We start from the raw sequence: 115,343 nt of genomic DNA, 5'->3' as shown, positions 1-115,343 counted from the left end.
GCAGTCTGTCCCTGGCCTGGCCGCTCTGGGCGGTCGGCGGGGTCGACGGACTGGTCCGCGAGGAGGAACTGGCCGCGTACACCCGCCGCACCGGGATGCGGGCGCTGACCGCGGAAGCGGGCCTGGACCTCCTCGTACGCTCCTTCGCTCCCGGCGCCTCGTGGCTCGTGCCCGCCTGGGGCGACCCGGAGGCCGTCGACGCAGCCCTGACGGGTACGCCCGTCCCGTCCCGGCCGGTCGCGCCGGCGCCCGCCGCCCGCGCCGGTCGACTGCGGGACCGGTTGGTGGAACACCTGCGGGAGGTCCTCGCGGGGGTGCTCAAGCTGCCCGCCGGGCGCCTCGACAGCCGCGTCCCGCTGGACGAATACGGCCTGGACTCGGTGCTGGTCATGGAGTCCAACTCGCTGTTGGGCAGGGACTTCCCGGGCCTGCGTGGCACCGTGTTCTTCGAGTTCCGGACGGTCGACGAGCTGGCCGGCCACCTCCTCGCCGAGCAGGCCGACGCCGTCACCCGCTTGTTCCCCGAGGACACCGAGCCGCCGCGGCCGAAGACACAGCCGTCGCGGCGGGACGCCGCTCCCGCTCCCGCCCCCACGCCCGCCCCGGGCCCGCACACCCGGCCCGCCGGCCGGGCCGCCGACGAGCCGATCGCCATCATCGGCATCAGCGGCCGCTATCCCCAGGCGGACACCCTGGAGGAGTTCTGGCGCAACCTCGCCGAGGGCCGCGACTGTGTCACCGAGGTCCCCGCGGACCGCTGGGACGCCGACGCCCTGTTCGACGCGGACCCGGCCGCACCGGGCCGCAGCTACAGCCGCTGGGGCGGCTTCCTGTCGGACGTGGACTCCTTCGACTCACTGTTCTTCCAGATCGCGCCCAAGCAGGCCCGCACGATGGACCCGCAGGAGCGGCTCTTCCTGCAGACGGCCTGGTCGGCGCTGGAGAACGCCGGCTACCCGCCGTCCCGTATCCCGGCGCCCCGCCACGGTGGCCAGGGGCACGACGTCGGCGTGTTCGTCGGCGTCATGTGGGACGACTACGCGATTCTCGCCGCCGCCGAGTCGGCCCGCAGCAACCACCAGGTCGTGTTGGCCAACCGTTCCGCCATCGCCAACCAGGTCTCCTACTTCGGTGACTTCCGCGGCCCGAGCGTGGTGATCGACACGGCCTGCTCCGCGTCTCTCGTCGCCGTGCACCAGGCCTGCGAGAGCATCCACCGCGGCGAGTGCTCGTACGCCATCGCCGGCGGCGTCAACGTCGCCGTGCACCCCGACAAGTACGTGCACCTCAGCCGCAAGACCATGCTGTCCGCCGATGGCCGCTGCCGGGCCTTCGGCGCGGGCGGCACCGGGTACGTGCCCGGCGAGGGCGTCGGCGCGGTGGTGCTCAAGCGACTGTCGGACGCGGTCCGCGACGGCGACACCGTGCACGCCGTGATCCGTTCCAGCGCCGTCAACCACGGAGGCCGGACCAGCGGCTACACCGTGCCCAACCCGCAGGCCCAGCAGGCGCTGGTGGAACAGTCGCTGGCCGCCGCCGGTATCGACGCCCGCACCATCGGCTGTGTCGAGGCGCACGGCACCGGCACCGCCCTGGGTGACCCGATCGAGCACACCGCGCTGGCCCAGGCCTTCGCCCGGCACACCGGCGACACGGGATTCTGCGCACTCGGCTCGGTGAAGTCCGCGATCGGGCACCTGGAGGGCGCCGCCGGGATCGCCGGGCTCACCAAGGCCGTCCTGCAGCTGCGCCACGGCACGCTGCTGCCCACGCTGCACGCCGAGGAACTCAACCCGGTCATCGACTTCGAGAGCTCGCCGTTCACCGTGCAGCGGGAGACGGCGCCATGGCCGCGCGCGTACGACGGTGACGGCCGTCCGCTGCCGCGCCGCGCAGCCGTCAGTTCGTTCGGGGCGGGCGGCACCAACGCGCACGTCGTCGTGGAGGAGTACCTGACCCCCGAGCCGGCCTCTGCCGGGCCCGAGCAGGCGGATCTGATCGTCCTGTCCGCCCGCGACGAGGACCGCCTGCGCGCCTACGCGGCCGACCTGGGCCGCGCCCTCGCCGAGCCGGGTTCCCCGAGGCTGGCCGACGTCGCCCACACCCTGCGCGTGGGCCGCGAACCCCTCGCGGCACGGCTGGCGTTCGTCGCCGCCGACCTCGCGGACGCGGCCGGCAAGCTTGCCGCAGTCGGCCGGGGCGAGGTCGGCCAGTGGCTGCACCGGGGCAGGGTGGAGCAGCATCCGATGCTGGCCGGTCTGCTGACCGACGGCATGGGTGGCGACGACTTCCTCGCCACCCAGCTCGCGGCCGGCGCCGACGACCTCCTCGGCCGGCTGTGGGTCTCGGGTGTCACCGTCGACTGGGACATGCTGCACCGCCTGCGCCCCGCCGAGCGCCGTCGGGTGCCACTGCCGACGTATCCCTTCGAACGGGTACGGCACTGGCTCGACACCACGCTCGCTCCCGACCCTGCGCAGGGTCCGCGCCGGTGGGAACGCAGGCTCGCCGCCGCCGAGCCGGTGCTGCGTGACCACGTGGTCGACGGGCGGCCCATCCTGCCCGGTGTCGGGCACCTGGACCTGGTCGCCGAGGCGAGTGGGGGACTGGCCGGGCGGGCCTGCGTGGACGTCCGATGGGTCGTCCCGCTGGCCCTGAGCGAGGCCGAGGAGACGGTGGCGGTGGCCTTCGAGGGCGACCGGTACGAGATCCGCGGCGCCGACGACGGCGTACGCTCCTGCGGCCGGCTCGCCACCGCGCCGCCCGCGCCCGCCGCCCTCGATGTCACCGCGCTGCGCGCCCGCCTGGACGAAGGTCCGGGCGAAGACTCCTTCTACCGGGCGCTGGCCGGGCAGGGGCTGCCGTACGGGCCGTTCTTCCGCCGCGTCCGGCAGCTGTGGACCGGCCGGGACGAGGTGCTCGGCCGGATCGGCGAGCCCGCCGGCGACGACCCGGCGCACGTCCTGCACCCGGGCGTCCTGGACGCTGCCCTGCACACCGTCGCCGCCCTGCTGGTCCGCCGCCGGGGCGAACACGCCCGGCCGATGCTGCCGTTCGCGGCCGACCGCGTCGAGGTGTTCGGCACCGTCCCCACGACCGGCTGGTCGTACGTCCGGGAGACCGGAACCGACCGCTGCGAGGTGCTGCTCTGCGACGACACCGGCGCGGTGCGGGTCCGGTTCGAGGGCCTGACCTACCGCGAGGCCAAGCCGTCCGCGGTGATCGTGCACCGGCCGACGTGGACCTCCCGGCCCGCCGAAGAGCGTGCCGCGGCCGCCCGCAGCGTGCTCCTGGTCGGGGAGCGGCTGGACGCCGAGCCCGCCACCGGAATCGCCCGCGCCCACCACGGCGCCCACGTGCGACGGCTTCCGGTCGGCCCCGGCGGCCTCACGGACACCGAACTCGACCGCGCCTTGGCCGGATTCGGCGCACCGGACCTGGTCTACTTCCTGGCCACGGCACCCGGGCGCGAGCCCGCCGGCCGCGCCGAGCTGCGCGCCCTGACCGACCGGGGCCCGGTCGCCCTGTACCGCCTGGTGCGGGCGCTGGCGCGGCACGGCCTGCTGGAGCGCGAGACACATCTGAAGGTCGTCACCACGGACGTCCACCCGCTGGAGGCGGGCGACGACTCCTCCCCGTGGGCCGCCGGGACCGCAGGCCTGGCCGCCGTGGCGGCCAAGGAGTTCCCCGCGCTGCGTGTGGCGCTCGTCGACGTACGCGCGGCGGAGGCCGCCCAGGCGGTCGACGCGATCGTGGCCGAGCCGTTCCCGGCCCGGCCGGTGCCGGTCTCGCTGCGCGCGGGCGTCCGCCGGGTGCGCACCCTGGAGCGGGTCGAACTGCCCGCCGCCGCACCCCGGTTCCGCCCGGGCGGCGTCTACCTGGTCATCGGCGGGCTCGGGGCCGTCGGCCGGGACACCTGCCGGCACCTGGCCCGCGTCTACGGAGCGAAGCTGGTCGTGGTCGGCCGCTCGCCGCTCGACGAGACCCGGCGGCAGATCGTCGCGGAGCTGGAGAAGGCGGGCGCCGAGGTCCGCTACCTCGCCCTCGACGCCACCGACCCGGGCGAGCTGAAGAAGGCCGTCGATCTCGCCGGACAGGAGTTCGGCGCCCTGCACGGGGTGGTCAACGCGGCGATGGTGCTGGTCAACCAGGTGCTGAGAGAGCTGCCGGAGGACGGGCTGCGGACCGCTCTGGAGTCCAAGACCGACTCCACCTGGAGTCTGCTGCACGCGGTGCGGGAGGTACCGCTGGACTTCGCGCTCCTCTATTCGTCCGGAGTGGCCTTCGAGGGCAACCACGGCCAGGCCGGCTACGCCGCCGGCTGCACCTTCGCCGACGCCTTTGCCCTGCACGCCGCCCGGACTCTGCCCTTCCCGGTGCGGGTCCTCAACCTCGGCTACTGGCACGCGGGCGGTGACCCGGAGCGGGAGCGGGTGCTGCGCCGCTTCGGCGCCGCCGGCATCCGGCCGCTGAGCGCCGAGCAGGGCTTGACCGTCGTCGAGCGGACCCTCGCGGCCGGGCTGCCCCAGGTGTTCGCCCTGGACGCCGACCGGCCGATCCTGGACAACCTCGGCATCGACTCCGACCGCACCCTGAGCGTGCTGCCGGGCGGTGCGCCGGACCGGCTGCCCGAGGTCCGCTTCCCGGGCGTGCCCGAGGCCGACCGTGAACTGGCCGCGCACCAGCGTGCGGTGGCCGAAACGGAGGAGCTGGCGCTGCGTCTGCTGGCGTCGGTGTTCGACCGGGCGGGCTTGTTCGGCGCGGGCGAGGCCTCCCGGGAGGAACTCGCCGCCCGCCTGAGCGTGGTGCCCGAGCACTTCGCGCTGTTCCAGGCGCAGTTGGACATGCTGGCCGAGGCGGACTGGCTGACCGTCACGGACGGCGGCCGTCTGCGCCCGACGGGGCGCGGGAGCGTGTCTGAGGAAGAACTCCTCCTTGAGTTGAGTCAGTTGACGGAAGGTCATCCGTCCCTTGCGCCGGTTGTCTCGCTCCTCGGTGACTGCCTGACCGCCCTGCCCGACGTGCTCACCGGCCGCCGCCCCGCCATGGAGGTCCTCTTCCCCGACGGCTCCACCGAGCGTGTGGCCGCCGTCTACCGGGGTGACCCGGTCACCGACCGCTGCAACGGGGAGGTGGCCCGGCTCGTGGCCGAGCAGGTCGAGGCCCGCCGGGCCGCCGACCCTGCCGCAACGGTGCGGATCCTGGAGATCGGCGCCGGCACGGGCGGCACCACGGTGGCCGTGCTCGCCGCCCTCGCCCCCTACGGCGACGGTATCGAGTACGTCTTCACCGACGTCTCACCGGCCTTCGTCCGCAAGGCCAGGAACCGCTTCGGCGCGCAGTACCCCTTCACCCGCTTCGAGGTGCTGGACATCGAGGCCGATCCGGCCGGGCAGGGCCTGCCCCCTGGGGCCCACGACGTGGTGCTCGCGACCAACGTCATGCACGCCACCCGGCGGCTGTCCGACACGCTGACCGGGGCCAAGCGGCTGTTGCGGCGGGGCGGCGTCCTGTTGCTGGTGGAGGGCACCCGGGCGCGGCACCAGCTGGCGCTCGTCTTCGGCCTGACGGCCGGCTGGTGGCTGTTCTCGGACCCCGAGCAGCGAATGCCCCGCTCGCCGCTGGCGAGCGAGCGCCAGTGGCGGGACGCGCTGGCCGCGTGCGGCTTCACGGACATCAGCGCGGCATCCCCGACGACGGAGGCAGGACCAGCCTTCCAGAGCGTCATCGCCGCCGTCAGCGACGGCGTGGTGTCCGGCGACAGGCAGGCCCCGGCGGCGGAGCACGAGCCGAAGCGGACCCCGGCTCCGGCCCCTGCGCAGGCCTCCGCCGTGGCCCCGGTCGCCCTCCTCTCCTCATCCTCCCAGGACGACACCCTGCGCCAGGTGACGGACGTCTTCGCCCGCGTGCTGGAGATGACCCCCGACCAGCTCGACCCTGACCTCACCTTCGAGAACTACGGCGTGGACTCGCTGGTCGTCCTGGAGATGACCCGCGCTCTGGAATCGGTCTACGGACCCCAGCCGGCGACCCTGCTGTTCGAGCGGATCACCATCCGGCAGCTGGCCGGGCACTTCGGCGCCCGGGCGCTCAGCCCCGAAACCCCAAACGCCCTCGTCACCACACCCCAGCCCACCACCCCCGCGGCGCCCGAACCCGCTCCGGCCGGCGATGCCGAGCGCCTGGTCGCGGGCCTGTCCGATGCGGTCGTCGACGAGCTGCTGGCCGAACTGCTCTCCCAGCGCGGGGACTCCGAAGGAGGCGGACGATGACTGCCGAGCCGTTCAGCTGTGTTGTGATCGGGGAGGAGGCCCTCCTCGTCGAGTGCACCAGACTGCTCGTGGCCCGCGGACACGCGGTGGCCGCCGTGGTGTCCCCCTCCGCAGAGTTGCTCGCCTGGGCCGAGGGGGAGGGGCTGCCCGCCATACCGTTCGGCGCGGACCTCGCAGGTCGGCTGGCCACGCTGCGCTTCGAGTACCTGTTCAGCATCGCCAACCTCCGGATGCTCCCGGAGGAGGTGCTTGCCCTGCCCACCCGGCTGCCCGTCAACTTCCACGACAGTCCGCTGCCCAGGCACGCGGGTCTGTTCGCCACCAGCTGGACCATCCTCGACGGCGACAAGCAGCACGGCGTCACCTGGCACGTGATGCGGTTGGAGGCCGACACCGGCGACGTGCTCAAGCAGCGCACGGTGCCCGTCGACCCGGCGGTCACGGTGCACGATCTCGACGTCGCGTGCTTCGAGGCGGGCGTCGAGTCCTTCGGCGAACTCGTCGACGAACTGGCCGCCGGTACGGCCACCCGCACGCCGCAGGACCTGGGCCTGCGTACTTACCACGGCCGGTACGACGGTCTGCCCCGGGGCGGCGTGTTCGACTGGCGCCAGCCCGCCGCCGAACTGGACGCACTGGTGCGGGCCACCGCGTTCGGGCGCCGCCGCAACGACTTCGGCACGGCGCTGCTCGCCCACGGCGACGACCTGCTGGCCGTCCGAGCCGTGCAGGTCACCGACCGGCCCTCCACCGCCGAGCCAGGCACCGTCGTCGACGCGGGCCCCGACGCCCTGACCGTGGCCACCGGCGACCGGGACGTCCGCCTCACCGACCTCGCCGCCCTGTCCGGGGAGCGGCTCGACCCCCTCGGCCTGGCCCGGGAACTCGGTGGCCGTTTTCCGCACCTGCCCGACGCTGCTGTCGTCGAACTCGCGGAGGCCGCCCGCGCCGCCCACCGCCAGGAAGGCCGCTGGTTGCGCACCCTGCGGTCGCTGCGGCCGGTGCTCCCGCCGAGGTTCGGCCCGCTGAGCCCGGTGGCCCGCCCGGCGGGCCCGGTCCTGCTGCCCGAGACACTGCGCGAACGGAGAACGGAGCCCGAGCGGTCGGCCCTCGCCGCCGTTTTGGCCTTCCTCGCCCGGCTCTCCCGGGGTGACGAGTGGCACGTCGCCGTGTCCGTCCTGCGGGCGGACTCCCCGGCGGCCTCCCGCATCCTGGCGCCCGGCGTGCCCCTGCACACCCCGGAAGGGCTGCTCGATCTGACCCTGTCCGGCCTCACCGAGCTGATCGGCGCCGCACTCGACGGACTCCGGGACCGCACGCCGTACCGGCGTGACGTGCCCCTGCGTCACCCGGACCTGACCGGCGCCGCCCGTACCGGGCTGCCCGTCGCCGTCGTACTGCCCGGCGGCGCGGCCGAACCGGTTGACCGGCCGCTGACCGTCCGCATCGGCGCCGACGGAACCGTCGGCTTCCACGCGGGCGCCGGACTGACCGCGGACCATGAGCGCTGGCTCGCCGGGCACTTCGCCGCCTTCCTCGACGCCCTCGCCGCCGACCCCCACCGCACGCTCGGCACCGCCGACCTCCTCGCACCCGAGGAGCGGGAGTTGCTGCTCGGCCGGTGGAACGACACCGACGAGGGGTATCCGCGCGAGGAGACGGTGACCCGCCTGGTCACCGACATCGCTTGCGCCGCACCGGATGCCACCGCCGTCCGCTTCCAGGACCGCGCCCTCAGCTACGGCGAACTCGACGAGGCCGCCGAGCGGCTGGCCCGGCACCTCGTCGGCCTCGGCGCGGGCCCCGGCACGCTCGTCGGCGTCTACCTGGAGCGCTCACCCGAACTGCTGGTCGGCCTGCTCGCCGTCCTGCGCACCGGCGCCGCCTACGTGCCGATCGACCCGATCTACCCGCCGGCCCGGATCGGCCACATGCTCCAGGACTCCGGCGCCCGACTGGTCGTGACCGACGAGACGCTGGGCGGCACCCTGGCGGAGTTCCCGGTCACTCCGGTACCGGTTTCCCCCGCGCTCGGCGCCGGGCCACCGGCAGCTCCCCTCGACCGCTCCGATCCGGACACTCCCGCCTACGTGATCTACACCTCAGGCTCCACCGGCCTGCCCAAGGGCGTCCAGGTCGGCCACCGGGCGCTGGTCAACTTCCTGTGGACGATGGCCCGCAGACCAGGCTTCGGCTCCCGGGACTCGCTGCTCGCGCTGACCACCGTGTGCTTCGACATCGCGGGCCTGGAGCTGTACCTGCCGCTGGTGCGGGGCGGCACCGTGGAGATCCTCTCCGCCGCCGAGGCCGCCGACGGTGTTGCCCTGCGCGAGCGCGTGGAACGCTCCGCGCCGACCGTCCTGCAGGCCACCCCGACCACCTGGCAGATGCTGCTCGCCGCCGGCTGGAGCGGCGATCCGGCGCTGCGGGCGCTGTGCGGGGGCGAACCGCTGCCCCCCGAACTGGCCGGGCAACTCACCCCCCGTGTCGGTGCGTTGTACAACATGTACGGCCCTACCGAGACCACCATCTGGTCCACCGTGGACCGGGTGCTGCCGGGCGAGGTGGCCACCATCGGTCGGCCCATCGGCAACACCCGCTGCCACGTCCTCGACGAGCGCGGCGTCCCGGTCCCGCCCGGCATCCCCGGTGAGCTGTACCTGTGCGGGGACGGCGTCGCCGACGGCTACCTCGGCCGACCCGAGCTGACCGCCGAACGCTTCGTCACCGCCCCCGGCGGCGACACCGGCCGCGCCTACCGCACCGGCGATCTGGTACGTCACCTGCCCGACGGCCGCCTGGAGCACCTGGAGCGGATCGACGGCCAGATCAAGCTCAACGGCTACCGGATCGAACTCGGTGAGGTGGAGTCCGCCCTGTGCCGGTTGCCCGGCGTCACCGCTGCCGTCGCCGTCGTCCGCGAGGACCGGCCCGGCGAACGCCGCCTGGCCGGCTACCTGGTCGGCCCGGCCGGCCCGCTGGACACCGCCGGGCTGCGCGTCGCCCTGGGCGAACGCCTGCCCGCCTATATGGTTCCCTCCGCCCTCGTCGTCCTGCCCCGGCTGCCGCTCACCCCCAACGGCAAGGTCGACCGCAAGGCTCTGCCCAAGCCGGACGTCGTCCGCGTCGCCGGCGGCGCGGCGGCCGTCCGCACCGACCTGGAGCGGCGCATCGCCGAGGTCTGGTGCGAGGCGCTCGGCCTGGAGTGGGTAGGTGCCGAGGACAACTTCTTCGACGTCGGCGGCGATTCGCTGCGCCTGACGTCCGTGGTGGCGACCTTGCGCGAGGGGCTCGGCCTCCAGGTCACCCGCCTCGACATGTTCGGCCATCCGACCGTACGGGCCATGGCCGCCCATGTCGCCGACGCCGGCCGCCCCGCCGAGCCCGCCGTGTCCCGGCCCCGGCGCTCCCGGGACACGACGGCGCTCGCCCGCCGCCGTGACCGCACCGGGCGGCGCCCATGACCGGACGACACGACTTCGCCACACCCACCGCACAGCCAGATCCGTCCGTTTCACCAGGGGGTTCCGTGTCCAGCTGCCAGGTCTGCTCGCTCAAGGCCGGCCATCCGGGAGTGGTGCTCGATGACCAGGGGGTATGCAGCCTGTGCAACCTGGACTTCGCCGAGGACCTACTCGTCAACTACCGCTACACCAGCGAGGTGTTCACCGAGTTCCAGCAGGCGCCGCCCGCCACCGGCGAGTACGACTGCCTGTTCATGTACAGCGGCGGCAAGGACAGCACGTACATGCTGGACAAGTTCGCCAACGAGTACGGCAAGCGGGTGCTGGCCTTCACCTTCGACGTGCCCTTCGAGAGTGTGCACGCCGCCAAGAACATCGCGTTGGCCCGCGAGAAGATCCCGGCGACGTTCGTCCTCGACGCCGACGACGACAACATCAAGCTGATGATGCGCGAGGTGTTCAACCGTCCCGCACCGAAGAAGCCCGGCAAGTACCTCGACGAGAAACTGCCCTGCGTCTCCTGCCGAACCTTCTTCGTGCTGCGCGCGATCCTCATGGCCTACCGGCAGAAGATCCCCTACATCGCGCTGTGCGCCGACCCGCAGCAGATCCTCACCATGGAGTCCAACGTCCGGGAGGTCGTGCGCGGCTTCTACAAGACGTTCGGCGAGCGGCTTGCCGACACGCTCTTCGGCGGGCAGCTGGAGGAGCTCCTCTTCGACGACGACGAGAACCTGCCGAAGATCGTCTTTCCGTTCATCGCCATGCGTCACGAGTACGACCCCGACCGCATTGTCGAGGAACTGCGCGCCAAGGGGCTCTACCAGTCGTCGCCGCTGGAGACCCACTGCACGCTCTTCCCGCTACTGAACTACTACTCGTTCAGCAACTTCGACTGCATGTTCTACAAGCTCAACGCGGCCAGCCATGTGCGGTCCGTCAAGCGCAACGCCTCCTACGACCGCAACACCTTCAGCATCAAGTTCCCGCGCTCGCTCGACCTCGCCGACGTGGAGGACCGGCTCGGCAAGGTCGTCAAGGAGATCGCGGCGGGGGAGGGCGACCCGGACGAGCACGAGCGCAGCCTCGTCGACCTCTTCCAGCGCATGGACGCCTCCGAGGACGCCGCACGCTTCGTCGCCCGCAGCTTCCTGGATATGCGATCCGTCGCCGCCGACCTCGGCATACGGCTCAGCTGACACCAGAACAGGAGAACCAGCACCATGACGCTTTCCGACTCCGACGTCGCCATCATCGGCATGGCCTGCCGCTTCCCGGGTGCCGACTCCGTCGACCGCTTCTGGGACGTCCTCAGCGAAGGCCGCGAGACGCTGACCCGGTACAGCGACGAGGAACTCCTCGCCGCCGGCGTGCCCGCCGCCCGGCTGGCCGACCCACGCTATGTGAAGGCCGCACAGACCATCCCCGGTACCGACCTGTTCGACTCCGAGCTCTTCCAGTTCACCCAGGACGAGGCCGAGATCCTCGACCCGCAGCACCGGGTCTTCCTGGAGTGCGCCCTGGAGGCACTGGAGCGGGCCGGCTACGACCCCGAGCGCACCGACGCCCACATCGGCGTCTACGGCGGCGCCGGCATGAACACCTACCTGCTGCACAACCTGGGCGATCGCTACAGGGCCGCGTCCTCCGTGGACCACTACCGGCTGATGCTCGCCAACGACAAGGACTTCCTCGCCACCCGGGTGTCGTACAAGCTCAACCTGACCGGCCCCAGCGTCAGCGTCAACACCGCCTGCTCCACCTCGCTGGTCGCCGTACACACCGCCTGCCTCGCCCTGCTCGGCGGCGAGTGCGACATGGCCCTGGTCGGCGCGGTCCACCTCAACCCGCCGGGTCAGGGCTACCAGTACCAGGAAGGCATGATCTTCTCGCCCGACGGCCATTGTCGCGCCTTCGACGCCGAGGCCCGCGGCACCGTGATCGGCAGCGGCGCCGGAATGGTTGTCCTCAAGCGGCTGAAAGAGGCCCTCGCCGACGGCGACTGGATCCACGCCGTCATCAAGGGCTCCGCCATCAACAACGACGGCTCCGCGAAGACCGGTTACACGGCGCCCAGCATCTCCGGGCAGGCCGCCGTCATCGCCGACGCCCAGGACGTCGCCGACGTCGACCCGGAGAGCATCGGTTACGTCGAGGCGCACGGTACCGGCACTCCGCTCGGCGACCCCATCGAGGTCGCCGCGCTCGCCGAGGCCTTCCGTGACGGCACCGACCGTACCGGGTACTGCGCGCTCGGCTCGGTGAAGACCAACATCGGGCACCTGGACACGGCCGCAGGCATGGCGGGCCTGATCAAGACCGCGCTGATGCTGGAGCACCGCACCCTGGTGCCCAGCCTGCACTTCACCCAGCCCAACCCGGACATCGACTTCACCGCCGGCCCGTTCTTCGTCAACACCGAGAAGGCCGAGTGGAAGAGTGAGACGGGCCCGCTGCGCGCCGGCGTCAGCTCCTTCGGCATCGGCGGGACGAACGCCCATGTGATCCTCCAGGAGGGTCCGGCCCGCGGTCAGGCGCCGCACGAGAGTCGGCCGGAGCTGCTGGTTCTCTCCGCCCGCTCCGCGGACGCCCTCCAGCAGGCCGCCGCCGCCCTGGCCCGCCATCTGCGGGCCCACCCCGGCCTCGACCCGGCCGCCGTCGCCCAGACCCTCGGCCTCGGACGCCGCGCACACACCCACCGGTTGGCCCTGGTCGCCGGCAGCACGCGCTCCGCGGCCATGGCGCTCGCCCTCGGCGACGAGGAACGCATCCGTCGTGGCGTGACCGGACGCGAGCCGAGCGCCCCCGTCCTCGTCATGACCGGCACCGGCGCCGACCCGGCCGACGCGGCCGAGCTGTACGCCTCGGTGCCCGCCTACCGGGATACCGCCGACACCTGCGCCGCCGCCCTCGGGCGTCCCGGCGAGGCCGAGGCCCTCCTCGCCGAGGACGGCGCGGTCGCCGCCTGCTGCCACGAATACGCCCTCGCCACCGCCCTCATCGCCTGGGGCGTCGCACCGGCCGGCCTCGCCGCCACCGGCACCGGCCTCGCCACGGCCGCCGCACTTGCCGAGGCACTCCCGCTCGCCGCCGCCCTCGCCCTGGCCCGCGGCACCGCTCCCTATCGCGCCGCCCCGCCCCGGCTGCCCGTCGTATCGCCGCGCACCGGCCGCTGGATGACCGATGACGAGGGCCGCGATCCCGTCAGCTGGACCGGCCCGGCCGACGCGACGGATTCCCTGGACGCGCTGCTCGACGGCACCGGCAGGCACACGGTCCTCCTCACCCCACAGGACGGCGAACCCGGCGGCCTCGCCCGCCTGCTCACCGTCGCCGCCGACCAGTGGGTGCTCGGCGCCGACCTCGACTTCGCGGCCGTGCACACCGGCCGGGACATCCGCCGGGTGCCCCTGCCCACCCACCGCTTCGAGCGACGGCGGCACTGGGTGGAGCCCGGCGACCACAGCGCCCGGACCGAGGCGGCACCGGCCGGGGACCGGCTGATCGCCCGCTTCGACCCGGCCGACCCACAGCGCAACGTCGAACTGATCCGGGACTACCTCACCGAGGCGATCGGCAAGGTCCTCGGCGGCCGGCATCTCGCCGTTCTCGACACCAGTCTGTTCGACCTGGGCCTGGACTCCCTTGTGCTCATCGAGGTCGTCGCCAAGCTCGGCGAGGAACTCGGCTTCGAGGTACCGGCCGCCTCCTTCGTCGAGTTCCCGACCATCCGGTCCTTCGTGGACAACCTCGCCGGACTGATGGGCCTCGCCCCCGGCACGGCCCCGGGCGCCGACGGTACCGTCCCGGCGCCGCGCACCTCCCGGCGAGCCCAGCGCGCGGCCGCCCGGTACACCGGCCAGGCCTGACCCCCCTCCCGGCGGCGACGCCGCGGCCCACGGTGACCGACCGAAGACCTGTGAGAGAGAGCAACTGTGGACGACAAACGAAAGCTGCTGCTGAGCCTGCTGGCCCGGGCCTCCGCCCCGGCCCCGGCGAGCGACGGCGTGGCGATCGTAGGCGTCGCCGGCCGCTACCCGCTGGCCGAGACGCCCGCCGAGCTGTGGGACAACCTGACCGCGGGCCGGCACTGCATCCGTGAGGTGCCCTCCGACCGCTGGGACGCCGATGCCCACCACGACCCGTCCGGGGCGCGCGGCAGCTACAGCAAATGGGCCGGATTCATTGACGACGTCGACAAGTTCGACCCGCTCTTCTTCCAGATATCGCCGGCCGACGCCGAGGCAATGGACCCACAGGAGCGACTGTTCCTGCAGATCGCCGCAGCCGTCCTCGACGACGCCGGCCACCCGGCTGCCGAACTGGCCGCCCGGGGCCCGGTCGGCGTCTTCGCGGGCGTCATGAACAACAACTACGAGTGGATGGGCGGCGAGGCCACCGCCCTCGGCGTCCGCACCGACGCGCACTCCAACCACTGGTCGATCGCCAACCGGGTCTCGTACACCTTCGACTTCACCGGCCCGAGTCTCGCCGTCGACACCGCCTGCGCGGCCTCGCTCACCGCGATCCACCTGGCCTGCGAGAGCATCAGGTCGGGGGAGTGCCACACCGCGATCGCCGGCGGCGTCAACCTCATCCTGCACCCCATGCACCTTCGCATGCTGGCCGACCGCGGGATGATCTCGCGCGGTGACCGGCTCAGCAGCTTCGGTGCGGACGCCGACGGATTCGTCGACGGCGAGGGCGTGGGCGCGGTACTGCTGCGGTCCCTTGAGGATGCGATCGCCGATGGTGACCGCATCCTCGGCGTGATCCGTGGCTCCGCCATCAACGCGGGCGGCAAGACCGGCGGTTATACCGTGCCGAGTGCGGCCGCGCAGGCCGAGGTGATCCGCGCCGCCCTGCACCGCGCCCAGGCCGACCCGGCCACCGTCGGCTACGTGGAGGCCCACGGCACCGGCACCCCGCTCGGCGACCCCATCGAGATCGCCGGGCTCGTGGAGGCCTTTGGCGGACGCGTCGACGCGGCGGAGCGGGCCGAGCGGCCGGTGGTCGCCGTCGGCTCGGTGAAGTCCAACATCGGCCACCTGGAGTCGGCAGCCGGTGTCGCGGGCCTGACCAAGGTGCTGTTCCAGCTGCGCCACCGCACGCTGGTGCCCTCGCTGAACTCCACCCGGCGCAACCCCGGCATCGACTTCACCACCACGCCCTTCGAGGTGCAGCAAACCCTCCAGCCCTGGGTGCACGCAGGGGACGACGGCGACCTGCCGCTGCGCGCGGTCGTCAGCAGCTTCGGTGGTGGCGGCGCCAACGCCTGCCTGGTCGTGGAGGAGTACCGCACACCACCGGCCGAGCCCGTCGCCCCCCACAGCGACCAGATCCTCGTCCTGTCCGCCAAGAGTGAGGACCGGCTGCGCGCGTACGCCGCCGACCTCGCCGCGTTCCTGCGCGGCGCCGCGGGTGCGGATCCGGCGGGCGCCGGCCGGGACGCCCTGGGCGACGCCCAGCGGCTGTGCCTGCGCCTGGCCGCCGAAACCGTCGGCGTGGCCCCCGAGTACCTCGACCTCGGCGCCAACCTCGCCGACTGCGGCTTCGGCGTCCCCGAACGCGCCCGCTTCGAGGCGTCGCTGGCGGTGGAGCTGGACGGCACCCTGCCCGCAGCGGTGACCACGGCACGGACGCTGGGCGCCATGGCGCAGGCGATCGCCCGGACCGCAGGCGCCGACGAGTCGGCCGAATACGTCTCGGACGTCCCGGGAGCCCGGGATGCGTCGGGCGCGGCCGGTACACAGGCCGGCGCCCGTGTTCAGGGAGCCACCCGCCCGGCCGAAGGCCCCCTCCGCCTCGCCGACATCGCCCACACTCTCCAGTCCGGCCGTACCCCCCACGAGTTCCGGCTGGCCCTGGCCGTCGGCTCCGTGGCCGAGGCCGCTGCGCTGCTGGAGGCGTACGCCAAGGGCACGGCCGACGCCCGGATCGGCACCGGTCGGGCCACCCGGGCACGGGTCGTCCTCGTCGGTCCCGAGGCCGACGCCCTGGAGACGGCCCTGGCCCGGCGGGACCTGGTGGCGGTGGCCGAGCACTGGCTGGCCGGCGCCGACGTCGACTGGTCCCGTGTCACCCCCGCCGCGGCCCGCCGGACCGAGCTGCCGACGTACCCCTTCGCCCGCAAGCGTTACTGGATCCCCGAGCCCCCGGCCCGTATCGCCCCCGCACAGCCGGCCGAGTCCGGCGATGTCTCCGCAGAGCAGCTCCCCGACTTCTACCGGCCTTTGTGGGTACGAGAGGACGCACCCGCTTCCGGACCAGCCCCGCGCGCAGGCCGCGTCGTCGCCCTGGTGACCGAGGCCTCCGCCTGGCTCGCCGAGGCGGTCTCGGCCCGCATCCCCGCGAGCCGTCTGGAGTCGGTCCGTATCGACGAACTTCCCCCGTCCGCCTGGCTGGAGCGGACAGACGGCGCCGACCTGGTGCTCCACCTCGGCGGCGTCGGCACCGGCATCGCCGAGGGTCTGGGTGCCGACCGGGCCGCCGAGCAGCTGCGCACCGGCTGTCTCTCCCTGCTCCGCCTGGTCCGCTCGACCAGCGCCGGGCGCATCGTCGTGGTCACCAGCGACGTCCACCCGGTCGCAGGCGGCATCGCAGCCAACCCCTTCGCCGCAGGCACGCACGGCCTCCTTCAGGTGGTGGCCAAGGAGCGGCCCGAACTCCAGGTCGGCGCCCTCGACTTCGCCTCGGCCGATCTCACGGGCGAGGACGCGACCGCCGCCCTGGCCGACGCGATTCTGGCCGTGCCGGCCGACGCCACCGGCCTTACCGTCGCCCTGCGGGGCGGGGTCCGCTACGTCCGCCGCCTCGGCCGTGCCATCCTGCCCGCGCCCGGCCCCGTCTTCCGGGACGGCGGCGTCTACCTGATCATCGGCGGCACCGGCGGCATCGCCCAGGAGTTCAGCCGCCACCTCGCCGAGCGCCACCGGGCCCGGCTGGTGTGGTTCAGCCGCGGCGACCTCGGCCCCGAACAGCGCGCCGCCGCCGAGGAGATCCGCGCCGTCGGCGGCGACGTCGCCCACGTCCGCGGCGACGCCTGCGACACCGCCGACCTCGCCGCTGCCGTCGCCGAGGCGCACCGCCGCTTCGGCGCCCTGCACGGAGTCGTGCACGCCGCGATGGTGTTCGACAACCATGCCCTCGCCGATCTCGACGAGGAGACCTTCACCGCCGCGACCCGCGTCAAGACCGAGGGCGCCGCCGCGCTCGCCACCGCCGTGGAAAGCCAGGACCTCGACTTCCTGGTCTACTTCTCCTCCGCCGGCTCCTTCGGCAGCTTTGCCGGCAACGGCGCCTACATCTGCGCCTCCGCCACCGAAGACGCCTACGCGCTGTTCCTGCGCGACCGGCTGCCGTATCCGGTGACTGTCGTCAACCAGGGCTACTGGGGCATGGTCGGCTCCGGTGCCCAGCCCGGACTCGCCGACATCTTCGCCGGGCTCGGCATCCAGGACTTCAGCCCCGCCGCGGGCATCGCCGCCGTCCACCGCATCCTCGGCAGCGGGCTGCCGCAGGTCATGCCGATCCGCGCCGGGCGCCGGGCCCTGGAGGCCATGGGCCACGACCCGGCCCTGGACGGCGAAGTCCTCGGTGGCGGCCACCCCGCCACCCTGGCCGCCGCGGCCGGACACCTCGGGACCGGTACCGTCGCCCCGGCTGCCCGTCGCGTCCTTACCGGATACGAGGAGCTGGAGGCCGTCTCCGCACCCATGCTGCTCGGCGTCTACCAGCGAATGGGAGCCTTCCGGCGTTCCGGCGAACGGCACGGAGCCGAGGAACTGCGCGGCAGCCTCGGCATCCTCGACCGCTTCCGGCGGCTGCACGAGGCGCTGCTCAACATCCTGGCCGACGCCGGGTTCCTGACCCGTGACGGCGGCCGTGTCAACACCACCCCGGCGGTCCACGGAGTCGACGCGGACGAGCACTCGATCCGCTGGGAGGCGGAGTTCGACCGGATCGCGGCGGCCTACCCGGACATCGAGCCGACGGTCACCCTCAACCGCCTGTTCCTCCAGGCATACCCGCGCATTCTGCGCGGCGAAGTGGGCGCCACCGAGATCATGTTCCCCGGCTCCTCGATGAAGCTGGTGCAGAACTTCTACAAGGGCAACCCGCTCACCGACTCCTTCAACCTCCTGGTTCGCGACACGGTCCGTCACTTCCTGGACCTGCGCCTGCCGAAGCTGCCGCAGGGCCGCACAATCGAGGTCGTCGAACTGGGTGCTGGCACCGGCGCCACCAGTGAACGGGTGCTTCCCGCGCTGGCCGCGCACCCGGGACGCGTCGGGTACACCTTCACCGACATTTCGCCGCGCTTCCTGGAACACGGCCAGGAACGTTTTGCCGAACGCTACGACTTCGCCCGCTTCCAGGTGCTCGACCTCGAACGCGGCTTGGCGGAGCAGGGGTTCGAGCCGGCCTGCGCCGACCTCGTCGTCGCCACGAACGTCGTGCACGCCACCAGCGACCTGCGGGCCACCCTGCGCAAGGCCAAGTCGCTGCTGCAGCCCGGCGGCTGGCTGGTCCTCAACGAACTGACCTCCGTACGGCCGCTGCTGACCATCGGCGGCGGAGTCCTGGAAGGCTGGTGGGCCTTCGAGGACGGTCACCTGCGCATGCCCGACTCCCCGCTCGCCTCCCCGGAGGGCTGGACGCGGCTCCTGCACGAGGAGGGATACGCCCCGGTCCACACGCTGGGCGTCGGCGACCCGGCGCTGGGCCAGACCGTCCTGGTGGCGGAGAGCGACGGGGTCCTGCTGAGCGCGCCCGCGCCCACGGCGGGCCCGGCCACCGCCTCTGCGTCCGCCACCGTCTCCTCGGGCGCGACCACCTCCGCCGACGCCCTCACCGAACGTCTGCGCGCTCTCGTCGAGCGGGTGCTCAAGCTGGACGAGCGCATCGACCCAGGCCGCCCGCTGGCCGACTACGGCTTCGACTCACTCAGCGGCATGAAGATCGTCGCCGCCGTGGACGAGGAGTTCGGTGTCGCCGTACCTCTCGGCGACTTCTTCGAGCAGCCGACCCTGCGCGAGCTGGCCGCCCACCTGGCCGCCAACCGGCTCGCCGGGGTGGCGGACGGGCATGCCCTGCCCGAAGCGCCCGGGACACCCGCCCCGGTGCCCACCGCACCTGCCCCGGCCGTCTCCCCGGTCACCGAGGCCGCGGTCCGTATCCTGCGCCCGCGCACCGACGGCGAGGAGAGCCGCCACCTCCTGTCCGAGGGCCAGCGCGCCCTCTGGGTGATCGAACAGATAGCGCCCGGTACCTACGCGTACAACCTGCCCCTCGCCCTCTGGCTCGATCGCAGCCTGGACGTGCTTGCCCTGCGGGCCGTCCTGCAGGACCTGATCGACCGGCACGCCGAGCTGCGGGCCACCGTCCACGCCGACGGCGAGGAGCCGTACGCCCGGATCGCGACCGAGCCCGAACTCCCCTTCCAGCAGGTCTTCCTGACCGCCAGGAGCGACGCCGAACTGCGTGACCGGATGCGCGCCGACCTGCGCCGCCCCTTCGCACTCGCCGCCGGCCCCCTCGTCCGCGCCACCCTCTACACCCTGGGTGACGGGCGCAACGCGCTGCTACTGACCTTCCACCACCTGGTCTTCGACGGCGTCTCCATCGCCCTGCTCCTGGGCGAGCTGGAACGCGGCTACCGCGCGCTCCTCGCGGGCCGTGCCATCCCCGCCGAGCGCCCTGCCGGCAGCTACGCCGACTTCACCGCCTGGCAGCGCGAGCTGCTGGCCGGGGACGAGGGCCGGCGGCTGCGCGCGTACTGGACCGAACGGCTGCGCGGGCGCAGGACCACCGTGCCGCTGCCGCTGGACCGGCTCCGCCCGGCCGTGCCCGGGTTCCACGGGGCGAGCCTGGACGGGCACATTCCCGCCGCGGTCGCCGACCGGGCCCGCGCGCTCGCCAGCGCCGAGCAGACGTCACTGTTCGGCGTCGTCCTCGCTGCCTGGTTCACACTGCTGCACCGCTACAGCGACCAGGCCGACGTCGCCGTGGGCACGCCGACGGCCGGACGCCCGGCGAGCGGCTTCGACGACACGCTCGGCTACTTCATGAACATGGTGGTGCTGGCCGAACGCGTCGACGGCGCCGAAGAGTTCCGCGGCCTGGTCCGCCGCGTCCACCGCACCGTGCTGAACGCCCTGGAACACAGCGCGTACCCGCTGATCACCCTGGCCGACGACCTCCGCCGCGCGGACCCCGAGGCCGGTACCCCCTTCAACGTAGCCTTCTACTTCCAGAACTGGACCCGCACCGCCCGCGGCGACGCGTCCGGCGACGCCGTGGTGCTCGGCCCGGTCGAAGGAGTGCACCAGGAGGGTGAGTTCGACCTGACCCTGGAGGTCGTCGAGGAGGAGCTGGGCTGCCGCTACACACTCAAGTACGACCCCGGTCTCTTCGACGAGGACACGGTGGCCCGCATCGGTGCCCACTTCACCACCCTCCTCGCCGCCGCCGTCGAAGGGCCCGGCACCCCGGTGGCCGACCTGGAACTGCTCACCGAGGACGAGCGGGCGCGGCTCACCCCACCCGCCCCCGCCGACTACCCGGCCGACACTCTGGTCTGGGAACTGGTACGGCGGCAGGCCGACGCCCGGCCCGACGCGGTCGCGGTCCGTCACGCAGGCACCGAACTGACCTACCGCGCGCTCGTCGAGCGCGTGGACGTCCTGGCAGCCCGGCTCACCGCCGCCGGAGCGGGGCGTGGCCGGACCGTCGGGGTGCTGCTCCCGCGCGACCAGGACCTGCCGGTGGCGCTCCTCGCCGTCCAGGCGGCCGGCGCCGCCTACGTACCGCTCGACCCTGCCTACCCGCAGGACCGGCTCGCCTACATGGCCGAGGACGCCGGGCTGCACCTGCTGCTCACGCACTCCACCTCCGGCGTCGCACCTGCGGCTGTGCCCCGGCTGGTCGTCGATACCTCCGAGCAGCCGCCGGCCCTGCCCTCGCCCGGCCCGGCAGGCCCGTCCGACGTCGCGTACGTCATCTACACCTCCGGCTCCACCGGCCGTCCCAAGGGCGTCCGGGTGCCGCACCGCGCGCTGACCAACTTTTTGTGGTCGATGGCCCGCGAGCCCGGCTTCGGACCCGGCGACACCCTGCTGGCCCTCACCACCGTCTGCTTCGACATCTCCGGCCTGGAGCTGTACCTGCCCCTGGTTACCGGCGGCACGGTGGATGTGCTCACCGCCGAGGACGCCCGCGACGGGCTGCGGCTGCGCGAGGCCCTCGAACGGGCCCGCCCCACCGTCATACAGGCAACCCCGGCCACCTGGAGCATGCTGCTGGCCGCCGGCTGGCAGGGCGACCCCGCGCTGAAGGTGCTGTGCGGTGGCGAGGCGCTGCCCGCCGACCTGGCCGAGGCGCTTCTCGCGGGCAACGGGCAGGTGTGGAACCTCTACGGCCCCACCGAGACCACCATCTGGTCGGCGGCGAGTCGCCTCACCCCGGGCGGCCGGGTCACTCTGGGCGCTCCGATCGCCAACACCGCGCTCCACGTTCTCGACAGCGCGCGCAGGACCGTCCCCACCGCCGTCGCCGGGGAGTTGTACATCGGCGGCGACGGCGTGGCGGACGGCTACCTCGGCCGCCCCGAACTGACCGCCGAGCGCTTCCTGCCCGACCCGTTCGCGGCGCGCGCCGAGGCCCGCATGTACCGCACGGGAGACCTCGTACGACGGCTTGCGGACGGCACGATCGAGTACCTCGGCCGGCTCGACTCCCAGGTCAAGGTGCGCGGTTACCGGGTCGAGCTGGAGGAGATCGAGGCGACCCTGTGCCGGCTCGACGGCGTCCGCGAGGCCGTCGTCGTGACCCGTGGACAGGCAGCGGGCTCGCACACCCTGCTCGCCTGCTACGTCCTGGAGGACGGCGCGGCCGAGCCGGACCGCGAGCGGCTGGCGGCCTGGCTGCCGGACCACATGGTGCCTGACGCGCTGGTCCGGGTGACCGGCTTCCCACGCACCCTGAACGGGAAGACCGACCGCACCACGCTGGCCGCGCTGCCGCTGGCCGACCTGCGCGCCCGCTTCGGCGCCGGGTCCTCGCCCGCGGCCCGCAACAGCGCCCCGGCAGGGGCCACCGGCCGCACGGAGGCCCTCGTCGCGGAGCTGGCCCGCATGGTCGCCGCCCTGGTGGACCTGCGCCCCGAGGACATCGGCGCGCACACCCCGCTCGGCGAGACCGGCATGAACTCCGTGAGCTTCACCGCGCTCAGCGGCGAACTGCGCAAGGCGTACAGCATCACGGAGTACCCGACCCTCTTCTACCGCCGCGGCACCCTGCACGCGCTCGCCGAGCACCTGTGGGAGCATCACGCGACCGCGCTGACGGCCCACTTCGGGACGGCTCCGCAGGCACCCGCCACCGAACAGGCCGCTCCGGCCGGATCTGAGGTTTCGGCAACCCCTGCCGGGTCCGATATCCCGGTGGCCCCCGCCGGCCGTGAGGTCGCCGTCATCGGTATGGCCGGGCGCCTGCCCGGCTCCATGGACCTCAGGGAGTTCTGGGACCACCTCGCCGCCGGCGACGACCTGGTCGGCGAGATCCCCGCCGGCCGCTGGGACTGGCGCGACCATCCGCGCTCCCGCTCCCACTGGGGCGGCTTCGCCCCGGACGTGGACCGGTTCGACGCCGCGTTCTTCGGCATCTCACCCCGAGAGGCCGAACTGATGGACCCGCAGCAGCGGCTGCTGCTCGAAACCGTCTGGCAGGCCGTCGAGGACGCCGGCTACCGCCCTTCCGAGCTGGCCGGGAAGCGGGTCGGCGTGTTCATCGCCGTCACCAACTCCGACTACCACGAGGTGCAGCGGGCCGCCGGACGCGCCACCGAGGGCCACACCCTCACCGGCGCCGCCCTGTCGATCGTCCCGAACCGGGTGTCGTACCTGCTCGACCTGCGCGGTCCCAGCATGGCCGTCGACACCGCCTGCTCCGGCTCCCTCACCGCCGTCCACCAGGCCTGCGCCGCCCTGCGCGACGGCACCTGCGACCTGGCCATCGCGGGCGGCGTCAGCCTCATCCTGGCCCCGGGTGTCTACGAGGCGCTCAGCCAGGGCGAGATGCTCAGCCCCGACGGCCGCTGCAAGGCCTTCGACAGCCGCGCCGACGGCTATGTGCGCGGCGAGGGCGCGGGCGTCGTCCTGCTCAAGCCGCACGAGCGGGCCGAGCGCGACGGCGACGCCGTGCACGCCGTGATCAAGGCCGCCGTGCTCAATCACGGCGGCCGGACCACCTCGCTCACCGCCCCCGACCCCGAGGCCCAGGCCGACCTGCTGGTCGAGGCCTACCAGGCCGCCGGCGTCCACCCGGACACCGTCGGCTACATCGAGGCGCACGGCACCGGCACCGCCCTGGGCGACCCGATCGAGACCACCGGCCTGAGCACCGCCTTCCGGCGGCTGCGGGCGGGGGAAGAAATCCGCAGCGGGTCCGCTCCGTGCGCCATCGGCTCGGTCAAGACGAACATCGGCCACCTGGAGGCCGCCGCAGGTATCGCCGGACTCTTCAAGGCGGTCCTGTCGATGCGGCACGGCACCATCCCGGCCAGCCTGCACTTCCGTGAGCAGAACCCCTACCTGGAACTCGACGGTGGCCCCTTCGAGGTCGCCGCCACCGCCCGGCCCTGGCCGCGTCCCCGGGACGCACACGGAGCCGAGCTGCCCCGTCGTGGCGGCGTCAGCTCCTTCGGCTTCGGCGGGGCGGGCGCGCACATTGTGTTGGAGGAACCCCCCATGCCGGACACCCGCGAGGAGCCCGCGGCCCAACAGGTCTTCGTGGTCTCGGCCCGCGACGGCGACGCGCTCCGGCGCTCGGCCGCCCGGCTCGCCGACCACCTCGGGCGCCAGGATGTCCCGGCCGAGGACCTCGCCTACACCCTGCAGACGGGCCGGGAGCCGATGCCTCACCGGCTCGCCGTCGTCGTCGACGGCACCGCGGCCCTGCGCGCCGAAATCACGGCGCACCTGGCCGGGCGCCCCTCCGCCGTACGCACCGCCCAGGTGACGGCCTCTCGGACTGGCGACCCCGTCTCCCCGGACCGGCGCGACCTCCACGCCCTGGCCGCCGCCTGGCTGCACGGCACCGACGTCGATTGGCGGACCCTGCACGAGGGCGCCGCCCGGCGCCGCCTCCACCTGCCCGCCTACCCGTTCGCCGGCCCCCGGCACTGGGTCGCCCCCGGCGAGCGCCGCGCAGAGCCCGGATCCCGCCTGCACCCCACCCTCCTGGACGCCAACGTCTCCACCTTCGGCGAGCAGCGGTTCGCCAAGACGCTGACGGGCGAGGAGTTCTTCCTGCGCGACCACGTCGTCGGCGGCGACCTGGTGCTGCCCGGCGTGGCCTATCTGGAGATGGGCCGCCTGTCGGGCGAACTCGCCGCCGGGGGAGCCCAGGTGCGCGGCGTCGACGACCTGGTGTGGGCGGCGCCGGTCCGGCTCGCCTCCGGCCACACCGGGCACCCGCTGCTGGTCCGCGTCACCGGCGACCGCTCCCGCGCCGCCTTCGAGGTGCGCGGCACCGCCGAGAACGCGCCGGTGCACGCCAGCGGTACCCTGCGGTTCGACGACCCAGGTTCCCGGCCCGCCCCCATCGCCCCGGCGGACATACGCGCCCGCTGCACCCGCGTCCGGGCGGGGGCCGACTGCTACGACGGATTCGTCCGGCTCGGCTTCGCCTACGGTCCCGCCTTCCGGGTGATCGAGGAGATCGCCGAGGGCCCCGGGGAGGCGCTGGCGACGCTGCGCCTGCCGGAGCCGCAGCGCGCGGACGCCGGTGCCTATACCTTCCACCCCTCGCTGCTGGACGCCGCCCTGCAGACCGCGGGCCGGCTCGTCCCCGGCGCCGGGGACCCGGCGGGCCCCGCACCGTACCTGCCGTTCTCCCTGGGCTCGGTCCGGCTGTACGCTCCCCTGCCCGAGCAGGGTTACGCGTACGCCACCCCGGCCCGGCGCCCCGCCCCGGCAGGCTCCCTCGCCTTCGACGTCGTGCTGCTCGACGGGACCGGGCACGTGGCCGCCACGCTGGAGTCCTTCACACTGAGGGCGCTGCGCCCGACGGACGCCACGCGAGGAACGGACACCGCACCCGCGCCCGGGAGGCAGGCCGTTGACGCCGTCGACGCCGTCCACGCTTTCGAGCCCGTCTGGGAGGCCGTGCCCGCTCCGCACGGGCAACTCCCCTCGGCCGCACGGGTCCTGCTGCTCGACCCCGCCTCCGCCGATGCCACCGAGGTCGCCGTCGCCCTCACGGCAACGGGCGCCGATGTCCGTCGTATCCCGCTCGGCAGCGACTTCGACGCCGAGGCCGCCGTGCGCGCCGCCGGAGCCGGGCCCGTCCACGTCGTCCACCTGGCCGGACGCGACCGCACCGCCCGAGACTCCGTGGAGCACGGCTTCCACGCGGCCCTGGCCTTCCTGCGGGCCTGGCAGGGCGAGCGCCGCGACACGCTGCGCTACCTGTACGTCCACCGTGAGCCGGCCCCGTCGCCCGCCCAGCCGGCGATGGCAGCCTTCGCCCGCACCGTGCGCCTGGAACAGCCGTCGGTCGCCCTCGGTGTCCTGGCCCTCGCCCCGGGCCGCCCGCTCGCCGAGGCCGTCGTCGCTGAACTCGGCGCGGACGGTGGCCCCGAGGTGCGCACGGATGCGGAGGGCCGGGCCCGCCGTGCCTGGCGGCACGTGAGCCTCCCGGCCGCGCCGGGCGCCGCGTTCACCGGTGCCGGCGCGCACATCGTCACCGGCGGCACCGGAGCCCTGGGCCTGCTCATCGCCGAGCACATCGCCGCCGCACGGCGGGCCGCCGGTGTCACCGGCGGCGGCATCGTGCTCGCCGCGCGCACCGCCCCCGGCGCCGAGACCAGGGCCCGCGCCGACGCCCTCGGCGCCCGAGTGGTGCTCGTCGACGTCACCGACCCGGCCGCCGTACGCGACATGGTGGCCGAGGCCCGCCGGGCGCACGGCTCGGTCAGCGGTGTCGTGCACGCGGCCGGCGTCCTCAGGGACGGGCTCATACGCACCAAGCAGCGTGCGGACGCGGACGTGGTCCTCGCCGCCAAGGTGCACGGCACCGTGCTGCTCGACGAGGCGACGGCGGACGAACCACTGGACTACTTTGTCGCGCTCTCCTCGGCGGCCGCGGCCTTCGGCAACGCCGGCCAGAGCGACTACGCCTTCGCCAACGCCTTCCTCGACCACTTCGCCGAGGAGCGCGAGTGGCGCCGCCGGGAAGGCGCCCGGCACGGCCGTACCCTCGCGGCCGCCTGGCCGGTCTGGGCCGACGGCGGGATGCGTGTCGACGCCGACGCCGAGGCCTACATGAAGCGGGTGCTCGGCATGCGCCCGGTGCGCACCGCCCCCGCCCTGCAGGCCCTTGACCGCGCCCTCGCCCACACCGCGCCGCGCCTGCTCCTGGCCGCCGGCGACCCCGACCGCATCCTCCAGGCCCTCGAAGGCGCCGCGCCGCACAGGGACGAGTCCGCCACCACCGCGCCCGGAGCGCACGAGCGCGCCGAGGAACTGGTCCTGCGCCTGCTCGCCGAGGAGCTGAAACTGCCCGAGGCGGAGATCGCCGTCGCCGAACCCTTCGACCGGTACGGCGTGGACTCACTCATCACCATGAGCCTCATCCGCCGCCTGGAGGAACACATCGGCCCGCTGTCGAAGACCCTGCTCTTCGAGTACGTGACCGTACGCGACCTCGCCGGCCACCTGGCCGGGTCCCACCCCGGCGCGTTCCCGGCCGCCGCCCCGGATACCACCGCCCCGGCGGCGACCGTGCTTCCGACGAAGCCGGCCGAGCCGGACGCGCCCGCCCCGCAGCATGCAGCCATCGCCATCATCGGTGTCGCGGGACGCTACCCCCAGGCCGACGACGTCACCGAGTTCTGGCGCAACCTGCGTGCCGGCCGGGACAGCGTCGAGGAGATCCCCGCCGACCGTTGGGACCACGGCCTGTTCTACGATCCGGACAAGTCCGCCACAGGCAAGACCTACGGCAAGTGGGGCGGTTTCGTACCTGGCGCCGACCGCTTCGACCCGCTGTTCTTCCGGATGTCGCAGATCGAGGCGGAACACACCGACCCGCAGGAGCGGGTGTTCCTGGAGACCGCCTGGCATCTGCTGGAGGACGCCGGATACACCCGTGAGCAATTGCGCGGCACCCGCACCGGCGTGTTCGTCGGCATGATGTACGGCCACTACCAGCTGTACGGCGTCCAGGAGGCGCTGCGCGGCGAGGGCTTCGCGCCCTCCTCGTCGTACGCCTCGGTGGCCAACAGGGTGTCGTACTTCTTCGACTTCACCGGCCCCAGCGTCGGCCTGGACACGATGTGCTCCTCGTCACTGGTCACCATCCACCAGGCCTGCCTCGCCATCCGCAACGGCGACTGCGACGTCGCCGTGGCCGGCGGTGTCAACATCTCCAGCCACCCGGTGAAATTCCTCCAGCTCGCCCAGCGCGGCTTCCTCGCCGAGGACGGGCGCTGCCGCAGCTTCGGGGAGGGTGGCACCGGGTACGTGCCCGCCGAGGGATCGGGCGCCGTCCTGCTCAAGCGCTTGGACGCGGCCCTCGCCGACGGTGACCGGATCCTCGCCGTGGTCAAGGCGTCCGCCGTCAACCACGGCGGCGCGGGCGCCGGTTACAGCGTCCCCAACCCCAAGGCCCAGGGCGACCTCGTGCGTACGGCGCTGGAGCGGGCCGGGTTCGCGCCCGCCGACCTCGACTACCTCGAGGCGCATGGCACCGGCACCGCGCTCGGCGACCCGGTGGAGATCACCGGCATGCTGCGGGCCTTCGGCGAGGAGCCGCCCGAGCGGCTGCCCATCGGCTCGGTCAAGTCCAACATCGGACACGCCGAATCGGCCGCCGGCATCGCCGCGATCACCAAGGTGCTGCTCCAGATGCGGCACGGCGAGCTGGTGCCGTCCCTGCACGCGGACCGCCTCAATCCGAACATCGACTTCACGGCGACCCCGTTCGAGGTCCAGCGCGAGCGGGCGCCGTGGCCCCGCCGCGTCCTGGCGGACGGCAGGGTCCGGCCGAGGACGGCAGGCGTGAGCTCCTTCGGCGCGGGCGGCACGAACGCCCACATCATCCTGCAGGAGTACGTCGGTGACGGCGTCGGCGCCGGGGCTGCCCCGGCCGGTCCCCAGCTGGCGGTGCTCTCCGCGAGGGACGCCGGCCGGCTGGCCGCGCAGGCCCGGCGGCTCGCCGGCCACCTGCGCGGCGAGGACGCCGCCGCGACCCCCGCGCAGGTCGCCTGGACCTTGCAGACGTGCCGGGAGGCGATGGCACACCGGCTGGCCGTGCTCTTCCTCGACCTGCCCGAACTGTGCGCCCGCCTCGACGAGTTCGCCGCAGGCGGCACCCCGGCCGGCAGTTGGACCGGCGTGGTCGACCCGCGCCGGCCCGCCGCGGGCGAGCGGCTCCCCGCCGACCCCGCCGCGTACGCCACCGCCTGGACCGGAGGACAGCAGGTCGACTGGCCTGCCCTGCACCCCGGCGGCAGGCCCGCCCGGGTGGCACTGCCCGGCTACCCCTTCGATGGCGACCGGGTCTGGCTGGCCGCGGCCGACGCCGAACTGGCCGCCCTCGGTGCCAGGCGTGACGCACTCGGTGGCGGCCGGAGCGCACATGGCGCCGACCACGAAGTGTCCGATGCAAGCCACAGCGCCCCAGGCGCCCGACGCGACCCCGAGGGACTGTTGTTGACTCGGCAGTGGCGCCCCGCCCCGCCCGTGTCCCGTTCGGCGCCGCCCGCCCTGACCGCCGTACTCGCCGCACCCGGTAGCGAGGCGCTGGCCGCCCGGCTCGCGGCGGTGCTGCCGGCCGCCGAGGTGCTCACCCCCGACCGGATCAACGCCGAACTCAGCGACACCGGCACCCGCTGGGACCGGTTCGATGCCGTCGTCGACCTGGCCGGCTGCACCGGACCCGTGCTGTCGGCCACGCACGCCGCGTTGCCCTCCTGGCTGCGCTGGCTCCAGCACCTGGTCGACCTCGGCAGCCGCGACCTGCGCGCCCTGCTCGTCTCGCACGGTGCGCCCGCCCTCGGCGGAGCGGCCCGGGTGGGCCTGTACCGGATGCTGCAGAGCGAGTACCGCCACGTCCGCTCCCGCCACGTGGAGATCGACCGCGCCGTGACCGACGAGCAGCTGTGCAGCTGGGTCGCCGAGGAACTGTCCGCCGACGGCGAGCCCGCCGAGGTCGCCTACCGCGGGGGAGCGCGCCACCTGGCGACGCTTGCCGAGGCCCCGCGCGCACAGCGCGCCGAACTCAGCTTCCCGGCGGACCACGTGCTGTGGGTGACCGGCGGCACGCGCGGCCTCGGGCTGCTCACCGCGCGCCACTTCGTCGCCCGGCACGGCGTGCGCAAGCTGGTCCTCACCGGCCGCGAGGAGCTGCCGCCGCGCGCAGAGTGGGCCGCGCACATCGCCGCGGACGGCCCGCTGGGCCGCAAGCTGCGCCCGCTCGCCGAACTGGCCGCTCAGGGCGTCGAACTCGAGGCCATCGCCGTGCCGTTGGACGAGAAGGAGGCGCTCGCCAAGGTCCTCGCCGACGTCAGGCTGCGGCTCGGCCCGGTCGGTGGCGTGATCCACAGCGCGGGCGTCACCGACTTCGAGAACCCGGCGTTCGTCCGCAAGCCGCAGGCCGGCGTCGCCCGTGTCCTCGCGCCGAAGGTGTTCGGTCTGGACGCCCTGCTGGAGTGTTTCCGAGACGAGCCGCTCGGTCTGTTCGTGCTGTATTCGTCGGTTGCCGCCGCCGTTCCCGCCCTCGCGGTCGGCCAGAGCGACTACGCCATGGCCAACGCCTACCTGGACGCGGTGGCCGAGGCACGCCCGCACGGTCTGCCCCTGGTCAGCGTGCAGTGGCCGAGCTGGAAGGACACCGGTATGGGGGAGGCTCGCAGCGCCGCCTACCAGGCCTCCGGCCTCGCCTCGCTCACCGACGCACAGGGGCTGGCCCTGCTCGACCGCGCGCTGGAGAGCGGCGCCCGGGTCGTGATGCCCGTACTGCCGCGCCCCGGTGCCGAGTTCAGCGCCGAGCGCCTGACGGCACGACGCCTGGAGACCACGCCCGCCGAACCGGCCACCAAGCCCGCCGAACCGGCCACCAAGCCCACCGCGCCGGCCGCCGCGCCACGACCGGTGGCCGGCGCGGGCGCTGACGTGCGCACCGCCGTCGAGGCGGTCGCCTCCTGGCTGCTCGACCAGCTCGCGGCGGAACTGCGCTTCGACCGCGCCAAGCTGGCCGGGGACGTCCCGGTCCATGACTACGGCATGGACTCGATCATGGTCTCCCAGCTCGTCCAGGCCATCGCCCAGCGCCTGGACGTCTCGGTCGACCCGTCGGCCCTGCTGGAACACCCGACGGTGGACGGCTTCGCGGCGTATCTCGGCGAGGAGCACCAAGCGGAGCTGCTCGGGGAGTTCGGCGGCACGGCAGCTGAGGCTGAGGCACGGCCGGAGTCCGCGGTCCCGGCACCGTCGGAATCCGCAGCCCCGGCATCCGTCTGGGCTTTCGACCCGCCCTCCGCCCCACCCGCCACCGTCCACCAGCAAGGCACCACCTCCCACAGCCCGGACCCGCGAGCCAACGCCATAGCCGTGGTCGGCCTCTCCTGCCGCTTCCCCGACGCCGACTCCGCCGACGACTACTGGGAGCTGCTGAGGGCCGGCCGTACGGCTCTGCGTCCCGTCCCGGACTCCCGCTTCGGCCGCTCCCTCGATTACCACGCCGGGCTGCTGCCGGAGGTGCTGCGGTTCGCGCCCGAGCGGTTCCTGCTGTCCGAGGCGGACGTCAAGGCGATGGACCCGCAGGCGCTGCTCCTGCTGGAAGAGGTCGACAGGGCCGTGCACCACGCCGGATACCGCCCGGCGGACCTCAAGGGCCGCAGGGTCGGCGTGTACGTCGGCGGCCGGGCCACCCACACCCCCGACCCGGCGGCCCTGGAGCGGGCCAAGAACCCGGTCGTGGTCACCGGCCAGAACTACCTCGCGGCCAACATCTCCCAGTTCTTCGACTTCCAGGGCCCGAGCCTGGTGGTGGACACCGCCTGCTCCTCCGCCCTGGTGGCGATGGACATGGCCGTACAGGCACTGCGCACAGGTTCCGTCGAGTCGGCTGTCGTCGCGGGTGTGAGCCTGCTCGCGGACGACCGGGCACACCGGGTGTTCGGGCAGCGCGGGCTGCTCAACCCCGGCCCGGAGTTCCACGCGTTCGACGGCCGGGCCGCCGGCCTGGTGCTCGGTGAGGGCGTCGGCGTCGTCGTCCTCAAGCCGCTGGCCCAGGCCCAGGCGGACGGCGACCGGGTGCTCGCCGTACTGGAGGGCATCGCGATCAACAACGACGGCCGCACCGCCGGACCCGCCACCCCCAACCTGCGGGCCCAGAAGGACGTGATGGCCGAGGCACTGGCACTCAGCGGCCGCGCGCCGCAGGACATCGGCTGGGTGGAGACCAACGCCTCCGGTTCGACCGTCACCGACCTGCTCGAACTGAAGGCGATCGAGGGTGTCTACGGCGCCGGCCCGGCCCGCTCCACACGGCTCGCGCTCGGATCGGTGAAGCCGAACATCGGTCATCCGCTGGCCGCTGAGGGTATCGCCGCGTTCATCAAGGTCGTCCTGATGCTGCACCACCGGCAACAGGTGCCGTTCCGTTCCGGCCAGCAGCCCCTGCCGCACTTCGACTTGGACGCCTCCGCGATGTACTTTCCCAGAGAGCTCCGCCCGTGGCCTGCGAGCGCGGACCGGGCCGCGCTCAACTGTTTCGCCGACGGCGGCACCAACGCGCACCTGCTGCTCGCCCCGGCCCCGGCGGACCACCGCGGCGCCCGGGCGCCGCTGCCGCAGCCCCCGTTGGGGCGCACGGTCGTCATCCGGGGCACCGCCTCCGAAGCGCCCGAGGCCCCTGCCCAGTCGGCGGCGGCCGACCTGTTCTGGGAAACGTACCGATGACCGCGGCCAACGGGACGCCCCTGAAGATCGAGACGCCCACAGGGCGCCTGCCCGTGGTCTTCATGTTCTCAGGGCAGGGCTCCCAGTACTACCGCATGGGCGAGGAACTCTTCGAGTCCGACGAGGTGTTCCGCACCGCCCTGCAGCGGTACGATGCCGTCGCCGCCGGGTTGCTGGGCGAGTCGGTCCTCGCCCGGATCTTCGACCCGGCCGGGCGCAGGAACGACCCCTTCATCGACACACGCCTCACCCACCCGGCGATCGTCATGATCGAACTCGCCCTGGCCGAGACCCTGCGCGCGGTCGGCATCGAGCCGGATTACCTGCTCGGCTCCAGCCTCGGCGAATACGCGGCGGCGGTCGTCTCCGGCAGCATCGACGCCGAGACGTGCCTGCGGCTGCTCGTCCGGCAGGCGGAGAGCCTGCCGGCGGGCCCGCGCGGCGGGCTGCTCGCGGTCATCACCCGCCCGGACAGGCGGGACCGAATCCCCGCGCTGCCCGGCTGCGAGGTCGCCGCCCGCAACTACCCCGGCCACATCGTGGTCGCGGGATCCGACGCGGACCTGGACCGGGCCGAGGCGGCCCTGCGCGCGGCCGACGTGTTGCACCAGCGGGTGCCGGTCGAGTACGCCTACCACTCCAGCCTGATGGACGGCGTCCTTGCCTCGTGCCGGGCCGTCTTCGACGGAGTGACCTTCGCCCCACCGCGCATCCCCTGGGTGTCGTGCGTGGATGGACGGCTCGTCGAGCGGCCCGGTGCCGCCCACTTCTGGCAGGTCGCCCGCAGGCCCATCGAGTTCGAGCGGGCCATGGCCGCGATGCGGGCCCGCGGCGACTTCCTCTACCTCGACCTGGGCCCCTCGGGCACCCTGCACAACTTCGTCCGTGGCAACCTTCCGGCGGGTGACCGCTCCCGTTCGCTGCCGCTGCTCAGCCCGTTCGGCCACGACCCACGGGTCCTGGAACAGGCCCGGGCACTCGCGGCACCGGCCTTCCCCCCCTCCACCACTCCGATCACACATCCACGTCCGACTCCGGTGACAGCGAAGACGGCAAGGAAGGCACACGGCATGAAGGTCTACGGTTTCCCAGGACAGGGGTCTCAGCAGCGGGGGATGGGCAAGGAGCTGTTCGCCAGGTACCCGCAGGAGACCGCGATCGCCGACCGCGTGCTCGGCTACTCGATCGAGGAACTGTGCGTCCACGACCCGGAGCGTCGCCTGGGCCGTACCGAGTACACACAGCCGGCGCTCTACGTCGTCAGCGTCCTGACCTATCTCGACCGGCTCGGCGAGGACACCGAGCCGGCCGACTACCTGATCGGCCACAGCCTCGGCGAGTACGCCGCCCTCTTCGCCGCCGGCGCCTTCGACTTCGAGACCGGGCTGCGCCTGGTGCAACGGCGCGGCGCCCTGATGGCGGAGGCCGGCGGTGGCGGGATGGCCGCGGTGGTCGGCTGCGACGAGACGACCGTGCTGCGGGTGCTCGCCGACTCCGGCATCGACGAGCTCGACCTGGCCAACTACAACGCTCCCGACCAGTTCGTGCTGTCCGGTCCGGCCGAGCGTGTCGACGCCGCCCGCGACGCCTTCGAGTCGGCCGGTGTCCGCGCTGTCCGGCTCAACGTCAGCGCGCCCTTCCACTCCCGCCACATGCGCGGCACCGCCGCGGAGTTCGCCCGCTTCCTGGACGGCTTCACCTTGCGGACCCCGACCGTCCCGGTGCTGGCCAACGTGGACGCGCAGCCGTACGCCCCCGGTGCGGTCAAGGCGACCCTGACCGCACAGATCGCCTCCCCGGTCCGCTGGACCGACACGGTGCGCCGGCTGATGGGTCACGGCGACTTCGAGTTCGTGGAGCTGGGCCCGGGCCGGGTCCTGACCAATCTGGTCGCCAAGATCAGGAAGAACACGGAGCCGCTGCCCGCGCCAGAAGCGGGGGAGCGACTCGATGAGCCGCTGTCATCTGGCCAGTTGCCGCCCCCCGTACGACCGGCGGCCTTTGCCGCTCCGACGGCTGACACCCTCGGAGCCGTCACCTTCCGCGAGCGGTACGGTCTGCGGCGCGCCTACCTGCTGGGCGCCCTGTACGGCGGTATCTCGGGCCGCGAGATGCTGGGCGCGGCGGCCAAGGCCGGGCTGCTCGGCTTCCTGGGCACCGGCGGCCTGCCCCTCGACGAGGTGGACGGCCTGCTGCGCGACCTGGTCGGGGAACTGGGCCTGGGCGGCTCCTTCGGCGTCAACCTGCTGTACCGGCACGGCACCCCTGAGGAGGAGTCCGCCCTGGTGGACCTGCTCCTGCGGCAGGGCGTCGACCTGGTCGAGGCGTCCGGCTTTCCGCTGATCACCCCGGCGCTGGTCCGGTTCCGCCTCAAGGGCGGCCGGATCATCGCCAAGGTGTCCCGCACGGACGTGGCCGCCGAGTTCCTGGCCCCGCCGCCGGAGCGGCTGGTCGCCCAGCTGCTGGAGGCGGGCGCGGTCACCGCGAAGGAGGCTCGCGCGGCGGCCGGCCGGCCGATGGCGGACGATCTGTGCGTGGAGGCCGACGGCGGCTGGCTGAGCAGCACGGCCGACCTGCTCACCCTGCTGCCCGCCGTGCTGCGGCTGCGTGACGCGACCGCGACGGGCGGCCACCGGGTACACGTGGGGTGTGCGGGCGGCATCGGCACGCCCGAGGCCGCCGGGGCCGCGTTCCTGCTCGGCGCGGACTTCGTCCTGACCGGCTCGGTCAACCAGTGCTCCGTGGAGGCGGCCACCAGTGCGGAGGTGAAGGACATCCTTCAGGAGGCCCGCGAGTACGACGTGGACACCGCGCCGTGGGGCGAGCTGTTCGACCTCGGCGTCCAGGCCCGCTACCTCAAGCGAGGGCTGTTCTTCCCGGCCCGGGCGTCCCGGCTGCACGAGTTGTGGCGCCGGCACGGCTCGCTCGCCGAGCTGGACGACGAGACCAGGAGCCAGGTTCTCGACCGGTACCTGGGCGGCGAGGTCCCCGCGCCTGTCGCGGCAGGCAGCGCCCCCGAGCAGCAGCTGGCGGCTGTGTTCCGCGGCTACTTCACACGCGGTTTCCGTCTCGCTGTGAGCGGTGACCAGCGCTCCCGGGTGGACTACCTGGTGCACTGCGGTCCCGCGATGGGTGCCTTCAACCAGGTGGTCGCGGGCACCGAACTCCACCCATGGCGAGCCCGCACGGTGGAGGCGATCGCCGACGTCCTGATGGACCGCGCCGCCACTCACCTCTCCGCACGCCTGTGCAGCTTCGGCTGAGTGCGTCCGCCGGGTCTGTACGGTCTTCGGCTCCTGCCCGTAGTCGGTGGTGACGCCGAGTGGCAGCCGTTGATCATGATGTGTGATGGATGTCAACGCCCTTGTAGGGACGGTGTTTTCCGGGTTGGCGGTGCTGGACGTGGTGGACGGCGGTGACGCGGTGGTGGTCACGGCTCGCACTCGGGATGTGGCGGTGCCGTGTCCGGTGTGCGGGACTCCGACGGCGAAGGCGCACGGGTATCACCGCCGGACGGTGGCGGACGTGCCGGTCGACGGCCGCCCGGTCGTCGACCACCTGTGGGTACGGCGGCTGTCTGTCCGGGACGGCGAGCGGCCTGACCAGCTGCGGGGTCACGGCAAACCAGCTGCCATCAGCCTGGTTGTTCTGTCCCGGGAGATTGTGGAGGGGTGAGCCAGGTCTCGGTTGAGGGATCTTGAAATGGGTGAGGGCCTTCCGGTTCGGTGTGGATTGCGACGTCTGCACCAAGAAAGGCTCTCGTGCCCCACCGAAATGCACCCCTGACCGAGACCGGCCGTCTGCGTCCGGCCCGCTGCGTGGTCGAGGACGGCTGGCCCCTGCGCCGTGCCGCCGAGCGCTTCCAGGTCTCGCCGACCACGGCCCAGCGCTGGGCCGACCGCTACCGGCGACTCGGCGAGGCCGGCAGGTGCGACCACTCCTCCCGCCCGCACGCCAGCCCGCGCCGGACCCCGACCCGTACCGAGCGCCGGATCATCAAGGTCCGGCTCCTGCGCCGCTGGGGACCGGCCCGCATCGCCGGCCTGCTGCGGCTGGTGCCCTCGACCGTGCACCGCGTGCTGACCCTTCGGCCTGGCCCGCCTGACACATCTGGACCGGGCAACGGGCCGTGTCATACGCCGCTACGAACGCGAGCGGCCCGACGAACTCGTCCACGTCGACATCAAGAAACTCGGCAACATCCCCGACGGCGGCGGACACAAGGTCCTGGGCCGCCAGGCCGGCCGCAAGAAGCGGTCCGGCGCCGGCTACAGCTACCCGCACACCGTGGTCGACGACCACTCCCGCCTCGCCTACAGCGAGATCCACACGGACGAGCAGAAGCAGACCGCCACCGGCTTCCGGACCCGCGCCCAGGCGTTCTTCGCCCAGGCAGGGATCACCGTCGAGCGCGTCCTGACCGACGACGGCTCCTGCTACCGCTCACGCGACTGGCGCGACCTGCCGGCCAGGGCCGGGATCGCCCACAAGCGCACCCGGCCCTACCGGCCGCAGACCAACGGCAAGGTCGAACGCTTCAACCGCACCCTGCTCGACGAATGGGCCTACGCCCGCCCCTACCGCTCCGAGCAGGAGCGACGAGACGCCTTCCCAGTGGCTGCACACCTACAATCACCACCGCTGACACACCGCGCTGAAGGGCCAACCACCCACCAGCCCAAACCCAAGAACCAGAACAACCTAACGGAGTCCTACTAGTCCTGCGTCCACCGGGCCTTGCCCTCGGGCGGGCTGATGATCGTGGTGAACCGTTCCTCGTTGTCGGCGATGCGTCAGGATCTTGTGGACGGTGAAGGACACCGCCGAGATCCGGTGGTCCTTCGGCCACTTCGACGCGGCCCACCGGGCGGCGTCCACCATTGCGTAGGACAACCCGATGTCCTCGGCCATGGGAAACAGCGAGTCCTTGACCGTGAACAGCCCGTCGCTTCGCTCCTGGCCGCCGGACTCGCGCATCGGCTCGACCTCCAGCGCGTGGTCGCCGCACCGGGCCGCCCACCACGGCGTCGGCAAGACGGTCAAACGCGCCGACTCGACCAAAGACCACCAGGCCGCCGCAGGTTGAACGCCAGGCTTGGGTCGAGTGGACGCTTCCCCTGCCTCGCAGGCCGGCCGCGCCTGACCGGAGGGGGCGGGGCAGACATGGACGGCCACGTTGGCGGTCGTGGCGCCGGCCAACGCCACTGAGCCGCCTCGACAGTTGACCAAAAATCACTGTGCGGCCCCCCACGCCACCAGGGTGTTCTTGACAGGGCAGTCACCCCAAAGGCAGGCTCAAGTGACCTTCTTACGCAGCTCGTTCACACGTGACGATGGCGGTGTTCAGTGTCCGACCTGCTTGTAGCGGGGTGTCGCGTTCTACTCTTCTTACGAACACCGTCCCGGCGCGCGGTCGCCGCGCGGAGCGGCAGGTGACCAGGGTCTCATCGCCCTGGCGGGCTCTCCCGCACGTGGTTGTACGCAGCGCCGGCCTCCCCTCGTCCTGGCTCGACAGCCTGCAATCCGGTGCGGCAGTGTCCGCACTACGGGAAGGCGACGTCGGCGCCGCACAGGTCGCCTATGAAGCGGAAACAGCGGAGACTTCCACAGCCGTCATAAGGTGGTTCCAGGAGGAGTCCGCGCTGCGCGACGCCGTACAGTTCGCGAATCCCTCGCTCTGGCGCCTGTTGTCGGAATGGCTGGAACGGCGGGCTGCCACAACAGACGGCTGGCGCAGCGCGGACCGGCAACGGATCGACACCTTGACCCGCATGTTCCAGCGGTACTGCGCGAAGAACGAGACGACCAGTCACGTCGGACCCATCACTCCAGCTCTTCTGTCCCGCAGCCGTCAAGGAGTTGACTGCAGGCCTGGTCTGCCGCTCAGACAGGTCCGGCTTTCTCACTGGGCAGCGGAGCGGCTGCAGGAGTCCTTCCTCGCAGACACAGCGGTCCCGCACTCTTGGTGGCGGCCCCGCATCACCCCCGGCTGCCACCTCGCCGGCAACGATGTGAGCATCGTCAGGTACAACTTCGCCCAACGCCACGAGTGCCTGCCCGACGCCGTGACGGATGTGACTGAGCGCCGCCTCACCGCAACCGAGACGCGGATACTGCGCTGGTGCAACGGCAGCCGGTCAGTGGCCGAGATTCTCGAACGGGACGCGGCCGCACACCATGCGCCCCTGTCCGAGGCTCAAGCCGTGACGGCACTGCGTTCGCTGGAGGCTCTTGGCGCGGTGGTGACCGGCCCTGAATTCCCCTACGGCATTCACGACGCGCTGCCACTGCTGCGAAGTCGCGCGGCCGAGTCCGCCGACCACAAAGCGGAGCAGCATCTCAACGCGTTGGATGCCGCGCTGGAGGATCTGGCTTCGGCAGCCGACGAGCACCGCCGAGCCACCGCGATCGCCGCGGTCGAGACGGCGTTCACCGCGGCGACGGGGGAGGCACCGCGTCGGGCCGCAGGGGTCACGTACGGCGATCGCACCGTCTACAACGAGGACTGCGGCAGCGAGTACGGCTCCATGCTGATCGGCGAGCCTCTGCCCGGCCTGATGGAACGTGAACTCGCCTTCGTCTATGACCTCTTCCTGGTCCTGCCCCGTGTCCGGCTGCATGAGACGCGCCGGGTGATGCACCGCTGGTTTCAGCATGTCTTCGGAGCGGGCGCGACGGTCACGGTGCATGATTTCGTCACCGCCTGCCTGCAGCACGACGCGGCGCTGTCCGCTGGATTCGACGAAGTCGAGGCCGTGGTTTCCGCCAGGTCCACCGCGTTGACAGCTCTCCTCGCACCTGGAGAGCAGACCGGACGTATCCATCGCCTTTCCGCCGAGGCGATCTCCGCAGCACTTGCCCTTACGGACGAGCCCTCACCTGCCGTGTGCAATCCCGACCTGATGCTCGCCGCGGACGACGCGGAAGCGGTGGCCCGTGGGGACTTCCTGGCGGTGATAGGGGATCTGCACGCCGCCGAGGAGGGTCTGTCGCACAGCCTGTTCGCTCCGTGGATGGAAAAGGCATCGCCCGGCCAGGCACTCGGTGAACAGGTCGCCGCAGCCTACAGGGCCATCCTGGAGCCGGGCGAAGACCTCGCCGACGTCACCCACCGGCACCGGAGCAAGCACTATGCGCGCACCGGCCTTCCCTGCCTCGACGTTGAGGCCGCCGACCGCTCACCGGTGTCGGCGCACGCGCGGACACGGTTGCACGAACTGATGATCAGCGACGCACCACGGGGATTGCGGCTGCATCTGCCCGGTAGTGATCGCGGTCTGCGGTTCACCTCACCGCCCCTGTACTGGCAAGGGGTACGCGCCCGCAATCCGTTCGCCGTGTTCTCCTTCCCCCAGCGGGTCGACGGCTTGCCCGTACCTCTCGGGGATCGCCTCTACCTACCGCGCCTGGTATACGGGCGAGTGGTTCTGCAGCGCGCGATGTGGGCTCTGCCGGCCACCGCGTTCCACGGCCGCACCTGGTTCGCGGGCTTCCAGGGCGTTCAGGACCTGCGGAGCAGGCATCAGCTTCCCCGGCACATGTTCGTGAAGTTCCCCCAGGAAGTGAAGCCGATCTACTGCGACCTCGACAGCCCGCTGCTGGTCCGCCAGGTCTCCCACCTGGCGAAGGCGGCAGGGAACCGTTCCCTCATCGTGTCCGAGATGATCCCCGCTCCAGACCAGCTGTGGCTCGAGAGCAGCCGGGGCAGAGTCACGTCGGAGTTCAGATACGCCGTCTTCAGCGGCGGCACCGAGCGCCCGCCGCCCAACAGCTCCACCGGTTCGCAACGAAGGGCGCGGTGAGGCGGCGATGCGAAACCTGATCCTCGATGTCACACCGCTGAAGGCCGAAGCGTCCTTCAGGCGGCTCTGGGTGGGCGGTGCGCTGTCGTCACTGGGCAGCAGGATGACAACGTTCGCCGTCGTGCTGCAGGTGTACCAGATCACCGGCTCGTCCGCGGCAGTGGGTGCGGTGGGGCTGGCGACCCTGGTGCCGACTCTCGTCATGGGCCTGATCGGCGGTTCCCTGGCCGACGCCGTGGACCGCCGGAAACTGGTCCTGGTGACCGGCAGCAGCATGGCCGTGGTCTCCTTGCTTTTCGCCGCACAGGCTCTCGCGGGCAACGAGAACGTGTGGCCGCTGTACGTTCTCACCACCGTGCAATCGCTGCTGTTCGCGGTCGATGGACCGGCCCGCCGTACGTTCGTGCCCCGGCTGTTGCCGAAGGACCTGCTGCCCGCCGGCCTCACCCTGCAGATGCTGGCTTTTCACGCGAGCGTCCTCCTGGGCCCGAGCCTGGGCGGCGTCCTGGCCGCGGCCGGCGGCGTGAAGATCTGCTACGTCATCGATGCGCTGACCTTCTTCGCCGCGCTGTACGGCGTGTTCCGGCTCCCGCCCATGCGTGTGGAGAAACCGTCCTCTCCACCGGGCATCAGATCGATCTGGGAAGGGCTTCGCTACGTCGGCCACAACAAGATCGTGGCAGGCGCGATGCTCTCCGACCTCAGCGCCACGGTCCTGGCGATGCCCTTTGCGATCCTCCCGGCCCTCAACGACTCCCACTTCGGAGGATCACCCACCACCCTCGGCCTGCTCAACGCAGCCCCAGCCGTCGGCGGAGTCCTCGCCATGACCCTTTCCGGCCCCGTCGGCGGCGCCACACGCAAAGGAACCTGGCTTCTGGGCGCCGGCGCGGTATGGGGTACAGCCCTTGCCTGCCTCGGACTGACCGGGCACCTGTGGCTCGCGCTCACTCTGCTCATCGTTGCGGGAGCAGCCGACTCCACAGCCGTCGTACTGCGCGGATCCATCGTGCAGATGTGCATTCCCGACGAGTTCCGAGGCCGCACCACCTCCGTCGACTTCGTCGTCGGCTCCGGCGGCCCGCACCTGGGCAACTTCCGGGGCGGGATGGTCGCCTCGGCCACCACCCCGTCGGTCAGCCTCCTCACCGGCGGGCTTTCGTCCATCGCCGCCATCGCACTCATCGCGCTCTGCTTCCCCGCGCTCCGGCGCTACGGAACGACCGCTGACCCCGCACACGGGTCCGACCCCGATCCCGGTCGGCCCAGCAATGGAGAGAACGTGTCCGTCGGCGACCCCAAGTGACCACGGCCGCCCGGCGAACCGAACAGGCAACAGCCCAAGACGACTCGTTGGGGGTGCTCATCCATGATGAACGCGCGTGCATGCACACCGAGTTCGTATCGGACCGGGTGACCCGACATGGTGAACCTGGTGGTCGGCAATGACTTCGACGAGGTGCTGCGGACCCGCCCGGCATCGGGCTGGTGGAATCAGCGCGTGGTGTGGTTCGCGCAGGACGACGACATCGTCGTCCTGCCGACCGCACCGGAAGAATCCTTCCTTCGCTATGTCACCGCTATGACGGGCACACGGCGATCGTCCTTGCACATCGTGGTACCGCCCACGGACAGTGGTCGTTCCGAAACACTGTCGGGGGCGACCCTGACCGACGGGCGTCTGCTCGCCGAAATCCGCTCGGCCCTCGCCGGCCGCCCCATCACAGGCATCCTGCCCCTGTGGCCCGGTGCCTCCGTCGCTCGACTGGCCACTGCCCTCGGGGTTCCCGCGGCGCTCCCCGGCCACGCCTTCGTGGAGCAGGGCGGCGGCGCCCTGCTGAACAGCAAGACAGCGTTCAGGGCCATCGCCGCCGGCGCGGGCGCGGGCCTGCCGCAGGGACGAGTGTGTGCCGATCAGGGGGACGCTGTCGAGGCCGTGTGGGAACTCGTCGGTTCCGGCCACGTCGCCATCCTGAAGAAGGACTACATGTCAGGAGGCGCCGGCAACGAGATCGTGTCCGCGGTGCCCGGCCTGACGCCCGTCGGAGCGAAGAGGGTCGTCGTCGCCGCTGACCACGATGCTGTTCGGCGTTATCTGAAGGACCGCTGGAACTGGCTCACCGACGACGACCGGCATCTCTTTGTCGTGGAACGGTATTTTCCCGAAAGTGTGGCGTGCTTCGCGGAATTCCTGATCACGGATGACGTCATCGCGTTCGGTGGCCACGGCGAGATGCTGTCAGAGCCGGTGACCACGAAGCAGATCATCCCACCGGCCCATGTACCACCGGACCTACTGGAGGAACTCACCCGCCAAGGTCGGCAACTGTGCGAACCCCTTCAGCGCATGGGCTACCGCGGCAGACTCAGTGCCGATGCGATCGTCACCCCCGACGGGGAGCTGCTCTTCACCGAGTACAACGGGCGCATCACAGGCTCGACGCACGTGTACAGCGTCTTCGGAGACGGGATCGTCGGCAGCAACTACACGAAGGACCGGGTCCTGTTCGAGGGCTTCTGGCCCAAGGGCTGGTCGGTCCCCTCGTTCGACGCGGCGATCGAACGGCTCCACGACGCGGGACTCGCATACGATCCGGACACCCGGACCGGTGTCATCATCAGCAGCGCCTTCGACCGGCGCGACGACACACTGCTGCACTGCGTCGTGGCCGAGAGCCTCCCGACCGCGCACGACGTGGAACAACGCCTGGCCCGGCTTTTCACCGCTTGACCAAGCGTGATCGTGCGGCCGCCCGGCGACGGCTGCACGATCACGACCAGCGCACAGGCAACCGGTGTACTCCGTAAAACCCGTTGTCCCGCCCCAAAGGCACCTGCTCAGGCGACACGGCAAGACGCAAGGACGGGAAACGCTGAAAGAGAGCGGGGAACGCTATCCGCATTTCGGCGCGCGCGAGGTTCTGCCCGATGCACTGGTGCACCCCGTGGCCGAATGCGAGGTGTCCACCCTGGCGTCGCCCGATGTCGAGCAGATCAGGGCCGGCGAACCGCTGAGGATCGCGGTTCGCCGCCGGAAGCGACACCGTCACGGCCTCACCCGCCCGTACCACCTCTCCCGCCAAGGGCACGTCCTCCAACGGGGTGCGCGGCACGCCGAAGTGGAAGATCGTCAGGTAACGGAGCAGTTCTTCCACCGCGGTATCGGCAAGACCGGGTTCGGCGGCCAACCTCGCCAGCTGGTCGGGGTGGCTCAGCAGGGCGAACACTCCCAGTCCCAGGGAGTTGGCGGTCGTCTCGTGTCCCGCAGACAGCAGCAGGGCAGCCACCCCCGCGATTTCGGCGGTGGTCAGCTCACCGTCGGTGGCCAGGGTACTGACCAGGTCTTCCCCCGGCCGCCGCCGCTTGCACGCTGTCAGGTCGGTGAGGAACGCCTCCAGATCCGCCATGGCGCGTACGGCCTGCTCCGCAGTCGCCTCCAGGCTGAACAGCGTGGCACTGTCGCGCTGGAAGGTGGTTCGCTCCGTGTACGGCACGCCCAGCAGTTCACAGATCACCAGCGACGGCACCGGCAGCGCGAACGACTCCATCAGGTCAGCCGGATCGCCTGCTTCACCCATGGCGGTCAGACGGTCGCTGACGATCGCTTCGATCCTCGGCCGCAGGGACCGCATCCGGTGCGCGGTGAACGCCTTGGCCAGCTGCCGCCGGATCCTGGTGTGCTCCGGTGCGTCCATGTCGACCAGCCATCCGGGCAACGCGGGCGCACTGTAGAACGGTTCGATGCCCGGGCGCACGGTCGGAGCCCGTTTCAGCTGCGAGCGCGCACTGAACCGTGGATCCGACAAGACCTGCCGGGCCATGTGGTAGCCGGTGACCAGCCACCCCAGATGGCCATCCGGGTAGCGCAACCTGGTCAAAGGGGAGGTGGCCCGCAGCTGTGCCAGTTCGGGCGGTGGGTCGAAGGGAGTGATCCGCTCGACAGGCAGCGAGGGCACCCGGGAAGAGGTCACGGGCCCACCTCTCCGCGTAGGAAGGCGCCGAGCCGGGCCACGCCGGCGGTGATGTCCTCGGCGTCCAGATAGCTGCAGGACAACCGCAGGACGCGGTCTCCGCCGGAGCCGAGGTGGAAAGGGGCCATCGGTGTCCACAGCACACCGTACTCGGCTGCGGAGAGCGCAAGCAGTTCGTCGTCGACCCGGATGGGCAGCCGCATCCGGACGAAGAACCCGCCCGCCGGGCGGTTCCACTTGACGTACCGCGACAGCCCCTGATCCCGCAACCCGTCCAGCTCGTCCAGCAAGTGGGCGAGGTTGCGCCGGTACAGCCCGGAACGCGCCCGGCACACGGCGGCCAGGGATCCGCCGTGCTCCAGGAGCATCCCTGCGACGACCGCCTGCGACAGAGGTGAGGTGTTCACCGTCACCATCGTCTTCAGCCGGGCCAGCTCATCCGCCAGCAGCGTGGTGCGGGCACCCTCGCAGCGCACCTTCTGGTCCGCCACGACGTATCCCACCCGCGCCCCGGGAAAGCACACCTTGGCGAAGGTTCCGAGGTGGACAACCCGGCAGCCGCGATCCAGAGCCTTGAGGCACGGCAGTTCTTCGCCTTCTGCGGCGGTGAATCCGTAGACGCTGTCCTCCACCACGAGGAAGTCCTCCGCCTCGGCCAACTCCAAGAGCTCTCTGCGGTGGGCCAGATCCATGTGGTTCCCGCCGGGATTGGAGAAGTCCGGTGCCACATAGAACGCCCGAATCCGGCGCCCGGAGCGGCGGGCCGCCCGGCAGGCCGCGCGCAGGGCCTCCAGATCCGGGCCGTGCTCTTTCTCGGCAACCGGAACGATCCCCACCCCCAGCAGTCGGGCCGCGCCGGTCATTCCCACATAACAGGGGTCCGCCACGGCGAGCAGGTCGTCGTCGCAGCGGATCAGGGCGCGCAGAACCAGCAACATCGCTTCCTGCGCCCCGACAGTGATCACCACCGCCTCCGGCGAGGCGTGCACCTGCCGGTCGCGTCGAAGCAGATCGGCGACCAGGCCGTTGACCAGGCCGCGGCTCGGTCCGTATTCGTACAGCAGCCGGCGCGCAGCGGACGGCGTGTGGCCCCACTCGGCGCCCGCACGCTCGAGGAACCTGCGTATGAAGCGTTCCACGTCGAGGTCGGCATACGTGTCGGGGTGCGGAGCACCCGGAGCGAAGGAGATCGCGTCCGGGTACCGGCGCATGACCTCATTGAGGAACTCCACGGAGCTCAGCAGCGGATCGCTCAGCGAGGAGTGCAGGTGGGAGCGGTCCAGTGCGGCGAGCGGCCGGAACGGTTCCGGTACACCGCCCGCTGTGGCCCGGTTCTGTGCGGGCGTGGTCATGCCCCGGCCCACCGGCTTTCCACCCGGGCAATGACATCCGCGCTGTAGATGCGTTGGGCCTGTACCACCGCGAATTCGGCGAGGTAGGAGCGCAGGTGGTTCCATGGCTCCTCGGCAAGCGCCAGCATGGCGCGGTTGGCAGCCACCGCCGGGCCGGCCAGGTCGGCCACCGCCCGCTCCACGGCGTCGTGGAGTTCGCCGGCCGGCACCACCTCGTCGCATACCAGCTCCGCTCCCGGTTCGCCCGCACGCAGCCGGCGCCCCGACAGCAACACCTGCCGTGCTATCCGGGCGCCGGTCAGCCGGGTGAGTCGAAGGTTGCCCAGGCCGGGAACGATGCCCTCGTCTGCCGCGGGCAGGCTGAAGAACGCCCCGTCCTCGGCTATGACGCGGTCCACCACGAGCAGCAGTTGCATACCGCCGCCGATCGCGAAGGTGTCGACAGCGGCCACCCAGGGCTTGTGCACCGCTGCGGGCACCCGCCAACCGGACTCCGTGGGCAGCAGGCCATGCGCGAGCTTGTTGACGTATCCCAGCTCACGGCCGAGCAGGAAGTCCACATAGGAGATCGCGCCGTTGCGCAGGTCCTTCAGATTGATTCCCGCGCTGAAGACCCGCCGTCCGGCATACCGAGGGTGGTCGACGTCTCCTCCGCGCAGCACACCGACCCGCACCCGGTCGTCCAGCAGCACCACGTCCACCGCCGACTCCAGGTCCGCGATGAGCTGGTTGTCCTCGGCGTTGAGGCAGTGGCTGTTGCGGAAGGTCACATGCGCGGCGGGGCCGCGGCGCTCTACGTGCACGGAGTTGAGTTCCAGCCGGTCCGTGCGGCGGAAGTCCTCCAGCAGAGCCTCGGACCCAGGTGCCATGTGCAGCATGGTCTCCATCAGGTGCGTGCCCGCGACAGGGCAGCGCAGCAGGGCGCCGAAGAAGACACCGAGATCGATCTCGTGGCCTTCCTTCTGGGCCTGCACAAGGTCGCGATCCTCGGCGAGCCTCGGCTCGGCCGGCACGAGGCCTGGGAACCGTGCCTGGGCTTCCCGCACAAGAGGGTTGAGCCGAAGCCGAAGCGCGCGGCCTTCGGTCAGTACCTCGTACACCTGCTCCGCGTGCCGGGCCAGAAAGCTGTGCCGGGCCGTCCTGCAGGCATCGCGGAGAGCGTCGGCCTGTGCCTCCTGCGCCGCATCCCGCTCGGGCCGGGGTGGCAGCAGGGTCAACAGACGCTCTGCTCGCTCCGCGTAGCGCCGAAGCGTCTCGGCGTCCGGGGCGAGCTGCCCTCGCGGCACCGGAGGCGATGGAAGCGCGTGGGTGTCCGGGAGCATGGCGGAGCTCATACGCCAGTCTCCTCGCCGCCGCCGACTGCGGCCAAGCGGCGCAGTTCCCGGTCACAGGCAGCCAGATGGGCGCCCAGCGCGTCCTGGTACTCCGCGGACGGGGCCTCCAGCAGCAGTTGTCGACGCACCGCGAGCTCACGGTCGGATATCCGGCCCATCAGCACCACAGCCGTGTGAGCGGCCTCCGGCAGGTCGTCACTGAGTTGGTCGACGAGACCGAGTTCATGTGCCCGGACGCCGTCAAGATCGTCTCCCCACAGCACGATCTGCCGGGCACGCCCGGTGCCGAGCTGCTGAGCAAGCCGGTACACGGCCATGCCCGGCCAGAAGTGCCCGTCGTTCACGGGCAGCATCAGCAGCAGGTCGGGAGAGGCTATCCGGAAGTCGCTGGCCAGCAGCAGGTCCAGGGCCGGACCGCCGCAGACTCCAGCCGCGGTCGTCACGATCATCGCAGGAAGCCGCTCCAGCCGGCGCACCGCCCGTTCCCAACGGTTCACTTCCTGCACGCCGACGCCGCTTGGCCAGGATCTCCGGTCGGCCGGGACCGGCAGTAACCGAATCCCCAACACCGAGCGGTCCGTGAGTTCCTCAAGGCGATCGCACACCGCGTCGAGCTCCGCCGTGAGTCGGGGAAGGGGCCTTGTGCCGTCCACGTTCAGACTGAGTTCCAGCCCCTCGCGGGCCCGATCCCGCTCACCGTTGCTTCGCACCGTCACACCTCTTTCCCGGCCCGTCACCACCGTGCCAGGGCCATTTCGATGGTCGAGCCGGGACCCATCGTCATCAGAATCCCGAAGTCCCCGGAGACAGCCGCCTTCTCGTCAGCGAGCCGTTGACAGGAGAAGAGAAAAGATCCGCTGGACAGGTTGCCGTGGTCACGCAGTACACCCGTGGTGTGCCGGACGTCGTGTCGGCTCAGGCCGAGGTTGACCCGGACGGAGTCCACGACCTTCTTTCCGCCTGCGTGCACCACCCAGTGAGCGAGTTCGGAGCGGCGCACGCCGGTACCCATCAGCAGCCTTTCCACGAGCTCTTCGGCATGGGCCCCCACGACGTATGGCACCTGCGGGTCGAGGGCGAAACTGAACTTGTGCTGCTCGTCGTCCCAGTCGTAGCGCATCGCGTCCACCGCCTCGGGAATGGTGCGGCTGGCGAAGGCCAGCAGTTCTGGGCCCGCGGCCGGCGGCTGAGTACCGCCGGCCGTCACCGCGACGGCGGCGGCGCCGTCACCGAAGAGGCTGTTGACCACGGAGGTACGCCGCGTACCGTCGATGACGTACGCTGCCGAGCACACCTCGATGCACACCATGACCGCCAGTTCGCCGGCGTGGCATCGTGACCATCCCGCCACCGACGCCAGTGCGTTCAGCCCTGCGTTGCATCCCATGCCGACCACATCCAGGCGGTAGCAGCTGGGACTGATCCCCATGTCCTTGAGCAGAAGGGCGGAGAAGCCGGGGGTGAGGAACCCGGTGGACGTGACGCAGCACAGGTGCCGCACGTCCGTCACATCGGCGCCGGCCTCCGCAAGACAGGCGAGCACTGCCTCCCTGCCCAGCCGCAGCCCTTCTGTCAGGTGCTTGGCCAGTAACTCCCCTTGGGACTCCACCGCACGGGACTGGTCCGGCAGTTGAGGCGGCAGGGTCAGTCCGCGCCGTCGGATCGTACTGTTGCGGAAGATCGCCCGGGTCGCGGGATCGGTGATCCCGAATGCCTGCAGGAGTTCGTCCTGAGTGTAGGAGACCGAGGGCAGGGCGGTCCCGATGCCGATGAGTCGAGCCGGAGCGAGCACGCGGTCTCCTTCTGTGGCAGGCGGTCCCGGCGTGGACCGGCTTCAGTCGAGGTAGTCCTCCAGCCCGCCTTCGCGCACTGTGTCGAGGGTGAAGCAGTGGAAGCCGCCGCCGAACAGCCGTCGGTGCCTGTGCCGTACCGGCACCACTGTGAAACCGTGCTTCTCCAGCATGCGCATCAGCTCCGGGCAGGCCTCGTTGACGAGTACGGTCTCCGGGGAGACGGACAGCACGTTCAGGTCGATGAACGGGCTGGTGAGGATCAGATCGGAATCGTCGTACGACGGGAAGTGGTTGCGCTCCGGAGCCGGAGGCACGATCAGGTCCCATGAGCGGAGCTTCTTGGGCAGCCTGTCGCGCAGCTCGGGTGTGCGGACCAGGAGAGTACCGGGCCGCAGCGCGAGCACCATGCTGTCGATGTGGCTGTCGCTGATGCGGTGAACCCGGTGGATGCGAAAACGGCCTGCCAGGTGACGCTCCAGCCAGTCGCACGCGAGCGTGTGATTGGCGGTGGAGACGTTCACGACCAGGTCCCGGCCCAGGCGCAGGACCTGGGCACCGTCGAACATCATCTCCGTGCCGACGTCGTAGCTCGTGGGCTGCGGATCGGCGATGGGCTCAGTCGGGCCACCGACAGAGCTGACCCTGGCGTACGACAGGTCGAAAGACGCATCCGTCATGAGGGGCCGCGGCATCACCGTCCAGCGGGCTCCCTGCTCGAAGTACCGCTGGAACACAGGTGTCAGGAACTGGGTCTCGAAGTAGCGGGACCGGATCATCGGTGGCGTTTCGATGATCTCGTCGCCGACGATGAGGGTGTTGTCCCGTACGTTGAGCGGAGGCACCACCGAGGCGCTCCAAGCGAGTGCGCGCACCTCGGCCGTCTCGGCGTCCAGGTCCATCGGACGGTGAACGGTCACCCCCAGCGTGGTGAGAGCATCCACGATGCCCGCCAAGTCCTCGTTGAGTTCGTCCACGTAGCGCTGTTTGATCGGCACGGTTCCGCTCGGTGACGACTCGCTGTGTCCACCGGCGGTCAGCCGCGGGTAAAACCACTCCGAGCGGGAGGCGTTGTCACCGGCGATGTTGTCGTGGAAGAAGAGGTCGAAGGACAGTTCACGCTGATGCGAGGTGTAGTTCGTCGCAGAGCCGACCACCACCTCCTTGAGCGGCGACCATTCATCGAAACTGTTGAGCATCATGCGTGCTCCATCGATTGTCGTCATGCACCGCAGCGGGACAGCTCACAGGCCGGGCAGGGGCGCGGCGGCATTCGTGGCACGAGCCGGACGGAGTCCAGCCCACCGCTGGCGCCAAATGTGGTGCGGCTCCTCAGTGTTGGGCATGTGCAGGATGAACGGAAGACCGTGCCTGGCGACCTGCACCGTACTTTCGGACATTCGCCCGACCTGTCCCAGGGGGACTCTCTGCCGTCAAGACGCCCTGTGAATACGTCATGACTCGTTAAGAAAGGTGCCGTCACCAGACAGATACTTCACGGCGCGATAACGGATGCGTTTCCGGCGCAAGGTGACCGAAAGTCGACCCCACGGGGTTGCGGCGGTTATGCAGTGCTCACAAGATGACTGGGGCAACACAGGAACTGCTGCCCACGATCCGGACGGAGCGGGCGAGCGGCGGTCTCATTCCCCTCATGCCGACCTGGCGGCAGCCTGCATCGACCACCGGGGCTCTTCGCCATTCCTTCACGAGTGCACAATCCGCCAAAGGGACCGGACGCGGCGCTGAGCGGCCCTGCATTCGCTCCCTTCGACGCCTACTCGTGCAGCCCATGGGACGGGCCCGCAGTCAGGCCTCCAGCCCTTGCGGCGTGCGTGGCCGGACCTATCGGCGTGGCGCGACCAAGCGGCCCGGGAAACACCCCAGGCTCCTTCGATCGGCGACGAAACGGGAGGTAACAGGGTGATACCGCAAATACGGCTGCCAGGTCCTGCGGCCGGTTGGACCTCGAAAGAGCGACAGGCGGTCGCTGACGACATAGGCGACATCTGCCGGCGCGAAGGATTCTTCTTCGTCCGCGACCACGGTATTCCCGTCGAACTGATCCAGGACGTCTACGCGGAAATGCGCACCTTCTACAGTCTGCCGTCCGACGAAAAGAACAAGTACGACGCCGCAGAGGAGTCCCAGTTCCTGGGCTACCGAGGACTCGGCAGGGAAAGGAGCCGCACCCACAGCGGCACCGAAGCCTGCGAGCAGTTCCGGATCGGCAACGTCACCGGCGAACTGACCCTTCCCGAGTCCGTGGACTTTTACCACGAACCCTTCCCCAAGTCCTTGGAGCTGTTCCACCGGTTGACCGACCTGGGTGACGGCCTCCTGGCCGCCTGCGCCATCGACCTGGGGCTGGGCGATGACTTCTTCACCGGCTACCTGAACACTCCGCTGCATCGCCTCGGACTGAACTACTACGGCGCCAGCCACCTGTCCGACGTCGGCTCGAAGGTCAACTACGCCATGTCGCCGCACATCGACCTGTCACTGCTGACCATCCTGCACCAGGACGAACCCGGCCTGGACGTCCGCGGCAGCGACGGCTCGTGGTCCGAAGTGCCCATCGAGCCGGACACCTTGTTCGTCTTCCTCGCCGACTACGTCCAGCGCTGGTCCAACGGCCGGCACCGGGCAGCACCGCACCGGGTGAGCGCGGTGCGGCAGGACCGCATGTCCATCCAGTACAAGCACCGACCCGACTATGGCGTGGTGGTCGCGCCACTTGACGCCCTCGCCCAGGCCGAACCGCCCAAATACGCGCCGCTCGACACCGGTTCGGACTATGTGGCCGTTCTGAAGTCGATCCTCGGCAATTGAATCCCCTCCGGCGCCCAACGACCTTCCTCGGCGCCTTCCCGCACCGCGCACGGTTCGGCAGGAACACTCGTCACCCCAGGGAGCAAGGGCCGCAGTGAACAGACTCGAAGCGGATAGCCGGCCACCGTCCGGAGTGCCGTCATGACGTACGCGGACGCCGGCAACGTCACACGCAACCCAGTCCTTGAGCACTACCACCGACTGCCCGACATCGTGGCGGCATGCGGTCAGGAGCCGCACGGTGCCCCACAGCCCGAGGGGTTCCGGCCCGGCTTCCACTTCCCCGAGCTGGACGAAGCCGTCCGCGAGTATTTCGCCGCCGCGGTCGTTTCCTGGCGTCGGCTGGAGGACTTCCAGGGGCACCCGATGCGGCTGCTGGACCTGACCGCCAACCCTGCCACCCAGACCACCAAGACCCCGGCTTCCCTGCTCATCGTGGCGCGCGCCGTCGAACACCTGCGTCGCACCGGGATCCCCGTCCTGCTGGTCACACCCACCTCCGCGAACAAGGGCACCGCCCTGCGCGACGCTGTGCTACGGGCGCTCGAACTGGGTCTGGCCGAACCTCACCAGTTACGAGTGGTGACGATCAGCCCCGCAGCCTGTCGCAGCAAGCTGCGCCGCAGCCGGCTCATCACCGACCCCGAACTGCGCGCACTCAACCCCGTTCTGCTGTACGAAGGTCAACAGGCCGAAGACGTCAAACCGCTCGCTCGGGAGTTCGTACGCACACACGCGGCTGACTGGGCCCGGCATACCGGTGGCCGGATGTGGTTCTCGCTGGAGCTGGCCAACTACATGGTGGCGGACGCCACCCGGGCGTTCTTCGAGGAAGACGCCGACCCGATCACGCCGGGCGAGGTACGCACGCACGCCCACGCCGTCTCCAGTGCCTTCGGCCTGCTCGGCTATCACACCGGCAGGACCCTGCTGGAAGCCGCTTCCGAGGCCGCGTCCATACAGCGGCCGGAGTCGTATCTCGTCCAGCACCTCCACATCCCGGACATGGTGCTCAGCCAGCGTTTCGGCAGCTTCGACCGCCGCAACGCGCCAAGGTACGCCTGGGACCCCGCCGCGCGCCTGTACCACCAGGACGTCGACCCGACTTTCCCCTACACGACGCAGAGCCCGAGTGAGATCATCGATCCCACGTTCTACACCCACCGGCCGCCCACCGCCCAGCGCATGAACGAGATCATTGGCAAGTTCGGCGGCGGCGGGATCGTCGTGTCACGGCATGAGTGCCTGCAGCACTACCCGGCCGTGCGTACCGCACTGGCCCATGCCGGGCTCAGCTTGCCCGAGGACCCGGACGAACTCGCTGAATGGTCACTGCTGATGGCGATGACCGGCGTGCGGGAAGGAGTGGAACGCGGACTTATCGGCCCACACCGGACCGTCGTCATCCACGGTTCCGGAACCTACGCGCGCTCCGACTACCAGCCGTTGCACGACGGCGACGCGCATCTGGTGCAGAGTGTCGCGGACGTGGCCGCCGCCGTCGGAGTGAAGTGAATGGCCCGCCTACTGATCCTGGGTACAGGTTCGCTGGCCACCGCGACCTGCTGTGCCCTGGCAGATCTGTCCCACGTAGGCCTGCGCGTCACCGTGGCGGGCCGTCGGCACACAGCCGTCACAGAGCTGGTCTACCTCGCCGGCGCCCGCGCCGTCGTCGCGGGCACGGGCGTCACCTTCACCGCAGCCCAGGCCACAACGGACGTGGAAGCGCTGTGTGAGCTGATCAGGGCAGAGCGTCCGGACCTTGTACTGGTCTGCGCCTCGATGCACTCGCCTTGGGAGCGCGAACGCACTCCCAGCGCCTGGACCGACCTGATCGCCCAGGCGGGTTTCGGGCTCACTCTGCCGTTCCAGGCCGACCTCGCCGTACGAGCCGCCACCGCCGTGGCCGCAGAAGGCCACAGCACCCGGTTGGTCAACGCCTGCTTCCCGGACGCGGTCAATCCTCTGCTCAGCGCTCTCCACCTGCCGGTACTGTGCGGTATCGGCAACGCTGGGCTGGTGGCCTCGTCCCTCACACACGCCCTGGGCGCCGTCGATCCACAACGGCTGCAGGTCCTCGCCCACCATGTCCACCTCAGCCGGCCCCGGTCGGCCGACGACGAGGCTCGCGCCTGGCTGGACGGCACGCCTGTCCCCGACGTGACACAGCACCTGGCCGCACAGCGGGCCACCGGCCGCGAACGCCTCAACCTGGTGACCGGCCGCACCGCTGCCCGACTGGTCGCAGCGCTGCTGTACGGCGCGGACTGGGACACCAGCCTGCCAGGGCCGTGGGGCCTCCCGGGCGGCTACCCGGCACGGATACGCGGCGGGACTCTGCAACCGGCACTGCCCCCGGGGCTGACCCAGGAAGCAGCAGTGGCATGGAACCGGCAGGTGGGCGCGGCGGAAGGAGTGGACATCGCCGACGGGACGGTCCGCTTCACCGGACGCCTCAGCGCCGCGCTGCACGCGCTGAACGAGCACGAGGAGACCACCGGGCCGCGATCACTCGACGCACCGCAGGCAGGCGACATCGCCGATCTGGCCGACGGCTTCCCGATCGGCGAACTGAACGCCGCGCGCACCGTTGTGGAGACACTCCGTGCCCGTCTGCGAACCAGACCAGCCGCCCACCAGGCGAAGGCGGGGCAGACGGATGCAGGCGCCCGTGTGTGATGCGGCATGGACGGAAGGTGCGGAGATGATGCTGGACCGGCTGTACGCGGCGGGCGGGTACCGCTGGCGCAACGGCGAGGGCCCGGTGGTCCGCACTGCCCACCGGTTGTTCGACGTCATGGCGGCGCGCCGTCCAGTGTGGGTCGAGTCACTGAGCGGCGACGGCATGGTGCAGCTGGCGTACGCGGGCCTACCCGAGGGAGTACATCTGACGCTGCCCTTCCTCGAGCACCGCCGCGTCCCGGCAGCCGGAGCCGTGAGGACATCCGTCCGCCGCCGCTGGGGTAACCTGCTCGCCGCCCCCACTGCGGAACACACCGACCTGGCAGTCACCGGCTACGACATCCACCATGCCCGTCACCTGCCACAAGCACGCTCCCTCACGCTCCCTTTCCGGCTGGCGCTCACGGTACCGCTCGGCGACAAGGCCGACGTCCTGGGGCGGGTCTCCCGCAAGGACCGTCAGCAGTTCGTGCGGCAGCGCCAGTGCCGCACCTGGGCCCTTGAAGTTGCCACCCGGGAAGCCGACTTCGCGTACTTCTACGACCACATGCACGCACCGACCATGCAGGTCCGGCACGGCGAGGGCACCCGCTCGGAGCGGCGCGCAATCGCCCATACCGAGATTTTCCGTAAAGGCGTGCTGTTCTTCCTGAGCCACTCCGGCGAACCCGTGGCAGGCGCCTTGTGCCGGCTGGAGCCCACCACCGGCATCTTGACGCTGCGGCTGGTCGGCGTAGCGGACGGCAACCCCGCCCACTACCGCGGGGGCACGTATACCGCCCTCTTCATCCACGTGCTCGAGTGGGCCGCACATCAAGGCATGGTCTCGGTCGACCTGGGCGGCTGCGAGCCCTTCATCAGCAAGGGCACTTTCCAGTTCAAGCGCAAGCTGCACCCCGTGGTCACCATGCCGGGCAACCATTTCCGCCACAAGCGACTGCGGGTGACCGTCCTGCGCGACACGGAGCCCGTACGCCGCTTCCTCATCGACAATCCAATGATCGCCCTCGACGACCGAGGCGGGTTCGTAGCCGTCTACTTCCACGACGGCCGACGGCCGCCCCGTGGCGATCTGCCGTGGCGGACCGCCGGCATCGCGCGGGCGCAACACGTGGATCTGGACTCATTCCTGCATTCCGGCCCGAGGCGGCCGTCCGCCCCCTTCCCGTGACCACCGGGCGCGCGCTGCACCGATACCGCTCGTCCCGCGTCAAACCCGATCTCAGGAAGGCTAGTTCGAGTGGAATCGGAAACCCACCGATGGTTCGATGCCCGCCCCTACCGCCACCACGAGCGCAGCCCGGCGGACGACGTCGTCGAGGTACTCCGCGACGAGCTGCGCGACTGCGGAACCTGGGTGCACACACAGCCCGTTCCCCTCGAGCCGTTCGCCGTGTCCAAGGCCACCTACGATGAGCTGTTCTCAGCAGCCCGAGGCCTACTCGGCCTGCTGCGCCAAGCGCTGCTCGAGTCCGCCCCCGACCGGCCGGGCAGGCTTGCGGCCCTGGGAGTCCGGCCCACCACCCACTCCTTCCCCTTCTTCATCGACGACGACGCCTTCGAGCTGCGCCACTGCGACGCGATGGCCCGCCCCGACGTCGTCATCGGGCCCGACGGTCCCCGCTTCCTCGAATTCAACGTCAGCGGAGCCTTCGGAGGACCCACAGAAGCCCATGGATTCGACCGGGCATGGACCCGCCTGTTCGGCGTACCCGGACGGCCCCTGCCCTTCACGGTGGACGACCCGTTCGCGGCCCGCGCCGATCTGTTCGAGGAGTTATGCGGCTCACTTGGCCTGCCACGCGCAGTAGCTCTGGTGGGCAATCGGGTGGACCGCCGGGGCGAGACAACCCGCTACTTCGACGGCGAGGCCGCTTATCTGAGAGAACGCGGCTTCGACGCGCAAGTTCTGGAGCCGGGCGACCTGCCGCACAAGGTCGGCCGGCCCGGACATCTGAGGTTCCCGCTGGCGCTGCGCTACTTCGCACCCGCCGACTGGGTATCCCGCGGCGAACCGCTCGATCCAGTGCACGCCGTCCTTGACGCAGGCTGCGTCCTGTACCCCCCGGAGAGCAGCTATCTGGTGGCCAACAAAAAGGTGCTGGCGTGGCTCTCCGAGGGCCGCCCCTGGATGGCTGGGCACGACCAGCGGCTCGTGACCCGGTACGTTCCCTGGACCCGAGTCGCCCGTGAGAGCAAGGTCGAGTGGCGGGGCGACCGGGTGGACCTGCTCCGTCTCCTGACCACGCACCGCGAGTCGTTCGTGCTGAAGCCGGCCGTCGGCATGATGGGCCGGGGCGTGGTGATGGGCCGTACATGCACCCAGCCTCAGTGGGAGGCGACGGTCACCAGCGCCCTCGCCACCGGCGACTCGATCGTGCAGGAATACGTCGAACCCGGCCGCTATGAGCTGGAGATGGTGGCAGGACCCGGCTCCACGCCCTACCGGTCCTCAGTTGCCCCGGTCCTCAGCCCCTGCCTTTTCGGTGGTCGGACGGGCGGAGTGTACGCGCGCTACTACCCCGACGGCCGCAGCGGCGTGGTGGGTGTGGCACAGGGCGGCGCCATGGAGAACGTGGTCCTGGCTGCCGCCTGACCAGTACTCCACGGCTACCAGCGAACAGGAGGTGGCTCCCTCACATGCCGGACCACACTTGGGAGATCGAACGTCTCACCGGAAGCATCGGCGCAGAGCTGTCGGGGCTCGACATCTCTCATGTGGACGCGGCCGCCGCGGACCGGCTCAAGGCCCTGGTCTCCACTCACGGGGTGATCTTCCTGCGCGGTCAGCCCACCGATCCGGCGGTCCTGGTCGAACTGGCCGCTCACTTCGGCTCGGTGCTGCCCGCCCATCCCCTCAAACAGGGACTACCAGGCCACCCCGAGGTGCTGGCCAACCAGACGGGGGGCGTTCGTCCCGAGGACGTGCGCAGCCGTGACATCCACAACCGGCACGGAACCAACTGGCACCTGGACTGCACCTTCGTGCGCGAAGTGCCGACCTACTCACTGCTCCAGGCCGCACGCCTTCCGCAGACGGGCGGTGACACCCTCTTCGCGGATCTGGCCGGCGCCTACAGTGTGCTGTCAGAACCCCTGCGCACCCTCGCAGAGGGCCTCAGTTGCGCACACGACGCGCGGCTGCTCTACGCCGACTGGCTCGCACCGGGCGCCGACTCGGCCCTGCGTGACCGACTGCTGGCGCTGCCTGCGGTCAGCCATCCGCTGGTCGCGGTCGACCAGCGCGCCGACGGCCGCCGTTCACTGGTTCTCAACCCCAATTGCGTGTCGACCATCGAAGGGCTGTCCGACCTGGAGGGTCGCACTCTCCTTGACCTGTTCCTGCACCACGCCCTGGTTCCGGAGCGCACGGTGCGCTGGCGTTGGGCAGTGGGGGACATCGCCGTTTGGGACAACGTCCGGCTGCTGCACAACTACGTACTGGACCACGGTGGCGCCGACCGCATGATCTACCGTGCGCTCGCCGGCTCCGCCCCGCTCACCGGCGTCACCTGCAAGAGTCGCGAGATCGCCTCCGCCCCCACCCACCGTCCGACCGATGGAGGTGCCCGCCAAGATGAAATCCTCACAGACGTATGACGAAGACGACGCCGTCCTCGAACGCTTCCACCTGCTGGTGAATTCTCCGGCCCTGTTCAATTCCCTGGTCACCGCGCTGGAAGTCGACCTGTTCACCATCGTGTCCGGCGGGCTGTCGTCTTTCGATGAAATTCGCGGGGCCACTGGACTGCCACCGCACTCACTCCGGGTCCTGTTGTACGCGGTGTGCACCACCGGCTTACTCCAACGGCGCGACGGGCACTACATGAATTCTCGGGTCGCTGAGGACATGCTCACCGGCGACACCCCGGACAGCTGGCGGCACATTCTGGTCGGCTGGCGGGAGGTGTACTACCCCGCTTTCGCGCATCTGACGGAAGCCCTGAGGGCCGGTACGAACACCGCGCTGGCCGCTCATCCGGGCAGTGAACCCACTCTCTATCAACGTCTGGCACACGATCCCGGGCTGGAGGCTGTCTTCCACCGTGCCATGGGCGCCTTCACCCTGCGCAGCGTCGACGCTCTCGTGGAGAGCGAGCAGTTCGCCTCTACGCGTCGGCTACTTGACGTGGGCGGCGGCGATGGCACCACCAGCACTCGGCTGACCGCCCGGTACCCGAAACTGACCTCGACCATCTTCGATATACCGAGTGTGTCGCACATCGCTGAGCAAGCCACCGCCCCGTCCTTCGGGGAGCGGGTGACGGTGCATCCCGGTGACCTGTTCGCCGATCCCTTTCCCACTGGCAGCGACACGGTGCTGTTCAGCCATGTACTGGAAATCTTCTCCGGCGAACAGATCACGACTCTTCTGGCCAAGGCCATGGACGTGCTGCCGCCCGGCGGACAAGTCTTGATCTATGGGTACAACGCATCGGACGACGAAACCGAAGGCTGGTATTCGGCGCGTCTCACGCTCTATCTGAATGCCCTGGCCAGTGGTCAGGGCATGGCCTATCCCGCCGGAAACTACGAAGAATGGCTGCGGCAGGCGGGCTACCAACAGGTTCGCACACTCACCGGATATCCCTACGAACACGGCCTTCACATCGGGGTGAAAGCCTGAAGCCACGGTGGGCGCGGCTGCCACGCCCAGCAGTGCATGAGGTCGCTGGAGGAGCGGGAGACGGCTGCCCGTGTGTGGAACGCCGCCGTCGTAGCCGCGTGAGGAGGCCGGGTCCGTCACGGCGGTCCGCATCGACCGCGCCTCGATGACCTCCGCCGTGGGCTCGGCCGCACGCCCCTCCCGCTCCCGGGCGCACTGCGAGCAGAAGCCGCAGGCGGGCCTCGGCGACGCAGGTCTTCCACACCGGGCCCCTACTGCAAACCGGCGCCTGGCGCCGCGCTCTCGTACCGCAACGATCCACCCGATCACCGACAGCACGTGTACCTGGCCGTCATGGACGCTTTCCCCCGGCTGCGCCGCCTGGCGGGGCTCGTCATCGAGGTCGGCTCGATGTCGCTGACGGCGTACGTCCACCACATCGTCGCCATCTGGCTCCTGGGCACCGAGGAAGCGACCGTCCAGTGCGTGTACATCCTGCTCGGCTTCATCGCGTCCGTCACCGTCCTCGCCACCATCCGGTCCCGTTTCTTCCCGCGAGGGCCGCTCGAATGGCTGATGCGCCGGGCGACCGGGATCGCCCGGCGCATTCACTGAGACGCATCCACAGCCGACGTCCACGACCGTGTCTGCTTGCTCAGGCGGAGACGCACACCGTGGACAGCAAGGTTGAGGCACCGAGCACCTGAGGCACCCGTGCAGGTCACATAATGCAGTCCTCACAGCCCATGCCTTCCACCCAGCCCGCCCGCCGGCAAACCGAGTGCACGTACAGCACCCGACTACCGGCCCGACCACGGCAGCAGGCCAGCGCACTACAACACCGCGCCGGGGGGTGTGTGCTGAGTAGGTGACGCTGTCGGGGATCTTGGAGATTGGCAGGTCGGGTGCATGGGTGGCCGTCGGATCCGGTCTTCCCTCACGGGGCCTTCTCTGCGGCTCAACGCGGTGTTCGTGGTCTCCGTGAACCCGTGATCACGCCCCCTGCAACGGTTTCGCGAACGCCAGAACTGTGCCCTGCGATGTTGCCGTGGCGGGTGGTGCTCAAGTCAACCCGCACCAGGGTGTAGCCCTTGCGGAGTCAGTTCGAGCCGACTGTGCTCTGCGTTGTGGGTGCTGCTGCCACGGTGAAGCTCCGTCCCACCGGAGGAGACCGAGTTGTGCATTCGGCCCCGCTCCGGCTCGGAGGTGCCGGAGCTGACCCCCTGGCCGAAGACGGCAGGGCGGACAAGCTGCTCGACCTCGTCCTGGAACGGATCAAAGCCGCCGGACTGGTCAGGGAACGAGGGCGGCAGCGGACCGAATCCACCCACATCCTGAGTGCGGTCCGGGACCTGACACGCCTTGAGATGGTCACCGAGGCCATGCGGGCTGCCCTGGAGGAAAGCGCACGTCAGGCACCGCAGGCGCTGGTCGGGCTGGTCACGGACGAGTGGGGTGAACGCTATGGACGGCCGGCTCGGCCGGACCCCGACCCAGCCGAAGACGCGCATCAAGAACGCCGGGTACGACGTCTATCTCTTGCTGCGCTACGTCCGCACCTACCTGCGCGTGCTGTGGCAGAGGCCGCAGGTCCAGGCACTGCGGCAGATCTTTCTCCAGAACTACTGGGTCGACGAGCGAGCGCGAGGTCGGTGGCGCGAACCTGATGAGGCCGGACTACCGCCCTCGTCCACCGCGATCGTCTCGCCCTACGACCTGACCGCCCGGTATTCCCGCCGGAACGACACACGCTGGAAGGAGTTCCTGGCCCATGTCACGGAGACCTGCGACGACGACGCGGTGAACATCATCACGAACGTGACCACCACCCCGGCCGCGCTGCACGACATCAGGGCCCTGCCCACCATCCATGACCGGCTGGCCCAGCGGGACCTTCTGCCTGACGAGCACCTGGTCGACGGCGGCTACACCTCTGTAGTCCAGCAGGACCAATCCGCTCGCGAGCACGGGATCACCCTGGTGGGACCGGCCCGGAAGAAGCGGGCCCGCCAGTCACGCCAGGGCAACGTGTTCGACCGCGACGCGCTCTCCATCGACTGGGAACGACAACAGGTCGTCTGCCCGCAGGGCCAACCGAGCCGGGAATGGTCGACGCCGCTGTCGATCGCCCCCTATACCCGGGTCAGGTTTGCCAAGGAGGACTGCGGCCAGTGCCCGGTCAAGTCCAGCTGCACCCGCGGCGACCGACGGCAGCTGAACTTCCTGCCCCAGCAGCTCTACGAGCGGCAGGCTGCCGCCCGAGCCGCCCAGCAGACCACTTCCTGGAAGGCGAACTACGCGATGCGCGCCGGCATCGAGAGCACCGTCAACGGCCACGGCATGCGACAAATCCGCTATCGCAGCCAACCAAGACCCACGTCCAACACGTCCTCACCGCCATCGCCGTCAATGTCGAGCGCGTCAACGCAGAACTCGCTACACCAACGGCTGAGCGCCAACCTCGAACACCCACCGCGCTGATGTCGCGGCCGCCCACCGTCCGCAACGGATCTCACCGAACCCGGCGGTGCCGCCGGTAGGGCCGAAAGATCTGAACCGATACCGGGAATCAGGCCGCGACGAGCTCCTGCTCGCGGTCCGGTGCCTGGGCCTTGGGCTTCTTGTTCGGCAGCGAGAGCCGGAAGACCTTGTGCCACGCGGAGAACACCTGCTTGGGGAGCGGTCCGGTGACGTACTCCAGCTCGTACTTGTCGAACAGCGCGCGCACCTTCACCGCGACCTCGGCGTACCGGTTGCTCGGCAGGTCCGGGAACAGGTGGTGCTCGATCTGGTGCGACAGGTTGCCGGTCATGAAGTGCATGGCCCTGCTTCCGCTGATGTTCGCCGAGCCCATCATCTGGCGGAGGTACCACTGGCCGCGCGTCTCGCCCTTGATCGAGTGGCGCTCGAAGACCTGCACGCCCTCGGGGAAGTGCCCGCACATGATCACCGAGTGGGTCCAGATGTTGCGGACCAGGTTCGCGGTGAACGTGGCGGCGAGCGTGGTGGGGAACGACGGGCCCGACAGCAGCGGGTGGATCACGTAGTCCTTGAGTACCTGCTTGCGGATCTTGCGGCCCACGGCCTTGGCCCGCGCGCGGAACTCCGGGTTCTTGCGGCGGCGCTTGTGCAGGTTCTTGGCGAGTTCCAGGTCGTACGCTGCGATGCCGTACTCGAAGAAGCAGGCGTTGATGAAGTTCCACAGCGGCTGGCCGAGGTGGAACGGGTGCCACCTCTGGTCCTCGTCGACGCGCATGATGCCGTAGCCGAGGTCGTTGTCCTTGCCGATCACGTTGGTGTACGTGTGGTGCAGCTCGTTGTGCGAGTGCTTCCACTGCTCGGACGGCGAGGCGTGATCCCACTCCCAGGTGGTGGAGTGGATCTTCGGGTCTCGCATCCAGTCCCACTGGCCGTGCAGGACGTTGTGGCCGATCTCCATGTTGTCCATGATCTTCGCCACGGACAGACCGGCGGTGCCGAGCAGCCACGCGGGCGGGAAGATCGAGAAGAGCAGCACGCCCCTGCTGACCAGCTCGAGCTTGCGCTGTGCCGAGATGACCTTACGGATGTAGGCGGCGTCTTTCTCGCCGCGGCCGGCGATCACCTCGTCGCGGATCGCGTCCAGTTCGCGGCCGAGCTCCTCGATCTGCTCCGCGGTCAGGTGGGCGGTGGGGTCGATGGCGGTCAAGGTGCTCCTACCGTTCGATGTCGCAGGGGCCCGCCGCGGCGGACACGCAGGTCTGGATGAGGACGCCCGGCTCGGCCTCGGTGATCTCGCCGGTGCGCAGGTCGCGGACGGCGCCCGCCTTGAGCGGCGTGACGCAGCCGAAGCAGATGCCCATGCGGCACCCGGAGGGCATGAGCACGCCGGCTTCCTCGCCGATGTCCAGCAACGGCGTGGCGCCGTCCGCGTCGACGGTCTTGCCGGTGGCGCTGAACGTGACCTCGCCGCCGTCACCGGTGACGACGATGTTGGGGCGGAAGCGTTCGGTGTGCAGGCGCTCTTGTACGGCGTGCTCGGTCCAGTGCTCCTCGGCAGCGTCGAGCAGGCCCGCGGGCCCGCAGGCCCAGGTCTCGCGCTCGGCCCAGTCGGGCACGAGTTCGTCGAGACGGGCGATGTCGAGCATGCCGTCCGTGTCGGTGTGCACCTCGGTGAGCCGCAGCTTCTTGTCCGCGACCAGCTCGTGCAGTTCGTTGCGGAAGATCACGTCCTGCGGCTGTGGCGCGCAGTGGACCATGACGACGTCGTCGAACTCGATGTCGCGCAGCATGCCCATCACGGGCGTGATGCCGCTGCCGGCCGTCAGGTAGAGCACCTTGGCGGGCTTGGCCTGCGGCAGCACGAAGTCACCGGTCGGCTGGTCGAGCTGGATCAGCGTGCCCGGTTTCGCCCTGCGGACCAGGTGGTTGCTGACCTTGCCGTCCGGGATCGCCTTCACGGTGATCGTGACGCGGCCGTCCTGGCGGTTCGTCGGCGAGGTGATGGAGTAGGCGCGCCACAGGCGCACCCCGTCGACGTCGACCCCGATCCGCACGTACTGACCGGCTGTGTGGCCGCGCCAGCCCCGTCCCGGCCTGATCACGATGGTCGCGGCGTCACCCGTCTCTGGGTGCACGGCCTCGATGCGCCCACGCAGGTCGGCGCCTCCACGCAGCGGGCTGACCAGGTCGAGGTAGTCCGACGGCAGCAGCGGCGTCGTAACCATCTCCAGCAGTTTCCACGCCCTGCTGCGGAGGGCTGTACTCGTCATGACTACAGCTTGCTGCGCCTCAAGGCGTAAAGTCCTGACCGCAGGACGTAAATCTGGTCGGCTGAATTGTTCGCAGGGAACAAAACGTGAGCCATACAATCAGGAGGGCCAGCGAAATGGCCCTGGATGAGACGACGGTCACCGCGCTTCGGGCCGCGCTGAAGGCCACCGCCGACGAGGTCGTCCAGGCGATCATCGACGAGGTCCCTCCTTACGCCAACGCCCTTTCGGGCAGCATGGGCGGCACCATCCGCCGAGCCGTCCGCACCGCCCTGGGGCACTACCTGGACATCGCGAGCGGGAACGCCACAGGCGGTGACGCCGGTGACGCGGCCTACGAGCTGGGCCGCGGTGAGGTGCGCGACGGCCGTTCGATGGACGCTCTGCTCAGCGCCTACCGCGTCGGCGCCCGCGTGGCCTGGCGATGCCTGGCAGCGGGTGCCGTACCCGCAGGTCTGCCCGCCGCCGAGGTCGCCAAGTTCGCCGAGCTGACCTTCGCCTACATCGACGAGCTCTCCGCCGCGAGCGCCGCGGGCCACGCCGACGAACTGGCAGTCCGGGGCAGGGCCCACGAGCGCCACCTGGAGCACCTGGCCCGCGACCTCCTCGCCGACGCGAGCCCGGACGTGCTGCTGGCCTCTGTTCAACGGGCCGGGTGGCAGCCTCCGGTTTCGCTGACCGCGGTCCTGCTGCCAGCCGCCCAGGCCCGGCCTGCCTACCGCGCGCTCGACCCGAGCACCCTCGTCCTCGACGATCTGCCGGACGCGACCGGTGTGCTGCTCGTCCCCGATGCCGACCGATCACATATCTTGCGGCAGCTGACCGACCGCACCGCCGTGGTCGGCCCGGCCCGGCCCTGGACTCGTGCGTCCGCCTCGTACGCACGAGCCGTACGCGCGCGCTCCCTCTCCTCTGATATTCGCGACACCGAGGACCACCTGCCCGAACTGGTGCTGAGCGCCGACGCGGACGCGTACGCGGACCTGCGTGCCCGAGCCCTCGCACCGTTGCGGACCTTGCCTGTCGCGACCGCGCGGCGGCTGGAGGAGACGTTGCGGGCGTGGCTGCTGCACCAGGGCAGGCGGGACGAGGTGGCGGCGGCGTTGTTCGTCCATCCCCAGACGGTCCGGTACCGGATGTCGCAGCTGCGGGAGCTGTTTCCGGATCTCGCATCGCCACACCGGGTCCTTGAACTGACGCTCGCGGTCGGTCTTCGGGGCAGCTGACGCGTACTTCGACCGTCCACGACCGCGTCCGTGAGCGGTCCAGGAATCGTGCCCCGTTCTCGGTGCCATCAGCCGGCTCATGCGGCCCGGGGAAGAGCGGCATCAGTCGGCCGACACCGGAGGTTGAGGTGAAGACCGGACAAGGCCTCAGGAAGCTCGTCGGGGCGCTGTCTCTGAGAAGCGCGGTGGCGGATACGGCTCGACTGGATCCGGTGGACGATGCGCACCGGCCCGCTCGTCGACGCGTCCATCGAGCATCTGGTCGGTGAACTCGGCTGCTACGCCCTGGAAGACGGCTTTCATGTCGTCGTGGAGGGCGCTGTCCTGGCACGAGCTGCCCCACGGGCGCGCGGCGCGCTGCACCTGGGTGACCGGCGAGGCGGCCAGCCCGGGTCACCAGGGGCGGGGGGCGGGCCGCTCGCGCCGGGGACCACCGTGGTTCTGCGACGGCCCCGTGTCTCCCTTCCCACAGGTCGACCGGACGACAGACCGGGCCGGCCTGGCACACCGCGCGAGGGATGATGGGGGGAACGACGGAATGTGAGGTCAGGAGCTTCCATGGCGAATCAGGTTCACCGACCCCGTGAGGACGCGGAGTTCAACTTCATCCTCGGGATGAGCGGAGTTCCGGTCCTCGCATACTTCACCGGGACATGGCCCAAGGCGATCGAGCCCTGCCGGGTGATGGACCTCGTCGTGGGTGGCATCGCCGACGACTACACAGGCCGCCTGACGGCCGTCCGCGCCGACATCACGCGTTGTCCGGCCGCAACCGAGCGATACGGAATCACCGGTGCCCCGTCCTGCGTCCTGCTGAAGGAGGGAGAGGCGGTGGCGCACGGCACGGGGCCCATGACCATCACCGAGATACGGAAGTTCCTGGACGGCCACCTCTGAGCGGCCGCTGCGGCACATGGCCGCGCCCGTCACGTCTCGCCTGTGGGAGCTGCGCCTCCTGACACACCTTGGGTCTGAGACACCCCCACAGGTCGCTTACCCCGTCCAACGCGGTCGCGTCCGGCAGCGACACGGCCCCGCCCACGGCCTCCGGAAACGCCGGAGCCATCTCAGTGCCGCGCCTCGAGCACAGCACCACCCGACCCGCGTCGACGGACACCAGAGCCCGGAGTCCGTCCCACTTCGGTTATGCGCTGTTGAGCTGTCCACGGACTGTCGTCCAGCGTCATGTCGATCACCGGTTGGCGAGTGATTTCACCCGTGGACACCTGGCGTTGCCGCGCGAAGAGACCCCGTTCATGCGGGGAGTTCAGCGCCCTGTTCGCCGATCTCGGTGAGGGGTTGGACGATCTGGGTGTACCCGAGGGGCAGCCGTTCCTGATCAGTCCGGCGGGCGTGTACGACGTGGCGCTGAACCGGTACTTCTCGGTGTGGCCGGCGTCTTCGCCGTGGAACACCCAGGCCGCCCATGCCCGGGACCTGCGCACGTACTTCGACTTCCTGTGGTTCGCGTGAGGCAGGCGGAATGACTGGCGTGATGCGTCCATGGACGACCGGGCGGCGTACGAGTGGTGGCGGCGTCGTGATGAGCGTGGACCTCGTTTGGAGGACACGAGTTGGGACCGGGAGGTGTCCACTGTCAACCAGTTCTACCTGTGGGCGATCGAGCAGGACCTTGTCCGGGCCAATCCCATCCGTCAGCGCGCGGCTTCGGTGTGGTCTCCGTGGCGGGGCGGGGCCGGCGGCACGATGGTGCGGCAAGTGCCAGCCGAGACGTCGCACAGGGGGCCAGGGCGCGACGTGAAGTGGCTGCCACCGAAGTCGTATCGGCTTTGGCGCAGTGGCGGGCTGTGCGGCTTTGACTCGAAGGAGATGCCGAGGCGCGGGTTCCGTGGGAGATGGGCGGCGCGGAACGCGGCGTACGCGGATTCGATGGTCCGTACGGGGCTGCGGTTGTGCGAGCACTCGGCGCTGACGGTGTTCGATCTACCGGAGCTGCCGCCTGCGGCGTCGGGGATCGTCAACGCGCGAGCGGTGCTGCCGCACGCGATTTTCCAAGGGGAGGTCGGGCCGGGCGTTGTACTGGCCGGTGCCGGCGCCGGTGCTGCGGGATGTGCGCGACTACATGGAGTGGGACCGGGCCGAGATGCTCGACTATGGGCGCTCGCGCGGCTTCTACATCCCGACGCGCCGGTCGCTACTGGTGGAGGACCCGGCCGGGCCCCGGGTGAGGGTGGGTGGCCGGCGGGTGCCGGTGTCCCGCCTGGATGCGGAGGAGCGGCGCCGGCCGCTGGTGGCGACGGCCGATGGGGGTGGGAGCCGGCGATGGTGTGGCTGAACCAGTGGGGCCTGCCGATGACGATGTCCGGGTGGAAGCAGGTCTTCGCCGACGCCAACGCACGGTGCCGTGCCCAGGGCGTAGACGTGGGGGCGACGTCGTACATGCTGCGGCACTCGTACGCGGTGATCACGCTGGAGTTGCTGTGGCGAGGCCATCTGCAGGCGCTGGGCGAGATGAACGAGCAGCAGCGGCTGACGTATCAGCGGGTGTTCGGTGATCCGCTGAATTGGGTGCGGATCAGGCTCGGTCACCGGCCGGCGACGACCACGGCGCTCTATCTGCACACCTTGCAGGAGCTGGAGATGGGTATCCGGCTTGAACTGGTGCCGGAGGGGGCTTGGGAGCCGGTGGGCTTCAGCGACGAGGGCCGGCTGGAGCGGTCGGTGGTGGCCGCGTGAGCGAGGAGACACCCCCGCGCGGGTCGCGGCCGTGCGGAGGCTGTTCCCGGCGGCTTCTACGAGCCGCCCCCGACCGTGGAGTTCCCCGAGGACGGCGGGGCGCCGGTGGTGCGGTTCACCGGTGAGGACGGCCGCAGTGCGTGTTCCGGTTCGAGGAGTTGCCGCTGCCGGGATTTCGCGCACGCGCTGGGGGTGCGTTTCGCGCCCCACCGTGACCGCGATCGAGCGGCTCCTGGACATCCCGCACGCCACCTTCCACCGGCACTACGCCGACCTGATCGACGTGCACTTCCGGCCCCGCATCCCGGCGCAGGCCCAGCCTGCGACGCCGACTAAACCCTCCGGATCCGACGCGCATACGGAAGCCAACCTGAGCCGGCTGCGGAAGGAGAACACCGACCTGCGCCGCACTCTCACTCTGTACGAGGAGGCCATCCGCCAGCTGGCTCTCGAAAACGACGCCCTGCGCAGCGGCGGCACCGTTCTTCCACTGCCCAACCGCAGCACGCCCGCGCCACCCGGGCCGTCCTGAATCCGACACCCCCCGGAGTCGTCTGGCGTGCGAAAGGACTCTGGGCGTGGCGCGCAGCCGACTACCGATGATCAAGGGGAGTTCATCAACCGGTGCGTGCCGACGACGTGCTCGTTCCCGCCCGGGTCGCATCCGCGCCCCAGCTGGCCAGCAGTCGCAGAGCCTCCGCCGACGGGGAGTTCGGTTCGGCGTGGTAGGTCACCAGCATCTGCTCGTGGGCGTCGGCCTGGTGGAACGACTCGAGGCGGAGATCGAGTTCGCCGACGAGCGGGTGGTGCAGGCGCTGGATGCCGTGGCATTTCTCCTTGACGTTGTGGGTGGCCCACAGCCGCCTGAACTCCTCGCTCTTCACGGAGAGTTCGCCCACCAGCGCGGACAGCCGGGGGTCGTCCGGATGGGAGCCGGCGTCCATGCGCAGCTGGGAGACGACGTCGCTCGCTTTGTGCTCCCAGTCCACGAACAGGTCGCGGTACTCGGGCCTCAGGAACACCAGCCGCGCCCAGTTCTGCTCCCGCGTCGGCAGCTCGGCCCAGTCGCCGAAGACCGCCGCGGCCATCCGGTTCCAGACGAGGATGTCCGAGCGCCGCCCCACGAGGATCGCCGGAACACCGTCCATGGTGTCCAGCAGCGTCCGCAGGGGGCCCCGCACCTGTTGGGCGCGGCCGGCAGGCTTCTTCTTCTGTTTCGGCTTCGCCAGGTGCGTGAGGTGGGCGTGCTCGGCGTCGCTCAGCCTCAGCGCGCGGGCGATGGCGTCGAGGACCTCCGGCGACACGTGCTGCCCGTTGCCCTGCTCCAGGCGGGTGTAGTACGCCACGGACACCCCGGCCAGCTGCGCGAGCTCCTCGCGGCGCAGTCCCGGCACCCGCCGGTACCGCCCGTAGTCCGGCAGTCCCACGTCCTCCGGCTTCAGCCGGGCGCGTCGGGTGCGCAGGAACTCGCTGAGTTCGGCACGCGGGTCCAGCGCGCCGGTGGCGGGCTCGTGCACCGGTTGGGGGTATTCGTCCATGCCTCGAGTATCCACGGTCGGACGCACACCTTCCTGACCCAACCAGTGGTAGGCACGGCGCACGTACGCAAAGCCGTGACCTGGGTGGATGCCGGATCGTCCAGCACGCTGGCCACTGTGCCCGGCTGGAAGACGGCCGGGGCGTGGCCTGGATCAAGAACGGAGTACATCCCATGAGCGCGACACAGGGGATCGAGTCGAGGACGCATCAGAGTGAACCGGCCGCGGAGGTGGTGGGCCGCCTTCGTGCGACGTTCAACACCGGTGTCACCCGCCCATTGGACTGGCGCGTGAGCCAGTTGCAGCGGCTGCGGGCCCTGCTGGTCGAGAACGAGCAGGAACTGATCGAGGCGCTCTGGGCGGATCTGAGGAAGAACGCCGCCGAGGCGAAGATGCAGGAGATCGACTTCACCGTCGCCGACATCGACGAGGCACTGGCGAACCTCGAGAGCTGGCTTGAGCCTCGGCCGGTGGAGGTTCCCGCCCACTTCGGTCCCACGACCACGGCCTACACCACGTACGACCCGCTCGGGGTCGTCCTGGTGATCGCTCCCTGGAATTTCCCGCTGCACCTTCTCATCGACCCCATCATCGGCGCGCTGGCCGCCGGGAACACCGTGGTGGCCAAGCCGAGCGAGATGTCGGTGCACACCTCGGCGGTCGCCTCACGTCTCCTGCGTGAGTACTTCGACGCCGACGTGCTCACCGTCGTCGAGGGGGGCGCCGAGGAGACCACGGCCCTGCTGGCGCAGCGTTTCGACCAGATCTTCTACACCGGCAATGGCACCGTCGGCCGGATCGTCATGGCCGCAGCGGCCAAGCACCTCACCCCCGTCACGCTCGAACTCGGGGGCAAGTCGCCGGTCTTCGTGGCGCCCGACGCCGACGTGGACGAGACCGCGAAGCGGCTGGTCGGCGCCAAGTTCGGCAACGCGGGGCAGCAGTGCATAGCCCCCGACTACGTTCTGGCCGATCCTGCCACCGCCGCCGCACTGGTCCCCGCCCTGCGCGCGGCGGTCGACGCCCAGTTCGGTCCCACTCCGCAGACCTCAGCCGACTTCGGCCGGATCATCAACGAACGGCATTTCGACCGGCTCACCCGTCTGCTGGATTCCGGCCGTGCGGCGGTGGGAGGCCGGCACGACCGTGACGACCTGTTCATCGCACCGACCGTGCTGACCGATGTCGACCCCGCGTCGCCGGTCATGCAGGAGGAGATCTTCGGCCCGATCCTCGCCGTCGTCGAAGTCGCCGACCTCGACGCCGCCATCGCCTTCATCAACGAACGCGACAAGCCCCTCGCCCTCTACGCCTTCACCACCTCCGAGGCCACCAAGGCGCGCCTGGTGAACGAGACGTCCTCCGGCGGCGTCGCCTGGGGCCAGCCGGTGATGCAACTGCTCATGCCCGGCCTGCCTTTCGGCGGCGTCGGCGAAAGCGGCATGGGCCGCTACCACGGTCGGTACTCCCTCGAGACGTTCAGCCACCTCAAGGCCGTCGCGGACGTCCCGCTCACCTAGGCCCACGCCCTCGTGAAGCAGGCCGCCCGATAGGCGATCGGCACAGCAGAAAGCGCCTCTGACCAGCGGCATGGGGATTACTGAGGTCTCAGTTCTGTCGATCACCAGTTCCCCGACACCTCGCAGGACCGCGCTGCCGCCTGCCGTTTTCACCCGACCCATTCTTCGAAGGAAGCAGCCATGACCACCGCGTTCGACCCGATCGACCTGAGCGGCAAGACGCTCGCCAACCGCATCGCTATGGCACCGATGACCCGCAGCCGCGCCGACGCTCCCGCAGCCACGGCGACGGAGCTGATGGCGACCTATTACGCCCAGCGCGCGAGCGCCGGCCTGATCATCACCGAGGGCATCCAGCCGTCGGCGGGCGGCCAGGGCTACACCAACACCCCGGGCCTGCACTCCACCCAGCAGGTCGACGCCTGGCGGAACGTGACCGACGCCGTCCACGCCCAGGGCGGCACGATCTTCGCGCAGCTCATGCACACCGGCCGGATCAGCCACCCCAGCCTGCTGCCCGACGGAATCATCCCCGTCGCCCCCTCCTCCGTCGCGGCGGCGGGCCAGGTGTTCACCTATCAGGGCCCCCAGGACTACGTCACGCCGAAGGAACTGGACGAGGACGACATCACCCAGACGATCGCCGACTACGCCGACGCCGCGCGCAACGCGATCGCCGCCGGTTTCGACGGCGTGGAGATCCACGGGGCGAACGGCTACCTGATCCACCAGTTCCTCGCCCCCAACACCAATCTGCGCACCGACAGCTGGGGAGGCGGCGCCGCGGACCGGGCCCGCTTCGGTATCGAGGTCGCCACGGCCGTCGCGGAGGCGATCGGCAGCCACCGGACCGGCTTCCGTATCTCCCCCGGCAACCCCTACAACGACATCGCCGAGACCGACCCGGCGGACGTGCTGGAGACCTACGCCACCCTGATCGCCGCTCTCGCCCGGCTGGGCCTCGCCTACCTGCACCTGGTCGAGAGCCCGGACCGTGACCTGACCGCCCGGCTGCGCAAGGACTGGCCGACGGCGTTCATCCTCAACCCCTTCACGCACCCCGAGACCACCGGCCCCGGCGCTCTCGCCCACATCACGGACGGCACCGCGGACATCATCGCCTTCGGCGCGCTGTTCCTGGCCAACCCGGACCTGCCCGCCCGCCTCGCAGCCGGCGGCCCCTACAACACCCCCGATGCGGCCACCTTCTACGGCGGCGACCACCGCGGCTACACCGACTACCCGACGCTGCCCGCCGACAGCGCGTGACCTGAAAAGAAGTCATCGCCGGCGAGTGCGGAGGTAAGACACGGCGTGGCAGGCCACCGAAGTCTCTCTGGTCCTGACCTGTGTGCCTGGTGGCGACACTCGCCGCCTGCCATATCCAGCGGATTACCTTGGAGAACCAGCAGCTGAGAGAAGAGCTTGAGGCCGTGACGGGCGGCGCTCGCGGCGCGGGCGATCCCGGACACGGCGCCCGCCCTGCGCATCGCCGACCAGGGCCGCATCGCAAGCTTGGAGGACGCGTTCGCGACCGGGTCGGGGTGCGGCTGGCAGAACCGACGCCGCCACTGGTCCAGGGCCCTTCACACCGGAGGGCCCTGACCCATGCCCGCAGTGGACAACGGACAGAACGAAACCCCATCCAAAATTCCGGCTCGCCGCACAGCCCGGCCGCAGATCGGGCCCGGGCACGGGAGTAGTCAGCATCGGCTCCGGCAGCGTCCACGTCACACCGCATGCCTTCCGCTCGGCCGGTACGCCACCTGGGTGGCTGCGACCAACGGCGGTCGGCCTGGTGGGGCGCACCCGACCCCGGAATCCCGATCGATCACAATGCTGATCCGATGTCCGGTCTGATGCAGCGGCTGTCAGAGGACGTTCTGGTTGAAGAGATTATAGTTCATATTTTGCACCAATTAATTGGTGTTTCGCCGGTTGCTCGTGTCGCGGGGTTGGAGATCATCGCGAGGGCGGATCATGCTCTCGGAATGGGCGGGTCTGGTCTCGTAGTCCCGGGCGAGGCGGCGGTGCATCATGATCCATCCGAAGTTCCTTCCACCACCCAGGGTCTCGGGACCACGGAATGGCCCTTGACTTGGGTGTTCCGCGGGACGACGTCAATGCCAAAGGCCGCTCCGTGTTCGATGGCCTGGGTTTTGTAGCCGGTATCGACCGAGGCCTTGGTGATCGTGGGGTGGTCGGCGGCGATGCGGGTGAAGAGCTGCTTGCCAGCCTCGTTGTTGGAGACGCTGGCGGCCGTCACCATGACCAGCAGTCACAGGCCGAGGGTGTCGACAACGATGCTGCGTTTGCGGCCCACGACCTTCTTGCCTGCGTCGGTGCCCCGGGTGTCGGTGGGCATGCCGGGAGCGGTCTTGACGCTCTGGGCGTCGACAGGTGGAGGGGCTGTGGTCGAAGGCGAAGCGCATTCCCCGCCGCGGCCGGCCTGCTGCGTATGGACTGGCACGACCTCTCGCTGCGCGAGGTCCAGGAGCAGTACCCGCGTACGGACGACCGCCGCACAAGGCAGCACCGGGACCTGAGCCAAGGAGACCAGATCCAGACGTTCACCGGCCCCGTCGTCGTGAGTGCCTCCGAGCCACGCCAGCACGGAGACACCACCGTCTTGCTCACCCGTACAGTGATCTGCCGGAAACCCGACGGCGACGGGCCGCACGGAGAATCTGGTGCGGCCCGTCTGCCAGCGCGGGGCCGCCTAAACGGGCGTCATACGACCTTCAGGTCGGCACCTGAGGCACGACTTTCGTTCCCGCCCAGACCGCGGTGTCTTTCTCTAGGTGTTCTGTCTCGGGAGAACGCCTCCAGGCCGAACGCATCACCCGTGACGCAGACTTGGGCGAGAAGCCTGCCCTCACATCGGTATCGCCCTTCACCCCCCGGTCCGGAATGGACTTCGCCCGGACTCCGGGCGCACGTGGCCTTCTGGCCCGCTTCTTGGCGTGCCTGGTCACTGTGGACAAGCCGCGGACCTATTGCTGGCGCGGAACGCGGGGCCTCCGGTGCAGCCACCGCTTGGTCTCCTGTGACCTCCGGTCTCGCGGGAATCGAAGTCGAGAAAAAGTGTGTAAATTAGAGTAAAATAGGCATGGCCTGGGCGATCTGCCGATCACGCGCAATGTGTCAACGCGCAAGTGGCGCAATTCAACGACTCTCTAAGGCAGAAGCGATGAACCCGTCCGTCGACCCACACGGCGGCGCACCTCGAGGCCGCCCACCTGTTCCTCCGCCGCCCGCGTGGCCCGCTCGGCCCGCGCCCGATACGGCGCGTACGCCGGTTTCTCCTCCTCCGCAGCCGCAGCCGCCTTTGGCGGCGGGGGCACCCCCTCACTTCTCCTACGATGTCACCCGGTACCTGTGCGCTGCGATGCACACCGACATCGGGCTCGCTCGCAAGGCTGTGGACCGGATCGTGCACGAGCCGCGGCGTGCCGCTGCTTCCTCGCCCGGTGTGGACCTTGGCTGCGTGTTGCGGCACGCCCTGGCCGCTCACGCTCGTCAGCGGCGGCGCGATGTCATACTCGTCCTCCTGCTGATCGTCATGGTGAGCACTCTGCCGCTCACCTTCGGTGTATCTCTTCTCCTGGGTCTGCTCGTGGCCTGGGTGGTAGTGGCCGCCGAATTGCTGTCGGTGCACTACGGCGTCGTCTCCCGGAAGTTGAAGCGGGAAAACTTCGACCCGAAGTACGCCCCCCGACCACCAGGGGCCAAGGATGCCGCACGCCTTCAGGCCATCGAACTCCGTGACCGCGGCAACGTCATAGTCTCCTCGCGCTTCGAGCCCTTCGTCGGGCACGGCGAGACCTTCAGAACCTGGTCGTTTGCCCTGAACACCGGACGTCCCGAGACAGGCAAGCAAGTCATCCCGTTCACCATCCACGAGCTCAACGCCCATATCTCCGCCCGGGTCGGGTCCCTCAAACTGCCGGGCATGGACATCTCCGATGTGCTCCTGGTCAACGGGTCCGACCTGCTGATCGGAATCGACGACCGCACCCGCGGCGAGGTGCTGCGCAACCTGGCCGGACCGCCCGGGGCGCAGGTTTCGGACGCCCTCATGCGCGAGCTGCGGGAGGACGGCAAGGGCCGGGCGCGACCCTATCTGGCGATCCGGGTCACCGGCTGGAGCGGCGAACTAGTCAGCACCCTGTTCCTGCGATGCACGCTGCTGTCCGGCCGCGACACCGCGTTCATCGAGGGCAGCAACTGTCTGCTCGCGCCTGTGCGAGAGAAGTACCGGACCGTGGACAGGCTGCTGGATTCACCCACCTTCCGGCAGTGGTGCCAGCTGGTTGCCGAGGCCGCAGTACGCACCCCCATCCTGCTGGTCCGTGCGCCCTTCGCGATCTTCAAAGACCTCTTCGCGCCGCTCGCCAGGCGCCGCGAACAACGCCGACAGGAGCGTTGGATCCGCCTGCGGTCCTTCGACTACGGTGCGGAGTTCAGTCTCCGGGAGGAGGCGAGCGACTGGCTCTTCTACCGGTACTTCCAGGCGCTGGACCGGGAGTTGTACGCCAAGACGATCGAGCACCGTGTTCTGGACGCCCTCGTGCAGTTTCTGGAGGACCACAACATTGACTCCAGTGACCTGATCCAGCGGCAGACTTCCATCTACAACTCCGGTCTGTTCGCGGGGCGCGACATCTCTATCAAGGGCTCCAGCGTGCGTGCCGGAGGCAACGGCCATCAGTGGAACAACCCGCAGCCGGTAAAACAGAGGTGACGTGATGTCGGATCACGGGGCGCGTAGGGAGGCAGGGCACGTCAGCGGCATCCAGGCCGGCCGGGATGTGCGGATCGAGCAGAGCACGGTCGCCTTGGGCCGTGCCACGGTGACTGGCACTCAGACGCCGGCCGAGCACGCCGAGGCCGTCGCGGAACTGCGCACTGCGGTCGGCCTGTTGCTGGACGAACTCCGCCGCAACGAGGAGCACTACGAGGACGGGGCGGAACTGGTCGTGGCCGCCGAACAGGTGCAGGCGGAACTGGCCCGCGACGAGCCGCGCCGTAACATCCTCCTACGCTGGCTCGGCTTCATCGCCCCTGGCCTCCACGCGACCGCCGCGGTCGCGGCAGACCTGACGATGATTCAGGAAGGCGTGAATGCCCTGTTCTAGGTCATCGCCAGGATCGGGTGGGCCACACGGACGACGACGTCTTCGTCCGTGTGGCCCTTTTTCCAGGTCGCAGCCGCGTCCTGCTTGTCCGAGTACGCGACGACCAGGACCCCGTCCAGGCCCACGATCACCTGTCCGCCGGGCATCCGGAGCCTGATGACCGGCCAACCCCCAGACGCGTTTGCGGACTTCGGAATGTGCGGCGCGGATCGCGGTCAGCGCCTTCTCGCCCGAAGTTCTGCCCGGCCCACTGCTGCGCCTGGCGCGCTACGCCCGTCGCCCGTCACCCCCTCGGACCCGATTCGCGCGAAGCGGCTGGTTGCTTATCGTGTTGCCGCTCTTGGTGCTTCTCGTAGTGTCCCTCGTGTTGCCTCGACCGGTCGGCCGTAGGCGCTCGGGCACGTTGCTGACCAGGTCGACAAGGGGCGGATACGTGCGGGCCTGGTGGCCGACTACTTCGCTGCGGAGGGGCTGCCGGCGAAGCGGAGTACAGATCCGTGCCGTGTCCGCGGCGGCCGTACGTCAGGTCTGGCGATGCCCGGGCTCCGGCCAGCGGACTCGCTGGCCGGGGTCGTGGACGGGATGCCACACGGGTGCGGAGGGGCCGTGCTGGAGCAGTCGGCCAGCGGGTCAGCTTGGCGGCGAGGCGTTCGGGGCCCATGGTGGCCCGGTCGACTTCCACGAAAGCCCGCAGCATCGAACCGTTGTCTGCGTCGGCGGGGCCGCGCAGGCAGTACAGGAGCGCGTCGGGGATGACGGCCTCGCCGCTCCCGATCGGGTGGTGGACCTCGGGGATCCAGTCCATCGGCTCGCACACATCGCCGCGGCTGCGTGCGTCCTCGAGGAAGACGAGCGGTCACGGTCAGCGTGTCCGGCCTTCAGCCGCACGGCGGTCGGATCGGACACGGTCCTGAAGAGCCGCCGCCCGCGTATCTCGGGCCACTCGGAGGCGAGTTGCACGCCGTACGCCGTGGGGAACCACACCCGGGTCCGGCCGGCTTGCGGCAGGGTGATGCGGTCGACCAGCCCCTCCACGCGCAGCCGGGCCGTCCGCCGCCGGGTCTGCTCGATACGCACACAGGGAGCGATCACCCGGTGTATCTGCTCGGTGGTGGCCATCCGGTACTGCGCCGGCACCCCCAGGGGGGCTTTTCAGCCATGCCCCTGTAACGTCGCGGCGCGGAAAGGTACTTCCGTACAGGAGGACCCGTCTGACATCTTGCATCCACCACTCGTTTCGTACGGCCCGGCCGGTGCGCTCAGCACGGCCGGGCCGTCTCCGGAGGACGCATTGATACCCCACATATCCAGCCGACCCAGACGCACGCTGGTGCTGGCGGCCACGCTCGGCGCCGCCCTCGCGTTCGGCGCCCCGGGCGCCCTCGCGGGCACGCTCCCCGTCGTCCCCTCCACCGCGCCCGCCGCCAAGGCCCACGCTCCGGCCGCCGTGCCGGCTTCCCAGAGTGCGGCCTGGGTGGCCGGCACGCGTGCCTACCTCGTGATCACCGCCCCCGGTGACAGTTCGGCGGTCCGCTCCGCGATTGCCGCCAACGGTGGCACCGTCTTCTCGAACTTCGACGCCATCGGCGTGATCGTCGCCCACTCGGCGTCCAGCGGATTCGCCGCCACCATGCGCGGCGTCTCCGGCGTGCAGCAGGTCGGCGCCACGCGCACCTCGGACGTCCCGGCCGACGCCTACAACCCGGCGCTCCCGGCCAATCCGGCTCAGGCCTCGACCCCGGCCGGAGAACCGGTCCGGGCCGACATGAGCCAGATCAAGGCCGACCAGGCCTGGGCCGTGAACCCGGGCTCCGCCTCGGTCAAGGTCGGCATCCTGGACACCGGTGTGGACGACCAGCACCAGGACCTGGCGCCCAACTTCGACGCGGCCGACTCGGTCTCCTGCGCCTACGGCAAGCCCGACACCCGTGCCGGCGCCTGGCGGGACGTCGACACGCACGGCACCCACGTGGCGGGCACCATCGCCGCCGCCAAGAACGGCAAGGGCGTCGTCGGCGTGGCCCCCGGGGTGACGATCGCCGCGGTCCGGGTCGCCGAGCCGGGCAACGCCTTCTTCTTCGCCGAGAACACCATCTGTGGCTTCGTCTGGGCCGGTGACCACGGCTTCAAGGTCACCAACAACAGCTATTACACGGACCCGTGGCAGTTCAACTGCCCGGACAACATCGACCAGGCCGCCATCATCGAGGGCGTCAAGCGCGCCCAGGAGTACGCCGAGGGCAAGGGCTCCCTCCAGATCGCCGCCGCGGGCAACGAGAACTACGACCTCGCCCACAAGACGACCGACTCCGCGAGCCCGAACGACTCGACGCCGGTCACCCGCACCATCACCAACGCCTGCCTCGACATCCCGACCGAGCTGCCGGGCGTGGTCACGGTCGCGGCCAACGGCACGGGCGTCACCAAGGCCTCGTTCTCCAACTACGGGCAGGGCGTCATCGACATCGCGGCGCCGGGCAGCAGCGTGTACTCCACCGTCCCCGGCGGCGGCTACGGCAGCAAGAGCGGCACCTCGATGGCCACCCCGCACGTGGTCGGCGTGGCGGCACTCATCGCCAGCGCCAACCCGGGCATCACCCCGGCGGAGATCCGAGCCAAGCTGGCCGCCCAGGCCAACGACATCGCCTGCCCCTCGGACAGCCGCTGCACGGGCACGACGGCCAACAACGCGTTCTTCGGCGAGGGACAGGCCGACGCCCTCAAGGCCGTCGGGACCACCCCGCCGCCCGGCCAGTACTTCGAGAACCTCGCGGACTTCGCCGTCAACGACAACGCGACCGTGGAGAGTCCGATCGCCGTCACCGGCGTGAGCGGCAACGCCCCGGCCACCCTCAAGGTGGGTGTGGACATCAAGCACACCTACATCGGTGACCTGAAAGTCGACCTGGTGGCGCCGGACGGCACCGTCTACACGCTGCACAACCACGCGGGCGGCAGCGCCGACAACATCGCCCAGACCTACACCGTGAACGCCTCCTCGGAGGTCGCGAACGGCACCTGGAAGCTGCGCGTCAACGACAACGCCGCCTCCGACACAGGCAAGATCGACGCCTGGAACCTGACCTTCTAAAGCAGGGCCCGGCAACGCCCGCGTACAGCACGCACTGCGCCGGCGACAGCTCCCCGCCCGCGGCCGCGGGCAAGGCGGGCTGCGGTCTGTTCGGCCAGGGCTGCGAACTGCTGGGCGGCAGAGGGCATATGGGCCTCGGCGGCGGTGTAAGCCGCGGTCGGGGCCCATATGCCGGAGGCGTCCAGGGAGGCCGCGGACGGCCTGTGGCCGGTGTCCAGCTCACCGTGCGCCTCCCTGAGGAACTGCAGGGCCGTGTCCGCGCTGACCGTACGGGCAGCGGGGCCGCGGCTGCGCGCGCCGCGGCCCCGAGGAGTGCCGGCCGGCTCGAGCGGCGGGCCGCTTCGCCCCAGGTGGTGACGGGCCGGCGCCGCTGCGAACTCGGCGTTCCACCATCCATCGGCTGGATCGCGTCGTGTCCCGATCCATGGGGTCGGGTAAGGCTCCGGAGACTGGCCGTGGGGAGGCTGTAGGTGGGCAAGGCGAGCCGGGAGAAGCGGGAACGCAGCAGGGACCAGGCTGGGCAGCGGACGGCTGCCGCTGCGGCACGGGCGGCGTACCGCCTGCGAGAGCAGACACAGCGGCGCTTGACCGGTAATCAGTGGGTGCAGATGAGGCTCGCCTCCAACAACGACAACGTCATCCGCGAGCTGCGTAGTGTGCTGCTCCAGAGCGATCTCGGGGACTTGGTCGACAGGCCCGAGGGCTCGGGGCGGGACGCGGCGCTGTCGATGACGCTGGAAAACAGGGGTGCCCGCCCACCGTGGCCCCGATCGGCTGGGGAGGCTGCTGCGTGGCAGATACGCCAGATGGGGAAGCTCTTGCGGCAGGCGGAGGTCCTCGTCATCTCTCCGGCCGCGCACGCCGCGGTCATGGCCGCGGCCGCCACGCTTGAACCGACCGATGTCAGCACCCTGGGCCGTGACAGGGACATTCTCGTGCGTACCGGGCTGCTGGTGCTGCCGGAGCCGGTCGTGGTCGTGGTCGCACCGGCTCACTGTCGGATACGAAGGCGTTCGGCCGGCAGTTCGTCACCCAGCACCAGATCCTGCCCACGGCGCAGTACCCCGGGGTGCGGGTGACGACGTTCATGGACCGCGACGGGCCGGTACAGCCGGCCGGTTGGCGACAGGCGGTCTCCCAGGCGCGCGCGTCCGGGAGACCTCTGCCGCCGCTGATGCCGGACGGCATGTACGGGATGCGTGGCGATGCGTGCCTGGCGGAGGAGAGCACCGAGATGCTCGCCGACCTGTCCGAGCACCACCGCCGACTGCAAATGGCTCTCACCCAGGCCTCCCAGTGGCGCTCCGAGCCTGTTCCCGAGAAAGGCGAATGGGGTGGCGGCCGCGTGGACGACCCGTACGACGACTTCGTCGGCCGCTACATGTTCGCCCCCAGCCTCCAGGAGCACCGGGTGATCTGGCGCGGCCCTTACAACAAGGGGCCCGCCGATGCCCCGCTCATGATCGGAGGAAAGGTCTACCTCGTGGACTCGTAGTCCCGAGTGTGGAAGGAGGGGCAGGAAGCCGGCTCGGGCGCCGCACGCCACTCATGCCCGGTGCGCGGAGGATTCGCCTTTTCCTACATCTGGGTGAACTCGCGCGCCAGGATGGGGAGATGACGATGTCTCACGAACCTGTCATGGAACTGATCCGCGCCTCGATGGATCCGGCAAGCCGCGCCGCGCGGCGCCCCGCCGACTCGCCCGCCGGTCGCGTTGTGTCGGCTGCCGCGCGCGCTGATGCGGACGAGAACGGTACCGACCGCATCTTCCTGCTCGCGACCGGCGCGGCGGCCGCTGCGACCGGGCTCGCGCTCGTGCTCTCCGACGAGACAGAGCAGACGATCGACGAGTTCCTCAGCGCCATCGAGGAAGCCTCCGATCGCGGGGCGGCAGAGGGCGGTCCGAAGCTCAACGCGCTGTCGGTCGTCCAAGGCCTGCTCGTGGACCAGGCCGGCGCGGGCGAAGTGCTGGGGACCACGTTCGCCCGGGACCAGGGAGAGTTCTTCGACCTGATCCTCGAACTTGCCGACTTCGCCGCCACCTGCATCACCATCCGCGCGGCGCGCTACGGGACACCGGCTGCGGACACACTGGCCGACCTGGAGGAGATGCTCAAGGAGTTCGTCGACGCCTGACCGGGCTTGACTCCCCGCAAGTTCTTGGGCCGTACGGACGGCACCGCAGCGGACGGCCGCGGCATCGTAGGCGCCCAGGGCCCGTCGCCTGTCCGCAGCCAGCGCTGCACCGTGCGGAGGGGCGTGCGTCTTCGTGCGGTACCCCGTGCGGTAGGGCGGCAGCCGGGTAGGGCAGCATCTGCTCAACTATCGTCTGCCTGTGAGGGGCCGTCATGCGTTCTACCCGCCGTGCCGCTTCGTCCGTCCTGTTCACCTGCCTGGTGCTCGCGGGCTGTTCTCCTACTTCGCTGGGCGGCTCTGTGCCGTCGGGGAGTGCGAGTGGTGCGGCGGAGCCGTCGGGTGCCGGCGGGGCCGGGAGGGCGATCGCGGTGGGGGCGGGTCCGCAGAAGACGTACACGGTGCAGAAGCAGCCGGCCGCGGGCAGTTGCCACTACCGGTATCTCATGGGCGAGCCGCTCGAGGACCCGAGGTGCACGCCGGGCGCGGTCTCTCCGGCGGTCACGCAGTCGAATCTGAAGTCGACGATCTGCCGCAAGGGCGGCTACACCTCCGGCATCCGGCCCTCCACGTCCGTTACCGGCAGAGAGAAGAAGCTGAGCGCGGCCTCCTACGGTTTTACCGGCCGCATGTCGGATGCCGAGTACGACCACCTGATCAGTCTGCAGCTGGGCGGGGACCCGAACGACTACCGCAACTTGTGGGTGGAGCCGGCCGATCCCGGTCACAAGAAGGGCTCGGGGGTCAACAACGCGAAGGACCCGGTGGAGACGAAGCTGCACACCGCGGTCTGCAAGGGCACGGTCACCCTCGCCGCCGCGCAGAAGGCGATGGTCACCGACTGGACCACCGCACTGAGCCGGCTCGGCCTCGGCTGAGGAAGATGCTGCGAACAACCCCGGACGTGTGCGCCGGTGCGGCAGACAGCGGTCTCGGTTTCCAGCGCGGCGAGCCGCTGGACGCTGAGATCCGGCTCAAGGAGTACGCCGATCGCCAGCGAGCCGCGCCGCCGTAATCCGCTGCCCGCCCGAACCCCCGGCCGCGCGCCGGGGGTTCGGGCGGGCAGCACTGCCGACTCGCCCCGGATGAGGCAGGCATCACCACCGGGCAGCGCCGTCTGGACACCCGCAAAAATCAAGTGGGTACGGGACGCGCCACGTCGCCGACAACGCCGCGGAGCACCCGGATGAGGGCCGCCACAGCGACCGGTACCACCACGAGGCCGTCCAGGAACAGGACTGCGGTCATGAGCCCCCTGACGAAGAGGAGCCCGTTGTTGCCCGCGTCCGCCTCGGCACCTGCGGCCGTCCCTATGAGCCAGAGGAAGTTCGCGACAACTGTCCCCGTCAGCAGGAGCCAGAAGCACCCGATGACGACAGTCCAGGTCCGGGTGACGGTCACCGGATACCGCTCAAGCCGGGCGCGGAAGTACTGCAGCACGATCAGCATGGCGATGAGGATCAGCATTGACGGCAGCCGCCATCCGTCGTCCGTCATCGCCCACTCGGTCAGGTCCTCCCACCCCGTGCCCACTGAACTTGTCGGGTGATCGCGAACGAGCGCCTTCAGGCTGGCCCCAGTCACCAGCAGAACGGCTGCGGGTGACAGTCCGAACAGGCTCAGCAGCGGGTGGCTCAGCGGCCCGCGCCGCACCCACGGGTTTACCCAGACGACCTGTCGCCGCGGCCCGGGATGAGCCGGCAGGGCCCTCGGTCCTGCCGGGCGGGGCTGTGCGGGTGGCCGGTACGTGGGAGGCGCGGTTGGAGGCGGGATGGAGGCGGGATGGGCGGACGACGGCGAAGTCCACGGCCGGGAGGCGGCAGGGGGCTTCTGGTGTGCGGGGTCCGCGCGGGAACCGGAGTCGACCTCGGTGATGACTGCTGTACGAGGCGGTGGCCCGCCGCCTGTCCCCGCCCTTGTGGCGTCGTCCTCGGCCTCCACGCAGAGGAGCTGCTCCGCTTTCCGGGCGATCGCCAGGATGAGGGGGCCGGGCAGCCAGGGCCCGTCCGTACGGTGTTCCTCCGCTCGGGCCAACAGGTCCTCTGGAGAGGGACGGTCCGACGCTCTCTTGGCCAGACAGTCGCCCACCACTGTGGCGTAGTCCTCCGGTATGCCGTTCAGGTTCGGTTCGTCGTGGACCGCCCGGTACAGCAGTTCCGGTGGCGAGCCGTTGCCGAACGGGCCCCTCTTCAAGGCGGCGAAGGTCAGCACCGCCCCGAGCGAGAAGATGTCGCTTGCGGGGCTCACCTGCTCCCCATGTGCCTGTTCCGGTGACATGTAGCCGGCGGAACCCACTAACAACCCTGTTGCGGTGAGGGCCGTGTCGTCGGCTGCCCGGGCGATCCCGAAATCGATCAGCAACGGCCCATGCGAGGACAACAGAACGTTCGTCGGCTTGAGATCGCGGTGCACCAGACCGCAACCATGCACCGTGCTCAGGGCCAGCGCCAGCCCGGCAAGCAGCCGCCATAGGGCCTGCTCGGGTAGCGGTCCGTGGTCGTGGACGGCTTCAGCGAGGGACGGACCTGGAACATAGGCGGAGGCCAACCACGGAATCGGGGCATCCGCGTCGGCGGCCAGCACCGACACCGTTCCTGGCCCGGAGACCTCACGCGACACACGTATCTCCCGCGCGAACCTCTCCCGGAAGCCCTGCGCGCCGGCCAGCCCCGCATGCACCATCTTGACAGCCACCGTCTGACCGCCCGGCGCCCGACCGAGGTACACCCTCCCCATGCCGCCCTCACCAAGGCGGTACAGCAGCCGGTACGCGCCTACCTGCCGCGGATCCTCAGCGGTCAACGACTGCACCCAACACCCCCACCGCATAGTGCACTTGGACAGTCAGAGCCTGGCAGCTGCGGGCCCATGCGGCCACAGGTGCAACGCTGCCCGTGCGAGGCGTCACGGTGGCAGGCGCCGAAATTCTCCTGAGCGGCCGCAGTACAGGGACTCTCGTTCGTGGGACACGGAGATCGGCACCACCCTGGCCGGGGGCTGTCACGCACGCCGTGGGCTGCTGTCCCTTGCTGGCGCATCCTGGCTGGGCCCCAGGTGGCCGGCCGCGCCGGGGCAAGGCCACCGCCGTCGTCGGCAACCGGCCGCACGCCCTGGCGGGAGGTTCCGTAGTGGAGGTCGCATTCGGTCTTCGCCCGGTAGTACACGGCCATCTCGTGCAGGTCGGCGGGGAGCAGACCGGTGTCGGCGACGGCGGTGAGGCGGGCCGCGGTGAGCTTCAGGCCCGCGACCTGGACGCGGCCTGCGTCGGGAACTACCTCGTCGAGCGCGCCTGACGCTCAACAGGGGCTTGCCACTATGGAGACATGACGACCTCCACCCCATCCGTGAGGGAAGCCGCCCGCGCCATCCTCCTCGACGAGGATCAGCGCGTCCTTCTCCTTCGCTACGACGAGAACGGCGGCTTCTGGGCCACACCCGGTGGCTCCTTCGAGGATGGAGAAGACCACGCCACGGCACGTTCCGCGAGTTGCGCGAAGAGCTTCGCATCGACGAGACAACGGTCGAACCGGGCAGGCAGCTCGCGGAACGCACCAAGGACCACCTCGTGGGCGGGCGTGAGGTTCGTCAGGTCGATCGGTACTTCCTCGCGCGCATTTCCCCGGGCGACGTGCGTTCGGAGCGTGCCACGCAACCCGACAACATCCGCGAGTACCGGTGGTGGACCCGAGATGAGCTCCGCCGCACGGCCGAGACCTGTACCCACACGGCCTCGCTGACTTGACTGCGACAGTCGCCGAGGGCCGAACGCCTGACCGTCCGATCGTTTTGGCCGGCCGGCGAGCAGGCGCCGCCCCCCGCGCCCGCTGCAGCGGGCGCGGGGGGCGGGAGCGGGCTGTCGATGACCCGGACGAGGTTGAACTCGCCGCTCACGGCGGCGCCTGCGGTGGGCGCCGAGGTGAGCGGCGACGCCGGTGTCAAGAGACAGGGCGGCGACGGCGGCGAGCCGGGGGTCTTACAGTTCGTTCTTGATGCTGGAAACGGGGCGGGCGGCGAGCGCGACCATCAGGACGGCGGCTGCGGCCGAGCGGTCGCGGATGTCGCCCCAGCCGGCCGTGTGGACATGGTTGAAGACGCCGCCCGGGTTGGTGAAGATCCGGCTGAGGTTGGCCCAGTTGCGGATCAGCTCGACATAGCGGGACAGGTGGGTCTGGCCGCCGGTGGTGAGCTGGCGGCCGAGGTCGGCGGCGATCGGGCGGAAGCGGGTGCCCTCGGAGATGGCCATGATCAGGCGGAGGATGCCGACCGACTTGGTCCGCAGCACGTTCGCCGAGGGGTTCTGCGGGTTCTGCCGCAGGTCGAAGATGGCCTGCCGGAGGTTCTGGTGACTCAGGCTGAGGTCCTCCAGCCGTGTGCCGGCCAATCTGGCGAGGTCGCTGTAGTTCTCGTGGCCGACCATGTCGCCCCACTGCCCGAACCCGTTCTGCGTGGGGCTCAGGACGGCGGCGGGTATGTCCTCGGGGTGGTCGGCGGTGAGCGGGATGTACGCATTGCCGTACTGGGGAGAATAGAAGTGCCACCCGACGACGTACATGTCGCTGACTCTGATGATCAGGTGGACGGTCGCACCGGCTGTCGTCACCGTGAGGTCGATGTACGCGTGGTCCGCGTTGGCGCCCGGGGTGACGTCGACGGCGAGGTTCCGGCCGCCGCGCTGGACGGTCTCCCGGTGACCGCCGTGCGCGTCGATGATGGACCGCAGGTGGTTGATCGTGTGGGCGTAGCCCTCGCCGCTGGCGTCGACGTCCCAGTGGGCGAGGTACCAGGTCGAGGCCGAGAGCTCGGTGTGCTTGGTGCTCAGGGTAAGAGTGCTGGACGCCTTCGAGGACGTCGAGTGCGCATGCGAAGGGTCGGCCAGCGCGAACGCGCCGACCACGAGAGCGGGCACGGCGAGGGACGTGCCCAGGCGCTGCAACAGGCGAGAGGCCATGGGAGATCTCCGTTACGTGAGAGGGGGGATCCGGAATTCCGGATTCCTGCTCGATCGTCAGGGCCGGGATGTTGTCAGGCGAGCCCTTCCCATCACTCCGAACAATCCCGGAGGCCGCCTTCCCGGCACCGGGGAGACTGCCTCCGAGCTGCGGTTTCCACAGCGCTGTGATGTTCTGGCCGTCGGCCGATCGCGGCACCCTAAGGACGCCGTCAGTCTGGTTCTCGATGCGCGCAGGTGCCCTGGCTGGTGACGTGCCCCGTCGGCTGGGAACGGCCTGCTGGGCACGTTGTCGGAGTCGTCTGCCCATGCGAGCAGCGCGCGGTCGTAGTCGGCGGAGCCTTTCTCTCTTGGGTCCTCGTCGGTGAGTCAGCGGATCTGCTCGTTGGCCTGCTCTCGCGCAGGGGTGACCTGGCCGTGAGGCCTGAGGGAAGAGGGGGCATGCCTCTACGTGACGAGGCGTCACCGACAGTGGTCTCCGGGATCTGTGCTCGGATCTCTCCCCTGAGACGCGCGACCTGGCCCTCGCGATGCGCGACAGGTGCGCAGCCGCGGTTGCCCTGTGGACCGCCGCGTCGCGGGAGCAGGGGGTTCTGGTCCTCGACGGGGCGGCGGGGTACGCGTCTCGCCGTCCGGCTCGAGGGCTGGCGTCCACGCGGAGGCCGGGGACCTTCAAGACGGCCTGGTGGATGGCGTCGGTGATGGTCATGCCGACCGAGTACGACAGCCACCGGCGCGGGCGGAGAGCCAGGCCACGACACTCATGGGTGCCACCGCGGGAGTCGGTACGGATGAGTGTCCGCCGGCCACGGCGATGGTGTTTGGGCAGCTGAGCCGGCGCGAGTTGAGCCTTGGTGATGTGGTCGGAGGGCGGTGTTGCTGCCCGCGTTGCCGGGGCGCAGCAGGCACGCGACCGGCTCACCTCTCCCGCCTCGGCCGTGCGACAAAGCCCATCAGGGGATGGTGTCCGAAGGTCTTCTTCCAGGTCGCGGCGGCGCCCTGCTTCTCGGAATGCGCCAGCACAAGCACCCCGTCGGGGTCCACGATCACCTGCCCGCCGGCGTCCGGCGCCGAGAAACCAGCCGACTTCCACACAAATTCACGGACTTGGGCTCGCGCGGCCCGGATCGCCGTAAGGGCTTTCGGTCCGGCCCCTGCCAGGGTGTCGACAAGCCGGGAGACCATCGGATCGGAGGCCACCGGCCCGAACACGCCCGGCTCCGCTCGCAGCATCCCGACATCGGCCAGGCAGTCCCCGCCGAGCGCGACCGAGAGGGCCACATTCGGCAGGATCTTCCCTGGATCACGCACCGCCCGTTGCTTCCGCCATGGCGTCAGGGCCGCCGATATCGCCTGGGAAGGCGGCCGAGTATGCCCGGGCTGGGACTCCCGCCGGGCTGGGCCCAAGCAGTCCCGACGCCCCCTGCTGAGGCTCTCTTCCGGTACTGACCATCGGAGATGTCCAACCCCGGACTTCCCACGGACTCAGCGCACTGGATCGCTCGGTGACGTGTGTCCCGTCGGCATGCCGGCGAGTGACGTGAGTGACGAGTCATGGGGGAGGACGTGACGTGGTCCGTGGGCGTCATGATCGAGGAGTCGTCGATGTTCGGGTCGTTGACACCGACGTACAGGAGCCGGTCGTCTTCTTCGTCATGGATCACCACCAGGACGGGGGACGGCGAAGTGCCCGCCGGCCCAAGGCCGGCGGGCACTTCGGATCTCAGGGGTGCCGCCACGTGTCAGTGGCAGTCGTTCCATGTGTTGGCGCGCCCGTGGAGAATGAAGCGGAACTGCGGCTGGCCGCTGCTGTTGAGGACATTGGCCGTGCCGTCGTAGTAGTAGTCATAGTCCACGATGGCCCTGTAACCCCAGCCGCCCCAGTTCTGGGTGGTGTGGTAGCCGTCGCCGTCCTTGGTGGTGTTCCACCTGTAGCTGTCCAGCCAGAAGTGCGGGTTGATCCGCACCACGCGCTTGAGGGGTCTCGCGCCGAACCATTCCGTCCTGCCGGACGGGACGCTCATGCCGACAGTGCGCGACCAGCCGACGGACTTGCCGTAGGACCACGAGTACTCGAACTCGGCACCGCCGCCGGCTTCGAACATCTTGCCGATCTTGCCAACACCGGTGAGGCTGCCGCCCACCGTCTTGGTGGTGCTCGTCGTCGTGGTGTAGCTCTGGGAGACGTTGTAGTTGAGGGGGCCGCCGCTGTCGCAGTTGCTTGCCGGCTCGGACCAGGCTGTTTCGGACGCCTCATACGTCCAGGAGGACGACTGGGGGTAGTAGCAGTGGCCCCTGATCTCGCGCCAGTTCGGGTTCAGGTAGGCCTTGGCCGCGCGAGGACCGCCGATCACGTCGAAGACCGGGGACTTGCCCTCGTAGCTCCTGTCGTGCAGTTCGCGCGTGACGATGTTGTAGTACCAGAGGCTCTGGCCGCTCCGGTTGGAGCCGTCCTGGCAGATGTTCGGGAGCAGGTTGTCGTATTTGCCGTTGAGGTCCGTCTCGTTCGCCGCGCTCGCGGTCGTGGCGGAGGCCAGGCTCAGGCCGCTGAACGCCAGGCCGCAGGCTGCGATGGTGAGCAGCCACTTCTTGACAGGGGTGGGGACCATTTTCGAGTTCCTTCGCTCGGTGGGACCAAACGCGGGTGAGATCGAGTAGGTGGTGGTCAAGGGGGGGGTGCGAGCGATCTTTCGCGGCCGTGAGTTGTCCGGCAACCCGATTCAAGGGCGTAAACAAACAGGTCAGCGGCGCGTTCCCTGGAATCCGGCCCGTCGTGTCACGTGCGGGATCGCGGGGGCTGGAACGGCATACGTGTGCCCGGCCCGCCCGGCGACACGGTTGTTCGGCGGGCGGAGGTCACTCCACCGTCAGGGAACGCCAACCGTCGGGGAACGCGGTGCGGCTCGTCATCGACACCAGCTGGAGCCGGTACCGGCCCGGCCGCAGCCGCGGACCGCCTCGCGGGCGCCGGTGCGGTGGAGCAGTGGTCAGTGTCGGCGGGGCGTGTCGCAGACGGGGTGGTAGGGCGCGTCGGGGATGTACAGGTGCCATTGGGCCGCGGTGAGGGTGGTGCCGGTGCGTGTGCAGGCCCGGGTGATGGCGTGGGAGGGGGTGATGGGGTACCGCTGGAGCGGAGTGTGGTCGCTGGTGGCGTAGAGGGTGGCGCTGTCGGAGCTGAAGGCGAGGGAGCGAATGGGCTCGCCGGGGGTGGGCAGGTTGCCGCCGAGGGGTTGTTGGGTGGCGGTGTCCCAGAGCTGGAGAGTGCCGGAGTCGCCGGCGACGGCGAGAGTGCTGCCATCGGGACTGAAGGCAAGGGCGTTGACGGCTTCGGGGGTGTCACCGAGCGCCGCCGGGAAGAGGTTCGGCAGGACGCCCGTACGGTGGCGGAGGGTTCCGTCCCACAGGGCTACGCGGCCGGTCAGGTCACCCGCCGCCATGCGGGAGCCGTCGGGGCTGAAGGCCAGGGCGTTGATCTGCTCGCCCTGGCTGAGGGTGCGCCGGGTGACCGGGCCGGACGGCAGCTCGGTGAAGTCCACGTCTCCGGCGAGCAACCGGCCGTCGGGGCGGACGGCCAGGTGGATACTGCCGAGGTCGTTGAGCAGGGCCGCTCTGCTGCGGCGTGCGGTGTTCCACACCTCGCCGCTCCGATGACCGATGTCGCGCGTCCTGGAGGCCACCAGTGTCCGGCCGCCGGGACCGAGCACGACCGCGAGGACTGCCGCGGTGGATGACTGGTGCGCCAGGTCCAGCGTGGTCTGTTCGCGGTTGCGGGTCAGGTCCCAGATGACAAACCGCTGGGGGGAGGCTTCGCGGCCCGGGGCGGAGACGCTGTAGGTGAAGGCCGTGCTGTCGGGGCTGAAGGCCATCAGCGGCATGGTGTCCTGTGTGTCCAGCTCCAGGACCGGCTCGGCGGGATCGAGGGAGGCGGGCAACGGGGGTGAGGGCAGCGTACGAAGCAGGTGCCCGTCACGGGTGTCGCGCAGCTGGAAACGGTAGCCGCTCCCGGACCGCTCGGCGGTGGCGAGCGTGCCGCCGTCCGGGCTGAGCAGCGCGTTGTCCAGGGGGTGGCCGCTCCACCGGGCGGTGAGGGCCGCCCCGAGGTCGAGGGAGTGGACGGTGCTGCCCTCGAGGTAGCGCAGGACCGGCAGACCGGGATCCCAGGCGAGACCGCCGTAGAGGAGCTGTCCGTTCAGAGGATGGCGGAACACCGGGGCGTCGGGGGCCGACAGCCGCCACACCGTGATCTCGTCGTGTCCTGAGACCGCCAGGAATGCCCCGTCGTGGCTGAAGGCGATGTTCTGGATGTCCGGTTCGGCGATATCGGCGAATTGCCGTCCTGAAGCGGTGTCCCAGACGCGCACGCCGACGCTGGAGACGGCGGCGAGCCGGTCGCCGCCGTCATCGAACGCGAGCCACGAGTTGTCGTCGTCACAGTGGCTCGCTCCGGGACGCCGCCAGCCGCCGGGGAGGCTGCGGTGGCGGACGATGTCCCGGACCGTCATCGGACCGGCGTGGGGGCAGACGGCCACCAGCCGGTCGTCCGCGCTCAGGGCCACGTTCGCCGGGTCGTCCGTCGCCGGCCGGAACAGCACCCGGCCGTCCGCGACGGAACGCAGCTGCACCTGATCGCTGTCGAGGTTGCTCACCAGGTAGCTGCGGTTGCTGGAACCGAAGCCGGGAATGTCGGACGACGGCAGACGCTGCCCGGTACCGCCGGTCCACTTCCCGGCCGACGCGTCCCACAGGCCCGTGCCGCTGTCCGCAGCGACGGCCAGCACCCGGCCATCCGGACTGGCCCCCGTCACCGGGCCGTCCGGCAGTCGTCCCGAGGCGATACGGCGGTGCGTGACCACGTCCCAGGTCTGCCACTTCCGGCCGTCCGAGCTGAGCAGCGTACGGCCGGAATCGACGAGCAGGCGCAAGGCGCCGCTGCCGGGCCCGGAATCGGTGAAGGCGTCCAGTTCGGTTTGGGCGGTGGCGCCGAGCAGAGCCGAACGGGTTTCGGGGAGAGGGGCGATCCGCCAGGCGGCGACGCTGAGCAGCATGGCGGTCCTGGGGTCGGTCGTCCGCATCGCGTCGGCGACCGCGGCGACCCGGCGGGCGGCCGTGTCGGTTGCTTCCCGACGGCTGGTCCGGTGCTGCTGCCAGGCGACCATGCCGGCGATCAGCGCCACAGCCAGGGTGGCGGAGAGTGCGGCGACGAGGCGACGTGCCCTGCGGGTGGTCCGGGTGGCGGCACGGCGTTCCGCTTCGCGGGCATCGAGCGCGGCGGCGAGGAACGCCCGCTCGGAGGAGGTCAGCTCGCCGCGCTGCCCGGGACGCCCGAAGAAATCCTCAGCGCGTACCAGGTGGGTGCCCCGGTACAGGGTTCCGGGGTCGCGGCCGAGTTCCTGCCAGGTGCGGGCGGCCTCGGTGAGGCGACGGTGGTGGCGCAGCCGCTCGCGGTCCTCCTCGATCCAGCCGCGCAGCCGCGGCCAGCAGGTCATCAGGGCCTCATGGGCGAGTTCCACGCCGTTCGCGTCCGCGGTCACCAGCCGGGCGCGGGCCAGTTGCTCGACGACCGCGGGCACCTCGGGATCCGCCCACTCCTCCAGTTCGGCGCGCTTGACCGGGCGCCGGGTGTCCGCGGCGCCCTGTCCGGGTTCGATGAGCCGGAGCAGCACCTGCCGGGCCGTCCTGGCCTGGGCGGGCGACAGCTGTCCGTAGACGTGTTCGGCGGTGGCGGCGATCGCGCCGTGCACACCGCCGGCCGCTTCGTAGGCGGTCATCGTCAAGGTCCGGCCCCGACGCCGCCGCCAGGTCTCCAGCAGGGCGTGCGAGAGCATCGGCAGCGCGCCGGGCTGATCGACGACCTCTGCGACGAGCCTGGCGGTCAGCGCCCGCTCCACCAGCAGCCCGGCGGCCGCGGCCGGCCTGACGACCGCCTCCCGCAACTCCGCCGGGGTCATCGGCCCGACCAGCAGCTGGGCGTCCCGCAGCGCATCCACGAGCCCCCGGTGTTCGGCGCACCGCCCGTAAAAGTCCGCCCGTACCGCGACGACCACCCGCAACCGGCTGCCCGGTTCCCGGGCGGCCAGGAGCAGATCAATGAATCGCGCCCGCTCGGCCCGGTCCCGGCACAGCGTGTATATCTCCTCGAACTGGTCGACGACCACCCAGCTGTCCGGCTCGCCCTCCTGCGGGGCCAGCAGCCGGCCGTGGGTCGCCGCCGGAGTGGCCCCCGGGGTGAGCACCCGGAGTACGGCCGGGCGCCCCGGTTCCCGCACGGTCCGCTGAAGCAGGGGTATCAGCCCGGCCCGCAACAGGGAGGACTTCCCGCTGCCGGACGCACCGAACACCACCGCGAACCGGTGCTCGTGCACCAGTTCCGACAACTGCGCCACGAGCCGGTCGCGGCCGAAGAACAGCCCGTGGTCACCGGGCTCGAACCGCACCAACCCCCGGTAAGGGGCCTGCTGTTCCTTCTCCTCCTCGCGTGCTGCCGCCTCCTCGTCCGATGCTTCCTCGGCCGCGGTCTTCCACAGCAGCTCCCACTCGGCCGGATCCGCCCCGCACGCTCGCGCGTACGCCAGCACCACCGCCAGCGACGGCAGCCGCTCACCCGACGCCGCCTGCGCCAGCACGCTCACCGAAAAGTCCGTCCGCCCGGCCATCACCCGGTACGTCGGCTTCCCGGCCGCATCGCGTAGCACCCGCAACTCATGGGCGAAACGTTGCACAGCACCGGCCCGAGGATCCACCGGCCGCTCAGGACGTCCCATAACCGCACCGTTCACTCGCCTGTCGTGGTTACTGTTCGGCGGCCTCTCGGGCGATCTGCTCGAACTGGGCGCCCATGGCCTCGCCGAGCGCCTGGGCGGCGGAGAGCGGGCGCACCATCACCGTGAACTCGTCGATCTTCCCGTCGTCGTCGAAGTGCAGGAAGTCGCATCCCTGGAGTTGCTTGCCGGCGACGGTGGCGGTGAAGACGAAGGCGTGATCGCGGCCGTCGGAATTGGCGATCTCACGGATGTAGGTGAAGTCCTCGAAGACCCGGAGCACGCCGCGCAGGATCGCCGCGGTGATGGCCTTGCCCGGGTACGGCTTGAAGGTGACGGGGCTGGTGAAGACGACGTCGTCGGCCAGCAGAGCGGCCACGGCGTCCGGGTCGCCGCTCTCGACGGCCTTGCGGAAGGGATGCATGAGCCCACCTTTGATACTCAAAAATATGAATAGGTGTGTTGGAGGGTAGAGGGCTCGTTAGGGGTTGTCTACAGGGATAGGGTGACCATTAGTCACCTTGTTGATTAATCTGCTAGCGTGTATCCATGGCTTTGCGGAACGCGGTGATGGCCGCGCTGTTGGAGGGCGAGGCGTCCGGGTACGACCTCGCGAAGGCGTTCGACGCGACGGTCGCCAACTTCTGGATGTCGACGCCTCAGCAGCTCTACCGGGAGCTGGATCGCATGGAGGCCGAAGGACTCGTCACGGCCCGCGTCGTCGAGCAGGAGCGCCGCCCCAACAAGCGACTGTTCTCCTTGACGGAGGCCGGGTGGAAGGCCGTCCACGCCTACACCGCCGAGCCCTTGGGTAAACCGGCGGTGATCCGGGACGAGTTGCTTGTCAAGGTGCAGTGCCTGGACGCGGGCGACATGGAAGCGGTCCGGACCTCCATTACCGAGCGCATGGAGTGGGCCACCGCCAAGCTGGCCCGCTACGAGCGGCTCCGGCAGCGCCTGCTCGACGGGCGCTCTGAGGAGGCGTACTTCGCCGAGGCCGAGCGCATCGGCCCGTATCTCACCCTGCTGCGCGGGATGTCGTTCGAGCGGGAGACCCTCCAGTGGGGGGACATGGCGCTGCGCAGGCTCGAACAGCGCACAACCGTGCTCCGGGCCGACGGCTGACTGCGGCGGTCCCACCCACACATTTAGTCAAAGAAGTTAGTAGCTGGACGGTCGTGAGCAGCCCAGCCTCTCAGGGGTTGTCGGTCTGTGTGCGAGCGAGGATCGGCTGCGGTTCCTTGTCGGCGGGATTGCGATGCAGTCCCTTGCGGCGTAGAACCGGGTCACGCCGAAGCCGAAGAGGTACGCGACCGCGAGTCCCAAGCCCGGGATCACCCAGCCTCGGGGCAGTCCGGCGTCGCCTTGGGCGTCGTAGTAGAGGATGGAGCGGACGACGCCGGTGATCTGACGCAGGGGCTGGAACTTGCCGAGGGGGCGGTGGAAACCGGGGAGTGCCTTGAGGGGGACCGTGGCGCCGGACGTCGGTACCGCCATGGCGATGCAGAAGATCGTGATGAACAGCCGTCCCCGGCATGAGCGTGCTGCTGAGGGCCAGGGCCTGTACCCGGGTCGCCCGCAGTAGCGGGCTGTGGTGGCCGCTGATGACATTGGCGGCGAGCATGCCGAGGCGACGAGGACGAGCGAGTAGGAGAAGGCACTCAGGCCCAGGCCGCTGTGGGAGAGCGGATGCCTGTGCCGGACCTGCGCCACGGTCGGGTCGGTCAGCAGCAGGAGTACGGCAGCGGCCGGCTCTGCCTGAGCGGTCAGCTCCCTGCCTGCCTGCGCATAGGCCGACTGGCCAGCACGGCGCGTGTCGGGCGGACGCCGTAGCGCGCCGCCTCGGGGCTCCTCGGGGCTGGTGAGTGCGGCGACGGTGAAAGCCGCGGGGCGACGAGCGCGCGGAACAGAGGACTTTTGATCGCTGGACGATCCGCACTCCGAGGTCGGTCTGCTGCCACCGGCCTTCGCCCCCTCGTCCGCGCCAGCCGGTCGATGAGCAGCTTGTGCAGGTGACTGGAGGGGGTGATGTCGGACTGACGTAGCACGGTGAACAGCAGTGCCACGACGCCTACGACTACGTCGCTGGCGATCCGCAGACGCTTCGCGCGCAGTACGCGAAGGGATGGATGTCACTCACTTCCAGCTCCCGTCCGGTGAGGAGCAGTTCAGCACGAGGAGCCGCCGGCGTCGTCGCAAGCCAGAGCATCACACCGATGGGGAGGTGTCCCCAGCGGACGCGGCCACCGGAAGCAGCGCCGGCCGCTTGGCCTGGCGGCCGTCGCCGGAGGAGCGGCCCCGCAGGCGGCGGCCGACCCAAGGGCCGAGGAAGGTGCCGGCCCAGCGCACTTCGGCACCCACGGTCCTCCAGGCAGAGATGTCTGTCCCCTCGGCCGGAAGGGGAAGGGTCCACTTGTCGTCGCTGCCCGGCAGACCGAGCGCCTGGGCCACGGCAGCCGCGATGCGCGTGTGTCCCAGCGGGCCGGCGTGCAGCCGGTCAGCACTCCACAACCGCGGATCGGTCGCCGCCGCGTGCGCGGCCGTCTCTGCCACCACCACGCCGTGGCGGTCGGCGGCCTCCCGGATGCGCGCGTTGAGTGCGAGAACACGGTGACCGATCGGTCGGGCCAACGGCGTGATACGCCCGACATCAGGAAACATGAGGGTCACGACTGTGGCGCCCTGCGCCGTGAGGGCGGCGAACATCGCCTCGACATGACCGGCCACCTCGTCGAGGTCGCAGCCCGGGCGCAACGCATCGTTGACCCCAGCCACCACGGTGGCGAGGTCGGGCCGCATCGCGAGAGCCGGAGCGAGCTGTTCGGCGCGCACCTGACCGGCCTTACGGCCGCGCACCGCGAGGTTGGCGTAGAGCAGGCCGGGGCTGTGGCGGGCGACCTGCTCGGCGAGCCGGTCCGCCCAGCCCCGAAGACCACGGACGTCGTCGCCGTCCCCGAGCCCTTCGGTGTGACTGTCGCCCAGGGCGACATAGCGCAGATACCCACTGCTCGACACGGGGCCGACCGCCTCTCGTCAACGCTGCTGATAGAAGTGGCACACGGCCATCGATAAACAACTAGGCACCTAGTCGCATTGTTGAATATGAGGATAGCTGCGGGCTCACCTTCCTGCAAAGTGGCGCCGCTCAGGCGGGACGTGAGGCAGTCGAGGGCGGCTCCACCGCCGCAGTCCACCGCCTTGGTCCCGCGCCGACCTCACCGCCCCTTCCCTCTGCAGACCTGAGCACCGACCACGGTCTGCGCCGGCACCTGAGCGCCCGGGTCGTCAACGGCATGCACAACGAGGGCGCGGTCGGCTGCACCACCGGCCGCCGTTTCGCGCCGAACCGCCCGTACCGGGTCACGTTCAACGGTGACGTCCACGGCCCGGGCGACAACGCCTACTGCCAGGCCGCCATGCCCCCGGCTCACCTCCGGTCTTAAGCGCCGGGAACGGAGTTCACCCGGCCGATCCGGCCGGGAGGGCCCGCCGGCGGCGGCCAGGCGCTCGGAGTCGGCCCTGTCGGGGGCAGGCGAGGGAGATGACGACCGACTTGGTCCTCCTGTACGCCTGCAGCGCCTCCGGCCCGGATTCGCGTCCGCCGCCGGGCTTGAGTTGGACTGGGGGCTGGAGGAGATGGGCGGCATGCTCAAGAGCGCGGGCTGCTCGGGTGCGTCGCATGCGATGACGGTTAACGAGACGGTGATCGCGATGATCCGTCCGAAGCCCGATCTGGACCTGGTGGCCGGTGAGCCGGCCGGAGCCGTCGCCGCCCGGGCAGCCGTTGATGCGCCTGACGGGATCGGCACCATCACCTTCTACGCCACCGAGGTCGCCCTCCCGTCGACGGGCACGTGGAAGAACCCCGGCGTGGGAGGCGTGTGGGCCGACGTCGTCCTCACTGCCCCGGAGGCCGGGCTGTCGCTGCTGTTCATCATGGCCGGCGACTGCACCGGGGAAGCCCCGGTCATCGCGGTCAAGTTCGACAAGTACCTGCGCCATTTCCACCGCAGGGCGAAGGACACCGACGGCCACGAGAAGCCGATGTGGCGCACCCGATGGTCCGCGCCCGATCTCGGGTGGGGGGACGCGACGCACCCGCCGGTCCTGGTCGTCTTCCACCAGGTCGGCAAGCGGTCCGCGCTGTAGCAGATGGAGCGGGTCGCCGACCTCACCCGCGAGCACTGGCAGGGCCAGTGGGCCGAAGGCGGCTTCCGCATCTACGACGGGAAGATGCCGATCGTGGCGACCACGCTGGAGCTGCTGCGCGAGCACCGCCCTGCCGGGCCCGCGTTCCAGCGCTTCGGCCGCGAGGGCTACCAGAACCTCTGGGACGCGATCGGCAACCCCCGCCGGGATGCCTTCCTCGCCCGCCGCGCCGAAGACGCGCGGCGCCGCCTAGCGCAGGAAGCCGCCGAACGTGAGGCGCAGCGCCCGGTGTGCGGGGACTGCGGGCAGAAGTTCACCGATGACCGGTGGAAGGCCATCACCGCGGTCGAATGGGATCACGGGGACAGCCACCCGCATCTGTGCGACAACTGCAGGTACCGGACACTCGAAGCGGAGCAGCAGGCACGCTCGGATGAACGCGAGTGCCAGGAGCAGGAGCGCCAGGGGACGGAGGCGGCGCACGCCGACCAGAAGGCCGGCGGCTGGTTCTCCCGCTTCCGGACCTGACCCGGGCCACACCGGTAGCGTCGGGCTTGCCCAGGACCGCTTGGACAAGCCCGCGTTGTCAGTGGCGGCTGCAAGGCTGAACGGTATGGACAGCGATGACGAGCAGCTGCTGCGAGGCCGGGTCTACGGTCACGACACAGACGACCCTCACCCAGGTCCCCGCCCCGGCCGCGCCTACGCCGAACTGGTCGGCGGGCCGCTGGACGGGCTGCTGCTCGACATCACCGGCTGGAGGCAGGACGAGATCGACACCGGTGTCTCCCTCCAGACCGAGCTGGGGCACTTCGGCCCTGGTGGGAGGGCGTTGTACGACCCGCGCCCCGGCGACCCGGCCCGCTGGGACTGGGGCGGCGACAGTCCCTGATCACCTTCCTGACCTCCACGGCTGGAAGTGGCAGGGCAGGGCGGACGTCCAGGCACCGCTGGCTCATCAGGCCGGGCAGCGCCCGATCCGGCGCAGCACGTCATCGAACGCCATCCGCAGGGTGCGCCATTTCGTACGCTGACCGGTGTGACGGATGAACTGCAGTTCCTGGCCGACGCCTTGACCGCCGACTACGTGCACGGCCGGTGGAAGCCGGGGGCGACCGAGGAACACCGGGCACGGATCCTGTCCGCGCAGGCGAGCACCGACGGAGGCCCGGACGGACTGGCCGCCGGCGGCGTCCTGAGTGCCGAGTCCATCGAGCAGATGCTGCGCCCGCACCCGGAGCTCGGTGCCTGGAGGCTGGCCCCCGCGCTGCGCGCCTACCCTTCCGGCAGTCCCGATGCCCAGACGCTCATACGGGAACTGCTGGACGCGATCGCCGTCGACGGGTTCCCGCTGCTGCCGCCCCGCTCCCTGCGCTACATCGAGGCCCCCGCCCCCTACAGCGGGGACGCCCCGTCGGTCTTCCTGGGCGGTGGGATCACCGGATGCCCCGACTGGCAGTGCCGGGCCGTCCTGCAGCTGGACGCGATCGGCTCACCGGCAGTCGTCATCAACCCCCGACGCGCCGTGTTCCCCGTCGGCGAGGCCGAAGCCACACGGGAGCAGACCACGTGGGAGTACGAGCACCTGCGGGTCGCCGACGTGATCCTCTTCTGGTTCTGCGCGGAGGCCATCCAGCCCATCGCCCTGTACGAGCTGGGGTCGCATGCCGCCCGCGGTACCCGCCTGGCGGTCGGCGCGCACCCGGACTACCCGCGCCTCCTGGACGTTGTCGAGCAACTGCGGCTCGCCCGCCCGGACGTGACCGTCCACGACTCGCTGCACGCTACCGTCCGGGCTGCTGCGGCGCTGCTGCCGGCCACCCCCGCCACCCGCGCCTGATCCCCAGGACTGGGCGCAGGTCCTGGTCGTCCTCACCGGGCTGCGCGTGGCCGGCCCGGGATCGTGCGCGTGCGGCTCGCTGTGGTCGGGGCGCGGTGCGCGGCCGTGCGGGATTCCCCCAGTCGCGCGGTGTCCGAGGACGGGCGGGCCCTGCGCCTGGCCCTGGACGACGTCCTGGACCTGGTCGTGCGCGCGACGGCCGACCGGCTGAGCGAGCGGTCGGCGGCTTAGTTGGCGGCGTCGGCCGTCTCGGGCGTGTGATGCTTGAGCGCGGTACGGGCCGCGAGGACGTCGGCCGCGGTGAACTCGCTCCAGTACGCGTGCGTGACGATCGCCGTGGCGCGTTCGAGTTTCCGCGCCCGTAGCCGGGCCATCTCCGCCGCGTCCTGAGTGTCCCAGCCGAGGGAGGCGGGGCGGGACGCCGGACGCCAGGCGTTCTCGTGCGTCTCCCAGGCGTCCAGCGGTTCGGCCGACCACTGCACCCGCTGGTAGAGGGTGTGCAGTTCGGCGCGGACCTGACGGAGGTCGTCCTGCGCGTCGGTCAGGTCCTGGGGGAAGTCGTACGAGGCTGCCACGAGCCAAAGGTACTGCTGTTCGAACCGCGCTCCGGTCTGCCGCGCGGCACCATCTCGTGCACCCACCCGTGCGCCTTCTCCTGCACGATCTCTTGCGTCTTCTCTTGCGCGCGGTGTCCCGACGTTGCCGCGTCTGTGCAGGTCAGCCCCATCGTGCGGGTGTGGTTGGGGCCCTGACGTCCCCGTTGCGGCCGCTTTGCCCCTGTCCCTGGCTGGAGTTGAGGAGTGAGGGAGGGCGGGATGGGCGGACGCTGCCGGGGATCGGGGCGCGCTCGCCAGTTGCGCGCCGGGCGGGGCCGCCGCGCCGGGGCCGCCCGCCGGTGCGGCGGCCGGAGAGCGGCCACCCAGTCCCCTCGGGACGCACTGTCAGTGACGGCTGGGAGGGTGAGCGGATGAACGGCGACGATGAGCAGTTGCTGCGCGGCCGGGGCAGGTCTATGTGGAGCTGACGGGTGGGCCGCTGGACGGGCTTCTCCTGAAAGTCACCGGCTGGACGCCGGATGAGATCGACACCGGCGTCTCTCTGCAGACCGAGTTGGGGCGGTTCGGCCCGGGAGGCAGGGCCTTGTACGACCCGCGTCCCGGTGAGGCGGGCCGTACAAGGCCCAGACGGCCGGCCAGGCGAGGCGGGTGAATCCTGATCGGTCTGACCAGCATCCTTGGACAGGTCGGATGTCGGCAGCCCGGACTCTGACGAGCCGGCTCTGTGTCCCGAAACTCCTGAGGAGTTGGATGCCTTCTGGCGTGAGCACGAGAACGTCACCATCTGGTGCGGCACCATGTTCGAGGGCGGCTGTGGCCGTCAGCTCATGACCAGGCGGTGCACCGGCAAGATCTGCCACTTCGCCCACACCGAAGCGTCGACTGCGACCATAGGTGCGGGCGCAGGGAACGCGGCAAGGACAGCGCCGACCGTCTCTTCTCCAAGGCCCACTTGGCGTCCTGGCTGCGAGAGCTCGGCATCGCTGCCGAGTTCACCTACCCCGAGCCTCTCGGGTCCGCTGTGATGATCGGCTTGGAGGACGGGCGGTCACTCCTGGTCCACCTCGACCGTAACCGGCCCGTCGCCCGGGACAATGACGCATGGGAGACCATCCTGGGGCCCGGCGTACTCATGACCCCGGGGGCGCTTGCCCAGCGCGGCTACGTTCACCGGATCCGCTTCGACGACCGCCCCGGGGGCGGCCGCACCATGCGGTTCGGCACCGAGCTCCCCGGCGAGGGCACCACCTGGGGAAGCCTGGACGACGTCGTCCTGACCCCCGAGAGCCTGCTTCACACGACCAGCCCGTCGCCGTCCGCACGTCGGCCCCTGCGGCGCAGCAGGTGACCGCTTCGGTGGAGCGGGCGATCGTGACCGTCACCCCCTCCGTCGCGCGCACCGCGCCCTTCGCACGGCAGCCCGATCCCATCCGACGGGCACTGCTTCGTCTCGACATCGCCTTGCGTGACCATCCCAGGCGAATCCTGCCCGCAGTGGAGGCCATCCGGCGGCAGGTGCAGGCCGATCGTTCGGGCCCTTCGCGCCGTACACCGCGCCCATTGCCGCTTGGGTCATGGACGGGGAAGGCATCTTCTGGCCCGTCATCGGCGTGAGCGAGACCGAGGACGGGGGACCGCACCGGCCGTCTCCGGATGGCGAGTACACGGTCCGCCCGCACCTCAGCAGCGGGATCAAGATCATCGCCCCGGACGCCTGACCACGAGCCCGCACACCTGACCGGACACGCGGGAGATGCCATGGACCCACGCGGCGGGAACCACGAGCAGCTGACGCTTGGAGGGGGGCTGGTTGGTGTACGGAGTGGCGGCTGGCCTGGTGTGTTGCTGGTTTGCTGAGAGGCGAGGTGGGCGGCTTCGGTGGGGAGGCTTGGGTGTGTGAGCTGGGGTTGTGTCTTGTGTGCTGAGCGGGGCTGGGTTCGTTGAAGGTAGCTCTAGCGTGAAAAGGCCCGGCTTGGGTTTGTGCTGGTCAGGGCTGGTACTGGCTGATGGGTGGGGTGTTAGCGGCTTCGGGTGGGGCGGTGGTGTTGCTCGGCGAGGTGGTCGAGGCGGATGGTGTCGAGTGATTGCTTGGTGATGCGTTCGGTGCCGTCGTGGATGGCGGTGATGGCGGCTTGGCGGATGAGTCGTGTGAGGGATCCGATGCGGCCGGCGGTGCGTTGGTGGAGGTAGGGGGTGTGGCGGGGGAGGGTACCGGGTTTGTGGTGGTGGAGGTCGAGGTTGTTTTCGATGTCGGTGATGACGTCGCGGAAGGGTTGGTGTTGGCCGTGGCGGGCGGGGAGGGGGCCGCAGGTGATGAGGGTGGCGCGTCCGGCGAGTTGGGCGCCTCTCACGCCGGTGAAGAGGGGTGTGTCGGGGAGGTTGATGCCGGCGTAGACGAACGTGGCCCGGAGGCGTTCGGTGAGGTCTTTGAGGAGGTCGGCGGTTTGGGCGCCGGTGGTGGTGCGGGGGTTGAGGCGGTGGATTTCGTCGATGAGGACGAGTTGGATGCCGGCGGCGGTGTAGGTGTGGCAGACGGCGTCGGTGATCTGGGTCTGGGTCATGCGGGTGGTGGTGGGGATGCCGAGGTAGCGGGCGAATTCGGTGATGAGGGTTTTCGCGGTGGCGCCGGGCGGGACGAGGACGTACGCGACGGGTACCGCCGCGTGTGCTGATCCGGGCGGGGTGGGGTTTTTGCGGGTGTGGGCGAGGTGGCAGGCGCGGCCGACGTGGAGGAGGGCGGTGGTTTTGCCGGCTGCGGCGGGTCCGGTGACGATCAGTGAGGGCCGTGCGGTGGCCTGTTGGTGGCGGCCCAGGATCATCAGGGTGCGGACCTGGGTGGCGAGTTCGCTGATCGCGGGGGTGCGGATGGTGACGAACGCGGAGTGGTAGGCGAGGCGTTCGTCGGTGCTGCGGGGCGGCTGGCCGGGTTGGGGCGGGGCGGGCGGGTCGGTGGTGGCGAAGCGGTGCCAGCCCTGCCAGGTCGTCAGGGGCCACGGCGGTGCGGCCGCCCCGCCGCTGTCGGCACTGTCGTGGCGCGTGCCGGCTGGTGTGCTGGTCGGGTCCTGCCCCGTGGGGTGTGGGCTGGTGTTCACCATTTGTCGGCTTCCTCGTGTGCGTCGTAGAGCCCGAATCCGGTGGCCGCGGCGGGAGGGGTGTCGTCGTCGGGGAGGTCGTCGAGGTCGTCGATGCTGTCGTCCTCGTCCCACGCTGGGTCGTCGGCGCCCTGGCTGGTGTCGTGGTCTGGTCGGCGGGCTGAGGGCAGGGCAGTGGCGGTGGTGCGGGCCACGAGTGCCTGTTCGGTCTTGGTGGCGTGGCCGCTGTGGACGCGGCGCATGAGCTGGTCGAGGGCGTCGGCGAGGTCGGCCTCGTACTGCTCTGTATCGCCGTGGTTGCCGTGCAGGGCGAGGGTTCTGATGTGCTGCCAGGTGCGGTCGTTGAACGGCTGGTGGACGTGGTCGCGGTGGATCCACGGGATTTCGGTGAGTTCGCCGTCGGGTAGACGCACCCAGATCTGGCGGACGTCGTGGGGGTTGTGGTGGATCTCCCATTTCCCGCCTCGGCCGGCGACCGGGGAGGGCTGGCCGCGGTGGGGGGCGAGGAGGTCCGCGTCGTAGGTGCGGTGGTGGATGCGGATGCCGGAGGCGGTGATGGCCTGCCAGCGCACGGGCAGCAGCTCGAGGTAGTCGTGGCCGGTCAGCGGGACGGGGACGTATCCGGCGACGGCGATCAGCGCGGCCCACATCTGGTTGGGGGTGAGGGCTTTGCGGGGCATCATTGGGTGGCGCAGGCCTTCGTGGGGGCGGTGGTGGTAATGCACGAGCCATTCGTCGAGGAGGTCTTGCAGGTGGGGGACGCTGTAGCAGGCCTCTTGTTCGGCGTCGGGGCCGCGGCGGGTGACGTCGGATCCGGTGTAGCCGGGCAGGTGCTGGCAGAACAGGTGGTTGATGGTGCCGAAGGCGCGCTCGACGATGCCTTTGGCGGTGGGGGCGAACGGCGGGGCGGGCTGGACGCTGATGCCGAGGGTTTCGCAGGCGGCGGTGAACGCCCGGGAGACGAAGACCTTGCCCCGGTCGACGACGATCGTCTCGGGCAGGACGACCGGCCGGGCCGCCGCACTGGCCAGACGCTCATCCAGCGTGGCCAGCAGCTGGTGGGGGAGTGCCCGGTCGTGGTCCATGCGCAGGATGTCGGGCCAGGTGGGGCGGGCGGGGTGCGGGACGGCCATCTCCGCCAGCAGCAGGGCGGCGTCGACGGCTTTGGTCGCGCTGGGGCACAGCACGGCGGCGAGGATGGCGCGGGTGGCGACGTCGATGGCGATGGTGAGTTCGGGGCGGGCGAGGGTGCCGTCGTCGAAGAGGGCCAGGACGTCCAGGCGAGTGGTGTCGACCTGGACCTGCTCGCCGGGCCGCAGTGCCGTGGTGGGGGTGAAGGCGCGTCCGTCGAAGCTGGCGGAGGTCTGTCGGACGGGGCCACTGGGCAGTTCGCCGGGGCGGGCGAGGGTGGTGACGAGCCGGTACAGCGTGGCCTGGGACGGCGTCGGCACGGCGTTGGGGCCGTGCCGGTCCTGAAGGATCTGGTTGACCAGGGGGAACAGGCCGTTGATGGTGCCCCTGGAGCGGCCGCGCCGTCGGCGCAGCGCCTCGCGGACGGCGGCGACGACCCGTTCGTCGGCCCGCCCGGTGGGGCTGGGGGCACGGGTGCTGCGGTGGTCGAGGAGCCCCCACAGGCCTTGTTTGCGGTAGGCGAGCCGCATGCGCTGGACCGTGGTGCGCGAGACGCGGCCGAAGCCGAGCGCGGTCAGCTCCTGGGCCTTGGCCTGCTCCCGCTCGGCCAGCGTGTGCTGCTCGGGGTCGTACTGCGGCCGCACCGCCCCTTCGCTGCCGGGCCCGCCGGCAAGGCCGCATTCGACTTCCCTGACGTGCCGCTGCCAGGCCAGCGCCTTCTCGCGCGCCGCGGCGGGGGCGCTCTCGAACAGCCCCCACTGCGGGGCCGCCTGGGGCACGTCGGCCCCGATGACGGTGAAGCCGGGGTCGGCGAACAGGTGCCCGGCGAGCACGGCCTCACCGCCGCCGTCCGGACCGAGAAGGTGGATGTCCTGCCCGGCCAGAGCGACCACCTGCCATTTCACGCCACGGAAGCGGACATGCGCCCCGACCTTCACCGCAGGCCGGGCATTGCGCCGCGCGCTCACCCGGCGCCGTCCGTCTTGTCCAGGCCGCTCCAGCCGCACGGGCTGACCAGGACGCGTTCGTGCAGCGGCGTATCCAGGTTGGTCGTCAGCTGTCTGTGCCACAGGGCGTGGAAGACGGCGGGGAGGACCTCGATCGGGTCGCCGGCTGCTTGGGCGCCTTCGATCAGCGGCCGCGGCCGCGCGAAGGCCTCAAGGAATGCCGTCATCAGACCGGGCCTGCCCTGGTTGCGGGGGTGGCGGTAGCCGGCCAGCCATTTCAGATTGGCGGCCAGGACGTCGTCGAGCGGTGTCAGGCGCCGGTAGGTCCAGCCGATGTGCGCGCACGCCTCGGCTACCGCCTGGGCGGCGCCCAGGGCGCGTTCGCCGCCGGCGTCGGGGTGGCTGGGACAGTCGGCCAGCAGGGCGGTGCCGTCGGTGTAGCGGGCGAAGAGCTGCGGCACCCAGGAGCGGACCTGCCCGCGGGGGGTGCGCCACAGCAGCCGCACCGGCCGCCCGGCCAGGGCGGTCACATCCGGGTCGCGGTCCAGGGCCATCAACTGGATGCGCATCGCGTTCGATCCGGCAGATACGTGCCGTCCGGTCGTCGCCGACCACCACAGCCCAGGCCCCCACCGCCGCCCCGGCACTGCCGGGAACGCGGAGACGGGCGGCAGGTCCTCGAAGGCCACCGCCAAGGCCGCGTCCGCCCACCGCTGCTGGACCACCTGCCCTACCGGGTCGAGGAAGACCGCCTCGTACCCCGCGCCCCGATCCGCCTTCACTCGCTTCGCCCGGCCCCCGGGCCCGGTTGCACCACCGTTGATCACCTGCTTCAGACAATCCGTATCCGCGTGCAGGCAGGGTGTTTTCCGGGATTCCTGCCACGAACGGGTACCGCGTGCGCTAACGGTTGACGAGCCCTCTCGGAGGCCGCCCGCACGCTGCCGCCGATCCGTCAGCCGTCGTCGTCCTGGCCGGCCGCGAGCATGTCCATCAGGGTGTCGGCGGGCATTCCCGCCCACTGGGCGATTTCTTCCAGGGGCATCCCGGCGTTCGCCGCCACCAGGGCGGTCCGCTTCCAGGCGTTGTCGATGAGGGCGGCGCTGTGGCGGAGGGTGCGCAGGAGCTGCTGGGCGACGTCGGCGGTCGGTCCGGTCTGTACTCCGCGCAGTTGGAGCAGTTGCTCCTCGGCGCTCTCGATGGCCCGGGTGATCAGCGTGCGCTGTTCGGCGGGCACCACCGCGCGCCACATCCTTCCCGAGCCGGGTGCCTTCTTCTCCTTGCCCAGCACCCGCAGCTGTCCGGCCATGGTGGCGGGCTGGTGTTCCTGGCGCAGCCACCAGGGGTCGTTGTCGTATCCGGGTGGTCCGCCGGCGCCGCGGCGGATACGGATGACGGCGCCCATCCAGGAGGTCAGCGGGCCGCCGTAGTCGGTGGCGGCCACAGGTCCCAGCCACTCCCGCCCGACCCGCTCGCCGAGTCGGCGGCAGAACATTCCGTCGGCGGGCAGCGCCCGTGGCCGCCCGGCCCCGCTGTCCGTCCACACCAGCTGGGCCATGGCGGGGTCCAGCAGTGCGTCGGCGACGGCCACCACCTCGGGGAAGACGACCGCGTCCCGGCCCACGATCCGCCACCGCTCCAGCTCCGTCCCGGCGTTGCCACCCGCGACCTGGTGCAGCCGCCCCGGCCAGATGGTCTCCCGCTCCCAGTGCAGAGCCTGCTCCCACCACCGGGCCACCACCGCATAAGCCAGCGCGAACACCCTCTCCGGCTCCGCACCAGCGCGTACCGCCCGCCGCGCCACACCCGTCCACCGCCGCTGCGCCGCAGTCACTTCCGGCACGCCCCGCACGTCCAGATACTCAAGAGGCTGGTCGGCGTCCGCGTCCATCAGCCACCGCCCGTGCCCGACACACACCCGCTCCCAGCGCGGCGTGTACCGCACCACCCGCACGACCGTCCCCGTGCGCCGGGCCGCGCACAGGCGGCAGCCGAACGCCACCGGCCCGGCGACCGCGCCGCCGGTCCGCCACGCCGCCGCCGGCACCCCGTCCCTTCCGGCCGACAACTTGGCGTCCTCCTGGTGCCAGGACGGCAACGCCCGCGCCAGGACCTCTTCGGTGACGCCGCACAGGCTCGCCAGTAGCTGTCCTCCGGGCGTGTTCAGCAGCACCTCGGCGTCGGCCCGCGCGCCCCCGCCGTCGTACGTGGGCGGGTAGTTCCGCCACTGCCAGCACGACCGCAGGTCCTTGGCCCGCAGCCCGTAGCGATGTGCGACGCGCCCCATTAGTGAGGATGTCGTCTCCCTCTCGAAGGGGGCGACACGGAAGATCCCCGATGGACGGGGAGCGTTGTACAGGCGTGAGCTGACCACTTCGGCCTCGGTCTTCCGGTGGCGATGGGGCGGGCTGGCCACTGGCTGGCTCAGGCAGCACGGCGTGCGGCGTGGGCATGCTCCTGGCACAGAAGGCACCAGGTGGCCGCAGGATCCGGCGCCGCCCCGCCCAGGTCCGCGGCCGCATTCTGCGTGGAGGGGGCCGCGTGGCCGCGGGACCCGGCGGGCAGCCCGGGGCCGCGGCCTGGTTCCCTGCGCACGGTGGGGTGGCTGCCGTCGCCCGACGGCCCGCGCGGTGCCTTCACCGCTCCGCCGGCTTGCGGCCCCGGCTTGTTGGGGCTGGACGTACTCTTCAGCTCAAACACCACGTGCTTGCCGTCGTGCTCCAGGAAGAAGTCCGGCTGCCAGGACTTGAAGCCTTGTGCGCTCGTGCCGTTGCGGGCGGCTTCTGCTGCCAGATGGTCCCGAAATCCGCTCGCGATGATCTGCTCGGTGGTCGCGTCCGGCAGCAGCTCGAGAAGCCGCCTCCAAGAGGTGCTGCCGACTTGATCGGCCAGTGCCTGTTCCTGCCCCTGCATCTGGCGTGCAGCATGCACCGCTTCCAGGCTGCGCTGCCGCCGGCGGATGGCCTGCTGCCGTGCGGTCGAGGTGTCCACCAGTTCCTGCACCGTGGCGGCGGGGGAGAGATTGATGATCTTGTTGAAGGCAGTCAGCCATGGCATGTGCCGCTGGGGCGGGATGCCGCAACCGGTCAGGAACGCCTGGAGCTGCTGTTCATCGGCGGGAATGGCGTGACGCTTGACGATGCGGGCCGCGCTGCTGACCGGCAGTGCGAGCGGGTTGCCCGAGCGCTCCCGGATCTCCCGCAGGCTCGGCACTCCGGCCTGTTCCCACACCGCCTCCAGCGCTCTGCTCAAGTCGGCCGCGTCCGCGATGAGTTCGGGCCGCGGGGCATGCAGCTGAGCCAGACGGCCACGTTCCTCGACACGGGCACGGCGCCACCACTCGTCCGCCGCCTCCACGGCTTCCTGGCTGCCGCCGCAGCCCGTGACATAAGCCTCGACCGTGGCGCGCTTGGCCACCACGGTCCCGGAGGCCGCCCGCTTCAGTGTGGCCGGCGACAGCCCGGTGCGGCTGGCCAGTGTCGTGTAGGTGATTGCGGCCGCCTCCCGCCAACTGCGCAGGTGTTCGGCCAGCCGTCCGCGCGCGGGCCGGCTGTGGTCGACGGGCTTGTCCTTGCGTCCCATGCGGAGCCTCGCCTACTTCCCGGCGGTGGCGCGCAGCATCGCGCCGGCCAGCGAGGCCATGCGGCGGCGGCCTCCACCGGCGGCCATGACCGCTGCGGCACCCAGGGCGCCGCAGCCTCCCAGCAGGACGAAGATGTCCTGTACGGGCATCCCGGTGACGTGCAGGGCAACGCCCAGGACGGGAAAGGAGACGGCGGTGAACGCCTGCGGCGCGCCGAACCGGAGCGGGGGGTCCGTCTGGCCGGGCTCGGTGCGGGGCGCGGGGGCAGTGTCGGTCGGCATGCGAAGTCCTCTCGGTGCGCCCCGGCGCCAAGGCGCGGTGGACCGGGGCGGGGTGAAGTGCTACTGGCTGCAAGTCCCGTAAGCACAGGGGCGATTGGCGTCGTCGTCCGTGCCGGGCATGCCTCCATCATTTCAGTCCCGGGCCTGTTCCCGCAGAGTGATCGCCGACCGCAATGCCCCGTACTGGTGAAATGACTGTTTTTTGGCTCGGTGGTGTCCAAAGGAGCGGTCTTGCCCCTCGGGCCCCGCCCCGGTGTCGTGCCGGTGCCTGAACAGCGCTGCGGCGACGCCACCGCCCTGGCCGCTCGCCTCAGGCGCCGGGATGGTTCATCCATGTCCATGCTCGGCTTGCCGCGGCTCCTGTCTATGAGTGATGGTGGGCCACAGAACGCGACGAGGCCGGTTCTATCCGGCCCGCGAACGTCCTTGAACTGCTACTGGCTGCAACCGACGCGGCAGGGACACCCGGCAGATCCACGTTGGCGCGTGAGCTGCCCGCACCAGGCCGGCGCCCTCTCACGGGCGCCGGCCTTCGTCGTACTCACGGCCCTGTGTTGTACCTCCGTGCGATGGCGCCTCGGCCGCCGGTGTCTTCCCCACCCGCGCACCGCCTCTGTAGGCAGCTGAAGCGGTTCCGGGCCAGGGCGCGGTCATCTGTCGGCCATCATTTCCGCACGCCGATCTCGTGGCGCGGTCTGCCGGATTATCTGTGCCGGGCCTTACCGTGAGAAACGAGCATGTCCTTTGAGGGGGAGGACGCGTGGCGAATCTGGTCTGGCACACCAAGCTCGGCATTCACCTGGGTCTGGCGCCTCGATGGGTCACTCCACCACGGTCTCGTGTTCGCCGATCCGGGCGGGTGTTTTCGCAGTAGCCGTCCAGTCCTGGGCCCGTCGTCTGCTGCTTCTCCAGGCCGTGGGTGTCCCTTTTCTGGAGCCTGCGGACGTTGCTGTGGCGGGGATTGGCCCGTTCGAGCGCATCGTGATGATCCGATCGCACTAAGCTACGCCTGTGGTGGTTGGCGAAGATGCTCAGGTGAAGGGCTTCTCGGGGGCCCGCAGAGCCAAGCAGTGGCTCGAGGGCACGATGCGCATCTTCGGCGCGTACGCGAACACGGACTCGGAGTCCTGCGGTCGCCGGCTGACTCTGTCCTGGCCATACGGAGGCCGGACGTTCTCCTTCGATCTGGGGGGCGCCATGCGCGGTGACCCCTACCAGAACGACATGTTCTGCGCGGAGGTCAAGAACTACGCGCAACCCAGCGACCAGGGAACCCAGTTCGACGAGTTCCTCGCCAAGTGCTACGTAGCTGCCCAGGCCCAGCACCACCTCAGCGACCACTTCATGTGGATCACCTGGGCACCCTTCCGCGCGAACTCCTGGTCCACCCTCAACTCACCCGGCCAGGTGGAGACCGCGGTCCTTCAGCACAGCAGCCGCGTTTTCGGCACCAGCGACCCCGAGGAAGCCCGAAAACTCCTGGACGTTGACCTCGCCCAGTCGGTCGCCGCACGCCTGTGGCTGATCGTGCTCTCGGACAAGCAGGAAACTCTCCTGCCGCTCAAGGACTGGGCAGCCATCGTCGCCGCCGAACTCACCCGCAGAGAGGGCTCGTGGTGAACATCGTCGAACAGTCGATCTCCCAGGCCATGGACGAGCCCGACGACCGGATGATGTTCACCCGGCTCAAAGACATCGTCGCCCGGCACCTGCGCCGCATGGACCCCGGCGCCACCGTCACCAAGACCGAGTTCTTCAACCACACCCATGTCCCCGACATGGTCCTCGAATGGCCCGGCAGACCCCGCACACCGCGCCGGTTCATCTACCTGCGCACCACATCCGACCAGCGCGAACTGGAGGACGACCTGCAGCGCCTTCCCCGTGCGGACCGGCCGGTGCTCCTGGCGCTCGGCCAACTGCCCACCGCACGGCAACAGGGAGACCTTCCCCCGCTGCCCGGCAGCAGCACCGCGCTGCTCCTCGACGCTTCCGCGCTCGGCGCACTCCAGCCGGCCGACGACTCTCCCGGCATTCCCCGTCTCGTGTCCCGCTCCGTTCTCGAAGGCGGCCGCGGCACCCTCGACAAAGCGGCGACCGAGGAGTTCCTGAACACGGTCGTTCAGGGAGCCGAGGCCGCCCGTGCGGGAGAACGCGTTCCCACCCGCGACGCCGTCGAAGCCCTCACCGCACGGATGACCACCGACGTCGCCGACCGGATGTCAACCTTCCTCGCCGCGCTCTGGCAGGGCGGCGGATCCACACTCGCCAGCTTCCCCGCACCCCAGCGAGGCGTCGGCCATCTCGACGAGACGGCCCTGATGTACCTGCTGGAATCCGAAGACATCACCGACGCCGCGTTCTGGAACCGGGTCGTCCGCATGATCAGCCTCCCTATCCTGCTGCGCACCCCGGCCGCCGGCACCGGCAACCTTCAGCACCTGATGCGTGAGGCGATCCAGCTCTGGACCAGCCGCGTCTGCATGATCGTGCCCGGCGCGGCAGACGCGGACATCAGCCCGTGGCGCTGGGCGGTGAAGGCCGGCCAACTGATCCTGCAGACCCCGCGTTTCCATGTGCTCGTTGCCCAGTCCCGGCGCCAGCTCCCGCCCGGGCAGGAGCACGACCTGCCCCGCCTCGACGAAGTGAGGAACAGGGCCGACCGCTTCAGCATCCCGCTGACCTCTCTTCGCATGGTCGTCACGGACCGCCACGTCGGATACGGCGGTCCAGGCGACGACATCTCCCACGACGCCCAACTCGACGGCATCAGCGACGCGCTGGGACAGGCCGAGGGAGTCATCGAAGCCGATGCCCGCATCCCCTCCGGCGAGACTCTCCAGTGCCTGTTCGGCACCGGAATCGCCAGCGCCCGCGGCGCACGTACCCAGGTACCGCTGGACGCCCTCCTCGGTACAACGACGCGCCTGCTCTCCGATCTCTCAAGTGATGAAGCCGAGAAGATCACCCGGCTTCTCGGAGCCCAAGGTCCACCCCCCGACCAGCCATGGAGCCAGCCCAGCTTCGACGACGTATAGAGCTCGGACCGGATAGACACGGCTGCTCCCGCGGGGAAAGCCAGCAGTGCTGTCGGTGCGGGCTGTGCCCCTTGGGCCGCAGGGGGACCCGGACAGGTCTGTAACGATGTACGTCCACAGTCGGGCCGGAGCGAGGTGCTGCGGCAGGTGCAGCAGTGCTGCCGATCATCTGGAACGTGTCGGCAGGAATTGGGCGGGGGCAGAGAACGATGAGCGAGCCGAGGCCGGTTGACGACGATCTCCCAGCGGAATGGGCGGCGCTCGTCGCTGCGCTGCGCGACCTCTTCACAGGTTTGGGCGTCTCGACCCGCCGCTACGCGGCCCGACGCGCCTACGATCCGTCTACCGTTTCCCGCTACCTCAGCGGGCGTCGCCTGCCGCCGTGGGAGTTCATCCTCGGCCTCCTGCACGACGTTGCGGAGGACCGGCGCACCTTACCGACCGCCGAGTCCATCGACATGCTTCGCGCGCTGCACACTGCGGCTCTGCAGACAAGCAAGAGACCCGCCCATAGGGTGCAGCGCCTGGAACAAGAGCTGGCTGAGGTTCACCAGGAGGCACGGCGAAATCCGATCCGGGCGGACGCGCCTGCCGAACGTGAATCTGCGGCCAGCAGCGAAACTATCGCGGGCAGTCCGATCTTGGCCCGGCTGTTGATATGGCTGGACGCTCATGCTCAGCAGCGCCCTGCGGAGTATGTCAACGTCACACAGTTTGTTGACGAGTTCCAGATGGAAGACGAGGATCCGACCGTCCTGGCCCTCCAGCTGGAACAGCGCGGCCTGGTGAACATCGCCCGCAACCTCGCGGGCACCCCCGATGTCCATCTCACCGACGAAGGCCGTGTTGCGGTGTACCGGCTCAAGAAGCTGCAACAGGATCGCGCCGCTCGGCTGCGCTACACGATGGACGCCTTCGTGCGGTGGCTGTTCGACACAGCCGGAGACCAGACACCCGTCGACCCGACTCTGTTTCTGATGGAACCCGAAGCGTCATTCGCCGGAGCTGATATCCCGGGGGCCGACGTGCATCAGGCGCTCGCTTACCTGGCGGAGAGCGACCTCATCGAACACATCGATACCAACCCCGCCTCGGTCGCCATTACCCCCCAAGGCGTCAGCCACGTTCTGTCAGGGCAGAGCGTGCATGAGCGTACGCGCGGCAGTCTCCGGGACACCCGGACGCCCGTACGCGGTGTTCCCAGCGGCGAAGGGCACGATGCCGCCCACTCGGCCGAGGTCACCCGGGGCGGCGAGGCCCGTTTCCCGGAACTGCGCCCTGACGCCCGTATCACCTCCGCTCCACAGCCGTATGTCGGTGCGCTCGCGGGGCCTCCTGCCCCCGGACAGGGCAGTCACGCAGAAGCCCGCGTCGTCCATGCGTTGGGCGATCCCAAGGCGTATCTCCGGGAGAGCCGCCCCCACCCCGACAGCAACCAGGCGGACGTATTCAAGGCCAAGCACAAAGCAACCGGTCTGGTTGTGGCAGTCAAGCAGCTGCGACAGAAGGCACCGGGAGGAATGAAGGCGGCCCGCATGCGCCGGGAGATCGACTGCGGAAAGGCGCTGGCAGGCCATCCGCATGCGATGCCGATTCTGGATCATGCCGCCAACTACACGTGGTTCGTCATGCCCTGGGCCGAGGACACGGCATTCGACCACCTCCAGGCACTGGCCGATCCCACGCGGCTGCGGGCCTTGGTCGACGCCCTCACCTCGGTACTAGCTAAGGCACACGACCTCGGCTGGGTTCACCGTGACATCAAACCGCCCAACATTCTGCTGTGGGAGGGACAGTGGGTGCTGGCCGACTGGGGGACCGTGCGCCGTCCCGCAGGACAGACCACGAAGGTCGACCGGACTCGGGCCGGGATCGGCACCGAAGGCTTCTCCGCCCCGGAACTGTTCACCCACCCCGATGAGCGGCCTCAGCCCTGCAGCGATATCTACAGCATCGGCAGGATGATCGCCTGGGCCCTGACCGGCACCATGCCGCTGCCCAACAAGCAACTGCTCCCGGCTCCCGGTCCCTGGCGCAATATCGTCCGGGCCGCCACACAGGAGGACCCCTCCCGCCGGCCCCAGAGCGTCAGCGACCTGGTAGCTCTGATCGAACGGGAACACGCTGAGATCCCGCCAGACCCCTTGGAGAAGGCCGCGGAATTGCTTGACCAGGCCAACAGTGGCGACAGCGCCGCCGCCGACGCCTTCCTTGCTCTGCTCACCGACCACACGGACGACTTCGAGCTGTATGCCGTCCAGCTTCCCCTTCTCGCAGCTCACTTGGCTGCCCCAGCACTCGGCCACAGCGTTCTCCAAGCACAGACCGTCCTGCAGGCCCTGACCGAGCACGTCGGCGGGGCCGACACCCGAAGGGTCGAGTACGCGGAAGCCTCTCAGGTGACGGTTTGGCTCCAGGGCGTCGCCGCGCACGCGGCCGCCGAGCGGCAGTGGGACCTGTTGGAAGAAGCCATGCAAGCCATGTGCACGTGGGACGGTGCCTGGGACCGATGGGACGCGCGGGACATAATCAGCCCCTGGCTCAGGTCGCTCAAGGGCGACGCCGCGGCCGTTGCCGCGGCGGTCCTACGGGACCAGCCGGACTCGGCGGAGCACTTCAGCCACTTCGCGGACGACCGGACCGTCGATCCGCGGATCCGTAGAGCCGTGCGCCAGGTGTAAGGCCTGCGGGATTCTCAATGACCAGCCCGCAGGCCCCAGGCGGCAACCGTCTCGACCCCGTTGTGGAGCCGTGCCGTCGGCCTCTCCTTCGAGGGGCCCAGCGGCTCCTCCCGCGTCCAGGCCGGCAACGCACGGCGTAAGCCCACCTGCGGCACACGACATAGCGCTGCGACCCGGTCCCGGGCCGCGGCGTTCAAGAACACCTCACTGTCGCCCTGTAGAGCCCGGACGACGCCCTGCTGGCCAGCCACTTCGGTATCCGACGACAGCAGACTCCGCACCGTCAGGCCGTACCTGTCCGCGATCCGCCCCAGGAACGACAGCGTCATCTCACCCTGCAGGGGGGCCACACGAAAGGCACCCGCGGCCAGCAACAGCGTCCCCACCCGCCCCGTCTCTTGTGACAACTATCGTGCTTCGACTCAACAAGCAGGTGCCGGGCCGCGGCTGGCGCCAGGTCAGTAGTCGAGGTCGAGGTAGTCGATGTCGTTGAGGGTGACGTCGGAGAGTCCTGCGGCGCGGCCTCCGCCGTCCTGGAAGTAGATCTCTTTGAACCCCTCGGCGATGATCCCCCGCATCTCCTGGTCACTGGCCCCTGTGTCACGGGCGTCGAAGAGGCGTTGTGCGTACGTCGCGGGGAGGTGCACGGTCAGGCGCCGGAACCGTCCGTCGTCGGTCGTGCCGACCGCTGCGGTGTAGCCGAACCGGGCCCTGGTCTCCACGGTGATGCCGCCGGAGGTCGCGGCCTGTTTCTGCCGGCGCTTGCGCACCTGCGGCTGCCACCGCTGCCGTACCGCGTCGTCGAGTTTCGCGGCGACGTCGGCGCGGGCGTGCTTGCGGGCGCCGCGCCGGTAGCGGTTGACGGAGTCGGCGGTGACCCCGAGTTCCTGCGCGACGGCCTTGGCGCTGCCCAACTGCTTGAGCAGGTAGCCGATCTGACCCTTCAACGTCTTCGGCGGCTCGCGGGTAAAGCTTTCCCGGTCGGCGCGTTCGATCGCGTCGTCGATCTCGCCCACCGGTTATTCTCCTTCGTCGAGGACGGCGTCGCCGCCCTTGATGTGGCGGGCCGGGTTGAGGCCCTTCTCCATCAGGTCGACCGCCCACAGCATCGACTGGACGCCCTCCAGCTTCGCCAGGCCCGGCGTGGGTCCGAGGCGGAATCCGCCCGGCTGCGGCTTACCGCTGGCGGCGTACGGCAGGAAGCCCAGCGGACTGTCGCCCGGGCTCGGGTAGACGACGCAGTCGGAGAGCACGGCGAGCGGGTACAGGCCCGTCATCTTGACCATGTTGTTCAACTTCCGGTGCATGTTGACCCGGGCCTTGCTGATGACGGCGGCGCGGATGTCGGGGCGCCAAGTCGGGCGTTCCAGGGCCGGCCATCGCTCGCCCGCCTTGTAGGACTTGCCCTGGGGACGCTCGCGGAGTTTGCCGACGCCGCCCTTCACGGTCGCCTTGATGGCGGCGAGGACCGCGGCCATCGCCGGGTCAGCCTGCTTGTGCTGCTCCATCGCCGTGAGGAACTGGCGGTCGTCTAGGTCCTTGGTGACGCCGAGGTCGGCGAGGGTGTCGACGTAGGCGTTCTTCAATCGGTCGTGCCAGGGGTCGAGGTAGGCGCCGGTCTCGCGGCGCAGGTACGCCTCGATGGGGTGGACGTCGTGGCCGAGTTCCTGGGCGTAGGCGACGGTGTGCGTCTGGTACCAGGCCGGTCCGGTCGGTCTGGTGCCGTCCGGGGTGAACGGGCTGGGCAGGCGCGGGTCCAGGTCGATGTGGGAGAGGTCGACGAGCCAGGAGCCGGGGATCTTCGGGTTGAACGTCGGGGCATGGAAGTGGTCCGGGGCGGAGAGACCGACGACCAGGCGGGCCGCGGCCGCGAGGAACGCGGTGTTGAGGTCCAGGCCCACCGCGAAGGGCAGCACGCACTCCTCATCGGACAGCGTCTCCACCGACCGCACCCACTGGTACGCCTCCTCGTTGAGGAAGCCGCCGGTCCAGCCGCTGTTCACGACGACGGGGTGCTCCGGGGTGGCTTCCGGCGGTGCCGGGTCCATCGGCTCGGTGCCCAGGGAGCCCGCGTTGTGGCCGGACACCCAGTTCCCGGTCGTCGGGTCCTGCACGGCCTTCGTCGGCGGGCGCAGCGCGGTCATCAACTCCAGGCCCGAGACGGCTGTGGA

74 protein-coding genes and 8 pseudogenes (1 of these 82 running past the window's edge) are annotated in these 115,343 nt (G+C 70.4%); 51 read left to right on the top strand and 31 right to left on the bottom strand.

The window, feature by feature from the left end:
* The 8 genes and pseudogenes from ACW4TU_RS00415 to ACW4TU_RS00380 all read left to right on the top strand — a co-directional run.
* Positions 1-6,272, top strand: partial view of an SDR family NAD(P)-dependent oxidoreductase gene (locus ACW4TU_RS00415; RefSeq protein ID WP_457430625.1) — the final stretch only. Its footprint begins 8,278 nt before the window's first position; only the last 6,272 of its 14,550 coding nucleotides appear in the window; the start codon falls outside the window, past its left edge; its stop codon occupies positions 6,270-6,272.
* Positions 6,269-9,736, top strand: a complete 3,468-nt coding sequence (locus ACW4TU_RS00410) for an amino acid adenylation domain-containing protein (protein ID WP_457423410.1) — start codon at positions 6,269-6,271, stop codon at positions 9,734-9,736. The genes ACW4TU_RS00415 and ACW4TU_RS00410 overlap by 4 nt, the downstream gene beginning before the upstream one ends.
* A 65-nt stretch (positions 9,737-9,801) precedes the next feature.
* A complete protein-coding gene (locus tag ACW4TU_RS00405) occupies positions 9,802-10,935 on the top strand; it encodes an adenine nucleotide alpha hydrolase family protein (RefSeq protein ID WP_457423408.1) in 1,134 nt (377 codons plus the stop codon).
* A gap of 24 nt (positions 10,936-10,959) precedes the next feature.
* Positions 10,960-13,605, top strand: a complete 2,646-nt coding sequence (locus ACW4TU_RS00400; RefSeq protein WP_457423406.1) for a type I polyketide synthase — start codon at positions 10,960-10,962, stop codon at positions 13,603-13,605.
* A 66-nt stretch (positions 13,606-13,671) separates the two neighbouring features.
* Positions 13,672-31,704, top strand: a complete 18,033-nt coding sequence (locus ACW4TU_RS00395; protein ID WP_457423404.1) for an amino acid adenylation domain-containing protein — start codon at positions 13,672-13,674, stop codon at positions 31,702-31,704.
* Entirely contained in the window at positions 31,701-34,967 is a 3,267-nt protein-coding gene (gene fabD / locus ACW4TU_RS00390) for an ACP S-malonyltransferase (protein WP_457423402.1), read from the top strand. Before ACW4TU_RS00395 ends, fabD begins: the two co-directional genes overlap by 4 nt.
* An 85-nt stretch (positions 34,968-35,052) precedes the next feature.
* Positions 35,053-35,280, top strand: a pseudogene (locus ACW4TU_RS00385) (transposase family protein); the annotation flags it as partial.
* A 185-nt stretch (positions 35,281-35,465) separates the two neighbouring features.
* A pseudogene (locus tag ACW4TU_RS00380) lies at positions 35,466-36,349 on the top strand (IS481 family transposase).
* A gap of 56 nt (positions 36,350-36,405) precedes the next feature.
* On the opposite strand, the gene ACW4TU_RS00375 reads toward ACW4TU_RS00380, so the two are convergent.
* Positions 36,406-36,747 carry a hypothetical protein gene (locus ACW4TU_RS00375; RefSeq protein ID WP_457423400.1) on the bottom strand — a complete coding sequence of 114 codons (342 nt, stop codon included), beginning with the start codon at positions 36,745-36,747 and terminating at the stop codon, positions 36,406-36,408.
* 428 nt (positions 36,748-37,175) lie between these two features.
* Here ACW4TU_RS00375 and ACW4TU_RS00370 point away from each other — a divergent pair, with 428 nt between their 5' ends.
* From ACW4TU_RS00370 to ACW4TU_RS00360, 3 genes are all read left to right on the top strand, one after another.
* Positions 37,176-39,506: a lantibiotic dehydratase gene (locus tag ACW4TU_RS00370; RefSeq protein ID WP_457423398.1), complete on the top strand. Its 2,331-nt coding sequence runs from the start codon at positions 37,176-37,178 to the stop codon at positions 39,504-39,506.
* 7 nt (positions 39,507-39,513) lie between these two features.
* Positions 39,514-40,812 (top strand): MFS transporter, encoded by a 1,299-nt coding sequence (locus tag ACW4TU_RS00365; RefSeq protein WP_457423396.1) that lies wholly within the window; start codon positions 39,514-39,516, stop codon positions 40,810-40,812.
* 117 nt (positions 40,813-40,929) lie between these two features.
* Positions 40,930-42,237, top strand: a complete 1,308-nt coding sequence (locus tag ACW4TU_RS00360; RefSeq protein ID WP_457423394.1) for a preATP grasp domain-containing protein — start codon at positions 40,930-40,932, stop codon at positions 42,235-42,237.
* A 40-nt stretch (positions 42,238-42,277) separates the two neighbouring features.
* On the opposite strand, the gene ACW4TU_RS00355 is transcribed toward ACW4TU_RS00360, so the two are convergent.
* The 6 genes from ACW4TU_RS00355 to ACW4TU_RS00330 all read right to left on the bottom strand — a co-directional run bounded on the left by ACW4TU_RS00355 (position 42,278) and on the right by ACW4TU_RS00330 (position 49,155).
* Entirely contained in the window at positions 42,278-43,327 is a 1,050-nt protein-coding gene (locus ACW4TU_RS00355; RefSeq protein WP_457423392.1) for a cytochrome P450, read from the bottom strand.
* A gap of 146 nt (positions 43,328-43,473) precedes the next feature.
* On the bottom strand, positions 43,474-44,829 hold the full coding sequence (locus ACW4TU_RS00350; protein ID WP_457423390.1) for an aminotransferase-like domain-containing protein: 1,356 nt from the start codon (positions 44,827-44,829) through the stop codon (positions 43,474-43,476).
* The gene (dpgC, locus tag ACW4TU_RS00345) at positions 44,826-46,163 is read right to left on the bottom strand and encodes a (3,5-dihydroxyphenyl)acetyl-CoA 1,2-dioxygenase DpgC (RefSeq protein ID WP_457423388.1); all 1,338 of its coding nucleotides are present in this window, start codon (positions 46,161-46,163) and stop codon (positions 44,826-44,828) included. Before dpgC ends, ACW4TU_RS00350 begins: the two co-directional genes overlap by 4 nt.
* On the bottom strand, positions 46,160-46,768 hold the full coding sequence (gene dpgB / locus ACW4TU_RS00340; protein ID WP_457430623.1) for an enoyl-CoA-hydratase DpgB: 609 nt from the start codon (positions 46,766-46,768) through the stop codon (positions 46,160-46,162). The genes dpgC and dpgB overlap by 4 nt, the downstream gene beginning before the upstream one ends.
* Before the next feature lie 128 nt (positions 46,769-46,896).
* The gene (gene dpgA / locus ACW4TU_RS00335) at positions 46,897-47,955 is read right to left on the bottom strand and encodes a 3,5-dihydroxyphenylacetyl-CoA synthase DpgA (RefSeq protein WP_457423386.1); all 1,059 of its coding nucleotides are present in this window, start codon (positions 47,953-47,955) and stop codon (positions 46,897-46,899) included.
* Between the two features lie 42 nt (positions 47,956-47,997).
* Positions 47,998-49,155: a glycine amidinotransferase gene (locus tag ACW4TU_RS00330; protein WP_457423384.1), complete on the bottom strand. Its 1,158-nt coding sequence runs from the start codon at positions 49,153-49,155 to the stop codon at positions 47,998-48,000.
* 721 nt (positions 49,156-49,876) lie between these two features.
* Here ACW4TU_RS00330 and ACW4TU_RS00325 point away from each other — a divergent pair.
* The 9 genes from ACW4TU_RS00325 (at position 49,877) to ACW4TU_RS00285 (ending at position 60,554) form a co-directional block, all read left to right on the top strand.
* On the top strand, positions 49,877-50,785 hold the full coding sequence (locus ACW4TU_RS00325) for a 2-oxoglutarate and iron-dependent oxygenase domain-containing protein (RefSeq protein ID WP_457423382.1): 909 nt from the start codon (positions 49,877-49,879) through the stop codon (positions 50,783-50,785).
* Between the two features lie 141 nt (positions 50,786-50,926).
* Positions 50,927-52,300: a DUF6002 family protein gene (locus ACW4TU_RS00320; protein ID WP_457423380.1), complete on the top strand. Its 1,374-nt coding sequence runs from the start codon at positions 50,927-50,929 to the stop codon at positions 52,298-52,300.
* The gene (locus tag ACW4TU_RS00315; RefSeq protein WP_457423378.1) at positions 52,301-53,464 is read left to right on the top strand and encodes a hypothetical protein; all 1,164 of its coding nucleotides are present in this window, start codon (positions 52,301-52,303) and stop codon (positions 53,462-53,464) included. It begins immediately after the preceding gene.
* A 25-nt stretch (positions 53,465-53,489) separates the two neighbouring features.
* On the top strand, positions 53,490-54,638 hold the full coding sequence (locus tag ACW4TU_RS00310) for a GNAT family N-acetyltransferase (RefSeq protein ID WP_457423376.1): 1,149 nt from the start codon (positions 53,490-53,492) through the stop codon (positions 54,636-54,638).
* Positions 54,639-54,707: 69 nt separating this feature from the next.
* A complete protein-coding gene (locus ACW4TU_RS00305) occupies positions 54,708-56,063 on the top strand; it encodes an ATP-grasp domain-containing protein (protein ID WP_457423374.1) in 1,356 nt (451 codons plus the stop codon).
* A gap of 44 nt (positions 56,064-56,107) precedes the next feature.
* On the top strand, positions 56,108-57,067 hold the full coding sequence (locus ACW4TU_RS00300; RefSeq protein ID WP_457423372.1) for a TauD/TfdA dioxygenase family protein: 960 nt from the start codon (positions 56,108-56,110) through the stop codon (positions 57,065-57,067).
* Complete coding sequence (locus ACW4TU_RS00295) at positions 57,027-58,094, top strand: methyltransferase (protein ID WP_457423370.1); 1,068 nt, start codon at positions 57,027-57,029, stop codon at positions 58,092-58,094. Before ACW4TU_RS00300 ends, ACW4TU_RS00295 begins: the two co-directional genes overlap by 41 nt.
* Before the next feature lie 333 nt (positions 58,095-58,427).
* The gene (locus tag ACW4TU_RS00290) at positions 58,428-58,688 is read left to right on the top strand and encodes a DUF418 domain-containing protein (protein ID WP_457423368.1); all 261 of its coding nucleotides are present in this window, start codon (positions 58,428-58,430) and stop codon (positions 58,686-58,688) included.
* A gap of 849 nt (positions 58,689-59,537) precedes the next feature.
* Positions 59,538-60,554: a transposase gene (locus tag ACW4TU_RS00285; RefSeq protein WP_457430621.1), complete on the top strand. Its 1,017-nt coding sequence runs from the start codon at positions 59,538-59,540 to the stop codon at positions 60,552-60,554.
* 88 nt (positions 60,555-60,642) lie between these two features.
* Here ACW4TU_RS00285 and ACW4TU_RS00280 read toward each other — a convergent pair whose 3' ends face one another.
* A complete protein-coding gene (locus ACW4TU_RS00280) occupies positions 60,643-61,761 on the bottom strand; it encodes a fatty acid desaturase family protein (RefSeq protein WP_457423366.1) in 1,119 nt (372 codons plus the stop codon).
* A 7-nt stretch (positions 61,762-61,768) separates the two neighbouring features.
* Entirely contained in the window at positions 61,769-62,824 is a 1,056-nt protein-coding gene (locus ACW4TU_RS00275; protein ID WP_457423364.1) for a ferredoxin reductase, read from the bottom strand.
* A gap of 86 nt (positions 62,825-62,910) precedes the next feature.
* Here ACW4TU_RS00275 and ACW4TU_RS00270 point away from each other — a divergent pair, with 86 nt between their 5' ends.
* The 5 genes from ACW4TU_RS00270 to ACW4TU_RS00250 all read left to right on the top strand — a co-directional run bounded on the left by ACW4TU_RS00270 (position 62,911) and on the right by ACW4TU_RS00250 (position 67,279).
* Positions 62,911-64,050: a PucR family transcriptional regulator gene (locus tag ACW4TU_RS00270; protein WP_457423362.1), complete on the top strand. Its 1,140-nt coding sequence runs from the start codon at positions 62,911-62,913 to the stop codon at positions 64,048-64,050.
* A 558-nt stretch (positions 64,051-64,608) separates the two neighbouring features.
* The gene (locus tag ACW4TU_RS00265; RefSeq protein WP_457423360.1) at positions 64,609-64,947 is read left to right on the top strand and encodes a thioredoxin family protein; all 339 of its coding nucleotides are present in this window, start codon (positions 64,609-64,611) and stop codon (positions 64,945-64,947) included.
* Positions 64,948-65,268: 321 nt separating this feature from the next.
* Entirely contained in the window at positions 65,269-65,523 is a 255-nt protein-coding gene (locus ACW4TU_RS00260; RefSeq protein ID WP_457423358.1) for a hypothetical protein, read from the top strand.
* An 810-nt stretch (positions 65,524-66,333) separates the two neighbouring features.
* Positions 66,334-66,747 (top strand): hypothetical protein, encoded by a 414-nt coding sequence (locus ACW4TU_RS00255; protein WP_457423356.1) that lies wholly within the window; start codon positions 66,334-66,336, stop codon positions 66,745-66,747.
* Between the two features lie 211 nt (positions 66,748-66,958).
* Positions 66,959-67,279, top strand: coding sequence for a hypothetical protein (locus ACW4TU_RS00250; RefSeq protein WP_457423354.1), 321 nt, complete (start codon positions 66,959-66,961; stop codon positions 67,277-67,279).
* 85 nt (positions 67,280-67,364) lie between these two features.
* On the opposite strand, the gene ACW4TU_RS00245 is transcribed toward ACW4TU_RS00250, so the two are convergent.
* Complete coding sequence (locus ACW4TU_RS00245; RefSeq protein WP_457423352.1) at positions 67,365-68,285, bottom strand: helix-turn-helix transcriptional regulator; 921 nt, start codon at positions 68,283-68,285, stop codon at positions 67,365-67,367.
* Positions 68,286-68,458: 173 nt separating this feature from the next.
* On the opposite strand from ACW4TU_RS00245, the gene ACW4TU_RS00240 reads away from it, so the two are divergent.
* Both ACW4TU_RS00240 and ACW4TU_RS00235 read left to right on the top strand, forming a co-directional pair.
* Positions 68,459-69,805, top strand: coding sequence for an aldehyde dehydrogenase family protein (locus ACW4TU_RS00240; RefSeq protein ID WP_457423349.1), 1,347 nt, complete (start codon positions 68,459-68,461; stop codon positions 69,803-69,805).
* A gap of 180 nt (positions 69,806-69,985) precedes the next feature.
* Positions 69,986-71,074 (top strand): alkene reductase, encoded by a 1,089-nt coding sequence (locus ACW4TU_RS00235; RefSeq protein ID WP_457423347.1) that lies wholly within the window; start codon positions 69,986-69,988, stop codon positions 71,072-71,074.
* A gap of 634 nt (positions 71,075-71,708) precedes the next feature.
* On the opposite strand, the pseudogene ACW4TU_RS00230 reads toward ACW4TU_RS00235, so the two are convergent.
* Positions 71,709-72,203, bottom strand: a pseudogene (locus ACW4TU_RS00230) (transposase); the annotation flags it as partial.
* A gap of 990 nt (positions 72,204-73,193) precedes the next feature.
* On the opposite strand from ACW4TU_RS00230, the gene ACW4TU_RS00225 reads away from it, so the two are divergent.
* Both ACW4TU_RS00225 and ACW4TU_RS00220 read left to right on the top strand, forming a co-directional pair.
* The gene (locus ACW4TU_RS00225) at positions 73,194-74,549 is read left to right on the top strand and encodes a hypothetical protein (protein WP_457423345.1); all 1,356 of its coding nucleotides are present in this window, start codon (positions 73,194-73,196) and stop codon (positions 74,547-74,549) included.
* Positions 74,550-74,553: 4 nt separating this feature from the next.
* Positions 74,554-74,943 (top strand): hypothetical protein, encoded by a 390-nt coding sequence (locus ACW4TU_RS00220; RefSeq protein WP_457423343.1) that lies wholly within the window; start codon positions 74,554-74,556, stop codon positions 74,941-74,943.
* A gap of 17 nt (positions 74,944-74,960) precedes the next feature.
* Here ACW4TU_RS00220 and ACW4TU_RS00215 read toward each other — a convergent pair.
* Both ACW4TU_RS00215 and ACW4TU_RS00210 read right to left on the bottom strand, forming a co-directional pair.
* Positions 74,961-75,177: pseudogene (locus ACW4TU_RS00215) on the bottom strand (IS1380 family transposase); the annotation flags it as partial.
* Positions 75,178-75,226: 49 nt separating this feature from the next.
* Positions 75,227-75,748 (bottom strand): replication-relaxation family protein, encoded by a 522-nt coding sequence (locus tag ACW4TU_RS00210; protein WP_457423341.1) that lies wholly within the window; start codon positions 75,746-75,748, stop codon positions 75,227-75,229.
* A 525-nt stretch (positions 75,749-76,273) separates the two neighbouring features.
* Between ACW4TU_RS00210 and ACW4TU_RS00205 the strand changes: the two genes are divergently transcribed.
* The 6 genes from ACW4TU_RS00205 to ACW4TU_RS00180 all read left to right on the top strand — a co-directional run bounded on the left by ACW4TU_RS00205 (position 76,274) and on the right by ACW4TU_RS00180 (position 81,182).
* Positions 76,274-78,034, top strand: coding sequence for a S8 family peptidase (locus tag ACW4TU_RS00205; protein ID WP_457430620.1), 1,761 nt, complete (start codon positions 76,274-76,276; stop codon positions 78,032-78,034).
* A gap of 584 nt (positions 78,035-78,618) precedes the next feature.
* Complete coding sequence (locus ACW4TU_RS00200) at positions 78,619-79,113, top strand: hypothetical protein (protein ID WP_457423339.1); 495 nt, start codon at positions 78,619-78,621, stop codon at positions 79,111-79,113.
* On the top strand, positions 79,110-79,529 hold the full coding sequence (locus ACW4TU_RS00195; protein ID WP_457423337.1) for a hypothetical protein: 420 nt from the start codon (positions 79,110-79,112) through the stop codon (positions 79,527-79,529). The genes ACW4TU_RS00200 and ACW4TU_RS00195 overlap by 4 nt, the downstream gene beginning before the upstream one ends.
* Positions 79,530-79,672: 143 nt before the next feature.
* Complete coding sequence (locus ACW4TU_RS00190) at positions 79,673-80,170, top strand: hypothetical protein (protein ID WP_457423335.1); 498 nt, start codon at positions 79,673-79,675, stop codon at positions 80,168-80,170.
* A gap of 212 nt (positions 80,171-80,382) precedes the next feature.
* Positions 80,383-81,045 carry a hypothetical protein gene (locus ACW4TU_RS00185; protein WP_457423333.1) on the top strand — a complete coding sequence of 221 codons (663 nt, stop codon included), beginning with the start codon at positions 80,383-80,385 and terminating at the stop codon, positions 81,043-81,045.
* 5 nt (positions 81,046-81,050) lie between these two features.
* Positions 81,051-81,182 carry a hypothetical protein gene (locus ACW4TU_RS00180; RefSeq protein WP_457423331.1) on the top strand — a complete coding sequence of 44 codons (132 nt, stop codon included), beginning with the start codon at positions 81,051-81,053 and terminating at the stop codon, positions 81,180-81,182.
* Positions 81,183-81,301: 119 nt separating this feature from the next.
* On the opposite strand, the gene ACW4TU_RS00175 is transcribed toward ACW4TU_RS00180, so the two are convergent.
* On the bottom strand, positions 81,302-82,903 hold the full coding sequence (locus tag ACW4TU_RS00175) for a serine/threonine-protein kinase (RefSeq protein WP_457430619.1): 1,602 nt from the start codon (positions 82,901-82,903) through the stop codon (positions 81,302-81,304).
* 392 nt (positions 82,904-83,295) lie between these two features.
* Between ACW4TU_RS00175 and ACW4TU_RS00170 the strand changes: the two genes are divergently transcribed.
* Positions 83,296-83,460, top strand: coding sequence for a hypothetical protein (locus ACW4TU_RS00170; protein ID WP_457423329.1), 165 nt, complete (start codon positions 83,296-83,298; stop codon positions 83,458-83,460).
* A 194-nt stretch (positions 83,461-83,654) separates the two neighbouring features.
* Positions 83,655-83,909, top strand: coding sequence for an NUDIX hydrolase (locus tag ACW4TU_RS00160; protein ID WP_457430746.1), 255 nt, complete (start codon positions 83,655-83,657; stop codon positions 83,907-83,909).
* 231 nt (positions 83,910-84,140) lie between these two features.
* Here ACW4TU_RS00160 and ACW4TU_RS00155 read toward each other — a convergent pair whose 3' ends face one another.
* The 5 genes and pseudogenes from ACW4TU_RS00155 to ACW4TU_RS00135 form a co-directional block, all read right to left on the bottom strand.
* Positions 84,141-85,115, bottom strand: a complete 975-nt coding sequence (locus ACW4TU_RS00155) for a ribosome-inactivating family protein (protein WP_457423327.1) — start codon at positions 85,113-85,115, stop codon at positions 84,141-84,143.
* A 618-nt stretch (positions 85,116-85,733) separates the two neighbouring features.
* Positions 85,734-86,471: pseudogene (locus tag ACW4TU_RS00150) on the bottom strand (transposase); the annotation flags it as partial.
* A 386-nt stretch (positions 86,472-86,857) separates the two neighbouring features.
* Positions 86,858-87,724: a hypothetical protein gene (locus tag ACW4TU_RS00145; RefSeq protein WP_457423325.1), complete on the bottom strand. Its 867-nt coding sequence runs from the start codon at positions 87,722-87,724 to the stop codon at positions 86,858-86,860.
* A 378-nt stretch (positions 87,725-88,102) separates the two neighbouring features.
* Positions 88,103-91,807, bottom strand: a complete 3,705-nt coding sequence (locus ACW4TU_RS00140) for an nSTAND1 domain-containing NTPase (RefSeq protein ID WP_457423323.1) — start codon at positions 91,805-91,807, stop codon at positions 88,103-88,105.
* Between the two features lie 97 nt (positions 91,808-91,904).
* A complete protein-coding gene (locus ACW4TU_RS00135; RefSeq protein WP_457423321.1) occupies positions 91,905-92,297 on the bottom strand; it encodes a nuclear transport factor 2 family protein in 393 nt (130 codons plus the stop codon).
* Between the two features lie 125 nt (positions 92,298-92,422).
* On the opposite strand from ACW4TU_RS00135, the gene ACW4TU_RS00130 reads away from it, so the two are divergent.
* Complete coding sequence (locus tag ACW4TU_RS00130) at positions 92,423-92,998, top strand: PadR family transcriptional regulator (protein ID WP_457423319.1); 576 nt, start codon at positions 92,423-92,425, stop codon at positions 92,996-92,998.
* Between the two features lie 36 nt (positions 92,999-93,034).
* Here the strand turns inward: ACW4TU_RS00130 and ACW4TU_RS00125 are convergent, their stop codons facing one another.
* Positions 93,035-93,370 carry a hypothetical protein gene (locus ACW4TU_RS00125; RefSeq protein ID WP_457423317.1) on the bottom strand — a complete coding sequence of 112 codons (336 nt, stop codon included), beginning with the start codon at positions 93,368-93,370 and terminating at the stop codon, positions 93,035-93,037.
* Between the two features lie 192 nt (positions 93,371-93,562).
* Here ACW4TU_RS00125 and ACW4TU_RS00120 point away from each other — a divergent pair, with 192 nt between their 5' ends.
* A complete protein-coding gene (locus ACW4TU_RS00120; protein WP_457423315.1) occupies positions 93,563-93,706 on the top strand; it encodes a hypothetical protein in 144 nt (47 codons plus the stop codon).
* Positions 93,707-94,081: 375 nt separating this feature from the next.
* Here ACW4TU_RS00120 and ACW4TU_RS00115 read toward each other — a convergent pair whose 3' ends face one another.
* On the bottom strand, positions 94,082-94,888 hold the full coding sequence (locus ACW4TU_RS00115) for an SGNH/GDSL hydrolase family protein (RefSeq protein WP_457423313.1): 807 nt from the start codon (positions 94,886-94,888) through the stop codon (positions 94,082-94,084).
* A 278-nt stretch (positions 94,889-95,166) separates the two neighbouring features.
* Here ACW4TU_RS00115 and ACW4TU_RS00110 point away from each other — a divergent pair, with 278 nt between their 5' ends.
* The 6 genes from ACW4TU_RS00110 (at position 95,167) to ACW4TU_RS00085 (ending at position 98,093) form a co-directional block, all read left to right on the top strand.
* Positions 95,167-95,316, top strand: a complete 150-nt coding sequence (locus ACW4TU_RS00110; RefSeq protein ID WP_457423311.1) for a hypothetical protein — start codon at positions 95,167-95,169, stop codon at positions 95,314-95,316.
* A gap of 202 nt (positions 95,317-95,518) precedes the next feature.
* On the top strand, positions 95,519-96,022 hold the full coding sequence (locus ACW4TU_RS00105) for a hypothetical protein (RefSeq protein WP_457423309.1): 504 nt from the start codon (positions 95,519-95,521) through the stop codon (positions 96,020-96,022).
* Between the two features lie 3 nt (positions 96,023-96,025).
* Positions 96,026-96,550, top strand: a complete 525-nt coding sequence (locus tag ACW4TU_RS00100; protein WP_457423280.1) for a hypothetical protein — start codon at positions 96,026-96,028, stop codon at positions 96,548-96,550.
* Between the two features lie 85 nt (positions 96,551-96,635).
* Entirely contained in the window at positions 96,636-96,914 is a 279-nt protein-coding gene (locus ACW4TU_RS00095; protein ID WP_457423282.1) for a hypothetical protein, read from the top strand.
* Positions 96,915-97,061: 147 nt separating this feature from the next.
* The gene (locus ACW4TU_RS00090) at positions 97,062-97,862 is read left to right on the top strand and encodes a nucleoside 2-deoxyribosyltransferase domain-containing protein (RefSeq protein ID WP_457423284.1); all 801 of its coding nucleotides are present in this window, start codon (positions 97,062-97,064) and stop codon (positions 97,860-97,862) included.
* A gap of 69 nt (positions 97,863-97,931) precedes the next feature.
* Positions 97,932-98,093: a hypothetical protein gene (locus ACW4TU_RS00085; RefSeq protein WP_457423286.1), complete on the top strand. Its 162-nt coding sequence runs from the start codon at positions 97,932-97,934 to the stop codon at positions 98,091-98,093.
* Here the strand turns inward: ACW4TU_RS00085 and ACW4TU_RS00080 are convergent.
* Positions 98,090-98,437, bottom strand: coding sequence for a hypothetical protein (locus ACW4TU_RS00080; RefSeq protein ID WP_457423288.1), 348 nt, complete (start codon positions 98,435-98,437; stop codon positions 98,090-98,092). The two genes, ACW4TU_RS00085 and ACW4TU_RS00080, sit on opposite strands and share 4 nt — an antisense overlap.
* Before the next feature lie 421 nt (positions 98,438-98,858).
* Between ACW4TU_RS00080 and ACW4TU_RS00075 the strand changes: the two are divergent.
* The 3 genes and pseudogenes from ACW4TU_RS00075 to ACW4TU_RS00065 all read left to right on the top strand — a co-directional run.
* Positions 98,859-99,071 (top strand): annotated as a pseudogene (locus ACW4TU_RS00075) (hypothetical protein); the annotation flags it as partial.
* 186 nt (positions 99,072-99,257) lie between these two features.
* Positions 99,258-99,767: a hypothetical protein gene (locus tag ACW4TU_RS00070; protein WP_457423290.1), complete on the top strand. Its 510-nt coding sequence runs from the start codon at positions 99,258-99,260 to the stop codon at positions 99,765-99,767.
* A gap of 226 nt (positions 99,768-99,993) precedes the next feature.
* On the top strand, positions 99,994-100,137 hold the full coding sequence (locus ACW4TU_RS00065; RefSeq protein ID WP_457423292.1) for a hypothetical protein: 144 nt from the start codon (positions 99,994-99,996) through the stop codon (positions 100,135-100,137).
* Between the two features lie 300 nt (positions 100,138-100,437).
* Here ACW4TU_RS00065 and ACW4TU_RS00060 read toward each other — a convergent pair whose 3' ends face one another.
* From ACW4TU_RS00060 to ACW4TU_RS00035, 6 genes are all read right to left on the bottom strand, one after another.
* Complete coding sequence (locus tag ACW4TU_RS00060) at positions 100,438-101,406, bottom strand: TniB family NTP-binding protein (protein ID WP_457430616.1); 969 nt, start codon at positions 101,404-101,406, stop codon at positions 100,438-100,440.
* A 101-nt stretch (positions 101,407-101,507) separates the two neighbouring features.
* Positions 101,508-103,610, bottom strand: coding sequence for a Mu transposase C-terminal domain-containing protein (locus ACW4TU_RS00055; RefSeq protein WP_457423294.1), 2,103 nt, complete (start codon positions 103,608-103,610; stop codon positions 101,508-101,510).
* Positions 103,607-104,371 (bottom strand): TnsA-like heteromeric transposase endonuclease subunit, encoded by a 765-nt coding sequence (locus ACW4TU_RS00050; protein ID WP_457423296.1) that lies wholly within the window; start codon positions 104,369-104,371, stop codon positions 103,607-103,609. Before ACW4TU_RS00050 ends, ACW4TU_RS00055 begins: the two co-directional genes overlap by 4 nt.
* Positions 104,372-104,544: 173 nt before the next feature.
* Complete coding sequence (locus ACW4TU_RS00045) at positions 104,545-105,876, bottom strand: DNA-binding protein (RefSeq protein WP_457423298.1); 1,332 nt, start codon at positions 105,874-105,876, stop codon at positions 104,545-104,547.
* A gap of 137 nt (positions 105,877-106,013) precedes the next feature.
* Positions 106,014-107,171, bottom strand: a complete 1,158-nt coding sequence (locus ACW4TU_RS00040) for a helix-turn-helix domain-containing protein (RefSeq protein ID WP_457423300.1) — start codon at positions 107,169-107,171, stop codon at positions 106,014-106,016.
* 12 nt (positions 107,172-107,183) lie between these two features.
* The gene (locus ACW4TU_RS00035) at positions 107,184-107,453 is read right to left on the bottom strand and encodes a hypothetical protein (protein ID WP_457423302.1); all 270 of its coding nucleotides are present in this window, start codon (positions 107,451-107,453) and stop codon (positions 107,184-107,186) included.
* Positions 107,454-108,464: 1,011 nt separating this feature from the next.
* Here ACW4TU_RS00035 and ACW4TU_RS00030 point away from each other — a divergent pair.
* From ACW4TU_RS00030 to ACW4TU_RS00020, 3 genes and pseudogenes are all read left to right on the top strand, one after another.
* Positions 108,465-109,073 carry a hypothetical protein gene (locus ACW4TU_RS00030; RefSeq protein WP_371572151.1) on the top strand — a complete coding sequence of 203 codons (609 nt, stop codon included), beginning with the start codon at positions 108,465-108,467 and terminating at the stop codon, positions 109,071-109,073.
* The gene (locus ACW4TU_RS00025) at positions 109,067-110,491 is read left to right on the top strand and encodes a hypothetical protein (RefSeq protein ID WP_457423307.1); all 1,425 of its coding nucleotides are present in this window, start codon (positions 109,067-109,069) and stop codon (positions 110,489-110,491) included. Before ACW4TU_RS00030 ends, ACW4TU_RS00025 begins: the two co-directional genes overlap by 7 nt.
* 209 nt (positions 110,492-110,700) lie before the next feature.
* Positions 110,701-112,440: pseudogene (locus ACW4TU_RS00020) on the top strand (protein kinase domain-containing protein); the annotation flags it as partial.
* A gap of 446 nt (positions 112,441-112,886) precedes the next feature.
* Here ACW4TU_RS00020 and ACW4TU_RS00015 read toward each other — a convergent pair.
* The 3 genes and pseudogenes from ACW4TU_RS00015 to tap form a co-directional block, all read right to left on the bottom strand.
* On the bottom strand, positions 112,887-113,045 hold the full coding sequence (locus ACW4TU_RS00015) for a hypothetical protein (RefSeq protein ID WP_457430617.1): 159 nt from the start codon (positions 113,043-113,045) through the stop codon (positions 112,887-112,889).
* Between the two features lie 585 nt (positions 113,046-113,630).
* Entirely contained in the window at positions 113,631-114,188 is a 558-nt protein-coding gene (tpg, locus tag ACW4TU_RS00010) for a telomere-protecting terminal protein Tpg (protein ID WP_457423305.1), read from the bottom strand.
* 3 nt (positions 114,189-114,191) lie between these two features.
* Positions 114,192-115,343, bottom strand: a pseudogene (gene tap / locus ACW4TU_RS00005) (telomere-associated protein Tap); the annotation flags it as partial.

The organism is Streptomyces kryoterrae, assembly GCF_054072135.1.
The sequence above is the reverse complement of the archived record's forward strand: the minus strand, read 5'-3'. Positions and strand labels throughout refer to the sequence as shown.

What these genes read in the sequence shown, in the direction of transcription:
- ACW4TU_RS00105 (WP_457423309.1), top strand. Translation starts at nt 95,519, where the DNA reads ATGCTCAAGAGCGCGGGCTGCTCGGGTGCGTCGCATGCGATGACGGTT.
- ACW4TU_RS00185 (WP_457423333.1), top strand. Translation starts at nt 80,383, where the DNA reads ATGCGTTCTACCCGCCGTGCCGCTTCGTCCGTCCTGTTCACCTGCCTG.
- ACW4TU_RS00300 (WP_457423372.1), top strand. Translation starts at nt 56,108, where the DNA reads ATGCCGGACCACACTTGGGAGATCGAACGTCTCACCGGAAGCATCGGC.
- ACW4TU_RS00095 (WP_457423282.1), top strand. Translation starts at nt 96,636, where the DNA reads ATGGACAGCGATGACGAGCAGCTGCTGCGAGGCCGGGTCTACGGTCAC.
- ACW4TU_RS00110 (WP_457423311.1), top strand. Translation starts at nt 95,167, where the DNA reads ATGCACAACGAGGGCGCGGTCGGCTGCACCACCGGCCGCCGTTTCGCG.
- ACW4TU_RS00360 (WP_457423394.1), top strand. Translation starts at nt 40,930, where the DNA reads ATGGTGAACCTGGTGGTCGGCAATGACTTCGACGAGGTGCTGCGGACC.
- ACW4TU_RS00120 (WP_457423315.1), top strand. Translation starts at nt 93,563, where the DNA reads ATGCCTGTGCCGGACCTGCGCCACGGTCGGGTCGGTCAGCAGCAGGAG.
- ACW4TU_RS00310 (WP_457423376.1), top strand. Translation starts at nt 53,490, where the DNA reads ATGATGCTGGACCGGCTGTACGCGGCGGGCGGGTACCGCTGGCGCAAC.
- ACW4TU_RS00065 (WP_457423292.1), top strand. Translation starts at nt 99,994, where the DNA reads ATGGACGGGGAAGGCATCTTCTGGCCCGTCATCGGCGTGAGCGAGACC.
- dpgC (WP_457423388.1), bottom strand. Translation starts at nt 46,163, where the DNA reads ATGAGCTCCGCCATGCTCCCGGACACCCACGCGCTTCCATCGCCTCCG.
- ACW4TU_RS00155 (WP_457423327.1), bottom strand. Translation starts at nt 85,115, where the DNA reads ATGGCCTCTCGCCTGTTGCAGCGCCTGGGCACGTCCCTCGCCGTGCCC.
- ACW4TU_RS00040 (WP_457423300.1), bottom strand. Translation starts at nt 107,171, where the DNA reads ATGGGACGCAAGGACAAGCCCGTCGACCACAGCCGGCCCGCGCGCGGA.
- ACW4TU_RS00220 (WP_457423343.1), top strand. Translation starts at nt 74,554, where the DNA reads ATGTCGGATCACGGGGCGCGTAGGGAGGCAGGGCACGTCAGCGGCATC.
- ACW4TU_RS00285 (WP_457430621.1), top strand. Translation starts at nt 59,538, where the DNA reads ATGGACGGCCGGCTCGGCCGGACCCCGACCCAGCCGAAGACGCGCATC.
- ACW4TU_RS00210 (WP_457423341.1), bottom strand. Translation starts at nt 75,748, where the DNA reads ATGGACTGGATCCCCGAGGTCCACCACCCGATCGGGAGCGGCGAGGCC.
- ACW4TU_RS00315 (WP_457423378.1), top strand. Translation starts at nt 52,301, where the DNA reads ATGGCCCGCCTACTGATCCTGGGTACAGGTTCGCTGGCCACCGCGACC.
- ACW4TU_RS00290 (WP_457423368.1), top strand. Translation starts at nt 58,428, where the DNA reads ATGGACGCTTTCCCCCGGCTGCGCCGCCTGGCGGGGCTCGTCATCGAG.
- ACW4TU_RS00320 (WP_457423380.1), top strand. Translation starts at nt 50,927, where the DNA reads ATGACGTACGCGGACGCCGGCAACGTCACACGCAACCCAGTCCTTGAG.
- ACW4TU_RS00330 (WP_457423384.1), bottom strand. Translation starts at nt 49,155, where the DNA reads ATGATGCTCAACAGTTTCGATGAATGGTCGCCGCTCAAGGAGGTGGTG.
- fabD (WP_457423402.1), top strand. Translation starts at nt 31,701, where the DNA reads ATGACCGCGGCCAACGGGACGCCCCTGAAGATCGAGACGCCCACAGGG.
- ACW4TU_RS00265 (WP_457423360.1), top strand. Translation starts at nt 64,609, where the DNA reads ATGGCGAATCAGGTTCACCGACCCCGTGAGGACGCGGAGTTCAACTTC.
- ACW4TU_RS00245 (WP_457423352.1), bottom strand. Translation starts at nt 68,285, where the DNA reads ATGGACGAATACCCCCAACCGGTGCACGAGCCCGCCACCGGCGCGCTG.
- ACW4TU_RS00235 (WP_457423347.1), top strand. Translation starts at nt 69,986, where the DNA reads ATGACCACCGCGTTCGACCCGATCGACCTGAGCGGCAAGACGCTCGCC.
- ACW4TU_RS00410 (WP_457423410.1), top strand. Translation starts at nt 6,269, where the DNA reads ATGACTGCCGAGCCGTTCAGCTGTGTTGTGATCGGGGAGGAGGCCCTC.
- ACW4TU_RS00275 (WP_457423364.1), bottom strand. Translation starts at nt 62,824, where the DNA reads ATGACGAGTACAGCCCTCCGCAGCAGGGCGTGGAAACTGCTGGAGATG.
- ACW4TU_RS00175 (WP_457430619.1), bottom strand. Translation starts at nt 82,903, where the DNA reads ATGGGGAGGGTGTACCTCGGTCGGGCGCCGGGCGGTCAGACGGTGGCT.
- ACW4TU_RS00240 (WP_457423349.1), top strand. Translation starts at nt 68,459, where the DNA reads ATGAGCGCGACACAGGGGATCGAGTCGAGGACGCATCAGAGTGAACCG.
- ACW4TU_RS00400 (WP_457423406.1), top strand. Translation starts at nt 10,960, where the DNA reads ATGACGCTTTCCGACTCCGACGTCGCCATCATCGGCATGGCCTGCCGC.
- ACW4TU_RS00225 (WP_457423345.1), top strand. Translation starts at nt 73,194, where the DNA reads ATGCACACCGACATCGGGCTCGCTCGCAAGGCTGTGGACCGGATCGTG.
- ACW4TU_RS00350 (WP_457423390.1), bottom strand. Translation starts at nt 44,829, where the DNA reads ATGACCACGCCCGCACAGAACCGGGCCACAGCGGGCGGTGTACCGGAA.
- ACW4TU_RS00135 (WP_457423321.1), bottom strand. Translation starts at nt 92,297, where the DNA reads ATGCATCCCTTCCGCAAGGCCGTCGAGAGCGGCGACCCGGACGCCGTG.
- ACW4TU_RS00180 (WP_457423331.1), top strand. Translation starts at nt 81,051, where the DNA reads ATGCTGCGAACAACCCCGGACGTGTGCGCCGGTGCGGCAGACAGCGGT.
- ACW4TU_RS00145 (WP_457423325.1), bottom strand. Translation starts at nt 87,724, where the DNA reads ATGGTCCCCACCCCTGTCAAGAAGTGGCTGCTCACCATCGCAGCCTGC.
- ACW4TU_RS00130 (WP_457423319.1), top strand. Translation starts at nt 92,423, where the DNA reads ATGGCTTTGCGGAACGCGGTGATGGCCGCGCTGTTGGAGGGCGAGGCG.
- ACW4TU_RS00295 (WP_457423370.1), top strand. Translation starts at nt 57,027, where the DNA reads ATGGAGGTGCCCGCCAAGATGAAATCCTCACAGACGTATGACGAAGAC.
- ACW4TU_RS00125 (WP_457423317.1), bottom strand. Translation starts at nt 93,370, where the DNA reads ATGGCGGTACCGACGTCCGGCGCCACGGTCCCCCTCAAGGCACTCCCC.
- ACW4TU_RS00190 (WP_457423335.1), top strand. Translation starts at nt 79,673, where the DNA reads ATGGAACTGATCCGCGCCTCGATGGATCCGGCAAGCCGCGCCGCGCGG.
- ACW4TU_RS00255 (WP_457423356.1), top strand. Translation starts at nt 66,334, where the DNA reads ATGGTGTGGCTGAACCAGTGGGGCCTGCCGATGACGATGTCCGGGTGG.
- ACW4TU_RS00355 (WP_457423392.1), bottom strand. Translation starts at nt 43,327, where the DNA reads ATGGCCCGGCAGGTCTTGTCGGATCCACGGTTCAGTGCGCGCTCGCAG.
- ACW4TU_RS00035 (WP_457423302.1), bottom strand. Translation starts at nt 107,453, where the DNA reads ATGCCGACCGACACTGCCCCCGCGCCCCGCACCGAGCCCGGCCAGACG.
- ACW4TU_RS00100 (WP_457423280.1), top strand. Translation starts at nt 96,026, where the DNA reads ATGGAGCGGGTCGCCGACCTCACCCGCGAGCACTGGCAGGGCCAGTGG.
- ACW4TU_RS00365 (WP_457423396.1), top strand. Translation starts at nt 39,514, where the DNA reads ATGCGAAACCTGATCCTCGATGTCACACCGCTGAAGGCCGAAGCGTCC.
- ACW4TU_RS00045 (WP_457423298.1), bottom strand. Translation starts at nt 105,876, where the DNA reads ATGGGGCGCGTCGCACATCGCTACGGGCTGCGGGCCAAGGACCTGCGG.